This window comes from Bradyrhizobium sp. CCBAU 53338 (genome assembly GCF_015291665.1).
Lineage (GTDB): Bacteria > Pseudomonadota > Alphaproteobacteria > Rhizobiales > Xanthobacteraceae > Bradyrhizobium.
In genome coordinates, this window is record NZ_CP030048.1 from 5551511 (window position 1) to 5664376 (window position 112866).

The 112866-nt window shown below is 63.7% G+C and carries 114 protein-coding genes, 1 pseudogene and 1 riboswitch (2 of these 116 only partly in view); of the genes and pseudogenes, 46 read left to right on the forward strand and 69 right to left on the reverse strand.

Annotated features, from left to right (window positions below):
- Window positions 1-1122: the 3' portion of an acyl-CoA dehydrogenase gene (locus XH90_RS25985; protein WP_194477149.1), read on the forward strand. 657 nt of this gene lie to the left of the window's left edge; 1122 of the gene's 1779 nt are visible here — the last part of the coding sequence; its start codon lies off the left edge, out of view; the stop codon is at window positions 1120-1122.
- 60 nt (window positions 1123-1182) lie between these two features.
- Here the strand turns inward: XH90_RS25985 and XH90_RS25990 are convergent, their stop codons facing one another.
- Window positions 1183-2436: an MFS transporter gene (locus XH90_RS25990; RefSeq protein WP_194477150.1), complete on the reverse strand. Its 1254-nt coding sequence runs from the start codon at window positions 2434-2436 to the stop codon at window positions 1183-1185.
- Between the two features lie 301 nt (window positions 2437-2737).
- On the opposite strand from XH90_RS25990, the gene XH90_RS25995 reads away from it, so the two are divergent.
- The 8 genes from XH90_RS25995 to XH90_RS26030 all read left to right on the forward strand — a co-directional run bounded on the left by XH90_RS25995 (window position 2738) and on the right by XH90_RS26030 (window position 11841).
- Complete coding sequence (locus XH90_RS25995) at window positions 2738-3496, forward strand: enoyl-CoA hydratase-related protein (protein WP_194477151.1); 759 nt, start codon at window positions 2738-2740, stop codon at window positions 3494-3496.
- 49 nt (window positions 3497-3545) lie between these two features.
- On the forward strand, window positions 3546-5204 hold the full coding sequence (locus tag XH90_RS26000) for a bifunctional UDP-sugar hydrolase/5'-nucleotidase (protein WP_194477152.1): 1659 nt from the start codon (window positions 3546-3548) through the stop codon (window positions 5202-5204).
- A 133-nt stretch (window positions 5205-5337) separates the two neighbouring features.
- Entirely contained in the window at window positions 5338-6267 is a 930-nt protein-coding gene (locus XH90_RS26005; protein ID WP_194477153.1) for a histone deacetylase family protein, read from the forward strand.
- 73 nt (window positions 6268-6340) lie between these two features.
- Window positions 6341-6592 carry an exodeoxyribonuclease VII small subunit gene (locus tag XH90_RS26010; RefSeq protein WP_194477154.1) on the forward strand — a complete coding sequence of 84 codons (252 nt, stop codon included), beginning with the start codon at window positions 6341-6343 and terminating at the stop codon, window positions 6590-6592.
- A 588-nt stretch (window positions 6593-7180) separates the two neighbouring features.
- A complete protein-coding gene (gene dxs / locus XH90_RS26015; RefSeq protein ID WP_194477155.1) occupies window positions 7181-9109 on the forward strand; it encodes a 1-deoxy-D-xylulose-5-phosphate synthase in 1929 nt (642 codons plus the stop codon).
- Window positions 9110-9284: 175 nt separating this feature from the next.
- On the forward strand, window positions 9285-9839 hold the full coding sequence (locus XH90_RS26020; RefSeq protein WP_194477156.1) for a nucleoside 2-deoxyribosyltransferase: 555 nt from the start codon (window positions 9285-9287) through the stop codon (window positions 9837-9839).
- A 27-nt stretch (window positions 9840-9866) separates the two neighbouring features.
- Window positions 9867-10601: a TlyA family RNA methyltransferase gene (locus XH90_RS26025; protein ID WP_194477157.1), complete on the forward strand. Its 735-nt coding sequence runs from the start codon at window positions 9867-9869 to the stop codon at window positions 10599-10601.
- A complete protein-coding gene (locus XH90_RS26030) occupies window positions 10594-11841 on the forward strand; it encodes a class I SAM-dependent RNA methyltransferase (protein WP_194477158.1) in 1248 nt (415 codons plus the stop codon). The genes XH90_RS26025 and XH90_RS26030 overlap by 8 nt, the downstream gene beginning before the upstream one ends.
- A gap of 4 nt (window positions 11842-11845) precedes the next feature.
- Here the strand turns inward: XH90_RS26030 and XH90_RS26035 are convergent, their stop codons facing one another.
- Window positions 11846-12436, reverse strand: coding sequence for a hypothetical protein (locus XH90_RS26035; protein ID WP_194477159.1), 591 nt, complete (start codon window positions 12434-12436; stop codon window positions 11846-11848).
- Window positions 12437-12691: 255 nt separating this feature from the next.
- On the opposite strand from XH90_RS26035, the gene XH90_RS26040 reads away from it, so the two are divergent.
- The gene (locus tag XH90_RS26040; RefSeq protein ID WP_194477160.1) at window positions 12692-13750 is read left to right on the forward strand and encodes a class I SAM-dependent methyltransferase; all 1059 of its coding nucleotides are present in this window, start codon (window positions 12692-12694) and stop codon (window positions 13748-13750) included.
- 27 nt (window positions 13751-13777) lie between these two features.
- Here XH90_RS26040 and XH90_RS26045 read toward each other — a convergent pair whose 3' ends face one another.
- Window positions 13778-14161 carry a VOC family protein gene (locus XH90_RS26045; RefSeq protein WP_194477161.1) on the reverse strand — a complete coding sequence of 128 codons (384 nt, stop codon included), beginning with the start codon at window positions 14159-14161 and terminating at the stop codon, window positions 13778-13780.
- A gap of 134 nt (window positions 14162-14295) precedes the next feature.
- On the opposite strand from XH90_RS26045, the gene XH90_RS26050 reads away from it, so the two are divergent.
- Entirely contained in the window at window positions 14296-15273 is a 978-nt protein-coding gene (locus XH90_RS26050) for a nucleotidyltransferase domain-containing protein (RefSeq protein WP_246755588.1), read from the forward strand.
- A 4-nt stretch (window positions 15274-15277) separates the two neighbouring features.
- On the opposite strand, the gene XH90_RS26055 is transcribed toward XH90_RS26050, so the two are convergent.
- Window positions 15278-15913 carry a hypothetical protein gene (locus XH90_RS26055; RefSeq protein ID WP_194477162.1) on the reverse strand — a complete coding sequence of 212 codons (636 nt, stop codon included), beginning with the start codon at window positions 15911-15913 and terminating at the stop codon, window positions 15278-15280.
- Between the two features lie 164 nt (window positions 15914-16077).
- On the reverse strand, window positions 16078-16950 hold the full coding sequence (locus XH90_RS26060) for a DUF1194 domain-containing protein (RefSeq protein ID WP_194477163.1): 873 nt from the start codon (window positions 16948-16950) through the stop codon (window positions 16078-16080).
- A 209-nt stretch (window positions 16951-17159) separates the two neighbouring features.
- Window positions 17160-17238, forward strand: a riboswitch (Fluoride riboswitch).
- Between the two features lie 111 nt (window positions 17239-17349).
- On the opposite strand from XH90_RS26060, the gene XH90_RS26065 reads away from it, so the two are divergent.
- The 6 genes from XH90_RS26065 to XH90_RS26090 all read left to right on the forward strand — a co-directional run bounded on the left by XH90_RS26065 (window position 17350) and on the right by XH90_RS26090 (window position 20936).
- Entirely contained in the window at window positions 17350-18552 is a 1203-nt protein-coding gene (locus tag XH90_RS26065; protein WP_246755589.1) for an MFS transporter, read from the forward strand.
- Between the two features lie 16 nt (window positions 18553-18568).
- Window positions 18569-18958 carry a fluoride efflux transporter CrcB gene (crcB, locus tag XH90_RS26070; RefSeq protein WP_371748265.1) on the forward strand — a complete coding sequence of 130 codons (390 nt, stop codon included), beginning with the start codon at window positions 18569-18571 and terminating at the stop codon, window positions 18956-18958.
- A 6-nt stretch (window positions 18959-18964) separates the two neighbouring features.
- Window positions 18965-19390 (forward strand): fluoride efflux transporter CrcB, encoded by a 426-nt coding sequence (crcB, locus tag XH90_RS26075; RefSeq protein ID WP_194477164.1) that lies wholly within the window; start codon window positions 18965-18967, stop codon window positions 19388-19390.
- 2 nt (window positions 19391-19392) lie between these two features.
- Complete coding sequence (locus tag XH90_RS26080; protein ID WP_194477165.1) at window positions 19393-19734, forward strand: DUF190 domain-containing protein; 342 nt, start codon at window positions 19393-19395, stop codon at window positions 19732-19734.
- 43 nt (window positions 19735-19777) lie between these two features.
- The gene (clpS, locus tag XH90_RS26085) at window positions 19778-20083 is read left to right on the forward strand and encodes an ATP-dependent Clp protease adapter ClpS (RefSeq protein WP_194477166.1); all 306 of its coding nucleotides are present in this window, start codon (window positions 19778-19780) and stop codon (window positions 20081-20083) included.
- Window positions 20084-20168: 85 nt separating this feature from the next.
- Window positions 20169-20936: a hypothetical protein gene (locus XH90_RS26090; RefSeq protein ID WP_194477167.1), complete on the forward strand. Its 768-nt coding sequence runs from the start codon at window positions 20169-20171 to the stop codon at window positions 20934-20936.
- Here the strand turns inward: XH90_RS26090 and XH90_RS26095 are convergent.
- The 5 genes from XH90_RS26095 to fabI form a co-directional block, all read right to left on the reverse strand.
- Window positions 20933-21427: a GNAT family N-acetyltransferase gene (locus XH90_RS26095; RefSeq protein WP_194477168.1), complete on the reverse strand. Its 495-nt coding sequence runs from the start codon at window positions 21425-21427 to the stop codon at window positions 20933-20935. The two genes, XH90_RS26090 and XH90_RS26095, sit on opposite strands and share 4 nt — an antisense overlap.
- Before the next feature lie 10 nt (window positions 21428-21437).
- Entirely contained in the window at window positions 21438-22628 is a 1191-nt protein-coding gene (locus XH90_RS26100) for an adenylate/guanylate cyclase domain-containing protein (protein ID WP_194477169.1), read from the reverse strand.
- 78 nt (window positions 22629-22706) lie between these two features.
- Entirely contained in the window at window positions 22707-23795 is a 1089-nt protein-coding gene (aroC, locus tag XH90_RS26105) for a chorismate synthase (protein WP_194477170.1), read from the reverse strand.
- A gap of 93 nt (window positions 23796-23888) precedes the next feature.
- Window positions 23889-24488: a histidine phosphatase family protein gene (locus XH90_RS26110; protein ID WP_194482816.1), complete on the reverse strand. Its 600-nt coding sequence runs from the start codon at window positions 24486-24488 to the stop codon at window positions 23889-23891.
- Between the two features lie 12 nt (window positions 24489-24500).
- Window positions 24501-25322 (reverse strand): enoyl-ACP reductase FabI, encoded by an 822-nt coding sequence (gene fabI, locus XH90_RS26115; RefSeq protein ID WP_194477171.1) that lies wholly within the window; start codon window positions 25320-25322, stop codon window positions 24501-24503.
- Between the two features lie 172 nt (window positions 25323-25494).
- Here fabI and XH90_RS26120 point away from each other — a divergent pair, with 172 nt between their 5' ends.
- Window positions 25495-25983 carry a sigma-70 family RNA polymerase sigma factor gene (locus XH90_RS26120; RefSeq protein ID WP_128953175.1) on the forward strand — a complete coding sequence of 163 codons (489 nt, stop codon included), beginning with the start codon at window positions 25495-25497 and terminating at the stop codon, window positions 25981-25983.
- A gap of 106 nt (window positions 25984-26089) precedes the next feature.
- The gene (locus XH90_RS26125; RefSeq protein WP_194477172.1) at window positions 26090-26863 is read left to right on the forward strand and encodes an anti-sigma factor; all 774 of its coding nucleotides are present in this window, start codon (window positions 26090-26092) and stop codon (window positions 26861-26863) included.
- A 430-nt stretch (window positions 26864-27293) separates the two neighbouring features.
- Here XH90_RS26125 and XH90_RS26130 read toward each other — a convergent pair whose 3' ends face one another.
- Both XH90_RS26130 and XH90_RS39880 read right to left on the reverse strand, forming a co-directional pair.
- On the reverse strand, window positions 27294-28256 hold the full coding sequence (locus tag XH90_RS26130; protein WP_194477173.1) for a DnaJ C-terminal domain-containing protein: 963 nt from the start codon (window positions 28254-28256) through the stop codon (window positions 27294-27296).
- 111 nt (window positions 28257-28367) lie between these two features.
- Window positions 28368-28733 (reverse strand): RT0821/Lpp0805 family surface protein, encoded by a 366-nt coding sequence (locus XH90_RS39880; protein ID WP_371748266.1) that lies wholly within the window; start codon window positions 28731-28733, stop codon window positions 28368-28370.
- Window positions 28734-28888: 155 nt separating this feature from the next.
- On the opposite strand from XH90_RS39880, the gene pdxH reads away from it, so the two are divergent.
- The 3 genes from pdxH to XH90_RS26150 are packed head-to-tail and all read left to right on the forward strand — an operon-like array spanning window position 28889 to window position 31105.
- Window positions 28889-29530 carry a pyridoxamine 5'-phosphate oxidase gene (gene pdxH, locus XH90_RS26140; RefSeq protein ID WP_057753611.1) on the forward strand — a complete coding sequence of 214 codons (642 nt, stop codon included), beginning with the start codon at window positions 28889-28891 and terminating at the stop codon, window positions 29528-29530.
- A 39-nt stretch (window positions 29531-29569) separates the two neighbouring features.
- A complete protein-coding gene (locus XH90_RS26145) occupies window positions 29570-30322 on the forward strand; it encodes an SDR family NAD(P)-dependent oxidoreductase (protein ID WP_194477175.1) in 753 nt (250 codons plus the stop codon).
- Window positions 30323-30334: 12 nt separating this feature from the next.
- Window positions 30335-31105, forward strand: coding sequence for a class I SAM-dependent methyltransferase (locus tag XH90_RS26150; RefSeq protein WP_194477176.1), 771 nt, complete (start codon window positions 30335-30337; stop codon window positions 31103-31105).
- An 83-nt stretch (window positions 31106-31188) separates the two neighbouring features.
- Here the strand turns inward: XH90_RS26150 and XH90_RS26155 are convergent, their stop codons facing one another.
- Complete coding sequence (locus tag XH90_RS26155) at window positions 31189-31407, reverse strand: hypothetical protein (RefSeq protein ID WP_194477177.1); 219 nt, start codon at window positions 31405-31407, stop codon at window positions 31189-31191.
- A 207-nt stretch (window positions 31408-31614) separates the two neighbouring features.
- Complete coding sequence (locus XH90_RS26160) at window positions 31615-32592, reverse strand: magnesium transporter CorA family protein (protein WP_194477178.1); 978 nt, start codon at window positions 32590-32592, stop codon at window positions 31615-31617.
- A 337-nt stretch (window positions 32593-32929) separates the two neighbouring features.
- On the opposite strand from XH90_RS26160, the gene XH90_RS26165 reads away from it, so the two are divergent.
- Window positions 32930-33613, forward strand: a complete 684-nt coding sequence (locus XH90_RS26165; RefSeq protein ID WP_194477179.1) for a L,D-transpeptidase — start codon at window positions 32930-32932, stop codon at window positions 33611-33613.
- A gap of 36 nt (window positions 33614-33649) precedes the next feature.
- Here XH90_RS26165 and XH90_RS26170 read toward each other — a convergent pair whose 3' ends face one another.
- Entirely contained in the window at window positions 33650-34747 is a 1098-nt protein-coding gene (locus XH90_RS26170; protein WP_194477180.1) for an extensin family protein, read from the reverse strand.
- 65 nt (window positions 34748-34812) lie between these two features.
- On the opposite strand from XH90_RS26170, the gene XH90_RS26175 reads away from it, so the two are divergent.
- Both XH90_RS26175 and XH90_RS26180 read left to right on the forward strand, forming a co-directional pair.
- Window positions 34813-36441 carry a fatty-acid--CoA ligase gene (locus XH90_RS26175; protein WP_194477181.1) on the forward strand — a complete coding sequence of 543 codons (1629 nt, stop codon included), beginning with the start codon at window positions 34813-34815 and terminating at the stop codon, window positions 36439-36441.
- 148 nt (window positions 36442-36589) lie between these two features.
- Window positions 36590-37798, forward strand: a complete 1209-nt coding sequence (locus tag XH90_RS26180) for an ABC transporter substrate-binding protein (RefSeq protein WP_194477182.1) — start codon at window positions 36590-36592, stop codon at window positions 37796-37798.
- 21 nt (window positions 37799-37819) lie between these two features.
- Here XH90_RS26180 and XH90_RS26185 read toward each other — a convergent pair whose 3' ends face one another.
- Entirely contained in the window at window positions 37820-38032 is a 213-nt protein-coding gene (locus XH90_RS26185; RefSeq protein WP_194477183.1) for a hypothetical protein, read from the reverse strand.
- Between the two features lie 60 nt (window positions 38033-38092).
- On the reverse strand, window positions 38093-38230 hold the full coding sequence (locus tag XH90_RS26190; protein ID WP_194477184.1) for a hypothetical protein: 138 nt from the start codon (window positions 38228-38230) through the stop codon (window positions 38093-38095).
- 192 nt (window positions 38231-38422) lie between these two features.
- Here XH90_RS26190 and XH90_RS26195 point away from each other — a divergent pair, with 192 nt between their 5' ends.
- Entirely contained in the window at window positions 38423-39277 is an 855-nt protein-coding gene (locus XH90_RS26195) for a DUF1499 domain-containing protein (RefSeq protein ID WP_194477185.1), read from the forward strand.
- 7 nt (window positions 39278-39284) lie between these two features.
- On the opposite strand, the gene XH90_RS26200 is transcribed toward XH90_RS26195, so the two are convergent.
- The 4 genes from XH90_RS26200 to XH90_RS26215 all read right to left on the reverse strand — a co-directional run bounded on the left by XH90_RS26200 (window position 39285) and on the right by XH90_RS26215 (window position 44731).
- Entirely contained in the window at window positions 39285-40208 is a 924-nt protein-coding gene (locus XH90_RS26200; protein ID WP_194477186.1) for an MBL fold metallo-hydrolase, read from the reverse strand.
- 166 nt (window positions 40209-40374) lie between these two features.
- A complete protein-coding gene (locus XH90_RS26205; protein ID WP_188100342.1) occupies window positions 40375-41589 on the reverse strand; it encodes an acyl-CoA dehydrogenase in 1215 nt (404 codons plus the stop codon).
- Between the two features lie 133 nt (window positions 41590-41722).
- Window positions 41723-42799 (reverse strand): 3,4-dihydroxy-2-butanone-4-phosphate synthase, encoded by a 1077-nt coding sequence (ribB, locus tag XH90_RS26210; protein ID WP_194477187.1) that lies wholly within the window; start codon window positions 42797-42799, stop codon window positions 41723-41725.
- A 201-nt stretch (window positions 42800-43000) separates the two neighbouring features.
- Window positions 43001-44731: a cation:proton antiporter gene (locus XH90_RS26215; RefSeq protein ID WP_194477188.1), complete on the reverse strand. Its 1731-nt coding sequence runs from the start codon at window positions 44729-44731 to the stop codon at window positions 43001-43003.
- Window positions 44732-44798: 67 nt separating this feature from the next.
- On the opposite strand from XH90_RS26215, the gene XH90_RS26220 reads away from it, so the two are divergent.
- Window positions 44799-45326 (forward strand): DUF3124 domain-containing protein, encoded by a 528-nt coding sequence (locus XH90_RS26220; RefSeq protein WP_194477189.1) that lies wholly within the window; start codon window positions 44799-44801, stop codon window positions 45324-45326.
- A 256-nt stretch (window positions 45327-45582) separates the two neighbouring features.
- Window positions 45583-46815, forward strand: a complete 1233-nt coding sequence (locus XH90_RS26225) for a PLP-dependent aminotransferase family protein (RefSeq protein ID WP_194477190.1) — start codon at window positions 45583-45585, stop codon at window positions 46813-46815.
- A 25-nt stretch (window positions 46816-46840) separates the two neighbouring features.
- On the opposite strand, the gene hpaD is transcribed toward XH90_RS26225, so the two are convergent.
- On the reverse strand, window positions 46841-47695 hold the full coding sequence (hpaD, locus tag XH90_RS26230) for a 3,4-dihydroxyphenylacetate 2,3-dioxygenase (protein WP_194477191.1): 855 nt from the start codon (window positions 47693-47695) through the stop codon (window positions 46841-46843).
- A gap of 18 nt (window positions 47696-47713) precedes the next feature.
- On the reverse strand, window positions 47714-47986 hold the full coding sequence (locus tag XH90_RS26235; RefSeq protein WP_194482817.1) for a helix-turn-helix domain-containing protein: 273 nt from the start codon (window positions 47984-47986) through the stop codon (window positions 47714-47716).
- A gap of 157 nt (window positions 47987-48143) precedes the next feature.
- Here XH90_RS26235 and XH90_RS26240 point away from each other — a divergent pair, with 157 nt between their 5' ends.
- Together XH90_RS26240 and XH90_RS26245 are read left to right on the forward strand one after the other, a co-directional pair.
- Window positions 48144-48596 carry a hypothetical protein gene (locus XH90_RS26240; protein ID WP_194477192.1) on the forward strand — a complete coding sequence of 151 codons (453 nt, stop codon included), beginning with the start codon at window positions 48144-48146 and terminating at the stop codon, window positions 48594-48596.
- A gap of 105 nt (window positions 48597-48701) precedes the next feature.
- Window positions 48702-48920: a hypothetical protein gene (locus XH90_RS26245; protein WP_194477193.1), complete on the forward strand. Its 219-nt coding sequence runs from the start codon at window positions 48702-48704 to the stop codon at window positions 48918-48920.
- A gap of 179 nt (window positions 48921-49099) precedes the next feature.
- Here XH90_RS26245 and XH90_RS26250 read toward each other — a convergent pair whose 3' ends face one another.
- The 6 genes from XH90_RS26250 to XH90_RS26275 form a co-directional block, all read right to left on the reverse strand.
- Window positions 49100-50095 (reverse strand): ABC transporter substrate-binding protein, encoded by a 996-nt coding sequence (locus tag XH90_RS26250; RefSeq protein ID WP_194477194.1) that lies wholly within the window; start codon window positions 50093-50095, stop codon window positions 49100-49102.
- Between the two features lie 457 nt (window positions 50096-50552).
- Complete coding sequence (locus XH90_RS26255) at window positions 50553-52337, reverse strand: caspase family protein (RefSeq protein WP_194477195.1); 1785 nt, start codon at window positions 52335-52337, stop codon at window positions 50553-50555.
- A gap of 216 nt (window positions 52338-52553) precedes the next feature.
- Window positions 52554-53372 carry an aldo/keto reductase gene (locus tag XH90_RS26260; RefSeq protein ID WP_194477196.1) on the reverse strand — a complete coding sequence of 273 codons (819 nt, stop codon included), beginning with the start codon at window positions 53370-53372 and terminating at the stop codon, window positions 52554-52556.
- Between the two features lie 191 nt (window positions 53373-53563).
- Window positions 53564-53980 carry a hypothetical protein gene (locus tag XH90_RS26265; protein ID WP_194477197.1) on the reverse strand — a complete coding sequence of 139 codons (417 nt, stop codon included), beginning with the start codon at window positions 53978-53980 and terminating at the stop codon, window positions 53564-53566.
- A gap of 107 nt (window positions 53981-54087) precedes the next feature.
- Window positions 54088-55089, reverse strand: a complete 1002-nt coding sequence (locus tag XH90_RS26270; RefSeq protein ID WP_194477198.1) for a nitronate monooxygenase family protein — start codon at window positions 55087-55089, stop codon at window positions 54088-54090.
- 65 nt (window positions 55090-55154) lie between these two features.
- On the reverse strand, window positions 55155-55892 hold the full coding sequence (locus XH90_RS26275) for an SDR family oxidoreductase (RefSeq protein WP_194477199.1): 738 nt from the start codon (window positions 55890-55892) through the stop codon (window positions 55155-55157).
- 154 nt (window positions 55893-56046) lie between these two features.
- Between XH90_RS26275 and XH90_RS26280 the strand changes: the two genes are divergently transcribed.
- Window positions 56047-56514, forward strand: coding sequence for a helix-turn-helix domain-containing protein (locus XH90_RS26280; RefSeq protein ID WP_194477200.1), 468 nt, complete (start codon window positions 56047-56049; stop codon window positions 56512-56514).
- Here the strand turns inward: XH90_RS26280 and XH90_RS26285 are convergent.
- The 5 genes from XH90_RS26285 to XH90_RS26305 form a co-directional block, all read right to left on the reverse strand.
- Entirely contained in the window at window positions 56511-58130 is a 1620-nt protein-coding gene (locus XH90_RS26285) for a DHA2 family efflux MFS transporter permease subunit (RefSeq protein WP_194477201.1), read from the reverse strand. The two genes, XH90_RS26280 and XH90_RS26285, sit on opposite strands and share 4 nt — an antisense overlap.
- Entirely contained in the window at window positions 58127-59284 is a 1158-nt protein-coding gene (locus tag XH90_RS26290) for an HlyD family secretion protein (protein ID WP_194477202.1), read from the reverse strand. Before XH90_RS26290 ends, XH90_RS26285 begins: the two co-directional genes overlap by 4 nt.
- A gap of 192 nt (window positions 59285-59476) precedes the next feature.
- On the reverse strand, window positions 59477-59635 hold the full coding sequence (locus tag XH90_RS26295) for a hypothetical protein (protein WP_194477203.1): 159 nt from the start codon (window positions 59633-59635) through the stop codon (window positions 59477-59479).
- 26 nt (window positions 59636-59661) lie between these two features.
- Window positions 59662-60036, reverse strand: a complete 375-nt coding sequence (locus XH90_RS26300) for a PRC-barrel domain-containing protein (RefSeq protein WP_194477204.1) — start codon at window positions 60034-60036, stop codon at window positions 59662-59664.
- Between the two features lie 283 nt (window positions 60037-60319).
- A complete protein-coding gene (locus XH90_RS26305; protein ID WP_194477205.1) occupies window positions 60320-60478 on the reverse strand; it encodes a hypothetical protein in 159 nt (52 codons plus the stop codon).
- Between the two features lie 173 nt (window positions 60479-60651).
- Between XH90_RS26305 and XH90_RS26310 the strand changes: the two genes are divergently transcribed.
- Entirely contained in the window at window positions 60652-60894 is a 243-nt protein-coding gene (locus tag XH90_RS26310) for a hypothetical protein (protein ID WP_194477206.1), read from the forward strand.
- A gap of 130 nt (window positions 60895-61024) precedes the next feature.
- On the opposite strand, the gene XH90_RS26315 is transcribed toward XH90_RS26310, so the two are convergent.
- The 3 genes from XH90_RS26315 to XH90_RS26320 form a co-directional block, all read right to left on the reverse strand.
- Window positions 61025-61231 (reverse strand): hypothetical protein, encoded by a 207-nt coding sequence (locus tag XH90_RS26315; RefSeq protein WP_194477207.1) that lies wholly within the window; start codon window positions 61229-61231, stop codon window positions 61025-61027.
- Window positions 61232-61315: 84 nt separating this feature from the next.
- Complete coding sequence (locus XH90_RS39655) at window positions 61316-61447, reverse strand: hypothetical protein (protein WP_256442397.1); 132 nt, start codon at window positions 61445-61447, stop codon at window positions 61316-61318.
- A 120-nt stretch (window positions 61448-61567) separates the two neighbouring features.
- The gene (locus XH90_RS26320) at window positions 61568-61762 is read right to left on the reverse strand and encodes a hypothetical protein (protein WP_194477208.1); all 195 of its coding nucleotides are present in this window, start codon (window positions 61760-61762) and stop codon (window positions 61568-61570) included.
- Window positions 61763-61859: 97 nt separating this feature from the next.
- Here XH90_RS26320 and XH90_RS26325 point away from each other — a divergent pair, with 97 nt between their 5' ends.
- Window positions 61860-62372 carry a DUF4142 domain-containing protein gene (locus tag XH90_RS26325; protein WP_194477209.1) on the forward strand — a complete coding sequence of 171 codons (513 nt, stop codon included), beginning with the start codon at window positions 61860-61862 and terminating at the stop codon, window positions 62370-62372.
- 5 nt (window positions 62373-62377) lie between these two features.
- Here XH90_RS26325 and XH90_RS26330 read toward each other — a convergent pair whose 3' ends face one another.
- Window positions 62378-62674: a hypothetical protein gene (locus XH90_RS26330; protein WP_194477210.1), complete on the reverse strand. Its 297-nt coding sequence runs from the start codon at window positions 62672-62674 to the stop codon at window positions 62378-62380.
- 295 nt (window positions 62675-62969) lie between these two features.
- On the opposite strand from XH90_RS26330, the gene XH90_RS26335 reads away from it, so the two are divergent.
- Entirely contained in the window at window positions 62970-69266 is a 6297-nt protein-coding gene (locus tag XH90_RS26335) for a HAMP domain-containing protein (RefSeq protein ID WP_194477211.1), read from the forward strand.
- Between the two features lie 14 nt (window positions 69267-69280).
- Entirely contained in the window at window positions 69281-70774 is a 1494-nt protein-coding gene (locus XH90_RS26340) for an HWE histidine kinase domain-containing protein (RefSeq protein ID WP_194477212.1), read from the forward strand.
- Here XH90_RS26340 and XH90_RS39115 read toward each other — a convergent pair.
- Window positions 70771-71112 carry a hypothetical protein gene (locus tag XH90_RS39115; protein ID WP_246755591.1) on the reverse strand — a complete coding sequence of 114 codons (342 nt, stop codon included), beginning with the start codon at window positions 71110-71112 and terminating at the stop codon, window positions 70771-70773. The two genes, XH90_RS26340 and XH90_RS39115, sit on opposite strands and share 4 nt — an antisense overlap.
- 21 nt (window positions 71113-71133) lie before the next feature.
- On the opposite strand from XH90_RS39115, the gene XH90_RS26350 reads away from it, so the two are divergent.
- Both XH90_RS26350 and XH90_RS26355 read left to right on the forward strand, forming a co-directional pair.
- Window positions 71134-71403 (forward strand): hypothetical protein, encoded by a 270-nt coding sequence (locus tag XH90_RS26350; protein WP_194477213.1) that lies wholly within the window; start codon window positions 71134-71136, stop codon window positions 71401-71403.
- Between the two features lie 95 nt (window positions 71404-71498).
- Entirely contained in the window at window positions 71499-71732 is a 234-nt protein-coding gene (locus XH90_RS26355) for a hypothetical protein (protein ID WP_194477214.1), read from the forward strand.
- A gap of 62 nt (window positions 71733-71794) precedes the next feature.
- Here XH90_RS26355 and XH90_RS26360 read toward each other — a convergent pair whose 3' ends face one another.
- The 3 genes from XH90_RS26360 to XH90_RS26370 are packed head-to-tail and all read right to left on the reverse strand — an operon-like array spanning window position 71795 to window position 72480.
- Window positions 71795-71989 (reverse strand): hypothetical protein, encoded by a 195-nt coding sequence (locus XH90_RS26360; RefSeq protein ID WP_194477215.1) that lies wholly within the window; start codon window positions 71987-71989, stop codon window positions 71795-71797.
- 35 nt (window positions 71990-72024) lie between these two features.
- On the reverse strand, window positions 72025-72234 hold the full coding sequence (locus XH90_RS26365; protein WP_194477216.1) for a hypothetical protein: 210 nt from the start codon (window positions 72232-72234) through the stop codon (window positions 72025-72027).
- Between the two features lie 33 nt (window positions 72235-72267).
- Window positions 72268-72480, reverse strand: a complete 213-nt coding sequence (locus tag XH90_RS26370) for a hypothetical protein (RefSeq protein WP_194477217.1) — start codon at window positions 72478-72480, stop codon at window positions 72268-72270.
- Between the two features lie 115 nt (window positions 72481-72595).
- On the opposite strand from XH90_RS26370, the gene XH90_RS26375 reads away from it, so the two are divergent.
- Together XH90_RS26375 and XH90_RS26380 are read left to right on the forward strand one after the other, a co-directional pair.
- A complete protein-coding gene (locus XH90_RS26375; protein ID WP_194477218.1) occupies window positions 72596-72790 on the forward strand; it encodes a DUF3072 domain-containing protein in 195 nt (64 codons plus the stop codon).
- A 97-nt stretch (window positions 72791-72887) separates the two neighbouring features.
- Entirely contained in the window at window positions 72888-73157 is a 270-nt protein-coding gene (locus XH90_RS26380) for a DUF6496 domain-containing protein (protein WP_194477219.1), read from the forward strand.
- Between the two features lie 12 nt (window positions 73158-73169).
- Here XH90_RS26380 and XH90_RS26385 read toward each other — a convergent pair whose 3' ends face one another.
- Both XH90_RS26385 and XH90_RS26390 read right to left on the reverse strand, forming a co-directional pair.
- Entirely contained in the window at window positions 73170-73532 is a 363-nt protein-coding gene (locus XH90_RS26385; RefSeq protein WP_194482819.1) for a hypothetical protein, read from the reverse strand.
- 276 nt (window positions 73533-73808) lie between these two features.
- Window positions 73809-75344, reverse strand: a complete 1536-nt coding sequence (locus XH90_RS26390) for a Do family serine endopeptidase (protein WP_194477220.1) — start codon at window positions 75342-75344, stop codon at window positions 73809-73811.
- Between the two features lie 213 nt (window positions 75345-75557).
- Between XH90_RS26390 and XH90_RS26395 the strand changes: the two genes are divergently transcribed.
- Window positions 75558-76394 (forward strand): universal stress protein, encoded by an 837-nt coding sequence (locus tag XH90_RS26395; protein WP_194477221.1) that lies wholly within the window; start codon window positions 75558-75560, stop codon window positions 76392-76394.
- 22 nt (window positions 76395-76416) lie between these two features.
- Here the strand turns inward: XH90_RS26395 and XH90_RS26400 are convergent, their stop codons facing one another.
- From XH90_RS26400 to XH90_RS26450, 11 genes are all read right to left on the reverse strand, one after another.
- On the reverse strand, window positions 76417-76629 hold the full coding sequence (locus tag XH90_RS26400) for a hypothetical protein (RefSeq protein WP_194477222.1): 213 nt from the start codon (window positions 76627-76629) through the stop codon (window positions 76417-76419).
- A gap of 156 nt (window positions 76630-76785) precedes the next feature.
- Window positions 76786-78657 carry a bifunctional diguanylate cyclase/phosphodiesterase gene (locus XH90_RS26405; RefSeq protein ID WP_246755899.1) on the reverse strand — a complete coding sequence of 624 codons (1872 nt, stop codon included), beginning with the start codon at window positions 78655-78657 and terminating at the stop codon, window positions 76786-76788.
- 2 nt (window positions 78658-78659) lie between these two features.
- Window positions 78660-79811 (reverse strand): FIST signal transduction protein, encoded by a 1152-nt coding sequence (locus XH90_RS26410; RefSeq protein ID WP_194477224.1) that lies wholly within the window; start codon window positions 79809-79811, stop codon window positions 78660-78662.
- 179 nt (window positions 79812-79990) lie between these two features.
- A complete protein-coding gene (gene rpe, locus XH90_RS26415; RefSeq protein ID WP_194477225.1) occupies window positions 79991-80728 on the reverse strand; it encodes a ribulose-phosphate 3-epimerase in 738 nt (245 codons plus the stop codon).
- Entirely contained in the window at window positions 80725-81657 is a 933-nt protein-coding gene (gene cbbX, locus XH90_RS26420; RefSeq protein WP_194477226.1) for a CbbX protein, read from the reverse strand. The genes rpe and cbbX overlap by 4 nt, the downstream gene beginning before the upstream one ends.
- A gap of 95 nt (window positions 81658-81752) precedes the next feature.
- A complete protein-coding gene (locus XH90_RS26425; RefSeq protein WP_194477227.1) occupies window positions 81753-82160 on the reverse strand; it encodes a ribulose bisphosphate carboxylase small subunit in 408 nt (135 codons plus the stop codon).
- 12 nt (window positions 82161-82172) lie between these two features.
- Window positions 82173-83633 carry a form I ribulose bisphosphate carboxylase large subunit gene (locus tag XH90_RS26430; protein WP_194477228.1) on the reverse strand — a complete coding sequence of 487 codons (1461 nt, stop codon included), beginning with the start codon at window positions 83631-83633 and terminating at the stop codon, window positions 82173-82175.
- Between the two features lie 31 nt (window positions 83634-83664).
- Window positions 83665-84750 (reverse strand): class II fructose-bisphosphate aldolase, encoded by a 1086-nt coding sequence (gene fba / locus XH90_RS26435; protein WP_194477229.1) that lies wholly within the window; start codon window positions 84748-84750, stop codon window positions 83665-83667.
- 14 nt (window positions 84751-84764) lie between these two features.
- Window positions 84765-86786: a transketolase gene (gene tkt / locus XH90_RS26440; RefSeq protein WP_194477230.1), complete on the reverse strand. Its 2022-nt coding sequence runs from the start codon at window positions 86784-86786 to the stop codon at window positions 84765-84767.
- Window positions 86787-86799: 13 nt separating this feature from the next.
- Window positions 86800-87675 carry a phosphoribulokinase gene (locus tag XH90_RS26445; protein WP_194477231.1) on the reverse strand — a complete coding sequence of 292 codons (876 nt, stop codon included), beginning with the start codon at window positions 87673-87675 and terminating at the stop codon, window positions 86800-86802.
- 12 nt (window positions 87676-87687) lie between these two features.
- Window positions 87688-88725 (reverse strand): class 1 fructose-bisphosphatase, encoded by a 1038-nt coding sequence (locus XH90_RS26450; protein WP_194477232.1) that lies wholly within the window; start codon window positions 88723-88725, stop codon window positions 87688-87690.
- 119 nt (window positions 88726-88844) lie between these two features.
- Between XH90_RS26450 and XH90_RS26455 the strand changes: the two genes are divergently transcribed.
- Window positions 88845-89822, forward strand: a complete 978-nt coding sequence (locus XH90_RS26455; protein ID WP_194477233.1) for a LysR family transcriptional regulator — start codon at window positions 88845-88847, stop codon at window positions 89820-89822.
- A gap of 248 nt (window positions 89823-90070) precedes the next feature.
- On the opposite strand, the gene XH90_RS26460 is transcribed toward XH90_RS26455, so the two are convergent.
- From XH90_RS26460 to XH90_RS26480, 5 genes are all read right to left on the reverse strand, one after another.
- The gene (locus XH90_RS26460; RefSeq protein WP_194477234.1) at window positions 90071-90268 is read right to left on the reverse strand and encodes a hypothetical protein; all 198 of its coding nucleotides are present in this window, start codon (window positions 90266-90268) and stop codon (window positions 90071-90073) included.
- A 137-nt stretch (window positions 90269-90405) separates the two neighbouring features.
- Window positions 90406-90747 (reverse strand): DUF4118 domain-containing protein, encoded by a 342-nt coding sequence (locus XH90_RS26465; protein WP_246755592.1) that lies wholly within the window; start codon window positions 90745-90747, stop codon window positions 90406-90408.
- Between the two features lie 217 nt (window positions 90748-90964).
- Window positions 90965-92158, reverse strand: a complete 1194-nt coding sequence (locus tag XH90_RS26470; RefSeq protein ID WP_194477236.1) for an MFS transporter — start codon at window positions 92156-92158, stop codon at window positions 90965-90967.
- 67 nt (window positions 92159-92225) lie between these two features.
- Entirely contained in the window at window positions 92226-92780 is a 555-nt protein-coding gene (locus XH90_RS26475; protein WP_246755593.1) for a TetR/AcrR family transcriptional regulator, read from the reverse strand.
- Window positions 92781-92921: 141 nt separating this feature from the next.
- Complete coding sequence (locus XH90_RS26480) at window positions 92922-93878, reverse strand: N-carbamoyl-D-amino-acid hydrolase (RefSeq protein ID WP_194477237.1); 957 nt, start codon at window positions 93876-93878, stop codon at window positions 92922-92924.
- 230 nt (window positions 93879-94108) lie between these two features.
- Here XH90_RS26480 and XH90_RS26485 point away from each other — a divergent pair, with 230 nt between their 5' ends.
- Entirely contained in the window at window positions 94109-94333 is a 225-nt protein-coding gene (locus tag XH90_RS26485) for a hypothetical protein (RefSeq protein WP_194477238.1), read from the forward strand.
- A gap of 144 nt (window positions 94334-94477) precedes the next feature.
- On the opposite strand, the gene XH90_RS26490 is transcribed toward XH90_RS26485, so the two are convergent.
- A complete protein-coding gene (locus tag XH90_RS26490) occupies window positions 94478-98416 on the reverse strand; it encodes a hypothetical protein (RefSeq protein WP_194477239.1) in 3939 nt (1312 codons plus the stop codon).
- A gap of 756 nt (window positions 98417-99172) precedes the next feature.
- Between XH90_RS26490 and XH90_RS26495 the strand changes: the two genes are divergently transcribed.
- Window positions 99173-99499 (forward strand): hypothetical protein, encoded by a 327-nt coding sequence (locus tag XH90_RS26495; protein WP_194477240.1) that lies wholly within the window; start codon window positions 99173-99175, stop codon window positions 99497-99499.
- A gap of 34 nt (window positions 99500-99533) precedes the next feature.
- Here XH90_RS26495 and XH90_RS26500 read toward each other — a convergent pair whose 3' ends face one another.
- From XH90_RS26500 to XH90_RS39885, 5 genes and pseudogenes are all read right to left on the reverse strand, one after another.
- A complete protein-coding gene (locus XH90_RS26500; protein WP_194482821.1) occupies window positions 99534-100847 on the reverse strand; it encodes an MFS transporter in 1314 nt (437 codons plus the stop codon).
- A gap of 295 nt (window positions 100848-101142) precedes the next feature.
- Window positions 101143-102501, reverse strand: a complete 1359-nt coding sequence (locus XH90_RS26505) for a sigma-54 dependent transcriptional regulator (RefSeq protein ID WP_194477241.1) — start codon at window positions 102499-102501, stop codon at window positions 101143-101145.
- Window positions 102498-104285, reverse strand: a complete 1788-nt coding sequence (locus tag XH90_RS26510) for an ATP-binding protein (protein WP_194477242.1) — start codon at window positions 104283-104285, stop codon at window positions 102498-102500. Before XH90_RS26510 ends, XH90_RS26505 begins: the two co-directional genes overlap by 4 nt.
- A 485-nt stretch (window positions 104286-104770) precedes the next feature.
- The gene (locus tag XH90_RS26515; RefSeq protein ID WP_194477243.1) at window positions 104771-105538 is read right to left on the reverse strand and encodes a response regulator transcription factor; all 768 of its coding nucleotides are present in this window, start codon (window positions 105536-105538) and stop codon (window positions 104771-104773) included.
- A 26-nt stretch (window positions 105539-105564) separates the two neighbouring features.
- A pseudogene (locus XH90_RS39885) lies at window positions 105565-105726 on the reverse strand (hypothetical protein); the annotation flags it as partial.
- A gap of 134 nt (window positions 105727-105860) precedes the next feature.
- Here XH90_RS39885 and XH90_RS26520 point away from each other — a divergent pair.
- From XH90_RS26520 to XH90_RS26530, 3 genes are all read left to right on the forward strand, one after another.
- The gene (locus XH90_RS26520; protein WP_194477244.1) at window positions 105861-106628 is read left to right on the forward strand and encodes a Crp/Fnr family transcriptional regulator; all 768 of its coding nucleotides are present in this window, start codon (window positions 105861-105863) and stop codon (window positions 106626-106628) included.
- A 559-nt stretch (window positions 106629-107187) separates the two neighbouring features.
- Complete coding sequence (locus XH90_RS26525; RefSeq protein ID WP_194477245.1) at window positions 107188-108000, forward strand: response regulator transcription factor; 813 nt, start codon at window positions 107188-107190, stop codon at window positions 107998-108000.
- Window positions 108001-108057: 57 nt separating this feature from the next.
- A complete protein-coding gene (locus tag XH90_RS26530; RefSeq protein WP_194477246.1) occupies window positions 108058-109443 on the forward strand; it encodes a polysaccharide biosynthesis/export family protein in 1386 nt (461 codons plus the stop codon).
- On the opposite strand, the gene XH90_RS26535 is transcribed toward XH90_RS26530, so the two are convergent.
- The 3 genes in view from XH90_RS26535 to XH90_RS26545 are tightly spaced (at most 27 nt apart) and all read right to left on the reverse strand, a layout consistent with a single transcriptional unit that may run on beyond the window.
- A complete protein-coding gene (locus tag XH90_RS26535) occupies window positions 109363-110721 on the reverse strand; it encodes an oligosaccharide flippase family protein (protein ID WP_194477247.1) in 1359 nt (452 codons plus the stop codon). The two genes, XH90_RS26530 and XH90_RS26535, sit on opposite strands and share 81 nt — an antisense overlap.
- Window positions 110714-111532, reverse strand: coding sequence for a hypothetical protein (locus XH90_RS26540; protein WP_194477248.1), 819 nt, complete (start codon window positions 111530-111532; stop codon window positions 110714-110716). The genes XH90_RS26535 and XH90_RS26540 overlap by 8 nt, the downstream gene beginning before the upstream one ends.
- A 27-nt stretch (window positions 111533-111559) precedes the next feature.
- Window positions 111560-112866, reverse strand: the 3' portion of a protein-coding gene (locus XH90_RS26545) for a hypothetical protein (protein ID WP_194477249.1). Its footprint extends 217 nt past the window's final position; the window shows 1307 of its 1524 coding nt (coding positions 218-1524); its start codon lies beyond the right edge, outside the window; the stop codon is at window positions 111560-111562.

Genomic DNA, 112866 nt, shown 5'->3' on the forward strand with positions numbered 1-112866 from the left:
GCCGGCACCAAGGGGATCTCGCTCTTCCTCGTTCCCAAATTCATGGTCAACGCCGACGGCTCGCTCGGCGCGCGCAACGACATCTTTGCCTCGGGCGTCGAGCACAAGCTCGGCATGCATGCTTCACCGACCTGCACCATGACCATGGGCGATCATGGCGGCGCGATCGGCTTTTTGATCGGCGAAGAGAACCAGGGCATGCGCTGCATGTTCACGATGATGAACCAGGCCCGCCTCGGCGTCGGCCTCGAGGGTGTCGGCGTCGCCGATCGCGCCTATCAGCAGGCGCTCAGTTACGCGCAGGAGCGCAAGCAAGGCCGGGCGGTCGGCAGGAAGGGCGACGGCTCGGATGCGATCTTCGTACACCCCGACGTCAAGCGCATGCTGATGCGGATGCGGGCGCAGACGGCGGCCGCGCGCACCATCTGCTATGCGACCGCGGTTGCGATCGACGTCTCGACCCGCGCGAAAGACCCGAAGGTGCGCGCCGATGCCGCCGCGCGCGCGGCGCTGCTGACGCCGATGGCAAAGGGCTATTCCACCGACATCGGCAACGAGGTCGCCTATCTCGGCGTGCAGATACACGGAGGCATGGGCTTCATCGAGGAGACCGGCGCTGCGCAGCATTATCGCGATGCGCGCATCACCGCGATCTATGAAGGCACCAACGGCATCCAGGCAATCGACCTCGTCACGCGCAAGCTTGCGGCCAATGGCGGTGCATCGGTGTGGGCGCTGCTCGACGAGCTCGCGGCCACCGTGAAGCAGGTCGAGGCCTCCAACGATCCCGCCTTCGGCACGACGGGCGTGAAGCTGCGCGAGGCGCTGGAGGCGCTGACCCGCACAAGCAAGTGGCTGCTGGAGCGCGTCACGTCGGCGCCGAACGACGCCCTCGCCGGTGCGACGCCGTATCTGCAGCAGTTCGGCGCGACGCTCGGCGGCTGCATGCTGGCCTCCGAGGCGCTCGCGGCCAAGGCCGAAGGCAACACCGACGCGCCGCGTTACGTCTCGCTCGCGCGCTTCTTCGCCGAGAACATCACCGTGCAGGCTGGCAGCCTCGAGCGCACCGTGACGGAGAGCGCGGAGTCGGTCGCGGCGGCGGATGCGGTGCTGCTGGGGTAAGGTGAATCGTAGCCCGGATGAAGCGCAAGCATAATCCGGGACCGTCGACGAAGGAAGCACCTATCCCGGATTGCGCTGCGCTTCATCGGGGCTACGCAGCACCCCTCTGCGCCTCCCCGGTCGCCACAGCACGATGCCGGCCGCAACCACATCCAGCACCACGCACATCGCGAATGCCGTCGTGTAGTCACCGCTCGCGCTGCGCACGAGGCCGACGACGCCGGGGCCGAACGCGCTGACGATGCCGCTGATCGACGTCCCCAGCCCCATCGCGGCGGCGAACGCCGTGCTGCCGATCTCGCGCTGGATGATCAGGGGCGGAAACGTGATCATGTTGCCGATCGAGAAGCCGTAGACCGCGCAGCAGATCAGCAGCACGGTCGGGCTCTGGCTTTGCAGGAGAACGAGCAGCGCTGCCGCCTGGCTCGTCATCGATGCAGCGCAGGCAAGCCGCGGATCGAGCCGGTCGACGAACAGGCCGAGCGTCAGACGGCCGACCACCGCCATCGCCGCCATGATCGTCACGGCGAGGCCCGCGCTGGCGCGCCCGATCAGTGGCTCGAGAAACGTCACCTGGTGGATGATGAAGCCCATCTGCGCGAGCAGCGCGATCGCGATCGGCAGCACCATGGTCCAGAAGGACGCGCTGGCGAGCAGCTTCTTGCGCGAATGGCGCGCGGCCTTGCCCCCCGGGGCTGGTGAATTCGACGTGGCATCGACCCGCCAGCTGGTGAAGACGAGAACCACCGGCAGCACCAGCACCCCCATGACGATCGTGGCCGCCAGCATGGCCGAGCGGAAACCGATGCTGCTGCTCAGCGCCAGCAGAACCGGAACGAGAATAATGCCGCCGCAGGTGGCGCCGTTGAAGGCGAGGCTGAGCGCGAGCCCGCGCCTCCGCTCGAACCAGGCGTTCAGCACGGTCGCGATCACCACCGAGCCCATGCCGGTCCAACCGACCGACATCAGCGCATAGGCGAGGTAGAGCTGCCAGGGCGCCTGCATCAGTCCCAGCAGCGCCGTCGAAGCGCCAAGCGCTGTCAGCCCGCACAGGATCAGTGCCCTCAGTCCGATGCGGGCGAGCAGATCGTCGGTGAAAATGACGAGGACTGAGGTCAGCAAGAACGAGAAGGTGCTGGCCGCCGATACCATCGTGCCGGGCCAGCCATGGGCACGCTGGAGCTCGGCGAGATAGACGCCCTGGCCGTACAGACCAAAGCCGAACATGAAGAACGCCATCAGGAAACAGGCAAGCACGACGCGCCAGCCGCGATAATGCAGCGAGGATTCGTCAACGCGCGTTGCAGCAATCATCGATCGAGCAAGGGCCCAATGAAAGAAGACTACTGATCGTGCCGCACAACCCCCGGTTTTTCAATTGAAACATTGTAGCCGATTGTTGCAACGCGCAAGACGCCGCAACAGATGCGACGAGGCGTTCGTGTCACAGTTCCCCCGGGTGAGTACGCCTATCGGACGGGTGTCAGGCCACGACCTACGTGCATTACTGCCGAAATGGTTGAGCCGCAGGATTGGCACGACTGTCGGATCATGTAGGCTGGGCTATGCCGAGACTCGCCGACGGCAGGCGCCGCGGCGGCCGCAGGGAGTGCTCATGCCGAACGGCAACATCATCGTCACGGAGGAACGCTCCACGCGCGTGATCACCCTGCGCCGCCCCGGCAAGAAGAACGCGATCACCCAGGACATGTATCGCGAGATGAGCCGTGCGATCGATACGGCACAGAACAATCCCGACATCCGCTGCATGATCATCACCGGCGGCTCCGGCGTGTTCACCGCCGGCGACGACATCGACGATTTCATGAAGGCCGACGCCTCGCGTCCCGAGACGCTGTCGGACGGCGCCCGATTCCTGTATTCGCTGGCGCTCAACGCCAAGCCGATCATCGCCGCCGTCGACGGCGCCTCAATCGGCATGGGCACCGTGATGCTGTTTCACTGCGACTACGTGCTCGCCTCCAACGCCGCGACCTTCTCGGCGCCTTACATCAATCTCGGCCTCGTGCCGGTCGGCGCCGCCAGTCTCTTGATGCCGAGCACCATGGGCTATCAGCGCGCCTTCGCCATGCTGGTGATGGGCCGCAGCTTCACCGCCGCCGAAGCCCATGCCGCCGGCTTCGTCAACGCCGTGGTGTCGCCGGGACATACCGAGGTCGAAGCCCGCAAGGTGGCGCGCGAGATCTGCCGGCTGCCGGCCGAGGCGGTCGCGATCTCACGCAAATTGCTGCGCGCGCCGCCGGAAGAACTCACCCGCCGCATCGACCAGGAGGGCCATCTGTTCGGCGAGCGACTGAAATCCGAGGAGGCCATCGCGGCGTTCAATGCGTTTGCGAACAGGAAGAAGAGGTAGGAGCGACACCCTTCGTGAAATCTTCGCGCGGAACGACTAATCTGGTTCCATGCGATACCAATCCATCCTTGCCGCGCTTTCACTCGCGCTCGTTGCCCTGCCCGCCGCGGCCCAGACCGCGGCGCCCGTGGATCTGCGCATTCTCGCGATCAACGACTTCCACGGCAATCTCCGTCCGCCGCCGGGCGGCATCCGCATCAACGACCCCGAGGACAAGAGCAAGAAAGTGGCGGTGGCGGCCGGCGGCGCCGAATACATGGCAACGCTGGTGAAGCAATTGAGCGCGGGGCACAAGAACACGATCTTCGTCGCCGCGGGCGACCTGATCGGGGCGAGCCCGTTTTTGTCGGCGATGTTTCACGACGAGCCCTCGATCGAGTCGCTCTCGATGATGGGGCTTGCGATCACTTCGGTCGGCAACCACGAATTCGACGAGGGCAAGACCGAACTGCTCCGGATGCAGAATGGCGGCTGTCATCCGGAGGACGGCTGCCAGGGACCGCATCCGTTCACCGGCGCGAAATTCCATTATCTCGCGGCTTCGACCGTCGACACCGCGACCGGCAAGAGCGTGCTGCCGCCTTACGAGATCCGCGAGTTCGAGGGCATCCCCGTCGCCTTCATCGGTCTCACCTTGAAGGAGACGGCAGGCATCGTCTCGCCCAAGGGCATCGCGGGGCTTGAATTCCGCGACGAGGCCGAGACGGTGAATGCGCTGGTGCCCCAGTTGAAGGCGAAGGGCGTCGAAGCGATCGTGGTGCTGATCCACCAGGGCGGCGAGCCCTCCGGCGACTACAACGAATGCCCAGGCATCACGGGACCGATCGTCGACATCGTGAAGAAGTTCGACCGCGCCGTCGACGTCGTCGTCAGCGGCCACACCCATCGGGCCTATGTCTGCGACATCGACGGACGGCTCGTCACCAGCGGCGACAAATACGGCACGCTGGTCACCGCGATCGACCTCAAGCTCGATCCTGCCACCCGCGACATCGTCAGCGCCAAGGCCGAGAATGTCATCGTCGCCGACGCCTCGCTCGCCAAGGATCCCGACCAGACCGCGCTGATCGACGCCTATGACAAGCTCTCCGCCCCGATCGCCAATCGCCCGGCCGGATCGGTGACGCAGACGCTGTCGCGCGTTCCGAACGACGCCGGCGAAAGCGCGCTCGGCGACGTCATCGCCGATGCGCAGCTTGCCGCCACGCAGAATGCCGGGGATGGCAGCGCCGTCATCGCACTCACCAATCCCGGCGGCATCCGCACCGACATCATCCCCAAGGAGAACGGCGCGGTGTCGTATGGCGAGATATTCGCGAGCCAGCCGTTTCGCAATCGCCTCGTCACGATGACGCTGACCGGCAGCCAGCTCAAGGACATGCTGGAACAGCAATGGCTCGACCCGAAGCGGCCGCGGATCCTCCAGGTGTCGAACGGGTTCAGCTATAGCTGGGATGCATCCAGGCCGTTCGGCGAGCGCGTGTTGGCTGACAAGATGGCGCTCAACGGCAGGCCGCTCGAGCCGGCCGCCGGCTACCGCGTCACCGTCAACGATTACCTCGCCGTCGGCGGCGACGGCTTTACCGTCGCCAAGCAGGGCACCTCGCCGCAATATGGCGGTTACGACGCCGATGCGCTGTTTGCCTTCTTCAGGGCGCACGGCCCGATCGGCCCGCTGCCGCCGACCCGCATCCTGCGCGTCGATTGATCCGGATCAAACGGGCCGAAACGGACGACCCTTTGCCAATCGCGGGGGAACGCCTAGATTGGGTTTTGCATTGCGTTTTGGCGCCGGATGCGCCAAGCGACGTCGAGAGTTCGTTCCCAGTGAGGCCGACCTGATGAGCACGCTTCTTCTCTCCCACAAGGCCTGCCTCGACCACGTCACGCCGCCGGGTCACCCCGAGCGCCCGGACCGCCTGCGTGCGGTCGAGGAAGCGCTGTCGGTTGAACGCTTCCAGTTCCTGGCGCGCGACCTCGCACCGGAGGGCGATCTCGATCTCGTCACGCTGTGCCACAACGAGCACTACGTCACCGAACTGCGCCACATCGCGCCGACCAGCGGCCAGGTCTATCTCGACGGCGACACCTCGATGTCCCCCGGCACGTGGGAAGCGGTGATGCGCGGCGTCGGCGGCGCGGTGGCCGCGACCGAAGCCGTGATGAACGGCGAGCATCGCAACGCCTTCGTCGCGGTGCGCCCGCCCGGCCATCACGCCGAGATCGGCAAGCCGATGGGCTTCTGCTTCTTCGACAATGTCGCGATCGCCGCGCGCCACGCGCAGCGCAAATACGGCATCAAGCGCGCTGCCATCGTCGATTTCGACGTGCATCACGGCAACGGCACCCAGGACATCTTCTGGTCCGACCCGACCGTGATGTATTGCTCGACGCATCAGATGCCGCTATTTCCGGGCACCGGTGCCAAGGGCGAGCGCGGCGACCACGACACCATCGTCAACGCGCCGCTCGCCTCCGAAGACGGCGGACCCGAATTCCGCAGCGCGTTTGAAAACCTGATCCTGCCGCGCCTGACCGAATTCAGCCCCGAGCTTCTCATCATCTCCGCAGGGTTCGATGCGCATTTCCGCGATCCGCTGGCCTCGCTGAATCTGCGCGCGGAGGACTATGCCTGGGTGACGCGCAAGCTGATGGACCTCGCCGACAAGTCCGCAGGCGGACGCGTCGTTTCCGTGCTCGAAGGCGGCTACGACCTGCAAGGACTGAAAGAATCTGTTACGGCGCATGTCGGCGCCCTGATGGGCGCTTGAGATACCCGCCACATTACGCCCGCAAAACTCTGCTGTTTTGCATCAGAAGCGAATCGGGCAATCGGAAACGGATATGGCCGAAAATACCCAAGTCGACGTCTCCAGGCTCACCTTCGAGCGCGCGATCGAGGAACTCGAAACGATCGTGAAGCGGCTCGAGGACGGCAAGGTCCCGCTCGAGGAATCCGTCACGATCTACGAACGCGGCGAAGCCCTGAAGCGGCGCTGCGAGGAGCTTTTGCGCCAGGCCGAGGCCCGCGTCGACAAGATCACCACCGATGCCAATGGCCAGGCCGCCGGCACCGCCCCGCTCGACGTGCAGTAGGGCTCCGGTCGGAGCTGCCCGTCCACGGCATCGGCCACCCGCGTTTTTTCAGGATCGCACGTCCTTTTTCTGATCCCGGCCGGACCATCGCGACGGAGGGATTAAAAGAAATCTCCCTCTGGCGCCATCATCACCCTGTGAATCGGGCCAAAAAGGCTGTTCTTCGGTCCAAAATTCTGCCAAGGAACCGGGCAGGATTGGAACCACCACGCCGGCGCCGCGATTAACCAAATTGGCCCGCCGGTTGCACCTGCATACCCGTAATCGGTCGGGCGGGTTGGCTTTGGCCTAAGCTTTGGTGTAAAGCTGCGCGGAGTGTGGCTTTTTGTTAGCCTTGACGTGGGGACCGATTTTCGACGTCAAGCGCCTCAAATCGCTAATGAAATTGACCTGGACGGACGAAGCCGATCCACGTGATAGGGGTCACGGAGACTGAACCGGAGCGCACTTTGGCTCACCTAAGCTTGAACAAGGGGCCCTGCCCCATGCAGGTGGCTCCGACGGTTTGAGGACTCGCGCTGCGCCGAAATTGTGCAAACCCATCGCGCACCGGAACGACCTTCCGGCGCTGACAAATTGGAAATCGCTGTGAACGCATACAGTAAAACGCCGCTTCTCGACACCATCCGGACGCCGGAAGACCTGCGCAAGCTCAAGGTCGAGCAGGTTCGCCAGGTCGCCGACGAGCTGCGTCAGGAGACCATCGATGCCGTCTCGGTCACCGGCGGTCACTTCGGCGCGGGCCTCGGCGTGGTCGAGCTCACCACCGCGATTCACTACGTCTTCGACACGCCGCGCGACCGGCTGATCTGGGACGTCGGCCATCAGGCCTATCCGCACAAGATCCTCACCGGACGCCGCGACCGCATCCGCACGCTGCGCACCGGCGGCGGCCTGTCCGGCTTCACCAAGCGCAGCGAGAGCGATTACGATCCGTTCGGCGCAGCCCATTCCTCGACCTCGATCTCCGCCGGCCTCGGCATGGCCGTCGCCCGCGACCTCGCCGGCGGCAAGAACAACGTTATCGCCGTGATCGGTGACGGTGCGATGTCGGCGGGCATGGCCTATGAGGCCATGAACAATGCCGGCGCAATGAACTCGCGCCTGATCGTCATCCTCAACGACAACGACATGTCGATCGCCCCGCCGGTCGGCGCCATGAGCGCGTACCTGTCGCGCCTGTACTCGGGCAAGACCTATCGCACGCTGCGCGAGGCGGCCAAGCAGATCAACAAGCGCCTGCCGAAGATCCTCGCCAACCGCGCCAATCGCGTCGAGGAATATTCCCGCGGCTTCATGATGGACGGCGGCACGCTGTTCGAGGAGCTCGGCTTCTATTACGTCGGCCCGATCGACGGCCACAACCTCGACCATCTCCTGCCCGTGCTGAAGAACGTGCGCGACATGGAGACCGGCCCGATCCTGGTCCACGTCGTGACGCAGAAGGGCAAGGGCTACGGCCCGGCGGAAGCGTCCGCCGACAAGTACCACGCCGTCGTCAAGTTCGACGTCGCCACCGGCACCCAGGCGAAAGCCAAGCCGAACGCGCCGGCCTACCAGAACGTGTTCGGCCAGAGCCTCGTCAAGGAGGCGCAGAAGGACGACAAGATCGTCGCCATCACCGCGGCGATGCCGTCCGGCACCGGCGTCGACATCTTCAACAAGGCCTTCCCGGACCGCACCTTCGACGTCGGCATCGCCGAGCAGCACGCGGTGACGTTTGCCGCCGGTCTTGCGACCGAAGGCTACAAGCCGTTCTGTGCGATCTATTCGACCTTCCTGCAGCGCGGCTATGACCAGATCGTGCACGACGTCGCGATCCAGAACCTGCCCGTGCGCTTCGCCATCGACCGCGCCGGCCTCGTCGGTGCCGACGGCGCGACCCATGCCGGCTCGTTCGACAACGCCTATCTCGGCTGCCTGCCCAACATGGTGATCATGGCGGCGGCGGATGAAGCCGAGCTCGTGCACATGGTGGCGACCCAGGTCGCCATCGACGACCGTCCGAGTTCGCTGCGCTATCCGCGCGGCGAAGGCCGCGGCATCGAGATGCCCGACGTCGGCATTCCGCTCGAGATCGGCAAGGGCCGCATGATCCGCCAGGGCAACAAGATCGCCCTGCTTTCGTTCGGCACACGTCTGGCCGAATGCGAGAAGGCCGCCGACGAGCTCGCCGCTCATGGCCTCTCGACCTCGATTGCGGATGCGCGCTTCATGAAGCCGCTCGACACCGAGCTGGTGCTGAAGCTTGCCCGCGACCACGACGTGCTGATCACGGTCGAGGAAGGCTCGATCGGCGGCTTCGGCTCGCATGTGTCGCAGTTCCTGAGCGATCAGGGTGTGCTCGACACCGGCATGGTCAAGTTCCGCACGATGGTGCTGCCCGACGTATTCCAGGATCACGACACGCCGGCCGCGATGTACGCCCGCGCCGGTCTCGACGCCAAGGGCATCGTCGCAAAGGTGTTCGAAGCCCTCGGCAAGGACATCAAGACCGAGACCGTCAAGCTCGCCTGATAATGAGTTTACCTCTCCCGCTTGCTTGCGGGAGAGGTCGACGCGAAGCGTCGGGTGAGGGCTCTCTCCTCTCGGGGGTTCTCGCCTGCGGAGACACCCCCTCCCCGCAAGCGGGAGAGGGAGCAGAGCACGCGATGCGGCTCGTACGTCGATCCCACTTTCCGGCTTTGGCTCAATGAAAATCTATCTGGCAGGTCCCGACGTGTTCCTGCCGGATGCGGTCGAGATCGGCCGCCGCAAGGCGGCGATCTGCGCCGCGCACGGACTCACCGGCCTCTATCCCCTCGACAACATTGTCGACGTCACCGCGCCAGACGCCGCGCGGCAGATATTCTGTGGCAACGAGGCCATGATGGACGCGGCCAGCGCCATCATCGCCAATCTCACCCCGTTCCGCGGCGCCGGCGCCGATCCCGGTACCGTCTACGAGCTCGGCTACATGGCCGGCCGTCGCAAGTTCTGCCTGGCCTATTCGAACGACCCTGCAACCTATGCCGACCGCCTCGGCCGCTTCATGGACGTGACGTCGGAGGGCGATCGGCTGGTCGATGCGCAGGGGCTGACGGTCGAGGATTTCGGTCTCGCCGATAACCTCATGATGATCCACGCGCTGGAGCTGCACGGCTGCCCGCTGGTGACGCCGACCACGATGCCGGTCGACGTCTGGCACGATCTCGCCGCGTTCGAGACTTGCGTCCGAATGGCAGCCGCGCGATTGATTGCACCATAAGCCCTTCAGTCGTCGTTCGGAGATCCGATGTCCCCTGCCCGCAAGCGCGCGGATGTTCTGCTGGTCGAGCGCGGCCTGTTCGAGAGCCGGGCGCGGGCGCGCGCGGCGATCGAGGCCGGGCTCGTCACGGCTGACAGCAAGCAGGTCGCAAAACCATCGGAGACGATCGCCGAGGACGCGGTGATCCAGGCCGAGCCGGCGCATCCCTACGTCTCGCGCGGCGGTGTCAAGCTCGCGGGCGCTCTGGAGCGTTACCCGATCGAGATCGAGGACCACGTCTGTCTCGACGTCGGCGCCTCTACCGGGGGCTTCACCGAGGTGCTGCTGGCGAACGGCGCGAGCCTGGTGTTCGCCGTGGACGTCGGCACCAGCCAGTTGCACGCCTCGCTGCGCGGTCATCCGAAAATCATGTCGATGGAGGAGACAGACATCCGCAGCTACGAGGGCAAGCGGCTGCCCGCGCGGCCCGAAATCGTCGTCATCGACGTCAGCTTCATCTCGCTCAAGACGGTGCTCCCCGTCGCGCTGTCGCTCGCCGCCGCACCCATGAGCCTGCTGGCGCTGATCAAGCCGCAGTTCGAGGCTGATCGGAAACACAACAAGAAGGGCATCATCCGCGATGCCGCCGTGCACCAGGAGATCTGCGACGACATCGCGGCCTTTGCCGCCTCGCTCGGCTGCACCGATATCGAGATATTCCCTTCTTCCATTGCCGGCGGGGACGGCAACATCGAATTCTTCCTGGGCGCGCGCCGTGGTTGAGCGCCTCACGATCGACCATGTCGGCCATCGCGGCGACGGCGTTGCGCTCACGACGGGTGATGCGATCTATGTGCCCGGCACGCTCGGCGGCGAGACCGTCGAGGTCGACCATGTCGTTGGCCATCACCCTGATCGTCGCAAGCTGCTGGCGGTGGACGTCGCGAGCCCCGAGCGCATCGAGCCGTTCTGTCCGCATTTCGGCATCTGCGGCGGCTGCGCGATCCAGCATTGGGCGACCGAGCCCTACCAGGCCTGGAAGCGCAACATCGTGGTCGAGACGCTGGCGCAGGCCGGCATCGATTGCGCGGTCGCGCCGCTGCGCGACGCTCATGGCGCCGGCCGAAGACGGGTCACGCTGCACGGGCGGTTCGGCACGCATGACGTGCTCAAGGTCGGCTTCTCGGCCGCGAGCGCGCACGACGTGATTCCGATCCATCGCTGTCCGATCCTCGATCCGGCGCTGGAAGGCGCGCTCGATGCAGCCTGGGCACTGGCCGAGCCGCTGACGTCGAGGATGCCGGTGACGAAACCGCTCGACATCCAGGTCACCGCGACCGCCAACGGCCTCGATGTCGACGTGCGCGGCTCCGGCCCGCTGCCGACGCCGCTGGTCACGGCGCTGTCGCGCGTTGCCGAACAGCACCGTCTGGCGCGACTGACGCGGCACGGCGAGCTGGTGCTGCAACGCCTGCCGCCGACGGTGAGGATGGGCCGCGCTGAGGTGACGCTGCCGCCGGGCTCGTTCCTGCAAGCGACCGTGGCGGGCGAAGAAGCGCTGGCCGCTCTCGTTGCAGAGCGCATCGGCAAGGCGAAGGAGGTTCTCGACCTCTTTTGCGGTGTCGGCCCCTTCGCATTGCGTCTTGCGGAAAAGGCACGCGTCACCGCCTACGACAACGACGCCGGTGCCATCGCCGCGCTCGCGAAGGCCGCGCGCACGCCGGGCTTGAAGCCGATCAGGTGCGAGCCGCGCGACCTGTTCCGCCGTCCCTTGGTGCCACCGGAGCTGCGCGATTTCGATGCCGTCGTGTTCGATCCGCCGCGCCAGGGCGCGCAGGCTCAGGCGTTGAAACTCGCGGCGAGCAGGGTGCCCGTGGTGATCGCAGTCTCCTGCAACGCCGCGACGTTTGCCCGCGACGCGCGGCTGTTGATCGATGGTGGTTACAAGATCGAAGCCGTCGTCCCGGTCGACCAGTTCCGCCACACGCCGCATGTGGAATTGGTCGCGCGATTTACGCGGTGAAATCTTAGCGCCGGAGCTGGCCGAGCGCCGGCGACTCGCCGGGCAGCATGTTCGACCTGATATCGCTGTCCATGCGGCCCGAGTCGCGCTGGGTGAACCCGGCCCCGAACGACAGGCTGAGGTTCGACGTCGGCTTGAATTCGACGCCCCCAAATGCGCCATAGCCGGGACCGGCGGCGGAAGTCAGCGGTGCGACCGAGCTGCCAATGCCGTTGCCGTATTTCAGCGTGTCGATGCCGGCAAAGAAGGTCACGGGCGAGCCACTCGTAGTCTTCATGTTGTAGCCGAACTGCGTGCTGTCGTAGGACAGCGCGCTGAAATTGCTCGCGGGTCCGGCCTGGTTGAAACCGCTCAAGCCGAGATTGCCGCTCCGGCTTCCGACAAAGAAGCCGGGGCGAAACTCGTAGCCGCCGTTGGCATCGCGGGTATTGAAGCTCGGAGAGTTGCCATAGCTCTCAGTGCCGCCGCCATAACCAAATCCCCCGCCCGGAATCCAATATTGCAGGGGTGCGACCTGCGCGTGAACACGCACTCCACCGAAGCAGAGCACTGCGAAAAGGGTTGCAAGACCGCAGGAACGAACAAAGCCGGGCATTCAGGGAACCGTCAGACTGATCGATAAATTATACGCACAGCGCCGTGCGAATGCCAGCGATGCGATGCCGCTGAGCACGGCACCAGGTTCCTGGATCGGGGTTTCCCACGCTTTGAACCTCCTCCGTGCCGGATTGACCCATTGAAAGGACGCGAAAGCTGAGGCCGCGGCGATGACCGCAAAAGGCCTGTCGCAGTCCGATCACGCGCAATTGCGCAGACCTTTGAAAATGCCCAACATTGGATGGAGGCTGTCATGGAGGTCAATGCCGACAGGTTGAATGCTTTTATGGGCAAGATGATCACCGAGGTCGGGGCCGCGATGAACGCATCGCTCATCCTCTTGGGCGACAAGCTCGGGCTCTATCGCGCCCTCGCCGCCAAGGGACCGATGAACTCCGCCGAGCTCGCGAAAGCCACGGGAACGGCGGAGCGCTACGTCCGCGAATGGCTGGCGAGCCAGGCGGCATCCGGCTACGTCGAATACGATGCCGGTTCAGGAAAATTCTCGATGCTGCCGGAGCAGGCGATGGCGCTCGCCGACCAGGATAGCCCGGTGTTTCTCGGCGCGGTCGGCAACGTCATTGCCGCCGCGTTTCTCGACGAGCCGAAGATCACGGACGCCTTCAAGTCCGGCAAGGGTGTCGGCTGGAACCGGCGCAGCGAGTGTCTGTTCTGCGGCACGGCGCGCTTCTTCCGCACCGGCTACATGCATCATCTCGTGCAGGAGTGGCTGCCCGCGCTCGACGACGTCGTCGACAAGCTCAAGCGCGGCGCCAAGGTTGCCGACGTCGGCTGCGGGCACGGCGTCTCGACACGGTTGATGGCGGAAGCCTTTCCGAACTCCCGCTTCTACGGGTTCGACTATCACGAGGGCTCGATCGAGGCGGCACGAAAAGCGGCGAGCGAGGCCAGGCTCGGTGACCGCGTCAGCTTCGCGGTTCACTCGGCCAAGACCTATCCGGCCGAGGGCTACGATCTCGTCTGCTTCTTCGATTGCCTGCACGACATGGGCGATCCCGTCGGCGCGATCAGCCACGTGCGCCAGACCATGGCGAAGGACGGCACCTGCATGCTGGTCGAGCCGTTCGCGGGCGACCGCCTCGAAGACAATCTCAACCCGGTCGGGCGCGTCTATTACGCGGCGTCGACCATGATCTGCACGCCGGCCTCGCTCGATCAGGAGGTGGGCCTCGCGCTCGGCGCGCAAGCCGGCGAGGCAAGGCTGCGCAAGGTCGCCGGCGAAGGCGGATTGTCACGCTTCCGCCGCGCCGCGGAGACGCCGTTCAACCTGATCCTTGAGGCACGGATCTGATCTCACCGGGCGCCGCGACCGAGCACGTCAGGCTGCGGCGTCCGTCCCCATCCCGAATGTGACCTGATTGCCGTCGGCATCGACCGCATCGAAGTCGCGCATGCCATAGTCGCGATCCCCCGGCTGGTTGATCAGCCTGGCGCCCCGCGCCGAGACCTCGTCGTAAAGCCGGTCCACGTCCCGGACGAAGATGCAGAGACCGCCGTGCCCGGGCAATCGCTTCGTCGCCATTGCTGCGAGCAGATGCAGGGCGACCTCGTCGCGGCACAGGCACGCATAGGACAAGGGCGCGCCATATTCGAACGTGACCTGAAAACCGAGCACGTCACGATAATAGGCAAGGCTCGCGTCGATGTCGGAGACGACGAAGACGGTCGCGGCGCCAACCATCATCGGATCTTCGTCGGTCATGGGGTTCTCCATCTGGCAAGCGATCTGGTTGGCGCAGCCTAGCATGCGCGCCCGACACCTTGCACGGATCGCGCCGCACCGTAAGCTGTCGATCGATCAGAGCGGCGCAGCAGAAGTTTGGCGAGCGTGGCATCATGGATATCGTCGGCCTGATCGGCTATTACGACCTGGTCTCGATGACGCTGATCACGATGCAGGCGGAATCCCCCCAACGACAGCGTGCCACCGCTGCCGCCACTGGCGGCGAAATAGAAGCAGCGCCGTTCATGCCGCACGATCCCTTGCTCACGCGCCTCTCATCCGTCTTCGCCGGGGTGCCGGGTATCGCGGCCATCGTGCTCGGCGGCTCGCGTGCGCGGGGCAGCGCGCATCCGACGTCCGACTACGACATCGGCCTCTATTTCACCGCGACCGCTCCGCTGGATACGGAACGGCTGCTGGCCGCGGCAAAGGCCGTCGCAGACGACCCGGCGGCCGCTTCGGTGACGCCGATCGGCGAATGGGGACCGTGGATCGTCGGCGGCGCGTGGCTGTCGGTTGAGGGACACAAGGTCGATCTGCTCTACCGCAACGCTGATGCCGTCGAAGCCGTGATGAAAGCCTGCCGCGCCGGCCAGGTCACGATGGACTACCAGCCCGGCCATCCGCATGGCTTCTGCTCGGCGATCTGGATGGGCGAGATCGCCTGTTGCCAGCCGCTGCACGATCCGCAGGCCCTGATCGCCCGGCTGAAATCGACCGCGCAGCCCTATCCGCGACCACTGCGCGATGCCCTGATCCGGCGCTTTCAATGGGAGGTGCTGTTCGGCATCGAGAACGCCGAGCTTGCCATCGCGCGCGACGAGCAGACCCACGTCGCCGGATGCATCTACCGGTCGCTGGCCTGCGTCGCGCAGGTCCTGTTCGCGCTGAACGACCGCTATCTCATCAACGAGAAGGGCGCACTGCCGGAAGCCGCGCGTTTGCCGCTAACGGTTCCGCATCTGGCCGAGAGAAGCAAAGAGGTCTGGCGGCTGATTGGCGACGGCACGCTTGCGGCCGCCTGTGAAGCGTTGCGGGACATCGAACGGCAATTGCAGGCGCTGACGCAGTCGCGCGGAACGCTGCTCTAAGCAGCTACGCGGTCTTGTCCACCGAGGATGACGAATCCGCCGGCGGATATTTCGTCACCGGCACCATGAAGGATTTGGTGCCGACCTGGTAGATGACCTTGCCGTTCTGCCCGTCGTCGGTTGCGATCTGCGACTGCCCGAACATGATGACGTTCTTGTAGACGATGCCGGTACCCTGGCGGGTGATGCCGTCGGTGGTGACGCTGACCTCGGCCTCGTTGCCGTTGACGGACAGCACGCGAAAGCTCGCGCTCTTGCCGTTGTCGCTGGAATAGCCGCCCCAGCTTCCCATCAGCCGGCTGTCGGAGGCCGGCGGCGCCTGCTTTGCGAGCGTGGCGGTCTGCTTGCCGGCACCGCCCGCGGAGAACAACAGCACCAGGTTCTTGCCGTCCTTGGTGCCGACCGTGATCGAGCCGAAGGTGATGAGCGAGCCGCTGACCTGGGCGAAACCGCGCTCGGTGTGTCCGTTGTGGGTGTACTCGACCTGAGCCCGGGCGCCTCTGATGTTCACGACCTTGAAGCCCACGGGCTGGTTGTTGCCCGCCCAATTGCCTTTCCATTCACCGAGCAGAGCGCTCTGGTGATACATCCGCTCGTTGGCCGGCGAAATCTGGCTGGTGCTTTGCGTGACGATGGGCATGGGCTTGCTCGGTGAACGGCCCCGACGAACTTGCCTGCATTCGAGCACCGGCAAACGGCATCGGAAACATTCGGAAACACTCCGACTAGGCCACGCCGCGGTTAACGAGCCGTTAACTTCAGCCACCTCGGCCGGCGAGGAATAGGCCTCGTCAGGCTGAGCCGTTAGCGGCCCCAGCGATCCGACCAGATCTTCTCGCCGATCAGACAGTTCACGCGCGGCTCCTTGTTCTTGTCCGCAACGTGCACCACTGGGGATGTGCGGCCGGCGACCTCCATCAGCAGCTTGGTGCGGATCGCCTCCTTGAACTTCTCGCGATCCTTGATTGCGATCACGAAGGAGCCGGGGCCGCCGATGACGCAATCCTCGTAATAGTAATCGAGGTTGTCGATATCCATGGTCGAATAGGACGGCTCCTTCACCATGATAGGCAGGCCGTTGATGACGATGCCCTTCTCGAGCGCGAGATCGCGCGCGACGGTGACTGGGCCGCCGTTGTTGTTCGGACCGTCGCCGGAGATGTCGATGACGCGGCGAAGCCCGTGATAAGGGTTCTCGTCGAACAGCGGCATCGCGAATCCGATCGCGCCTGATATCGAGGTGCGCGAGGCGCGCCGGATCGGCGTCTTCAGGATCTCGGCTGCGACGGCATCCGCCGTCTCGGGTCCGTCGATGAGGCGCCAGGGGATGATGATCTTCTGGTCACCGGTTGCGGCCCATTCGAAATACGTCACGGCGATCCTGCCGCTGGGGCCGGTCTTCAGCGCTTGCAAGAACTCCTTCGACTGGATCGCCTGCGCGTAGCCCTCGCGCTGGATCGCGAGCTCGTCCATGTCCATCGAATAGGACACGTCGACCGCGAGGATCAGTTCGACATCGACCGACTGCGCATCGCCGTCTGCCGCCTGCCGCTGCTGTCTTGATGGTTCGAATTGCGGCGGTTCAAATTTGGGACTTGGTGCCGCGATGCTCGCGACGTCCCCCCCGGCAAACACGCCGGCCACCAGCACAGCCCCGATCGAGAACAGCAAGCGCATCGCAGTCTCCCGTCGTACGGCGCGATGGTGACATGCAAACGCCTTGCCGCAAAGCGCCAAGATCGCTCGTGCTTCACATTCCAGTTAGGATTTTCAGCGCAGCGGCGCGAAATCGCCGTCATGTCGCCACGCATGCGCCGCCACGCATTCGCGACGCGGGACAGCGCGCCTCGCCCACTTGTTCCCCGTCATTTCCATGCTAGTCTGATGACACAGATGGGGATGGAGTCCCCCGACAACCGCCCGGCGGTCGAGCGATCGTAGTGGGCTGATGACTCCTGCTAGAGGTGGGGCAATAAGCCCCTGCCTTTGGCGGGAGCATGGACAACCCGCCGATGGCGGGTTTTTTATTGCCTGAAAGCGAAGGCCACGGGATGCCCAGGACGTGAAGACAACGACGTGACGACGATACCGAAAGCTGCACGCGCGAGGCTACCCAGGGGAATCTGGGTGCTCGGCTTTGTCTCGATGCTGATGGACATCTCCTCGGAGATGATCCATGCGCTGCTGCCGGTCTATCTCGTCACCGTGCTCGGCGCCTCCACGCTCACCGTCGGGTTCATCGAAGGCATCGCGGAGGCGACTGCCGCGATCACGAAAATCTTTTCCGGCGCATTGTCGGACTGGCTCGGCCGGCGCAAGCTGCTCGCGGCCTTGGGCTACGGGCTGGCCGCTCTGACGAAGCCGCTGTTTCCGCTCGCGCCCAGCATCGGCTGGCTGGTGGTTGCGCGCTTCATCGACCGGGTCGGCAAGGGCATTCGCGGGGCGCCCCGCGATGCGCTGGTCGCCGACATCGCGCCCGCGGGCCTGCGCGGCGCGAGCTTCGGCCTGCGGCAGTCGCTCGACACGATCGGCGCTTTTGTCGGACCGCTCGTCGCGATCGGCCTGATGTGGTGGACGGCAGATCATTTCGTCGCCGTGTTCTGGGTGGCCGTGGTGCCGGCGTTCCTGTCCTTTGGCCTCATTACGTTTGCGGTGAAGGAGCCGGACTCGAGCCGCGAGCCGGCGAAGAACCCGCTCAACGCCGCCGCGATGCGGCAGCTTGGATCCATGTATTGGCGCGTCGTCGCGATCGGCGTCGTGTTCACGCTGGCGCGTTTCAGCGAGGCCTTCCTGATCCTGCGCGCACAGAACATCGGCCTCAATGCAATGTGGGTGCCGGCGGTGCTGGTGCTGATGAACATCGCCTACGCGCTCTCGGCCTATCCGGCCGGCGTGCTGGCGGACCGGATCAACCGGACCGCCCTGCTCGCGCTGGGCCTCGTCGTTCTCGCCGGCGCCGACCTCGTCCTCGCGCTGCTGCCCAATCTCCCCGGCCTCGCCATCGGCGTCGTGCTGTGGGGCCTGCATATGGGGCTGACGCAAGGCCTGCTCTCGGCGCTCGTCGCCGATACTGCACCGCCAAGCCTGCGCGGCACCGCATTCGGCTATTTCAACCTGTTCACCGGCCTTGCGATGCTGGCCGCAAGCGTCATCGCCGGCGCGCTGTGGGACGCCTATGGTCCGGTCGGCACGTTCCTTGCCGGGCTAGGCTTCGCACTGGCCGCGCTGGTGGGGCTGCTTGCCGCCGGCAAGGGTCTGGCAATGGAGAACAAGTCATGACGGGGGACTGTTCATCGTGCTGAGCGGAGCGATCGCAATCATTGTCGGCAGTGTGCTGGGCGGCTGCACCCGCTATTTCGTCTCCGGCGCCATCGCGCGGCGGCTGGGCGAGACCTTTCCCTGGGGCACCATGACCATCAACGTCACAGGCGCCTTCCTGATCGGCATTCTTGGCGCGCTGGCGACTCATCCAGGCTCTCTCTTCGCCTCGCCCAGTCCGTGGCTGTTCGCGGTGACCGGCTTCCTCGGCTGCTACACGACGGTGTCCTCGTTCAGCCTGCAAACGCTGACACTGGCGCGCAGCGGCGAGCCGGTACACGCGCTCGGCAATGTCGTGTTCTCGGTCGGACTTTGCCTCGCGGCCGTGAGCTGCGGCTTCCTCCTCGCGGACAGCTTTGGAGGCTAGCCGCAGATGAATGCTTCCTCCGCCGACCGCTGGCGTACCGCGCTGCTCTATGCCTGGGTCTCTGCCGGCAGCATCGTCGGCGGCCTGACACGCTATCTGGTCGGGCTCGCCCTCGATACCGGCCCGGGTTTTCCCTTCGCGACGTTGTTCATCAACGCCACGGGCTCGCTCATCATCGGCTTCTACGCGACGCTGACCGGCCCGGACGGCCGTGTGCTGGCGCGGCCGGAGCATCGGCAGCTCGTCATGACCGGCTTCTGCGGCGGCTACACCACCTTCTCGACCTTCAGCCTGGAGACCTTCCGCCTGTTCCACGGCGGCCTGAAATATACCGCACTCGCCTATATCGCGGCGTCCGTCGTCTGCTGGCTGGTGTCGGTATGGGCAGGGCATATGATGGCGAACCGCTACAACCGCTTGAAAAGGAGCTGACCATGCAAATCCCCAATCAGGCTGTTTCGCTCCGGATCTTCATCGGCGAAAGCGACCATTGCAACGGCAAGCCGCTCTATGAAGCCATCGTGCTGGCGGCACGCGAGCGGCACATTGCCGGCGCTACCGTGCTGCGCGGCCCGATGGGGTTCGGCAAGTCGAGCCGGCTGCACACCTCGAAGATCCTGCGCCTCTCGGAAGACCTGCCGCTCCTGATCGAAATCGTCGACAGCGAGGACAACATCAACGCATTCCTGCCCATCCTGGATGGCATGATGTCTAGCGGCCTGATCACCTTGGAGAAGGTGCAGGTCCTCCAATATGGTACAAAGACCGCGAGCTGATCGCTCCGGCAGGGAACCGAGCCCGCCGTGTCCAGGAGGCGGAATGAACGACACCGTCACCACGCCGAAAACCAGGACCAAAACCAAGGTCGAGCGGCCGAAGCTGCACAAGGTCATCCTGATCAACGACGACTACACGCCACGTGAGTTCGTGACCATGGTGCTCAAGGCAGAATTCCGCATGACCGAGGATCAGGCCTACAAGGTCATGATCACCGCGCACAAGCTCGGCGCCTGCGTCGTTGCCGTCTTCACCAGGGACGTCGCCGAGACCAAGGCCACCCGCGCCACCGACGCCGGCCGCGCCAAGGGCTATCCGCTGCTGTTCACGACGGAGCCGGAGGAATAGGCCGCGCCAGTCCGTCGCGCGCCTTTGCGTCAATTTTACCGATCGGCGCTACCACGGGTTCAATCTCCTGTGTCACGACGGTGCGATGTCAGTCTCACTGCGCAAACAAATCGAATTCAAGCCCGCCCGCCACGAGACCTCGTTCGGTCCGTTCAAGCTGCTGCACGTCCTGCCCTGGCTGATCCTGGCGGCTGCGATGCGGGTGATCGCGTTCGGCGGCGGCCTCGTGGCGCTGCCGGCCATCATTATTGCGGACATTTCGGTGCTGCTGGCCTTCTTCGCGACCGCGCAGCAATCGATCGAGGCGGCCGGCGGCCAATCCTCGCTCGGCGAGTTGACATGGGGGGAGCAGTTCAGGCTCTCGTTCTCAATCCTGTGGCGGATCGCGCTGGTGATGGTCGCGGCAGCAATCAGCGCTGCGGCAGCCGGCTACGAGGAGGCGCATCATCTGATGGCGGGCCTCGACGGCATGGCCTTCGACCAGTTCACCCATCCCGGGCGATTCTGGAGCGCCGCGATCGCCGCGCTGGTGCTGCTGATGATCGTCCGCGCGGAGCGCGACGACGGCCAGATCGCGTTGTTTGCCGCGATCGGCGAGTTCGCGCGGCGCGGTCTGTGGCTCGGCGCGGCCGTGATCGCGCTCGGCGTCGTCAACATCGCGCTCGCCTACGGACAGGAAGCGGTACGCATCGCGATCTGGAATTTCTGGCAGACCTCGCAAGCAAGCGACTTCATCAAGAACCTGATCTATTTCTGCTTCATCTTCAGCTTTGCCATGCTTCGGCTGTGGATCACCGTGACGATCCTAACGCTCGGCTTGAAGCAGTCATATATCAGCGATGGCCGCAGCTAGCCCCTGAGGCGCGCCATGATGATCTCGTCGTGATGGATACCGTCGAGGAGGATCGCCCTTTTCTTGGTGCCCTCCTCGACGAACCCAACCTTGCGATAAAGGGCGGCCGCGACGGTGTTGGTCGCGAACACACCGAGCTCGATGCGGCGGAAGCCGAATACATCAGCAGCCTGAACGGCATGCTGCAACAGCCTTTCGCCGAAGCCTTGGCCGCGGAAATCCGGAACGAGCCCCATGAAGAGATCGCCGACATGCGCCGAGACAACGCGGCTGGCCGGCGGAATGTTGCACCATCCGACCACGGCGCCGTCGGCGACGGCGACGATCTGCGGATAGCCACGCTCGACATTGCGCGCAACGAAAGCGCGCACCTGCTCGATCGGCGGCGCCTCGCTCAGCGCGATGTATTTGCGCTCGCGAGCGACGATGTCTACCGCGGCACGGAAGGCGTCGGTATCGGCGATTTCGATCTGGCGGAATTCGACGGTCATGGATGAGCCTTCACGCCATCACCACTGGCGTCTCCTCCGCCAGCCCATACACGCGCTGCGCCTTGGAAAACCCCGCGATCGGAAAATCGCCGAGACTACGCCAGTCGTGCCCGCAGACCTTGGCAAAGCCCTCCGACACCACGACGGTCCGCCCCAGGCGACCGGCGATCTTCTCCAGCCGCGCGGCAAGATTGACGGCGGGACCGATGCAGGTGAAGTCGAGGCGATTGCCGCCACCGATATTACCGTAAAGTATGTTCCCGACGTGCAGAGCGACGCCGAAGCGGAAACGCTCGACGACGTCGCCGACGGGGTGCGCCAGCGCATCGACGCTGGCGCGGGCTTCGCGCGCGGCTTCCAGCGTCCGCGCGCAGACATGGGAGGCGTCGCCGACATATTCGTCGATCGGGAACACCGCGAGCAGGCCGTCGCCCATGAATTTCAGGACCTCGCCGCCATGCCCCCTGATGGCGGTGACCTGACAGTCGAAATAGCGGTTCAGGATCTCGACCACGGTCTCGGCCGGCAGCCGGTCCGACAGCGCGGTGAAGCCGCGCAGATCCGAGAGCCAGATCGCGGCCTGCATGGTGTCGTTGTGGCCGCGGCGGATCTGGCCGCCGAGGATGCGCGCACCCGCGCGGTTGCCGACATAGGTGTCGAGCAGCATCTCGGCGGTGCGGCGCAGGCTGACGATCTCGCTGACACGCGCGAGCGGCGCCATGATCATCCTGATCGCTGCGATGTCGTCGTCGCTGAAGCCGCCGGGTCGCCGCGTGACCCAACTCGTCGCATGGATCGAGCCATCGAGAAACGGCATCGGCACCGCGATGTAGTCGGTCACCCCTTCGGCGCGCATGTCGTCGAGGAACGGAAACCGCTTGCTGTCGGGGTCGTTCATGCGGCCCCGCACCTCGATCCCCTGCTCGAACACGATGCGAAGCGGGCTCTGGGCGAATTCGGGGGTATCCAGGATATCGAAATCGACGGTGCCCATCTCGACCTTCTGGCCCTGCCGCCAGATGAAGTTGCGACCGAAGATTTCCGGATGCAGCGTGCGGATGAAGATCCCGAAGCGCCACAGCGGCAGGCCGGCATCGACCAGCTTCTCGCAGACAGCGGCGATCATGTCGGCCGAGGTCCCCGAGGTCTTCGCCCCGTCGATCAGCCAATTCAAGACACGCTGGAGCCCGGACCTGTCCATGCCCGCATTTGCGGACGAAGTGGTGGAATCGTCAAGCTGCGCGGTGGGCTATTACCGCGACACGAGTGGCCGTCGACGCTAGCGCCCCACCTGCCCGCGGTCGCGCAGGAAGTGGTCGGCCAGCACGCAGGCCATCATGGCTTCGCCGACCGGGACGGCGCGGATGCCGACGCAGGGGTCGTGGCGGCCCTTGGTGAAGATCTCGGTATCAGTGCCCTTGCGATCGACGGTGAGGCGCGGCTGCAGGATCGAGGAGGTCGGCTTCACCGCGAAACGCACCACGATCGGCTGTCCCGTGGAGATGCCGCCCAATACGCCGCCGGCGTGGTTGGACAGGAAGCGCGTGCCATCATTGCCGGTGCGCATCTCGTCGGCGTTCTCTTCGCCGGTGAGCTCGGCTGCGCCAAAGCCGGCACCGATCTCGACGCCCTTCACGGCGTTGATGGTCATCATCGCGCCCGCGAGATCGGAATCGAGCTTGGCGTAGATCGGCGCGCCAAGTCCTGCCGGCACGCCCTCGGCGACGATCTCGAGCACCGCGCCGATCGAGGAGCCGCTCTTGCGGATGCCGTCGAGATAGGTCTCGAAGAACGCTGCCTTGTCCTTGTCGGGACAGAAGAACGGGTTCTTGGCGATCTCGTCCCAGTCCCACTTCTCGCGGTCGATCTTGTGCGGGCCGATCTGCACGAGCGCGCCGCGGACCTTCACATCCGGCAGCACCTTTCGCGCGATCGCACCGGCGGCGACGCGCGTCGCAGTCTCTCGCGCCGAGGAACGGCCGCCGCCGCGATAGTCGCGCAGGCCGTACTTGGCTTCATAGGTGAAGTCGGCATGACCGGGGCGAAACTTGTCCTTGATCTCCGAATAGTCCTTGGAGCGCTGGTCGGTGTTCTCGATCAGGAGCCCGATCGGCGTGCCCGTCGTCACCTGCACGCCGGTCTCGGGATGCGCCATGACGCCGGAGAGGATCTTCACCTGGTCCGGCTCCTGGCGCTGGGTGGTGAAGCGCGACTGACCCGGCCGGCGGCGATCGAGATCCTGCTGGATGTCCGCCTCGATGAGCGGGATCATCGGCGGGCAGCCGTCCACCACGCAGCCGATCGCCACCCCATGGCTCTCGCCAAAGGTGGTGACGCGGAACATGTGGCCGAAGGTGTTGAAGGACATTGCTTCTCGCTGGCTCGGTTCCGGCGTGTGGTAACGCGCGAGGGGCCGGGGGTCAAACCCGATAGGCAGGCCCTGGACCGACCGCGCCGAGGCTCAACTATACTTCTCCAGCCCGCCGCCGCGAAACACGTAGACGGCGCCCTGCTCGATATAGAGCTCCGCGGCGCTGGCCGGCGTCTCCAGGCCGAGCGAGACCATCAGGGCCCGGCAGGTGCCGCCATGGGCGACCGCAACCGTGTCGGTCCGCAGTTCGTCGTACCAGGCGCGAACGCGGACCTGGACGTCGGCATAGGTCTCGGCGTCCGCGGGTCCCACGGTCCATTTGTCGGCGAGGCGCCTCGCGTAGATCTCGGGATCTCTCGCCTCGCTTTCGGCCAGTGTCAGCCCTTCCCAGACGCCGTAGCCGATTTCGCGCAGGCGATCGTCCAGCGCATAGTCCGTCACAGGCAGTTCGAGCTTGGCGCGCGCGAGTTCCATGGTCTGGCGCGCACGGCCGAGCGGGCTCGACACATAGGGCAGCGCCGCCTTGTCGCGGCCGTCACGCCCGAGGAGGTCAGCCAGAATGCCGCCGGCCTGCACGGCCTGGTCGCGGCCGCGCGCATTCAATGGAATGTCCCTGGTGCCCTGGAGCCGTCCGAGCGCATTCCACTCGGTCTCGCCGTGGCGAAGATAATAGATCGTGGGCACGGGTATTCCAGGTGGTGGTTAGTCCTTGCCGCCGAGCGAGACGTCGGGCGCGTCGGGCCGTTTCATGCCGAGCACGTGGTAGCCGGCATCGACGTGATGCACCTCGCCGGTAACGCCGCGCGCGAGATCGGAGAGGAAATACAGCGCGCTGTCGCCGACCTCCTCGATCGTCACGTTACGCCGCAGCGGCGCGTTGAGCTCGTTGTATTTCAGCAGCAGCCGTGAATCGGCGATGCCGGCGAACGCCAGCGTCTTGATCGGTCCCGCCGAGATCGCGTTGACGCGGATCGCCTTCTCGCCGAGATCGGCGGCGAGATAGCGCACGCTCGCCTCCAGCGCGGCCTTGGCGACGCCCATGACGTTGTAGTTCGGCATCCACTTCTCGGAGCCATAATAGCTCAGCGTGACGATCGAACCGCCGTCGGTCATCAGCTTCTCGGCGCGCTGCGCGATCGCGGTCAGCGAGTAGCAGGAGATCAGCATCGACTTGGAGAAATTGTCCGCGGTGGTGTCGACGTAGCGGCCCTCGAGCTGATCCTTGTCGGCAAACGCGATCGCGTGCACGACGAAATCGATCTTGCCCCACTTCTCCTTCAGCACGTCGAACACGGCGTCGATGGTCGCGGCATCGGTGACGTCGCAATGGCCGAGCATGAGTGCGCCGAGTTCGGCGGCGAGCGGCTCGACCCGCTTCTTCAGCGCATCGCCCTGGTAGGTGAGTGCGATCTCGGCGCCGGCCGCCTGGCACGCCTTGGCGATGCCCCAGGCGATCGAGCGGTTGTTGGCAACGCCGAGGATGACCCCGCGCTTACCCTGCATCAGACCTGAATTCTGCGCCATTTCTTCACGTCCCGTCGAACTGGATCAAGGTCTGGAGGTACACCAGCCCTCCCCTGCGGTACAGTCCTAATCCGCGGCGTTAACGCTGTTTCCAGCGCCGGAATAGCCGTTCCATTCGGGTGTTATGATTGCTAGAGGCGCTCGCGCCGAACAGCAGGACGTCAAAGACGGCATGAGTGCGTTTCGCCAGAGCGTAGAAGCCATGATCCCGGCGTTGCGCCGCTACGCCCGCGCGCTGACGCGCGATGCGGATGCGGCCGACGATCTGGTGCAGGACACGCTGGTGCGTGCGTTGCGTTCGGAGCGATTGTTTCTCGGAGGCGACGTCAGGAGCTGGCTCTACACGATCCTGACCAACCTCAACAAGAACCGGCGGCGCTCGCTGGCGAGGCGGCCGCAATTCATGCAACTGACGGAGAACAACCCGGATGCCAGCGGGACGGAGGCCGAAGGACGCGACATCGAGCGGGCGCTCTCGACGCTGGTCGAGGAGCAACGCTCGGTGCTGCTGCTGGTGATGTTGGAGGGCATGAGCTACCGCGAGGTCGCCGACATCCAGGGCGTGCCGATCGGTACCGTGATGTCCCGCCTGGCGCGCGCCCGCGCGCACGTCAAGGCGTCGCTGGAGGGTGAGCGCCCGGCGCTCAGGCGGGTGAAATGATGGCAGGATCGATGCATCGCGCGTGCCGCGCCCCCTGCATGGAGAGAGAAGCAGCGCAATTGAACCGCGTCAGATATTTTGGGCCGCAGAGCCAGAGACGACCGATATGAACGACCGCAATATTCCCGTGACCGAAGACGAACTGCACGCCTTTGTCGACGGCGAGCTGCCGCCCGAGCGCCGCGCCGACGTCGAGGCCTGGCTTGCCGCCCACCCCGACGATGCCGAGCGGGTGCACTCCTGGCGCGCCATGGCCAAGATGCTGCATGCCCGTTACGACAGCATCGCCCAGGAGCCGGTGCCGGCCCGGCTGGAGCTCGAACGGCTGGAGCGCCGTCCGCGGCAATGGCTCTACGGGGCGGTGGCGGCCACCTTGGTTGCCTTCGTCGCCGGCGGCGCGGCCGGCTGGGTCGCGCATGGCGCCGCCAATGCGCCCTCGACCTTCCAGAGCTTTACGGCGGACGCGCTCGAAGCCCATCACCTCTATGTCGTCGAGGTCCGCCACCCCGTCGAGGTCGGCGGCAACGAGCGCGACCACCTCCAGGCCTGGCTGACCCGGCGGTGCGGCTGGACCGTGTTCGCGCCAAATCTCGAGCCGAGCGGGCTGAAGCTGGTCGGCGGCCGTCTGTTGCCGGGGCCGAACGGACCGGCGTCCTTCCTGATGTATGAGGGAGCCTCGGGCGAGCGCTACACGATCTACACCGCCAAGACCGAGACCGGCGCAACGCAGATGCGATACGCCAGGGCGGACAAGGATGGAGCGCTGTTCTGGGCCGAACGCGGCGTTGGCTACGTCGTCAGCGGCGGCGGCGCCGACCGCGATCGCCTGACCAAGGTGGCGCAAGCGGTGTACGACCAAGCCGAGAAAAGCGGCAGTTAGACAACCGTGAAAACGGCGTGCCTCGATTCCGTCATTGAAAATTTGGAATCAGGACATGTGTGCGTCTCATTATCGCACCGGGTGTTCACGCGATTATGAGTGGCGTTCGATCCGCCGATCGACGCGGGCGGCCTCGATTGGGGTTTTTGGTACCGCGCTGGTCCCCCTCTCGAGGCCGCACCTTTTTGTCGGCTGCCCCGCCGGACAGCCGACACGTCGGCCATACGAGCCGAGAAGCGCTACCACGCTTCCCGTGTATGATGGGCATCATCCGTTCGGAGATGCGTTAGGCCTTTAGGAGAACCCCTTCAGTTCCGATCTCTCGCTAAAGCGCGATGGCTCGCGCTTTAGCTCATTGTTTGCGCATGATCTTCTCGGAAAGCCGCTACACACTTCGCGCTAACGCGGCCCTCCGGGTCCGGATCATGTGTCAGCCAAGCCCGCTACGTGGATTGTAGGGGTGTTGGTCCCGCCACTTTTCCATCAATGCTTCAAGCTCGGCGTCGTTCCCGTCCGGTAGCATAATCCTGACGGTGACGAAGAGATCCCCGGTTCCGCCAGATTTCGGCAAGCCCTTACCTTTGAGGCGGAAGGTGCGGCCGCTGGAGGTGTTTTTCGGGACCGACAGTTCCACGGCATTGCCGAGCGTTGGCACACGAACCTTGCCGCCGAGAACAGCTTCGTAAAGCGTGACCGGCAGGTCGATCCGCAGATCCGCGCCATCGATCTTGAAGAACGGATGGGCCGCGATGTTGATGGTGATCAGGAGGTCGCCGGGCGGGTGACCCTGCGCGGTCTCGCCCTGCCCCCGCAGCCGGATCTGCTGACCTTCGATGACACCGGCCGGAATCTTGACGTTGAGTTCCTTGCCGTTCGGCAGCCGAACGCGCTTCTCGCCGCCCTTGACCGATTCTTCCAGCGAGACGGACATTGCGACGTTGACGTCGAGATCTAGTCCGATCCCGCCGGTGTCGAATTCGAACTGGGCACCGCCGCCGGCCCCGGGCCGCGCACCGCGCATCCCGCCGCCGAACATGCTGTTCAGGATGTCCTCGAACGCACCCGCGCCCTGGCCAGGACCCGCGCCGCTGCGGAAGCTGTAGCTCTCGAACCCGCCGGGACCGGCGCGACCCCGCGGCCCGCCACCGCCAGGAAAGCCCTGGAAGCGCGGCTTGCCCTCGGCGTCGATCTCGCCGCGGTCGAACTGCTTGCGCTTGTCCTCGTCGCCGATGATCTCGTTGGCCGAATTGATCTCGGAGAAGCGCTCGGCGGCCTTGGGATCATCCTTGTTGCTGTCGGGATGATGCTTCTTGGCCAGCTTGCGATAGGCGCTCTTGATCGCCGCAGCGCTCGCGCTCCGCGGCACCCCCAAGACCTCATAGGGGTCGCGCATCCGTCACGTCTCCTCTTGGGAAATCGAAATGTCGAAAGGGCTAGCCCGCCCCACCTGAACCTCATGTGGGGAGCGAGTGGCATTTTTGCAACTAGTCTGCTGAGCTGATTCCTAGCTCCGCCACGGCTTTAGCGTATGAATCTCCCAACGGCCACGGCTGCTTTGGCAGCCGGCCCCCTGGAGCCAGCTTTCGGTCGTCCCGTTGACATAGCTCGCCAGGAAGTCGCGGCACTTGCGACCATCCTCGGCGGCGTAGGATTGCGCGATCGGCGTCACCGAACCGCGCGCGCCGGTTTCCGGGTTCTCCCAGTGCTGGCTGGCATCCTTGTCGCCCATGCTCAGCACGTCGGAGGCGGCGTTGCGGGCGAAGGCGAGATCGGTCTCGGTCGGCCGGGCGCCCTTCACCGGCTGCGCGATCGAACCGGTGAGGTCGCTGTCGTCGGCCTTGGCATAGGCGTTCGCGTCCGTGCGGGACATGCTGCAGCCGCCGGCACTGACCCCGATCAGAATCATCGTCACGGCGAAGCTGGATGACCGCATCGCCGATAGGCCAACGCGTCCCCATGCCCTATATAGGGCGAGAGCAGACAACAGCGCGCTTTGGGCCGCGGGACGCAATTCGGACTCCAGACATGACCGACACGACCTCGATGAAACACCAGACACCCTTAACATCCGGTGATTTCACCGCCGCCGACGAGCCGTTTGCGCTGTTCGAGGCCTGGTTGAACGAAGCGATCAAGAGCGAGCCGAACGATCCGAACGCCATGGCGCTCGCGACCGTCGATCCGGACGGCCTGCCTGACGTGCGTATGGTCCTGATGAAAGGCTTCGATACCGGAGGTTTCGTCTTCTACAGCCACATCGCGAGCCAAAAGGGCCGCGAACTTGCCGCAAATCCTAAGGCCGCCTTACTTTTTCACTGGAAGTCGCTGCGCCGTCAGGTCCGCATCCGCGGCAACGTGACGCCGGTGACCGATGCCGAGGCCGACGCCTATTTCGCGACGCGGCCGAAGCAGGCGCAGATCGGCGCCTGGGCCAGCAAGCAGTCGCAGGAGCTGGAGAGCCGCTTCGCCTTCGAGCAGGCCATCGCCAAGGTCGCGGCCAAATACGTCATCGGCGAAGTGCCGCGGCCGCCGGGCTGGAGCGGCTGGCGTATCACACCTGTTCGCATCGAGTTCTGGCACGACCGCCCATTCCGTCTGCACGATCGCATCGAATTTCGTCGTGACGCAGCCGGCCAGCCGTGGTCCAAGACGCGGATGTATCCCTAGAGCCTTCTCTCGATCTTTGGGCCGACCTGAAAGATGTCCATGCCGCATTCGTCCAATGCGCCGCGCCGCACGCTGCTCCTGACCGGAGCGAGCCGCGGCATCGGCCACGCCACCGTGATCCGCTTCTCGTCCGCGGGCTGGCGCGTCATCACCTGCTCGCGGCATCCCTTCCCCGAGGATTGCCCGTGGGATGCAGGCCCTGAGGATCACATCCAGGTCGACCTCGGCGATCCCGAGGACACCGCACGCGCGATCAACGAGATCCGCAACCGGCTCGAAGGCGGCACGCTGCATGCGCTCGTCAACAACGCCGCGATCTCGCCGAAGGGCCCGGGCGGCTCCCGGCTCGGCTCGGTCGACACCGACCTCGACACATGGACCCACGTCTTCCATGTCAACTTCTTCGCGCCGATCATGATCGCGCGCGGATTGATCGAGGAGTTGAAGGCGGCCAAGGGCTCGGTCGTGAACGTCACCTCGATCGCGGGCTCGCGCGTCCATCCGTTCGCGGGCGCCGCCTACGCTACCTCGAAGGCGGCGCTTGCCGCGCTGACGCGTGAGATGGCCTCGGACTTCGGCCGCGTCGGCGTGCGCGTCAACGCGATCGCGCCGGGCGAGATCGACACATCGATCCTGTCGCCGGGCACCGAGAAGATCGTCGAGCAGCAGATCCCGATGCATCGCCTCGGCACACCCGACGAGGTCGCCAAGATCATCTACGTGCTGTGCACGGACACCAGTTCTTACGTCAACGGCGCCGAGATCCACATCAACGGCGGCCAGCACGTCTAGGTCAGGTGACGCATGGGCCGGTTTGCGAGCACGGCGTCAACTTACGAGCATTTGCGGCCGCCTTACCCTCGCGAATTTTTTCGCACCGTCGCACACAAGCTCGGCCTCACCAGAGAGAGCAGCCTGATCGATCTCGGCACCGGGCCTGGCCTGCTGGCACTTGGCTTCGGCCCCTATGTCGGACGCGTCGTCGGTGTCGATCCGGAGCCTGCGATGCTTGAGGCCGCCCGGCTCGCCGCGTCGCGCGCGGGGCGACATGTCACGCTGATCGAAGGCAAGGCAGAGACACTTCCCCCCGAAATCGGCGCGTTCGACATCGTCACGATTGGCCGTGCGCTGCATTGGATGGATCGCGATGCCACGCTTGCGCGGCTCGACGAACTGGTGGCCTGTGACGGCGCGATCGTGATCTGCGCCTCCTTCTCTGTCACCGACGGCCGCAACCCGTGGCTCGATGGTTACAACGAGATCCGCCGTCGCTGGTCACCCGAGAAGCTGTGGGAGGAAGCCGGCAAGGGCTCGCGCACCCATCGCGACTTGCCCGCGTTCTTTCGCGGCAGCCCGTTCCAGCCCACAGAACTCATCACAGTCGAGACCAGCCACGCGGTGAGCACACAGGATCTGACAGAACGCGTGCTGACCTACTCGTCGTCCTCGCCGGAAGCTCTGGGCGACAATGTCGAGGCCACATTGCGCGACATCGGGGGCCATTTGGTGCCATTCAGCCGCGATGGCATGATCGCCGAGACCATCGTCTCGACGGCTGAGATCGTGAAGCGCTAGGGAAATTGCCGCGAAGGGCGGGAAGCAAGGCGATCCAGACAACGCCGCCGCAAGACTGGATCGCCCGCCCTTCCTTCCGCTCCTCAGTCCAGGCGAATTCGACGCGACCGTTCGCGCAGCCGTGGTGCGGTTGCACTGAATGCGGTCGAGCAATCGTCGTCATTCTCGCCATCGAGCAGCGGAGCACCACAGTGCCGGCACATGCGTGCCGACAACGACGGCGCCTTGCCGCTCGCCATACTCCGACGATAGCTCGTCAGGTCGATGACGTTGCGGGGCGTCGTTATGTGTTTCTCAACCATGGCTGTTCCTCGCGGCTAACACGCTGCTTATCGCAGACAAGTTTCGCGCAACCGTTCAGCCCAATGCTCAAATTTTACCGGAGGAATTGGGGCACGACACACACATCACGGCGCAGCCGCAATGACGCTCTATTCTGCGACACCATCAGCCTTGTCTCTGCGACCGGCGTAAGGTCTCAGTAGCTATTTTTCAGAAGTGCGCCGGACTCACAGCCACTTCTTGAATTTGAAGATCCAGTACGGGACGATTGCGGCGATCACCATCAGCACCAGCGCGAACGGATAGCCGTGCGCCCATTCCAGTTCCGGCATCGACTTGAAGTTCATGCCATAGATCGAGGCGATCAGCGTCGGCGGCATCAGGACAACGGCCATGACCGAAAACAGCTTGATGATGTTGTTCTGCTCGAGATTGACGACGCCGAGCATGGCGTCGAGCACGAAGGTGATCTTGCTCGAGAGATAGGAGGCGTGATCGGTCAGCGAGGCGACGTCGCGCTGCATGGTCTTGAGCTGCTCGCGCATGTCCTTGGACCACTTCACGCCCTCGACCACCGCCGACAGGAAGGTCACGACGCGGCCGATCGACACCAGGCTCTCGCGAACTTTGGAGGTCAAATCGCCCTTGCGGCCGATCGAGATCAGGATCTGCGAGTATTGCTTGGCATGGCCGTGGCGCTCGCTCTCCGGCTCGAAGATGTCGTGGCTGACCTGGTCGATCTCCATGCCGCAGCGCTCCAGAATGTCGGCGCAGCGGTCGATCACGGCGTCAAGGAGCTCCATCAGCACCATCTCACCGGTGATTGCGGGGGTGCAGGTCCGGGCCAGCTTGGCCTCGACCAGGGCGAATGGCTTGGGCTGGTCGTAGCGCACCGTGACCAGGCGGTGGTCGCCGAGGATGAAGGTCACCGCCGTTGTCCGCGGCATGTCGGTATCGGAGTGGCACATCAGCGTCGCGGTCATGTAGCGCGCGCTGTTCTCGATATAGAGGCGGCTCGAGATCTCGATCTCCTGCATGTCCTCCCGGGTCGGGATCGCGATCCCCAAGAGCCGTTCCACCGCCTTGTCCTCGGCCGCGGTCGGGTTGACCAGATCGACCCACACGGCGTGGTCCGGCACCGCCTCGAGATCATCGACGACGGCCTTCTTCAGGGAGGAGTCGGTGGGAACGAACACGGAAAACATGAACAACTCCAGGAGAGGCCTGCGACAGAATGACAGCCCTTAGCGCGATTCTGACAAGTTCATGATGACAACCACATTAACGGAGCGTTTGCATTTGTGGCGGTGACATGGCCCAACTGTGGCACAGAATCGACAGCTGTGCTTTTCGCGCCAAAAAACGAACCCGAAAGCGCAAAACTTGCGGCAAAAAAGCCACAGGTTGGGTCTCGCAGCGCGGGATAAGCCCCTAAACGCTGGAATTGTGGCAGATTTCAACGATAATGAAAGCAACGGAGTCGAAGGCCTTGGGCACTACGCTTAAGGACCTGCGCGGTATTGTTTTGATTGGAACCAAACCATGTCGTCGCTGAAAGTTATGTTGGGAGTTTTGGCTGCCGGCTTCATGCTGTCGGGCTGCATGCAGGCCACGCATTACGAAGCCACCAACACCCAGAATTTCAAGCCGAAGGACAAGGAGCTCCTTGCCAAGATCCGGTACGAGAATACGCCGGTGGCAGAGCCGTTCCGTCGCGCCATCGTCGACTACCACCGCAAGGAGTCGCCGGGCACCATCGTGGTCGATTCCGACAACCACTACCTCTACTATGTGATGGATGGCGGCAAGGCGATCCGCTACGGCATCACCGTCGGCGAAGAGGCCATGGCCTGGTCCGGCATTGCCAAGGTCGGCAGCATGACCGAATGGCCCGCCTGGCACCCGACCCCCGGCGAGATCTCGCGTCTGGGCGTGCCGACCTACGTCGCCCCCGGCCCGGACAATCCGATGGGCTCGCGCGCGATGTACCTTTATTCGGGCGGCAAGGACACGTTGTTCCGCATCCACGGCACGAACCAGCCGGAATATATCGGCGCCTCGATCTCCTCAGGCTGCATCCGCCTGACCAACGAGGACGCGATCGACCTCTACAGCCGGGTCAAGGTCGGCACCATCGTGGTGGTGCTTGAGCCGAAGCACGGCGACTCGCCCTACAATTCGCGCCTCGCGCTTCAGGGCGGCGGTTCTCAGACCAGCAGCTACTAATTCCAGCCTGATCAGGGCTCTCGAAAAGCGCCGGTTTTACCGGCGCTTTTTTGTTGCGGGCCTGCTCTTGCCGGGGTCGGCTGCCGGTTTGCCCGCCGGCGCGGTGGGGGGCACGGTCTTCTGGTCGTCAGCGGCCCCATCCTTGCTGCCCTCTGATTTGGCCGCGACCTCGCGTGGCGGCGCCTCCTCGGGGCGTTCCGCCGGCAACAGAGGGGCGACCTTGGGCAAGGGGTCCCAGACGTTCCATTGGCAGATCCGGTAGTCGTTGCGGCGCTGCGCGAGGTCGAGGTGGATGTGGTCCTCATGGTACCAGTCCGAGCCCGGACCGAGCACCGTGGAGAAGCGCGAGCACACCGAATGCAGCACGCGCTCGCGCACGTCGCGAGAGATGGTGCGGTCGGTCAGGCCAATTGCCTGCCCATTGGCGAGCTTGAGCGAACGGACGTCGAGCGCATTGGCCTTGCCGTGCTCGGACAGCATTGCGCCGACGACACGGTTGCGGCCGCGGCACTCGAAACTGTCAAAATTGTCGAGGTCGGTGATGGTCGAGCCGAGGCTCGCAGCCAGCGGCTCCATGTCGGTGCGCACCCAATCCGCAATCGCCGACGCCATGGTGCAACGAAGGATCGCCGCCGGCTTGACCGTGACCTTGCGCTTGTCCGGCAGCACGATCGCCTCGAGCCGCACCAGGTCCCCACCACCGCAGGCGCCGGGGCCGCGGATATCGGGAATGGACGGCGCGATGGCGACCTCCTCGGTCAGGGCGAGGCGGCACGCCGAGAGCTGCTTCTCGGAAGGGGGCGCAGCCTCAGCCGGCTTGTTGCCGCCGGGCTCGTCCGGAGAAGGCTTGTCCGGGGAAGACTTGCCCTGGGCTTCCGGCGCGACCACGTCCGTTGCCTTCGGGGCCTCCTCCGGGCGAGGCTTTGGTAGCGGTATCTTGGTTGAACGAGCGCTCTTGTGCGGCCGTGGTGCACCAAGACCAAACAAATCGAGCGGCGCAGCATAGTTTCTCGCCTCCGCCCGATCCGCGAGCAGAAGCGCCAGCCCCACAGCGGCGGTAACCATTGCCGCGCCAGCGGACATATTGCCGCGACAAGACCATTTGCGGCGAAAGTCCGGCAGGCTAAAACTCATGACAATTCTTTGGCCCTGCGCTGAGAGCGATAATGCGCCCAGCAACTTCTCGGAGGAACGTCTGAATGCTCGGTTTGATGCAAGATTGGCCCCTGCTCTGCCACCGGATCATCGAACACGCCGCCAAGATTCACGGCAAGCAGGAGGTTGTCACGCGATCGGTCGAGGGACCGATCCATCGCACCACCTATGCCGAAATCCACAAGCGCGCGCTCAAGGTCTCGCAGATGCTGGAGCGCGATGGCATCAAGCTCGGCGACCGCGTCGCCACGATCGCCTGGAACACGTGGCGACATCTCGAAGTCTGGTACGGCATCATGGGCATCGGCGCCATCTGCCATACCGTCAATCCCCGGCTTTTCCCCGAGCAGATCGCCTGGATCATCAACCATGCGCAGGACCGCATCGTGATGGTCGACCTCACCTTCGTGCCCGTGCTGGAGAAGCTCGCCGACAAGCTGCCGAGCGTCGAACGGTACGTCATCCTCACCGACAAGGCACATATGCCCGAGACCACGTTGAAGAACGTCGTGGCCTACGAGGACTGGATCGCCGAGGCCGACGGCAAATTCAAATGGAAGGACTTTGACGAGAACACGGCGGCGGCGATGTGCTACACCTCTGGCACGACGGGCGACCCGAAGGGTGTGCTGTATTCGCATCGCTCCAACGTGCTGCACGCGCTGATGGCCAACAATGTCGATGCGCTCGGCACCAGCGCATCCGAGACGATGCTGCCAGTGGTTCCGCTGTTCCATGCCAACAGCTGGGGCATCGCCTTCTCCGCACCCTCGCAGGGCACCAAGCTGGTGATGCCCGGCCCCAAGCTCGACGGCGCCTCGGTCTATGAGCTGCTCTCCACCGAGAAGGTGACGCACACCGCCGGCGTGCCGACGGTGTGGCTGATGCTGCTTCAGCACATGACCGCCAACAATCTGAAGCTGCCGGACCTGAAGATGGTGATCTGCGGCGGATCGGCGATGCCGCGCTCCATGATCAAGGCCTTCCTCGACATGGGCTCGAACGTCCGTCACGCCTGGGGCATGACCGAGATGAGCCCGATCGGCAGCGTCGCGGCGCTCAAGCCGCCGTTCCAGAACGCAACCGGCGATGAGCGGCTCGACGTGCTCCAGATGCAGGGGTATGCCCCCTTCGCGGTCGAGATGAAGATCACCGACGATGCCGGCAAGGAGCTGCCCTGGGACGGCAAGACCTTTGGCCGCCTCAAGGTCTCCGGTCCTGCGGTCGCCAAGGCCTATTTCCGCCTCGACAACAGCATCCTCGATGAGGAGGGCTTCTTCGACACCGGCGACGTCGCGACCATCGACGAGGGTGGGTATATGCGGATCACCGACCGCTCCAAGGACGTGATCAAGTCCGGCGGCGAGTGGATCTCCTCGATCGACCTCGAAAACCTCGCGGTTGGCCACCCGGCCGTGGCCGAGGCCGCCGTGATCGGCGTCTTCCATCCCAAATGGGACGAGCGGCCGCTGCTGATCGTGCAGCTCAAGCAGGGCCAGCAGGCCACGCGCGAAGACATCCTCAAATACATGGACGGCAAGATCGCCAAATGGTGGATGCCCGACGACGTCGCCTTCGTCGACGGCATCCCACACACCGCGACCGGCAAGATCCTGAAGACGGCGCTCCGCGACCAGTTCAAGGAGTACCGTTTCCCGAACGCGGCAGCCTAACGTCCACCGGACGGCCAAAGTCGAATTCGGCCCCTGATCGTCAGGGGCCTTTTTCGTTTCGGACACGCGACCAAAGACGAATTGGAGCCAGCCCGGCCGCTCCCTAACGTCGCGCCGAACTTCAAGCCAATAAAAGGGAACGCTCAAGATGAAATTGTTTGCGCTACGAATGCTGCCGTGGCTGCTGGCCGCGTCGATGGCAGCCACCACCGCCGCAAAGGCGGCCGATAACAAGGTCGTGATCGGCGATATCGACGATATGTCGGGTCTCTACGCCGACGTCATCGGCCCCGGCGGCGTCGAAGCCGCCAAAATGGCGATCGAGGATTTCGGCGGCAGCGTCCTCGGCAACAAGATCGAGTTCATGGTCTCGGATCATCAAAACAAGCCCGACGTCGGTGCGCAGAAATTCCGCGAATGGGCCGACCGCGATGGCGTCACCATGATCCTCGGCGGCTCGAACACGGGCGTCAGCCTGGCGATGAACAACGTTGCCAAGGAGAAGAAAATCCCCTTCATCGCGATCGGCGCCGCTGGTGCATCGCTGACCGGCAAGGACTGCACACCCTACACCGTGCACTACGTCTACGACACCACGGCGCTGGGCAACGGTACCGCCAAGACCATGGTGAAGCAGGGCGGCAAGACCTGGTTCTTCCTGACGGCAGACTATGCCTTCGGCACGCAGTTGCAGGAATCCGCCTCGAAGGTCGTCGAGGCCAATGGCGGCAAGGTGGTCGGCGCGGTGCGCGTGCCGCTCTCGACCTCCGACTTCTCCAGCTACCTGCTTCAGGCCCAAAACTCGGGTGCGCAAGTGCTGGGCCTCGCCAATGCCGGCAACGATTTCACCAACTCGATCAAGGCCGCCGACGAATTCGGCATCGCCAAGACGATGAAGCCGGCCGCGTTGCTCGCCTTCATCAGCGACATCCACAGCCTCGGGCTGAAGACCGCTCAAGGCCTCTATCTAACCACCGGCTGGTACTGGGATCTCAACGACAAGACCCGCGCCTTCGCCAAGCGTTACTTCGAGAAGACCAAGCGCGAGCCGACCATGAACCAGGCGGGCTACTATTCGGCCACCATGACCTACCTCAACGCGGTCAAGGCTGCCGGCACGACTGACTCCGACAAGGTGATGGCCCAGCTCAAGAAGATGAAGATCGACGACATGTTCACCAGCAACGGCAAGATCCGCGCCGACGGGCTGATGGAGCATGAGATGTACATCATGCAGGTGAAGAAGCCCGACGAATCCAAGCAGCCCTGGGACTACTACAAGCTGGTGCAGACCATGACAGGCGAGGAGGCATTCGGAAAGCTGTCGGACTCGGCCTGCCCGCTGGTCACGCACTGAAGCCTGGTTCATCATCAGGTGTCACATGAGGCGCACCCATGGGTGCGCCTCTCCCTTCACCACGAGCACGAGCACGAAGCTGTACTGAAACACCCAGGGCTGCCACCGCGTCTGATCGGCGAGACAGAACGCGATCATGATGGCGAGGAAGCCCACGATCGGCCAGCGCGTGCGAGGGATGATCATCGCAAGCCCTGCCAGCACGAACAGCGCACCATGGAGCGCCACAGCCACGGCGCCCTCGATCGGCGGCAGCGACCAGACCGGCACCTGTGGATAAGACCGTGGCCCTATTCATAGCCCCGGAGACATCGCCAGCCCGGTGCAAAATGCGACAAGGATCGTCAGCCGAAGCAGGAACAGGCGTCGCGGCGGAGCCGTGCCGTTGTCGTCGGCGTTGCCTTGTCGACCCATGCCCGTTTGCGTCCGCATGGCTCCTCCCGCGAACGACCATACTCGGATAAGTGGCCTGTCGCGGCCGTTGGTTCGACCGCGACCGGCCCGACCTTTCACTGGCTTAGAACGGGGATAAACCGCTTCACAGGCCTGCGGAAAATGGGTTAGGTCACTTTGCTCCCGTCGCCCGTGCCCTCAACCGGCGACTCACATCGGTGATGGAACGACATGGCCCGCAGGTTTTCCGCTCCCTATCAGTCGGAGCCCGTGTCCAGCCTCGCCACCTGGGCACGCAATCTGGCCGTGTTCGCGGTGGTGGCGGTGGTGGTGTCGATCATCATCGTCCGCTTCGACTTCCTCGAGATGAAGCCGGCGCTGGCCACCTTCTTCGGCGGGCTCGCGATTGCGGGACTGTCCATCCTGTTCGGCCTCGCCGGCTTTGCCGCGATCTGGCAGAACGGTTCGCGCGGCATGGCGCGCATCCTGCTCGCCTTCCTGATCGACGGAGCGATCCTCGCCTATCCCGCTTATCAGGCCCTGCTCTACCGCAAGCTGCCTCACATCTACGACATCACGACCGACCCGATCAACCCGCCGCGCTTCGACGCGCTGTCGCGCCTGCGCACCGGCGACGGCACCAACACGGCCGTCTATGCCGGTCTCTATTCGGCCGAGCAGCAGCGCCAATTCTATCCTGACATCGAGCCGATCGAGCTCGAGATCCCCGTCGACCGCGCCTATGCGATCGCGCGCCAGCTCGTCATCAAGCGCAAATGGACCGTCATCGACGAACGCGAGCCGCAGCCGCCGCGCCGCATGGGCCGCATCGAGGCCGTGGCGCGCACGCCGATCATGGGCTTTCGCGAGGACATCTCGATCAGGGTCGTGCCTGACGGCGACGATTCCCGCGTCGATATCCGCTCCGCCTCGCGCTATTTCGACAGCGACCTCGGCAGCAATGCCGCGCGCGTGACGAAGTTCATCGACGACCTCAACACCGCCGCCGACGCCGATGCGCTCAAGCCGGCGAAGAAGACCCCGGTGACGCCGCCGAAAGCACCCGCGAAGACGGTGAAGAAGTGACGGCGCGCTAGGCGTTCGCCATCCGATACGTCCCGCCGATCACCGGATCGCCATCCGTCGCGACGACGCCGCGCGCGACGAGGTCCTCCAGATGCGCCAGCACGGAATAGCCGGCGGCCGTGGTCAGCCGGGGGTCGATGCCGATATAGATCGCACGCACCATCGTCGGGATATCGGTCTCGCCCTTGGCGAGACGGTGCAGGATCGAAGCCTCGCGCGCCTTGCGGTGACGGATCAGGAAACGCACGAAGCGCTGGCCCTCGGGGATTTCCGGGCCGTGGCCGGAGAAGTACAGATCTTCCTCGCGTGCGGCGAGCCGGTCGAGCGAGTCCATGTAATCGATCATCGAGCCATCGGGCGGCGCCACGATCGAGGTCGACCAACCCATGACGTGATCGCCGACGAAGTTGAACTTCCGCTCAGGCCAGGCAAAGGCGAGATGATTGGCGGTATGGCCGGGGGTTGCCACAGCCTCGAGCCGCCAGCCGGCGCCTTCGACGACGTCACCATGGGCGATCCTGATATCGGGCACGAAGTCGCGATCAGATCCGGATTCCGGATTGTGCTTCTCGCTCTCGAAGCGCGGACGCGAGGCGCGATGCGGGCCCTCGGCATAAACAGGCGCGCCGGTCGCCCGCTTGATCCGCGCCGTGTTGGGCGAATGGTCGCGGTGAGTATGGGTGACGAAGATGTGGCTCACCGTTTCGCCCCTGACAGCATCGAGCAGCGCGGCCGCATGGGCCTCGTCGTCAGGACCTGGATCGATGATCGCGACGTTGCCGGTGCCGACGATGTAGCTGACGGTGCCGGTGAAGGTGAACGGGCTCGGATTGCTACAGAGCACGCGCCGCACGCCGGGGCGAACTTCCTCGACAATGCCGGGCTTCAGCGGAAAGCTGCGGTTGAACGGGACGTCGTCGTTGTCGGACATGAGACTTCCTATGCGTACCGCTCCGCCCTTCGTCATACCCCGCGAAAGCGGGGTATCCAGTACGCCGCAGCGGTCGATACGAAGGCGAGGTCTCTGGGATACTGGATCGTCCGCTTTCGCGGACGATGACAGCGGAGCATATCGACCACGTCGGTATTCCGGGCGCTCAGAAGAACGCCTGAATACCCGTGATCGCGCGGCCCAGGATCAGGGCGTGGACGTCGTGGGTGCCCTCGTAGGTATTGACCGTCTCGAGGTTGTGGACGTGGCGCATCACGTGGAATTCTGCGGAGATGCCGTTGCCGCCGTGCATGTCGCGGGCGACGCGGGCGATGTCGAGGGCCTTGCCGCAATTGTTGCGCTTCATGATCGAGATCATCTCGGGCGCGAACTTGCCCTCGTCCATCAGGCGGCCGACGCGAAGCGAGCCCTGCAGGCCGAGCGCGATTTCGGTCTCCATGTCGGCGAGCTTTTTCTGCACCAGTTGGGTTGCAGCCAGCGGCTTGCCGAACTGCTTGCGGTCGAGGGTGTATTGGCGGGCGCGATGCATGCAGTCCTCGGCGGCGCCGAGCGCACCCCAGGAGATGCCGTAGCGGGCGCGGTTGAGGCAGCCGAACGGACCCTTCAGGCCAGAGACGTTGGGGAGCAACGCACTTTCGGGGACCACGACGCCGTCCATCACGACCTCGCCGGTGATGGAGGCGCGAAGCGAAAGCTTGCTGCCGATCTTCGGCGCGGAGAGGCCCTTCATGCCCTTCTCCAGCACGAAGCCGCGGATCTGGTTGTCGTGCTCGGCCGACTTGGCCCAGATCACGAACACGTCGGCGATCGGCGCGTTCGAGATCCACATCTTGCTGCCGGTGAGGCGATAGCCGTCCGAGACCTTCTCGGCGCGGGTCTTCATGCCGGCCGGGTCGGAGCCGGCATCCGGCTCGGTCAGGCCGAAGCAGCCGACCCACTCGCCGCTGGCGAGCTTGGGCAGGTACTTCTTGCGCTGGTTCTCGTCGCCATAGGCGTAGATCGGGTACATCACCAGCGAGGACTGCACCGAGTTCATCGAACGATAGCCGGAATCGACCCGCTCGATCTCGCGCGCGACGAGGCCGTACGCCACATAGCTCGCATTGGCGCAGCCATACTCCTCGGGGAGCGTGATGCCGATCAGGCCGAGCTCGCCCATCTCGTTGAAGATCTCGCGATCGGTCTTCTCTTCCAGATAGGCCTTGGTGACGCGCGGCAGCAGCTTGTCCTGGGCGTAGGCGCGCGCCGTGTCGCGCACCATGCGCTCGTCTTCGGTGAGCTGCTCGTCGAGCAGGAACGGATCGTCCCACTGGAAGGAAGCCGCAGCCGGCTTGTCCTTGGTCTGAGGGCGCACGCTCATGAAACGTCCTTTCGGTCTGGTTCCGTCTAGAAATTGCCGGACAAACTAAAGCGCCGCGGCAACAAGTGCAATTGCATCCTGGCTTCCGTCGTTCCGGGGCGCGCAAAGCGCGAACCCGGAATGACACTGCGTGTCAGCTTTCGAGCTGCTCGTTGGCGACGATCTCGATGCCGAAGCCCGACAGGCCCTTGTAGTCGTGCACCGACGAGGTGAGATGGCGGATCGAGGTGACGCCGAGATCGCGCAATATCTGCGCGCCGACGCCGACCTCTCGCCACTGGCGGTTGCGGTCCGCTTCCGTCGCCGTCTCGTCCGGCAGCGGCGATACGGGAACGCCGGCTGCGCCGTCGCGCAGATAAACCAGCACGCCGCGACCGGACTTCTTGAAGTGCTCGAGCACGGCCGCCATGCGCTTGTGGCCGGTGAAGGTGTCCTTGACGATGTTCGGCTTGTGGAAGCGCGTCAGCACGTTCTTGCCGTCACCGACGCCGTTATAGACGAAGGCGACGTGGGCGATGGAATCGAACGGCGAGCGGTAGGCATAGCCCTGGAGCGGCCCGATCGGGCTTTCGGTGGTGAAGGTCGAGACCCGCTCGATCAGCTTTTCGCGTGCCTGCCGGTAGGCGATCATGTCGGCAATGGTGACGTGCTTGAGCTTGTGCCTGGCGGCGAACTGGGCGACCTGCTCGCCCTTCATCACGCTGCCGTCGTCGTTCATCAATTCGCTGATGACGCCGACCGGCGGAAGGCCCGAGAGCTTGCAGAGATCGACCGCGGCCTCGGTATGGCCGGAGCGCAGCAGCACGCCGCCGTCCTTGGCGATCAGCGGGAAGATGTGGCCCGGACGAGCGAAGTCGTTGGCGCCGACATTGGGATTGGACAGCGCGCGGCAGCAGGAGGCGCGCTCCTCGGCCGAGATGCCGGTGCCGCCGTCGGGCTTGTAGTCGATCGAGACCGTGAACGCCGTGGTGTGGGCGGAATCGTTGTGGGCGACCATCGGATCGAGCCGCAGCCGGCGCGCATCCTCGGTGGTAACAGGCGCGCAGACGATGCCGGAGGTGTGGCGGATGATGAAGGCCATCTTTTCCGCCGTGCAGAATGAGGCGGCGACGATCAGATCGCCTTCGCCCTCGCGGTCTTCGTCGTCGGTCACGACGACGAGCTCGCCCCTGGCAAAGGCCTGCAAGACTTCCTGAACGGTATCGGGCATGTCCCAATCTCTATCGGTTATGGGCCGGCGGCTTCACGGACGCCTTGGTCGGGATCGCCTTAGCTGGACTTGGACCCAAGCGCTAGTGTCCTGGATGCAACCGCATATGCCCGGAGGCCGCTCCGGGCAGGCTCTCAGGCTTGCACCGAACATACCAGCGATATAGGCGCACCAGTCCCGGGCGGGAGACCGCCCCAGCGATCAGGGCAGTACTTCGCATCGCTCGCTCAGCCGCTGGTCGAGCTCGGTGCGCTTGTCGGCCAGCAAGCCGGCCTGGGCGGCTTCGATCACCGTAAACAACTCATGAGCGTCGCTGAGCCGGGTCACGGTGACGTAGCTGGCGCCGGCCGCATAGAGCTCGCCGACGTCGGACAGCAGATCGGCGGTGGCCACGATCAGGGCATTCGGGTTGAGGGTGCGGACGTGGCGGACCAGCTTCTCGTTGCTGGCGCCCTTCAACAGTGCGTCCGGCACGCTGAGGATGATCATCTCGGATGTGCCGATCCCGGCATGGAGCAGCGTATCGACGTTGCTGATGTCGCCATAGATCACGTGCAGGCCGCGCGAAAGCAGGGTCTGGTACACATTGGGGTTGAAGTCGACCACCGTGATCTGCTCCAGCAGCACCGGGGCCTGCCGTTCGATCTCGGCGAGCAGCGCGCTCGCCGCACGGAAAAAGCCGAGTATGACGATGCGGCGCGCTTCGCCGTGGCCGCCCTCGTGCCCCTCCTCAGTGTGGCCGTTGCCGTGGTCGAGATCGCGCAGGCCGATCCGCTTGAGCGGTCCGATGGCCCAGCGGGTGATCTCGTCGCTGCGGGTCATGACGAAGGTCGAGAGCACGGCCAGCACCACGAAGGCGAACGAGGCCGCGTTCGCCGTCTCGGCTGCAATGTGATTGTCGGCGACGCCGGTCTGGATCACCACCAGCGAGAACTCGGATATCTGCGCCAGATTGATCGCCGGCAGCAGGCTCGCGCGCAGACCCTGCTTCATCAGATAGAGCGGCGTGAAGGTGGTGACGAGGCGGCTCACCACGGTGAAGGCGGCGATCATCAGCGCCAGCCCGATCACCGAGAGGCCGGGCACCGGAATGGTCATGCCCAGCGCAACGAAGAACAGCGTGATGAAGAAGTCGCGGAGCGTCGTGACCTTGGCGGTGACGTCGAGCGCGTAAGGAAAGGTCGAGAGCGAGACGCCGGCGATCAGCGCGCCCATCTCGCGCGACAGCGAAAGCTGCTCGGCGGTCTCGGCGACGAGAAAGCACCAGGCCAGAGCGCCGAGCAGGATCAGCTCGGGCCGGCGGGCGATCTGGTGGAACAGGCGCGGCAGCACGTAGCGGCTTACCAGCAGCGCGGCCGCGACCAGCACCGCGACGCGGCCAATGGAGAGCAGGATGACGCCGACTTGCAGATTGGCAAGGCTCGGCTGCACCGCCAGGAACAGGATGGCGAAGATGTCCTGGAGCACCAGCACGCCGAGCGTGATGCGGCCGGGCAAGGTGTCGAGCTCGCGCTTCTCGTAGAGCACCTTGACGATGATCACGGTCGAGGAGAGCGCGCAGGCAATGCAGAGATAGAGCGCATCGAAATGGCCGCCGCCGAGCGACAAGCCCAGCCCGGCGAAGAGCAGGATGCCGAGCAGGCAGCCGCCGATGAGCTGGCCGCCGGCCGCAAACAGGATCACCTTGCCGGCCCGCACGATCTTCTTCAGGTCGATCTCGAGCCCGATCATGAACAGCATGAAGATCAGCCCGAGCTCGGAGATGACGCTGATCGATTCCTGCGACTTGACCCAGCCGGCACCGAATGGACCTATGCAGAAGCCGGCGATAAGGTAGGCCAGGATCAGCGGTTGCCGGGAGAAATGGGCTGCTAGCCCCAGCATCCAGGCAAACAGGATACAAAGTGTGATGTCGCGAATGAGCTCGTGCATGCCAGATCGGTCCGTTTTGCCGCACCCTAGAGACAGAGTGCGGCGCGGCAAGCGAGCAATTCGTCACATGCGGGCAGGCCTCGCCGCTGCAATGCTGCTATGCCCCCTCGCCGTCGCCGGACCAGCTTTCGCGCAGCCCAAGGTGAATCTCGAACAGACCTTCGCCGATTCGCTTCAAGCGATGCCGAAGGAGGAACTCGCCGTCTCCGGCGGCTTCTATGTGCCGGCCTATTCCAGCGTGGCGATGAGCCAGGGCAAGCTGCGGGTCGATTTTTCGGTGACGCTGAGCGTCCACAATGCCTCGGAGACGCAAGCGCTGGTGGTCCGGCGCATCGCCTATTTCGACACCGCCGGCAAGCAGGTCGAAAGCTATCTGAAGGCGCCGGTCGCCGTGAAGCCGCTCGCGACCATCTCGATCTTCATTCCGACCGACGACGTGCGCGGCGGAACGGGTGCCAATTTCATCGTCGACTGGGCCGCTGCGAGCGAGATCGCCGAGCCTGCGGTCGAGGCCTTGATGGTTGGCGGCGTCGCCAATGCGCATTACGCTTTCATCAGCCAGGGTCGTCCGACCAGGACGGTGGGCAAGAAGTAGAGCGGCCGCTGTTTCGAGCAAGCGCCGCCGGGACCTCGAATCGAAACCACGAAAACAACCCCATGCACAGTAGCCGCGCCGGTAAAATCAACGCCTTGCCCGCATGCGCGACGAGGATGCGGATTTTACGAATTTTATTTGACGCGTCGGGCAAAACACTGGCATGATGACATCATCGAAATCACAGCGCCCGGTCGGCGCCAGGCCGGCCGCCCAATAAAAACAACGCTCAATAAAAACAACGAGGAACGCTCCCATGACGTCCAGCTTCGATTTCGCATCCCTGTTTCCGGCAGGGCTGCCGGCCCCTTCTGCGCGCTGGACGGGCCTTGCCAGATACAGCTTCGTCGGCGGCAACAACGATTCCGAGCAGGTGCCGCTCGACGAGTTGATCGAGGCCGCCAACCAGGCGCTGCGGCGCGAGGGCCGGTCGCTCGCCACCTACGGGCTGGCGCATGGCCCCCAGGGTTACGTGCCCCTGCGCGAATTCCTCGTGACGAAACTGAAGCGCGATGCCGGCATCAGCTGCACGGTCGACGATCTCATGATCGTCTCCGGCTCGCTCCAGGCGCTCGACCTCGTCAACAACACGTTGCTGACGCGCGGCGACACCGTGATCGTCGAACAGGAGACCTATCAGGGAGCGCTGCAGCGGCTGACACGGCTGGGCGTCAACACCGTCGGCGTTCCCCTCGACGACGACGGCATCCGGATGGATGCGCTCGCCTCCACGCTCGCCGACCTGAAGGCCCGCGGTGTCAGGCCGAAATACATCTACACCATTCCGACCGTGCAGAATCCGACCGGCAGCATCATGCCGGAGGCGCGCCGCACCGAACTGCTGCGGCTGTCGACCGAATACGGCGTGCCTGTCTTCGAGGACGATTGCTATGCCGACCTCGTCTGGTCGGGAGAGCGCCCGCGAGCGATTTACGCGATGAGCCAGAATGGCGGCGTGATCCATATCGGCTCGTTCTCGAAGTCGATCGCGCCTGCGCTGCGCGTCGGCTTCATCGTGGCGCCCTGGGATGTGATGTCGCGGATGCTGGCACTCAAGACCGACGCCGGCTCCGGCGCGCTGGAGCAGATGGTGCTGGCCACCTATTGCAAGCCGCATTTCGCAAGCCACGTGCCGGCGCTGACCAAGGCGCTGCGCACCAAGCTCGACACGCTGATGGAAGCGCTCAACGAGCAGTTCGGCACCGCGGCCGAATTCGAGGAGCCCAAAGGCGGCATCTTCCTGTGGGTGAAGCTGCCCGACCAGGTCGATACGCTGAAGCTCTATCAGGCTGCGCTTGCCGCCGGGGTCTCGATCAATCCGGGGCCGGAATGGTCGACCAACAAGGGCCACTCAGGCTCGCGCCTGCGGCTGTGCTTTGCGAGCCCCTCCCATCAGCAGATCCGCGAGGGCGTCGCCGTGCTCGCCGAAGTCTGCCGCAAGGAGTTCGGCGTGCCCGCCCGCAGCGCCAATGTCGAGAAGCGGGCCTGACGCCAATGCCTCACGTGTCGACACCTCACATGTCGACGTGGAATTCCACGTTGACCTGACCGCTGCCCGAGGATGGGAAATAATCACAGAGCTGTTCGGCCGCCCCGCGATAGTCGTACCAGCCGAGCGCGGCGAACAGCATGATCGTATCCGCCATGCCGCCTTCACCATTGCACTTGGTGGCATAGTCCGGAAGCATGTCGAGAAACTCGCGATAGCGGCGGGCCTGCCACAGCTCCAGCACGCGCAGATCGACCTGGCGGTTGAACTCGCTGGCGATCGACGTCCATGCGTCGGGCCCCAGCTTCCTGTTGGGCCAGAGCCGATGCGAGAGCGAACCGCTGGCGAGGATCGCGACGCGCTCACCTGATTCCTCGATGGCGCGGCGGGTTGCTTCGCCGAGAAGCCGGCTTTCCTCGAACGAGGTGAACAGCGGCGAGGCGACCGAGACCACCTTCGCGAAGCCATCCGGGTTCATGTAATGCATCGGAACGATCGTGCCGTACTCCAGCCCGAGGCTCGCGACCTGGTGCGCGGTGACGTTGAGATCCGCGTCGAGCGCCCTGCCCGCGATGGACCTGGCAAGGTTCGTATCACCCGGGAGATCGTAGCGCAGATCCTGGATCATCTGCGGCGCTTCGTGGCTGGTGAACGCGCCGCGATGCCGCTCATTGGCATTGATGTGGTAGCCGAAATTGGAAAGCCAGTGGGTGTCGAACACCACGAAGCTGGTGACGCCGCGCTCTCTTGCCCGCCGCCCGAGTTCGCGCAAGGACATGACCGCCGGCTCTCGCGCGGCGCGCAACGGGCTGTCGGGCGTCTCCGACAGCATCAAGGAAGGCACATGGGTGACCTTGGCCGCGAGTACGAGCTGGCCCATGGCGGTCACCTCGGCGGGTCAGGCCGCCTGGGGCTGGCTGCCATGGATCGCGGAGGCCAGCCGCAGCAGCAGGACGATCGACACGTTGCCCTTGCCGGCCTCGATCTGGGCGATGTAGCGCTCCGAAATCCCGGAGCGACGGGCCAGCTCCCGGCGCGACAGCTCGCAGCGGGCGCGCGAGGATTTCAGGCGCTCGCCCAGCTCGGCCAGAAATGCGGTCTCGGAATAAGGCGGCACGGCACAGCTTCCCGGCAGCACCTCGCCCGCGAAATCCATCACTTGATTCAGCATCGCTCTCACCACGTTCGCCTTCGGGAGCGCCATCCTACCCCCGACGGCCACGGCCTCATTGACGCGGATCAAATTCGCGGGCGAATAGGGGCGAGCGTGGACGATCCCGCGCGGGATGCTAGACTTTGGACTTGTTCGAGGCGGGGCCTTTCAGGATATGACGCGTTGTTCGAGCCGCTGGATCGCGGCGGCGGTGCTTTGGATTGCGTTCGCGCCCTTCGCGTATGCCGAGACGCTCGCGGCGACGGTCGAGCAATGGGGCCTGCTCGGCTCATGGGCGGTCGACTGCGCGGCCAGGCCCGACCGCGACAAGGGCGCCCTGCTCACTTACGAAATCCGCGGGGATGGCCGGGTGATGTACCGGCGCAATTTCGGCGACGCCAGGGACGAGAACGAGGTGGTGTCCGCCACGGTCAACGCCGAAGGCCTTCTCAATCTGATGGTGTTCTTCCCGTCGCTGCATCAGACGCGCGAATTCGGATTGCTGCTTGCGAAGGATGGCAGCCTGCGCGCGATCTACAATCGCAGCGAGCGCGGCGAGTACACGATCAAGGACGGCAAATACGTCAAGACCGGCGCACCGACGCCGCTTCAGCAACGCTGCGATTAACGATCAATTCGACCCTGAACATCCATTCAGAATTCTCTTCCCGTTCCCCCGGAACGTTCACGCGAGTGCGCGGTTTAAATCTGCATTCGATTGGAGGAGGACATCATGAAGAAGCTTGGTTATGTCGTTGCCGCTCTGGGTGCGCTCGCGGTTGCGGCGCCGACGCTGGCAAGTGCTGAGACTGTGATCGTCAAGCACGGCCATCACGGCCCGTACGGCGCCCGCGCCGAATTCCGCGAGCATCGCGACCATGGCTGGCATCGCGGCTGGCGCCATCACGACCGCGTCGTGGTGATCAAGCGCAGTCATCGTCACTGGGACTAATGCGCAACGCAAACTGGAAATGGCCCCTCGCGGGGCCATTTTCTGTGCGTTCGAATAGGCTGAGACGACGAGGTCATGTACTCATCAATCCGCTACGTCCGCTCTGCCACCAATAGCGGCCGAACAGCGGACGTCGATCTATTTCGGCTATGGGCCAGAACCGGACCCAGCAATGCGACTTATTCGATCACCTCGTTCGCGCTGACGAGCAATGTCTGCGGCAGCGTGACGCCAATCCGCTGCGCCGCTCTGTTGTTGAGGGACAGACGGAAGGCGGTCGGTTGCCGGAATGGAATTTCGGCGGGGTTCTGGCCTGATAATATCTGCGCCATCTGACCCGCCATCTGCCGAAACGCGTCAGGCAAATCGCGATAATAGGCCATCAATCCTCCGGCTACGACGAGATCGTGAAACGGGTAGCAGGCAGGGAGGCGACCACGGGCCGCCAGATCGACCAGTGTCTTGGCGTGGGACAAGTGTTCCGGCTCGTCTGAGACCAGTAGCATATCAACCTTGGTCCAGTCGGTTGAGGCGAACGCAGTTTGATAGGCCGTATCATCCAGATTGCTTCCGAGGTCTGCATGTGAAAGCGACACGTTGGATAATAGTGCTGCGTCTCGAACCATAGCGGCTTGAGGTTGATTCCAAGCCGACGAAGAGGAAAGATAGGCCACTCGCGAACCATTAGGCTTTATCTCTCGAAGAAGGCCTAGACGTTTTCCATGAAGCTCTATCCCGGCGTCGACGGTTACGCCGGTAACGTTGCCTCCCGGTCGCGCGAGACTTGCCGCAAGCCCCCAGACTACGGGATCGCCTATGATGGTGACTATTGGAATGCTCTGTGTTGCAGCCCTGAGAGCGAGGGTCATGGGACCGGCTGATGTCAGGATTGCTTCTGGATTGGAGCTTACGACGGTTCTGGCCAAGTCGGGATAGCGATCCATATCGCCGCCTCCCGAATAGCGCTCAATGACAAGATTCTGCCCTTCAGCAAATCCCAGACGCGCAAGCTCATCGAGGAAGGCCCGATGGTAAGAATTTGTCCTCAAATTTTCAATCGAGCGGGAAGGTGCAACAATCGCGATCCGCCTTTGTCCCGGCGGCTGCGCTCTGGAGACACCAGACAACGCAACTGAACCGGCGAAACAGCCTGCGATGAAGTCCCGCCGTCTCATTCGACCCGTCCGAAAATTGTCTCATCCGGGAGGGCATTTGATCATACGCTGGAATGCTCGACCAGCCCAATTAGGACGACGTCGGATGTCAGCTTTGAGTCAAAGTGCGAAGAACTCAGGTTGAGCAAATCTGGTCCGCCTTGCCGCACTGAGCGGACCTCAACGAAGCGCTCGGCAATGTCGCTGACGGGCCATGAACTGACATCGCTACAGCTACCTTCGCGGCGTCAGCTGCGGTGCTGGCGGGGACTGAGATGGTTCAACAGGCTGCGACGACGTTGAGGGTGGCTGCTGCGGAGCGGTGACCGGCTGCTGATCGCCGCCACCATGAGGGACGCACGTCTCCACATTGCTTCAATGTCACGGGCTTTCTCGTAATCCCTGCGCCGGTTGATCCTTGACGCTGCGATGCGATCCCATGCCGTTGCATCTGTTTCTCAAGACTTGGAGGGTTGAATCAATTGCACTCCTCCTGCGCTTCACCAGTGCTATTCGTTCCGTGCTTGAACCGTTGATAGGGCACTAACCGGCATCCGGGCCTTACGGGACGGCAGCCCGCACTGCTGCAATACATCTGGCCGGTGGCCTGCGGTTTCGCGGGCGCGGCCTCGACTTTCTTCCTCTCGTCGTCGCGCTTCTTAGTGTCCTCGCGTGTTGCAACCGGCTTCTTGTCCTGCACCTTCTCGCACTCGTTGTCGTCGTTGACACGATAGCCAGCGCGACAAGCGATCTTCACACAGGTATCTCCATCGGCCCTGAAACCATGATCACAGACGAGCGGGCAGACCCGGCTTGGCCGAGCCTTGATGGCGTCCAACGCGTCGGAGCTTGCAAGCGCCGTGTTGAGCTTCGTTCCGGCATACTTGTTGAACAGGGTCAGGGAGCGCTGTGACTTGGCACTCCACTCGCCGCTGTCCGCATCGGCAAGACAGCCGACGCGGCGAAGTTCGGACTGCACCGACTTGGCGAGTTCTTGCGGCGACTGCGCAGGTTCAGGCGAGGGTGCAGGCGACGGGAGGGCAGCAACCTTCTGGTCGGCATCGGAGCCGCCCTTCTTCTCTGCCACCTGCCTATCAGCCAGAGCCTTGGCAACAGCGGCCTCAATCTCCTTGCGGCGCTGTTCGGCAGCGGCGGCCTTCGCTTCCTCGACTTGCTTGGCCTTCTCAGCGGCGAGCCGCGCATCCTCAGCAGCCTTCGCTGCGGCGGCGGCTTTGTCCTGTTCGGTCTTCTTTGCGCGGTCGGCGATGAGTCGGGCCTTCTCATCTTCGGCCTGCCGCGCCTTTTCGGTCGCGGTTGTGCGGGCTTCCTCCGCCGCTATTTTGTTGAGTTGCCCCTTGGCAAGATTGGAATAGAAACCCTCGCTATACTGGCTGAGGAATGCTGTCCAACCATCGCGGGTGCCGAGTTGTAGGGCAAGCTCGTAGTCTTTGCGAACGGCATCTTGGGGACTTGCTTGAAGGCCAGCCGGTGCCGGTTTCGCGGCCACCAACGCCACATCATCACCGCCAAGCGAGCCGTACACATACGGTTCTTGCTGATAGCTGGTGTTCTTCAACACATCGTCTCGGACAAACCCGAACGCCTTGCGCAGGTCGAGACCGGGCGTTGGCAGGCGCTCCACAAGTGCTAGGGCGAATGGACTGTCCTTCGAATCACCATCCGAAGCCGTAGACCCTGCCTTCGCTGCGAACGCAATCATCGTGTTGGGGCTGGTCGGCTCAACCTTGGCGAGGCCGCGCCCGATGGCACGAGCAGCAACGGTCCGCTTCATGGTCTTGGCGAACGGATTGTCGCGGCAGGCGTCCAGAATGATGAGTCGAAGTTGTTTTGCAGGCTCGACGGCGAACAGCGCCCGGTCGAGTCCCACGGCCTCATCGAGAACGTCGCTGTCGGTTTCCAGAGCCGCGTCGGTCGGGATAAGGTAGTTGGTTCCATCCAGTTCAATGCCGTGACCGGCATAGTAGATGACGGCTACCTCAGCATCTCGCGCTCGCCCGCCGAAATCGCGGAGCGCTTTCCGCATCTCGGAAGCCTTGAGGTCCGTCCTGATGTCAACCCAATCGAACCCCGCCTTCTTGAACATGCCCCCGACCAGCGCGGCATCATTCGCAGGGTTCGAGAGCTTCCCCACGTTCTTGTAGGCCGAGTTGCCCATCACCAGCGCGATGCGACGCTCGGCGTGGGCCGAACCACACATCAGCCAGATGGAAACGATGAAAAGAAACCAACGAAAAGCGCCCATTCCAGTCCCCGGCAATATGTGCGCAGCCTACGCACAGACTGCCGCAAGGCAAGCAGGGATTATGTGACATTTGTCACACCCAACATGTTTAGAGGATTGGCTTTGATCAGAAGCGTAAACGTTGGCAAAGGGTTCACAAGCAGCAATGCTCTGATCAAGCATGGCATTTCTGCTTGCGCCCGAAAGCCGACATCAGCGGCTTTATGAGTGCAGGCCCTAATCCCAGGCCGGTGCAAAGCCCGGATTGACGCAACGCCTGTCCTTCGGCAGTGCCGCGATCTTCTTGCGGTCGGCATCATCCAGCACGATCTTCAGCGCATCCAGATTGGCCTGCTGGCTCTCGCGGCGCGATGCCTTCGGGATCGCGGCGACGCCGTCCTGGTCGAGCAGCCATTTCAGCGCGACTTGCGCTGCGCTCGCGTTGTGCTTGGCGCCGATCTCGCCAAGCACCGGGTCCGAGGCGAACCGTCCCTGCGCCAGCGGGCAATAGGCGACCAGCGGGATCGACTTTGCCTTGAGATAGGCCAGCACTTTCGATTGATCCAGCATCGCATGATACTCGATCTGGTTGCAGGCGATGGGCGCCTTGACGTCCTCGACCGCGATCTTGAGCAGCGCGGTGGTGAAATTGGCGACGCCAATCGCCCGCGTACGCCCCTCCTCCTTCAGCTTCATCAAGCTCTCGAACACCGCGCCCCAATTCGCCGATCTCGACGGCCAATGCACGAGATAGAGATCGACGTGGTCGAGCCCGAGCTTCTTCATGCTGTCATCGAAGGCGCGGCGGATCGCATCCGGCGCCAAATTCTCGTGCCAGACCTTCGTCGTGACATGCAGTTCGCCACGCGGCACGGAGCTAGCGGCGAGCGCGGCGCCGATCGCCTCCTCGTTGGCGTACATTTCGGCGGTGTCGATGTGGCGATAGCCGATCGACAGCGCGCTCTCGACCGCGGCGCGGCAGGCATCGCCCTGCATCCGGAAGGTGCCAAGACCGAGCTTGGGCATGCTGATGCCCTGTGTTTTCAGATTGTCCATTGAACAGGCTCCCTGAGGCATTTCAGCCCGCCGGATGCGCGCGGCGATGCCGCGTGAGCAGACTCTTCGGTGATGGAAAAGAGGTGGCGGGAGCAGCCACTATAGCGCGCCGCGCGCGCGGCGGCCAATCAAGATCGGGTTAGGTGTCCCCTCTCCCGCACGCGAGGTGAGGTCAGGAAACAACGACGCGCCTAGTGCTTCCAATTGCAGATGCCGCCGGAGCGGCACGGCCAGGTCTGGATGCGGGTGTCCATCGCCTGCGCGTCGAGCGGATTGCCGTGGCGATGCGCGAGCCTGGTGCGGGCTGCGCCACGCGGCTGACTCTTCGCCCGAGCGACCTTCGGCTCCGACACGTGCACGCGTTGGGCCGCGACCTTCTTCGGCACGTCGATCGGCTCGGCACGGGCCTGCGCCTCGTTGCCGCCCTTCGCCTCCATCGCGATCGGCGCGAACTGCGTCTCCGGCCCGAGCCGCTTCGGCGACAGGACAGCCTTGGAGAGATCGAGACCGAGATATTCGTCGGGCTTGTAGTCGTCAGCGCGCGCGATACCGCCCACTGCAAGCGCGAGCGCAATGGCAACCGCGAAAGGAACGCTTTTCAGGACCACGGACGCCTCCTGAAATTGATTGTTAAGGGGTAATTTACCCCTATTTAGGAGGCGTCGCGCGCAATTCCAGCGGTCAATTGTAACAGTGGTTAAGAAGTTTGGCGGTGTCAGGCGACCTTTCGTGTCGCACCGGTCCCATCCAGGAACCCCATAAGTCGGCTGCGGATGATTTGTTCCGCCTCGCTCATGATGCGGTCGACGAGTTCCTTGCAGGAGGGGATGTCGTGGATGAGACCAGCGACCATGCCGCAACTCCAGGCACCGGCATCCATCTGGCCGTCCAGCATGACCTTGGGATAGACGCCAGCGACCTGGTCGTGGATGTCGTCGATCGTGAGCTTGTCGCCCTTGGCGTGCTCGATTTCGAGCAGGCGGTCGACATTGGCGTTTTTCAGCACGCGCTCGGTGTTGCGCAGGGCCCGCATGATCAGGCGGGTGTCGAGCTCGGTGGCGGCGACCAGCGCGTTCTTCACGTTCTGATGGACCGGCGCTTCCCTGGTCGCGATGAAGCGCGTGCCCATGTTCATGCCGGCCGCCCCCAGCGACAGGGCCGCGACGAGGCTGCGCCCGTCGGCCATGCCGCCGGATGCCACGAACGGGATTTTCAGCTCCTCCGCCGCGCGCGGCAGCAGGATCATGTTCGGGATGTCGTCCTCGCCGGGATGGCCGCCGCATTCGAAGCCGTCGACGCTGACGGCGTCGCAGCCGATGCGCTCGGCCTTCAGCGAGTGGCGGACCGAGGTGCATTTGTGGATCACCTTGATGCCGGCGGCCTTCAGCGCCGGCATGTATTGCTCCGGACTGCGGCCCGCGGTCTCCACCGCCTTGATGCCGCCCTCGACGATGGCGGCGATGTACTCCGGATAAGGCGGCGCCGAGAAGGTCGGCAGGAAGGTGAGGTTCACGCCGAACGGCTTGTCGGTCATGTCGCGGCAGCGCGCGATCTCCTTGGCGAGCAATTCCGGCGTCTTCTGCGTCAGGCCGGTGATGATGCCGAGCCCGCCGGCATTGGAGACGGCGGCGGCCAGCTCGGCAAAGCCGACGAAATGCATGCCGCCCTGGATGATGGGATGCTCGATGCCGAACAGTTCGGTGATCGCGGTCTTCACTTAAGTTCTCCTCCCGGAATTTTGCCTGGTGTTGGGATCAGTCTAGCCGGACTTTTGCGCGGCGGTCACCATTTCTCGCCGAACGGGCGGATCTCCATCTCGAAGGTCCAGGCGCTCCTGGGCTGCTGATAGAGCTGCCAATAGGACTCGGCGACGGCCGACGGCGGCATCAGCAGATCGGGATTGTCGAGCGCGTTCGGCCCGAGCGCCTCGAGCCGGCGCTGCCGCACCCATTCGGTGTCGACGCCGGAATCGATGATGAGATGGGCGACGTGGATGTTCTTCGGTCCGAGCTCGCGCGCCATTGCCTGCGCCACCGCGCGGAGGCCAAACTTGGCGCTGGCGAAGGCTGCAAAGCCGCTGCCGCCGCGCAAGGAGGCGGTCGCGCCGGTAAAGAAGATGTTGCCGCCGCCGCGCGGCAGCATCAGCCGCGCCGCCTCGCGTCCGGCGAGGAAGCCGGAATAGCAGGCCATCTCCCAGACCTTGCGAAACACGCGCTCGGTGGTGTCGAGGATCGGGAAATTGACGTTGGCGCCGACATTGAAGATGCAGACCTCCAGCGGAGCGTGCTTGTCGGCGTCGTTGAGGAAGGAAATGATTTCCTCCTCCTTGCGCGCGTCCAGCGAACGCGCATGGATCTCGCCGCCGGCAGATTCAATGTCCTTCACCAGCGGCGCGAGCTTGTCGCCGTTGCGGCGGCCGGCGAAGACCGTGAATCCCTCGGCCGCGAATTTCTTGGCAATTTCCGAGCCGATGAAATCGCCGGCCCCGATCACGGCCGCGGTCGCATTTCGCTTGGGCAAGGTCGCCTCCTCCGGTGAGAGCATCCGATTGGAACGGAGGCTATAGTTCTAAAATAGAACTGTCAAATACCGGGCTGAAATGCTAGGCTTCGCTCGAAATATCTTTGATCGTTCAAGTCAGTTCCTTTTTCAGACTTAAACCGGAGCCGGGATCATGAAGTGGGAAACGTTGGAGGAAGAGCCCTGCTCGCTCTCGCGCACCGTCGCCGTGGTCGGCGACCGCTGGACGCTGCTGATCCTGCGCGATTGCTTCCTGCGCGTGCGCCGCTTCGAGGCATTCCAGTCCTCGCTCCAGATCACGCGGCACCTGCTGTCGGAGCGGCTGAAGAAGCTCGTGCGTTTCGGCATCCTGCGTCGCGTGCCCTATTCCGAGGCGCCGAAGCGCTACGAATATATCCTGACGCAGAAGGGGCTCGACCTCTATCCTGTTATCATGGCGATGGTGCATTGGGGCGACACTCACATGGGCGACGAGCGCGGCCGCCCGCTGCTGCATGAGCACAAGAGCTGCGGCAAGCAGTTCGACCCGGTGATGGTGTGCTCGGAATGCGGCGAGCCGCTGCATGCGAAACAGGTGCATGTGCATGCGGGGCCGGGGCGGCGAGGCGCCGACGCTGCCTAATGCCCCCGCGCCGGCGCGCCGAGATCGATCGGGCGCAGCACCGCCGCGGTCGGAATCATCAGAACCGCGATGACCGCGAGCGTCCAGAACACGTCGATATAAGCGAGGAAGTCGACCTGCTGCTGCAAAGTGTGGCCGACCCAGGCGACCGCTTGCGAGGCGGCATCGCCGGCGTTCGAGCCCTGGGCCTGGAAGTAGCGCGTCATCGCGTCGATGGTCTGCTGGTAGCCGAGGTCGGACGGCGCGGCGTGCTCGATCAGGCGGCTCTGATGGAATTGCTGGCGCTGCGCCAGAACCGTCTGCGCCAGCGCGACGCCCATGGAGCCGCCGATGTTGCGGGCGACGTTGATCAACGCAGAAGCCTGGTTGGTCTTGTCGGGCGGCACGCCGTCGTACGAGGCGGTCGTCACCGGCAGGAACAGGAAAGGCAGACCGAGTGCGAGGAAGATGCGCGACAGCGCCGCGTAGCCATAGGTGATGTCGCCATCGATCCCGGTCAGATGCCACATCGACAGCGCGACGATCGCTGCGCCCGTCATGATGAGATATTTCGGCTGCACCGTGCTGACGAGACGGCCGACCACGGGCATCAGCACAAGCGTCGCGATGCCGCCTGGCGACAGCGCGAGACCGGCCAAGAGCGCCGTGTAGTTCAGCTCGGTCTGGAGCAGTTGCGGCAAGAGCTGCGTGGTCGAGATCAGCACTGCGCCGGTGCCGAGCATCACCAGGAAGCAGGCACCGAACTGCCGCCGGCCGAGCAGACGGAGATCGACGATCGGCTCCTCGCGCGTCAGCTCCCACGGGATCAGGGCGAGCAGCGACACAGCCGACAGCACCGCGAAGAAGACGATCATGTTCGAGCCGAACCAGTCGTTGCGCTGGCCTTCGTCGAGCACGTATTCGAGCGAGCCGAGCCCGATCGCAACCAGTGCGAAGCCGACATAGTCGACACGCAGGCCCTTGCTCAGCAGCTTCTCCCTCTCCTCCTCCGCCCCCGACGGCTCCTTGACCAGCGTGCCGACCAGAAACAGCGAGAGCAGTCCCATCGGCACGTTGATCAGGAACACCCAATGCCAGCTGTAGGTGTCGGTGATCCAGCCGCCGAGCGTCGGACCGATCACCGGCGCGACGACGACGGCGACGCCGTAGATGGCAAAGGCCTGTCCGCGCTTGTGCGGAGGGAAGGAGTCGGCGAGGATCGCCTGCTCGCTGGTGGCCATGCCGCCGCCGCCGAGCCCCTGAATGATGCGGAACAGCACCAGCGCCTCGAGATTCCAGGCGAAGCCACATAAGAGCGATGCGACCGAGAAGATCGCAACGCACATCATGTAGAAGCGCTTGCGGCCGATCACCGTCGAGAGCCAGCCCGAAATCGACAGCACGATGGCGTTGGCGACGAGATAGCTGGTGATGACGTAGGTGCTCTCGTCGATGCCGACCGCGAGCCCGCCGGCAATGTGGCGCAGCGCGACGTTGGCGATGGTGGTGTCGAGCACCTCCATGAAGGTCGCGATCGAGACCACGAAGGCGATGAGGTAGGGATTGTGCCCGCCGGCCGCCGACCGCTCGGGCGACCAGCCCCCGGCAGAGGCGCCGTCTTGCGTGGCGTCGGTCATCGCACCCTGGTCCAGGGCACGACCGACATGCCGGGACCAACGGGCAGATCGGACGGCCAATTGTCGACCACGATCTTCACCGGCACGCGCTGCACCACCTTGACGTAATTGCCGGTGGCATTCTCCGCCGGCAGCAGGCTGAATGCGGTGCCGGAGCCCGGCTGCACGGAAGCGACGTGGCCGGTCAGCTTGTGTCCCGGATAGGCATCGATGCGGATTTCGACCGGCTGTCCCGGCCGCATGTCGGCGAGCTGGGTCTCCTTGTAGTTGGCGACGACCCAGACGTCGTCGGGCACGAACATCATCAGGCTCTGGCCGGCGGTGACGAACGTGCCCTTGGCGCCGGAGAGCTTGACGACGCGGCCGGACTGCGCGGCGACGACGTTGGTGTATTGCAGGTTCAGCCTGGCCTGATCGAGCTGCGCCTGCGACTGCTGAAGTTGCGCCCTGGCGCCTTCGAGCTGGGCCTGCAGCGTCTTGATGCCGAGTTGCGCGGCAGTCACGGCAGTCTTGCTGCGCTCTGTGTTGGCTTGCTGCGCCTGGAGATCGGAGCGGGTCTGCTGCTGGCGCTGCACGGTGCCGGCGCCCTTCTCGACCAGATCCTGGGCGCGCGCAAACTCCTCCTGCGAGAACTGGAGCTGGGCCTGCGCCTGTTCGAGCTGCGCCTGGGCCTGCTTGATCTGCTCCCGCTGCGAATCGATCTGCGCCTCGACATTGTCGATGTTGGCCTTGGAGACCTCGACCTGCGCCGCCGCCTGATCGACGGCGATGCGATAGTCGCGCTCGTCGATCTTGGCGAGGAGATCGCCGGCATTGACATGCTGGTTGTCGGTGACAGGGATGTCGGTCACGTAACCGCCGACCTTCGAGGCCACGGAGAAGCTGCGCGCGGCGACGAAGGCGTCGTCGGTGGATTCATAGTGGCGGACATCGAGCCAATAGAGCAGACCGCCGACCAGCACTGCGATCAGCACGATGGCGCCGACGGTCGCGAGCAGCCAGTGCGCGGCTAGCCGCTCGCGCAGCGACGGGGTCTTGCCCGGCTTACCGGAGTGATCCCTGGTTTCGAGCTTGGGATCATGCGATTCCTTTGGAGCTTCCACCCTCTGCGGCTGCTCCGCGGACGGCCCACGCTCCCGGGTTTGAGCATCCACGGCGAACACCTCGATCGGACTTCCGGCTGCCGCAAACGGGAATTGGCCATGCGGCGCACGCCGGGAGCCCAACCGCAGCCCTGCGGCATGGTTCCGGGTTGCGGGAGCACCGCCGTCATTCGTGAACGCGTTGCGCAAGAAAGAAGCGCGACACCATTTGTGCCACGCTTCTTTGGTGACCCGCGCACCCGGTCAGTGCGTCTTGGTCGCGTGCCATTTCTCCAGGTCGGGCTTTTTGTCGCCCGGCTTCTGTTCCTTCTCCGGATTGCCCTTCCAGGGCTTGTCCGTCTGGGCGTGCGATCCCCAATCATTCTGATGCCGGGGATCGTCGGTTGGCTTTTCCTGGCTCATCAGATCTCCCACTGTTCGCGATACGCTCAAGCGAAGGGAACGCCGTAGTAGGCGTTGATGCCGCGCATCGCGGCATCGTCGCCCCAGTTCCAGTCACTGCGCTCGCCATATTTCGGCGCGCCTTCCAGCGCCTTGGCGGTGATCCCGGTGACATAGCCGCCGAGCTCGGTGTCGTATTTCAGCGACTGCCACGGCAGGGGATAGTGATCGTTGCCGAGGCCCAGAAATCCGCCGAAGCCGAGCACGGCGTAGGACACCTTGCCGCTCATCTTGTCGATCATCACGCGTTCGATCGAGCCGATCCGGCTGCGATCGGCACCGTAGACGGATGTTCCCTCGACCTTGTCGCTGCCGATCAGCCGGCCCATCTCGCTGCGATCCAGCTCGCCTTGATTCAACATGTTTCTTCTCCACTCAGCAATGTGTGGAGATCAACCGGACGCGATGGCGATCGTTCCTGGCAAGTGACGCTGCGCGCATTGGCCTCGAGCTTGCGCGCGTCAAGGCTGGCGTGAAGCTGCGTCCGACTCTCTCGGCATCAAGAAATCATGCATCTCGGCTGCAGTCTGCAACTGTTCGATACGGGCCACGACGGAGTCGCGCCGATGACCGTCCGGCAGGCGCGACAGTTCGTCCTCGAGCCGCAGCCTCTGCGCGTCCAGACGTTGTTCGAATGTGTGGGGTTCAGATCGTTTCCGCATTATCTGTCCTTGGAGGTTGCAGGCCGGGGCTGTTGGCCCAGCGCTCGACCTGATCGATGACCTTCTGGTGGCTCGGACGCACTGGTTTCTGCGCATCGGGCTCGTCGGAAAGCTTGCGAGGTAACCTGACGTCCTCTGTCATGGCCAATCTCCCTTTCAATGAGAATGCGCCACCGCACAAGTCGTTTCAATAATAACTCATTGATTTTGTTGATTATTTTTACTCATTTGGCTTGTCTTGCGACTCCTGTGGAACTCTCGTCAAGTTTGTTCGTTGAGTAACCTGCTCAACCTGCTCAAATTGCGTGATTGACCATGAACGACCTTCGCGCCGAGCGCCTCCAGGTCATGCTCTCGCCTGAAGAACTGGCCGCCATCGACGATTTCCGCTTCAAGCATCGCATGCCGACCCGCGCGGCGGGTGTCCGCGAGTTGCTCAAACTTGGACTGGCCGCTGCCGGCATCGACGCCGTAGCAGGCGTCAAGTCGAGCGATTTCGGCGTGTTCGGCCGCGGGCCCGAGGGGCACGTGCAGGGCAACAACGATTCCGAGGACTGATCTCCCAACAGCAAACGACCCCGGCACGGTGGGTGCCAGGGCCGTCCTTGGAGATGCTTCCGGAGCACCGGGGGCATGTCACCGGAAGCAATCTGTCGACTCCTCGTGAGAGGATTCGTTCCTCGCAGATTCAGCCGCTGGGCGCAGCGCCGGAATCGTCGGGCGTCATGCCCGAGCCCGGCGTCTTGCTGTCGTCGTTGAGCTCGGGGTCGCGCGTCGCCTCACGCGAGGGCGAACCGCTTTGGTTCGTGTTGTGCACCGTCTGCGCACGCTGCTTGTCGCGCGGCTGATCCTCCGCGCGCTTGTCCTTGACGATGCCGTGGTCGGAATGTGCCATGCTATCCTCTCGCCTCTTCCGATGCCTCGGAGCGCCTACGCGCCGCTGCGCCGAATGTTCCTGTGAGCGCGAGAAGCAGCAGTGCTAGCTGTGCGCCGCGTGCACCATCACGGATGCATTTTCCTGATGCACCTGCCGAACCGTCGTGACCGTCGCAAACGCGACAGAGACGCCAAAGGCGAGAATGAGGGAGAAAAGTGCCAGACGTGGAGCCATCGCAAAACCTCCTTCTGGAATTGAAAACCAACGCGATCGACTATTCCCGGATGATGGTTGATTGGTGCAGCCCATTCCGTGAGCCGCCTCACACGCGGAGTCACCAAAGAGAGAGAGCGGTCAGACGCCCTGGCTTTGCACGACGCCGTCCTTGACAGGCGGGACTTCGCCGTCGAGCCAGTCCTGCTCCTTCGCCAGGGCCGTCCAGGCATCCGCCATGCGTGAATAGCGATTATAAGCGGGTTGCCCTTCCGAGCGCTCGGCCAGTTGCAGGCAGTTCTCGGCGTTATCCCTGAAGATGTCTGACTGTTTCATGAACAAGAATTGGGTACGGAACCTCCGGCCTGCAACCGCCCTTACGGGATGGTAACGCTCCGCCGGAACTTTGCACGTTACAGGTCATTGGAGGTTCATGAGGATATTTGTCGCGATTGTCCTGGCCTTCATCAGCACTGCGGCGCTTGCCGACAGCACCGGCGAGCGATTGCGCGGCGATCGGGCGCCTGACGCGACCGATGTCATCAGCGGCCTCTACGCCTTCGGCCGCTTCCAGCAGGGCCTGCTGGAGAGCACCGATTTGAAGGGCAATGCCGAGGTCAAGAACCTCGCCGCGCTGCGCGCCGAAGAGGCGGCAAAGCGCGACAAGGCCCTGAAGCAGATCCAGGACACGATCGGCGCCGAGCCGCGCATCAGCAAGACGACATCAGCGGGCATCAGCCTCGCCAAGCCCGACGATTCCGAGGGGCCGGCCTATGTGAGAACGTTCTACGCCGCCCAGATCCCGGAATACGAATCCACGATCACCCTGCTCGAGCGCTACCTGAAGACGCCGGACAATCCCATTCTCGCGGCCTTCGCGCGCGAGCACCTCCCGGTGCTGCGCGCACAGTTGAAGGACGCTGAACGCACCATGGCCGACAAGTAGCAGCGCTACTTGTCCTCCGGATGATGCTGCTGGTTCATCGGACGCACGGTGCGATCGCTGCCAGGCATCCTGTCCCGGCCGGCATCGCCATTGGCATCCTTGCCGCCCGAGGTCGAGGTGCCACTGCCGCTGGGGTTCGACTTGGTGGCGGTCCCCGTGGTCTGCGAACCCGCGTGGGACGTGGCCGAGCTCGCTGCGGGATCGCCGGTGACGGCCCCGCGTCCGCTCGGTGCGCCGGCCTGTGCCAGCGCAGATCCCGTGGCGAACAATGCGGCGATGACGATTGCCAGTCCGGCTTTCATATGCGCTCTCCCTGTGCTGACGGGTTAACCTCAGGGCCTGTCCTGCCGTTCCTAAGTCGAAGGCCGCGAGTTTCGAAACTGGAACACCGAGAGGACCCTGCTAAGGGCTAAGAAATTTTACGCAATTGGTTGGAACTCTCGGCAATCTTCGCTGTTAGTTTAGCCGGGCTGAGCACGGCAGGTTCCAATCCCACGCGTCGCAACCTTGACGCTTGATTTCGAATTTGGCTGACGCTCTATTTTTGGCCAAACGCGTCACGCCTTGGATTCGGCCGGCGCCTGCGGGGGAATTAGTATGAGCGACCTCGATCCCGGAACAGCATCGCGCTCCGGTCGTCGCGTCCCGAAACCCAAACCCAACGGCACATCGGAGCCGGACTCCCGGGCGGAACTGCTCCTCGCGCTTCAGGCCATGCGCAGCGGCGATTTCTCCGTGCGCATGAGCGGCGACTATCTCGGCATCGACGGCAAGATTGCCGACACCTTCAACGAAATCATCGCGGCCAACCAGCGCATGGCGCAGCAGCTCGAGCTGGTCGGCCAGGTGGTGGGACGCGAGGGCAAGACCCGCCAGCGCGTGAAGTTCGGCCTCGCTAGCGGCTCCTGGGCCGACATGGAAGGCTCCGTCAACACGCTGATCGACGATCTGCTCTGGCCGACGCGCGAGGTGACGCGTGCAGTGGCGGCCGTGGCGCAGGGCGACCTGCTCCAGACCGTCAAGCTCGACGTCGAGGGCCGCCCGCTCCGCGGTGAATTCCTGCAATCGGCGACGATCGTCAACACGATGATCAAGCAGCTCGGCGTGTTCACCTCCGAGGTGACGCGCGTCGCCCGCGAGGTCGGCACCGAGGGCAAGCTCGGCGGTCAGGCCCAGGTGCCCGAGGTGACCGGCGTCTGGAAGGACCTGACCGAGAGCGTCAACTCGATGGCGAACAACCTGACCAACCAGGTTCGCAACATCGCCGAAGTGACGATCGCAGTCGCCAATGGCGACTTGTCCAAGAAGATCACGGTCGACGTCCGCGGCGAGATCCTTCAGCTCAAGGAAGCCATCAACACGATGGTGGACCAGCTGCGCTCCTTCGCCTCCGAAGTGACGCGCGTCGCCCGCGAGGTCGGCACCGACGGCAAGCTCGGCGGCCAGGCCATCGTGCCCGGCGTCGCCGGCACCTGGAAGGACTTGACGGACTCCGTGAACGCGATGTGCGGCAACCTCACCGCGCAGGTCCGCAACATCGCCAACGTGACGACCGCCGTGGCGCGCGGCGACCTCTCGCGCAAGATCACCGTGGACGTGCGCGGCGAAATCCTGGAGCTGAAGGACACCATCAACACCATGGTGGACCAGCTCAACTCCTTCGCCTCGGAAGTGACGCGCGTCGCGCGCGAAGTCGGCACCGAAGGCAAGCTCGGCGGCCAGGCGCAGGTGCCCGGCGTCGCCGGCACCTGGAAGGACCTCACCGACAACGTCAACTTCATGGCGTCGAACCTGACCGCGCAGGTCCGCAACATCGCCGACGTCGCCACCGCCATCGCGGGCGGCGACCTGTCGAAGAAGATCACGGTGAACGTGTCGGGCGAAATCCTTCAGCTGAAGGAAACACTCAACACCATGGTCGACCAGCTCAACGCCTTTGCCGGCGAAGTCACGCGCGTCGCGCGCGAGGTCGGCACCGAGGGACGGCTCGGCGGCCAGGCCAACGTGCTCGGCGTCGCCGGCACCTGGAAGGACCTCACCGAAAGCGTCAACTCGATGGCGTCGAACCTGACCGCGCAGGTTCGCAACATCGCCGAGGTGACGACGGCGGTCGCCGGCGGCGACTTGTCGAAGAAGATCACCGTGGACGTCCGCGGCGAAATTCTGGAGCTGAAAGATACCATCAACACCATGGTGGACCAGCTCAACGCCTTCGCCGGCGAAGTCACGCGCGTCGCGCGCGAAGTCGGCACCGAAGGCAAGCTGGGCGGCCAGGCCCAGGTGCGCGGCGTCGCCGGCACGTGGAAGGATCTGACGGACTCGGTCAACTCGATGGCCTCGAACCTGACCGGCCAGGTCCGCAATATCGCCGAAGTCGCCACCGCCGTCGCCAAGGGCGACCTGTCGAAAAAGATCACCGTGAACGTGTCGGGCGAGATCCTTCAGCTGAAGGAAACACTCAACACCATGGTGGACCAGCTCAACGCCTTCGCCGGTGAAGTCACGCGCGTGGCGCGCGAGGTCGGCACCGAAGGCAAGCTCGGCGGCCAAGCGCAGGTGACAGGCGTCGCCGGCACCTGGAAGGACCTCACCGACAACGTCAACTCGATGGCCGGCAACCTCACCGCCCAGGTCCGCAACATCGCCGAGGTCGCGACCGCGATTGCCGGCGGCGACCTCTCGCGCAAGATCACGGTGGACGTCCGCGGCGAGATCCTTCAGCTCAAGGACACGCTGAACACGATGGTCGACCAGCTCAACCGCTTCGCGGGCGAGGTGACGCGCGTCGCGCGCGAGGTCGGCACAGAAGGCCGCCTCGGCGGCCAGGCCAACGTGCCCGGCGTCGCCGGCACCTGGAAGGATTTGACGGACTCCGTGAACTCGATGGCCGGCAACCTCACCGCCCAGGTCCGCAACATCGCCGAAGTGACCACCGCCGTGGCGCGCGGCGATTTGTCCCGCAAGATCACCGTGGACGTGAAGGGCGAAATCCTCGAGCTCAAGAACACCATCAACACCATGGTGGATCAGCTCAACGCCTTCGCCGGCGAAGTCACGCGCGTCGCGCGCGAGGTCGGCACCGAAGGCAAGCTCGGCGGCCAGGCCGAAGTGTCCGGCGTTGCCGGCACCTGGAAGGACCTCACCGACAACGTCAACTTCATGGCCTCGAACCTGACGGCCCAGGTCCGCAACATCGCCGAGGTTGCGACCGCGATCGCCGGCGGCGACCTGTCGAAGAAGATCACGGTGGACGTGCGCGGCGAGATCCTGCTGCTCAAGGACACCCTGAACACCATGGTCGAGCAGCTCCGCTCCTTCGCCGCCGAAGTGACGCGCGTGGCGCGCGAGGTCGGCACCGAAGGCCGGCTCGGCGGCCAGGCCGTCGTGCCCGGCGTCGGCGGCACCTGGAAGGATCTCACCGACAACGTCAACCTGCTGGCCGCGAACCTCACCACGCAGGTCCGCAACATCGCCGAAGTCACCACCGCCGTGGCGCGCGGCGACTTGTCCCGCAAGATCACCGTGGACGTGAAGGGCGAAATCCTCGAGCTCAAGAACACCATCAACACCATGGTGGACCAGCTCAACGCCTTCGCCGGCGAAGTGACGCGCGTGGCGCGCGAGGTCGGCACCGAGGGCGAGCTCGGCGGCCAGGCGCAAGTGCCTGGCGTCGCCGGCACCTGGAAGGACCTCACCGACACCGTCAACTTCATGGCGGCGAACCTCACCGAGCAGGTCCGCGGCATCGTCAAGGTGGTGACCGCCGTTGCGAACGGTGACTTGAAACAAAATCTCACGGTGAAGTCGAAGGGCGAGGTTGCCGCGCTCGCCGACACCATCAACAACATGACCGAGACGCTCGCGACCTTCGCCGACCAGGTGTCGTCGGTGGCGCGCGAGGTCGGCGTCGAAGGACGGCTGGGCGGCCAGGCCGACGTGCCCGGCGCCGCCGGCACCTGGAAGGACCTGACCGGCAACGTCAACCTGCTCGCGGCCAATCTCACCTCCCAGGTGCGCGCGATCGCCGAGGTCGCGACCGCCGTGACCAAGGGCGACCTCACCCCGTCGATCCAGGTCGATGCCCGCGGCGAACTCGCCGAGCTGAAAGACAACATCAACACGATGATCACGAATCTCCGTCTGACGACGGACGTGAACACCGAGCAGGACTGGCTGAAGACCAACCTCGCCAAATTCACCAACATGCTTCAGGGCCAGCGCGACCTGACGACCGTCGGCCGGTTGCTGCTCACCGAATTGTCGCCGCTGGTGAACGCCCATACCGGCGTGATCTACCAGGTCGAGAACGAGGACAACCCGCAGCTTCTGTTGCTCGCCTCCTACGCCGGCGACGGCGTCTACCCCTATCAGCGCGTACTGCCATTTGGCGACGGCCTGATCGGCCAGTGCGCCGTCGACCGGCGTCCGCGCGTGGTTTCCGACATTCCCGCCGACGTGGTGCCGATCAATTCGGCGCTGCTCCGCGTCGCACCGAAGAACCTCGTGGTGCTGCCGGTGCTGTTCGAGGGCCAAGTCAAGGCGGTGATCGAGCTCGCTTCGCTCACCACGTTCACGACCTCGCAGATGACGTTCCTGGAGCAGCTCACCGACTCCATCGGCATCGTGCTCAATTCGATCGAAGCCACGATGCAGACCGAAGGCCTGCTCAAGCAGTCGCAGCAGCTCGCCGGCGAGCTCCAGACCCAGCAGCGCGAATTGCAGCAGACCAACGACCAGCTCGAGCAGAAGGCCCAGCAGCTCGCCGAACGCAACGTCGAAGTCGAGCGCAAGAACCAGGAAATCGAGCAGGCCCGTCGCGCGCTCGAGGAAAAGGCGACCGAGCTCGCGCTGACCTCGAAGTACAAGTCGGAATTCCTGGCCAACATGAGCCACGAGCTGCGCACGCCGCTGAACTCGATCCTGATCCTGGGACAGCAGCTCACCGACAATCCGGACGGCAACCTGTCCGCCAAGCAGGTCGAATTCGCCCGCACCATCCACGGCGCCGGCACCGACCTGCTCAACCTCATCAGCGACATTCTCGATCTCTCCAAGATCGAGTCCGGCACGGTGACCGTCGACGCCGAGGAAATCCTGACCGCGAACCTGCTCGAAACGGTCGGGCGGCCGTTCCGGCACGAGGCCGAGAACCGTAACCTGTCGTTCAAGATCGATATCGATCCGAACCTCGCCCGCAGCATCGTCACCGACTCCAAGCGCCTGCAGCAGGTGCTCAAGAACCTGCTGTCCAACGCCTTCAAGTTCACCGCCGAAGGCGAAGTGAGGCTGAAGGTCGCCGGTGCGCTCGGCGGCTGGGGCACGGATCATCCGGTGCTGAACTCCGCGCCGGCCGTGATCGCCTTCGAGGTCTCCGACACCGGTATCGGCATTCCCCCGGAGAAGCAGAAGCTGATCTTCGAGGCGTTCCAGCAGGCCGACGCCGGCACCAGCCGCAAATATGGCGGCACCGGCCTCGGCCTTGCGATCAGCCGCGAGCTTGCAAGCCTGCTCGGCGGCGAAATCCATCTGCGCAGCGCTCCCGGCAAGGGCTCGAGCTTCACGCTCTATCTGCCGCTGAAATATTCCGGCCCGACGCTGGCGCCGCGCGCAGCACCGGCGGCGCAGCAACACAATCAGCCGCCGGCGCTCCAGCCGGCCGCCCCGGAACAGCAGCGCGTCATCGAGCAGCTCCCCGACGACCGGCTCAATCTCGAGCCAGGCGACAGCATCCTGCTGATCGTCGAGGACGATCCGCACTATGCCCGCATCCTGGTCGATCTCGCCCGCGACAAGGGCTTCAAGGTTCTGGTCGCCGCGCGCGGCGCCGAGGCACTGGAGCTTGCCAAGCAGTATCAGCCGCGCGCCGTGTCGCTCGACGTGTTCCTGCCCGACATGCTCGGCTGGACGGTGCTGAGCCAACTCAAGCACAATCCGCTGACGCGCCACATCCCGGTGCAGATCATCACGCTCGACGAGGACCGCCAGCATGCGCTGGCCCGCGGCGCCTTCTCCTTCGTCAACAAGCCGACGACGACCGAAGGCGTTGCCGCCGCGCTGACGCAAATCAAGGAATATGCGCGCCCGCGGCGCAAGCGGCTCCTGATCGTCGAGGACAACGAGGCCGAACAGATGTCGATCCGCGAGCTGCTGCATCACGACGACATCGAGATCGTGACCACCGACACCGGCGCCGGCGCGCTCTCGACGCTGCGCGAGTCGCCCTGCGACTGCGTGGTGCTCGATCTGCGCTTGCCCGACATGAGCGGGTTCGAGGTGCTGGACCAGATCCGCCGCGACGAGTCGCTGTCCAACGTTCCCGTGGTGGTGTTCACCGGCCGCGAGCTCTCGGCCGAAGAGGATGCCGAGCTCCACACCATGGCGCGCAGCATCGTGGTCAAGGGCGTTGAATCGCCCGAGCGTCTGCTCGACGAGACCGCGCTGTTCCTGCATCGCGTCATCACCGAGCTGCCGATCGAGAAGCAGCGCATGCTGGAGAAGCTGAACAGTTCCGACGAGGACCTGATCGGCAAGACCGCCCTGCTGGTCGACGACGACGCCCGCAACATCTTCGCGCTGTCGAGCGTTCTTGAACGGCGCGGCATGAAGGTGCTGACCGCGACCACCGGCCGCGAGGCGGTCACGCTGGTCGAATCCAACCCGGAAATCGCCATCGTGCTGATGGACATCATGATGCCGCAGATGGATGGCTATCAGACCATCGGCGTGATCCGGGAGAACCCGGCCTTCCTGCGCCTGCCGATCATCGCGCTGACGGCGAAGGCGATGAAGGGCGACCGCGAGAAATGCCTGGAGGCGGGCGCCTCCGATTATCTCGCCAAACCCGTCAACACCGATCAATTGCTGCTTGCGATCCGCATGTGGCTGCACCGTTGAGTCTGGATCCGAGAATGGACCACGAAAAGGTCAACATCCTCCTCGTCGACGACCAGCCGGCCAAGCTGCTCGCCTACGAGGTGATCTTGAGGGAACTCGGCGAGAACCTCGTGATCGCCTCGTCCGGCCGCGAGGCGCTGGAGGTGCTGCTCAAGACCGAGATCGCGGTGATCCTGGTCGACGTCTGCATGCCCGAGCTCGACGGCTTCGAGCTCGCGGCGATGATCCGCGAGCACCCGCGGTTCCAGAAGACCGCGATGATCTTCATCTCGGCGATTCAAGTCAGCGACATCGACCGCCTGCGCGGCTACGAGATGGGTGCGGTCGACTACGTGCCGGTGCCCGTCGTGCCGGAAGTGCTGCGCGCCAAGGTCAAGGTGTTTGCCGAGCTCTATCGCAAGACGCGCGAGCTCGAGCGGCTGAACCAGGATCTCGAGGATCGCGTTCGTGCCCGCACGGCCGAGCTCGAGAACTCCACTGCGAAGCTGCGCGAGAGCGAAGAGCGGCGCAGCATGGCAATCGCCGCCGGCAAGATGGGATCCTGGGACTGGGACTGGGTCAACGGCGACTGGATGTGGGACGAAGGCCAGTACCGCATTTTCGGCGTGACGCCGGAAACCTTCAACGTCAGCTCTGCCAACATCCAGGCGCTGCTGCACCCCGATGACGTCGACCAATTCAGCCAGGCGATTGCCACGTTCGATACCGGCGCGCACGCCTATGAGGGCGAGTTTCGTGTCTGCCGGCCTGATGGCGAGATTCGCTGGTGCGTCGGCACGGCAGCCGCAACGGTGAGCCCGAGCGGTCGCGTCGTGCGGGTGAGCGGCGTCACCGTCGACATCACCGAACGCAAGCGCGCCGAGGAGCGGCAGAACCTGCTGGCACGTGAAGTCGATCACCGCGCCAAGAACGCACTGGCGCTGGCGCAGTCGATCGTGCGCCTCACCCGCGCCGACGAGATGAAAGCCTATGTCAAGGCCGTCGAGGGCCGCATCAACGCGCTCGCGCGGGTGCACACCATCCTGTCGCTGTCGAGCTGGCAGGGCGCCGAACTCTCCAAGCTGATCGACGAAGAGCTTGCGCCCTATTCGCTCGGCGGACAGATCAAGCTTTCGGGTCCCGAAGTGCAGTTGCTGCCGGCGACGGCCCAGACGCTGGCCCTGGCTCTGCACGAGCTCTTCACCAATTCGGCCAAGTATGGCGCGCTGTCGACCCGGTCGGGGCGCCTCGCGATCGGCTGGCAGGCCGAGAACGACCTTCTCACCTTGACGTGGGAGGAGACCGGCGGGCCGCTGGTCAGGACGCCGAAATCGCGCGGCTTCGGAACGAGAAGCCTGTTGGCCAGCGTCGAGTCCCAGCTCGGCGGACAGGCGCAGTTCGATTGGCGCTCAGAGGGCCTGTTTTGCCGTCTCGAGGTGCCGTTGACGCGCAAGAGCCCGGCAACGGCGGCTGCGCAGGACAAGTTCGAAGCCAGCAGCTCTCCCGAACTCCAGCGCGCATCGGGCTAGCGCGACGCGACGACTTTCAGTCGTGGCATCGGCCGCGATTCATCGGCGACCCGCCCTTCGAGCCATGCTTCCGTCTGCGCGAGATCGCGCAGCGCCGTGGCGTAGCGACGAGCGGCACTGCGTTCCGCTCCGCGCGGCAGCTTGCGTGCCTTGCGCAACATGTCGGCCGCAGCGTTCCGGTAGGCCAGCGAGCGATAGAGAAAGACCACCTTGCCCATAGCTGATGTTCCCGTGTTCATGGCATTCATCCTCGCAAGGTCGGCATGAACGGTGGATGAAGCGGTCATGACAAATCCTTCATGCGCGATGGAACCCGCGATTACGGCCAGCGTTGGCATGCCAGATCGATCGGCAGTTCCATGCGCACGAAAAAGTCACCCGAGAAGTCGCCAAGCCTGGTCTCTCCCACCGGCGCCATCAGGCTGATGACGCAAGCGATGATGGGCGCTGCGTTCGGTCTCGCCTTCACGCTTGCGCTCATTCTGGCCAATCCTGCGGTTGCAGAACTGCTGAACCATGGCGGCCGTGCGGCGGCTTTCGTCTTTGTCGGCACGATGGTGACGACGTTTGCCATCGGTGCCGCGCTGACAGGCGTCGTGTTCATTCTCAACGAGAACAAGGAATCTTGAAGCGCGCGTGAAACGCACGCGGCGCTTTCTTCGGAACTCCCGCGACAAATGGCGGTTGGCTGCCTGCGTCAATTCAACTCAGGGAGTTCCCTCGCATGAAGACGACCAAGCTCGCTCTCGCCGTGATGCTGGCCACCGGCCTCGCCGCCGCGCCGTTTGCCGCGCAGGCCAAGTCGCACAAGAAGCATCACGCTTCCATGTCGCAGACGACGACGGGCGCCAACATGAAGAAGACCGTTCCGCCCGATGCGTCCGGCCAGGGTGGCGCCGGCCCCGGCAGCGATCAGGGCGGCAGCATGACCAAGCCCCAGAACGGAATGAGCAAGTAAGCTCGCGCTCGCAGTAACAGGAAGCCCCGCGACGACGCGGGGCTTCTTTCCCTCACCACCACCTACATGATCGGTGCGCGGGTCAGAGCGTCTCGCCTGGCCCGCTCCAAATCCTCGAGAGAGCAATGATCCTCGCGCGCGACGGCACGCAATCTCACGGCAACGCGTTCGCGCGTCGTCGTGTCCCACGGGGGTGTGCCTGCGCAGACATCGTCGAGCACCGCCTCCAGCAGAACAGTGATTTCGGCATCCGGCATTGACGGGCTCCGGCGTGTCGTGTTGCGCCACCGCTCTAGCTGCGTCTGATGTCGGTGACGTCAAGACGGTGACTTGCGGAGCTTGCCTTCACGAGATGGTCGAGCTGTGCCCGCTTGCGTGCAATCAGGAGCTGGGCTGCGGCATCGTCGAGCCCCTCTCGCTGCAACTGCCTGATGGCGGAGCCCAATTCGAGGATCTCGGCACGCAGCTTCAGAATCCGGTAGGCGTCCGGGTCTTCTTCCACCGTCTGCCTCCATAGGCCAGCTACGTGGTTGTCTCAGCAGCGCGTCGTCGGTCTGCTTACGCCTTTCAACGGACGGAGGCGCATCCGGTCGCGGATGTCGGGCAGCACCTCGCCGCCGCCAGCGGCCTTCCATTCGCCGATCAGGAGATTGACTTTCCGGCGCAGATCCATCTGCGCCTGGGCCCGTTCGGTGCAGTCGCGGTCGCGATTGACGAAATCGCGCACGGACGCCTCGACATCGGCCATCTCGAGCCTCAAGGCGCTGATTTTACGTCGAATTTCATTAATTCTGTTGTCCATGGCTTGTTAGAACAAAATAAGAACATATAGTCAAGCCATGAAATCGCGAGGGAGAGCGGACATGCAGGTTCAGGGTAAATACGATGCCAAGGTTTTTCTCATGGAGCAGATGACCCGGGCGCAGGGGCTGCGGCTGAAGCGGCTGAGCGAAGAGGCCTACCAGCCTGCGCAATACGATCGCGGTCTGTCCTCTGCCGAAGCCGCGCGCCGGATCCAGGTGCTCGAGGCCGAGATCGAACTCGCAAACTCGTTTTAAGACGCGTCGGCCGGTGCTTTGCTGAGGCGCGCAGCCGCGCATTTGGAACGTAGCGTCAGCACTGCTGTTTCTCTTCGAGAGCCAACGGAGAGAATCGATGGCACGCAAGGCGAAGAAGCGCCGTTACTCACGCAGCGCCGGCAGTGATGTCGAGCGCGAGATGCGGCGCTACAAGAAGGGCACTGCGAAGAGCGGCCCCGGCGGTCGCGGCGGACGCGTGAAGAGCCGCAAGCAGGCGATCGCGATCGGCCTGTCGGAGGCGCGCGCGAAGGGCAAGAAGGTGCCGAAGAAGGCGACGAAGCGAAAAACGTCCAAAAAGAAGAAGACGAGCAGGAAGAGCTCGAAGCGCAAGTCCGCCACGCGGTGACGCCGAACGGCGTCAGATCATGCTGCCGGGCATGAAGCAGCGGATCGAAACGCCGAACACCGTCTTGACCGGCCAGACCATGGTGCGGCCTGCGCGGTTCGGTTCGGTGATCACGGCTGCGTCGGGCACCTCGATCCACTCTCCATCGAGACGGACCCGGTAATGCCCGTTGAGCGAGTCCCAATCGGGATCGGCAACGGCAACACCATCGGCATCGGAGCAGCACGGGCCGATCTGGCTGCGCAGGCTGTCGAACCACGGTTTGAGCGGCGAGTCGGCGAAACGACCGTCATCGCGCCCCATGACGCTTCCGGCCGACAGCACCAGCGGCGCCGCGAGCAGCGCAAGCTTCAGCGAGAGCTTCAATCGATCCATGTCGGCACCGATCAAATGCGAACCACCGGCCGGGTCCACAAGGCAGCCGGGCGTCCGAAGTTCCACTCTTGCAATCCACCTCGGGTGGCTTCATTGCCGCCGAAGCACAACACACTAGTCGGAAGTCTGACGAGCGAACGCGGCTTTTTCGGACGAACCGGTCATCATTCCTGCCGTTAACGAGAATGTTATCGGTCGCCTGTGGGTATGTCGCTCGTGCGCATGAAAAAGGCGGCCCGCAGACCGCCTTTTGAATTTGCCGTCACGGCCACGAGATCAGGCGAGCGGCACCGCGACGAAGCGGGTCGCGTCCGCGTTCTTCACCTGCAGCAACACGCTGTTCTTGCCTGACGATTTGGCCTGCGCCAGTTCGGAACGAACGTCGCCGACATTGGCAACGGTCTTGCCCCCGACATTGAGAATGACGTCACCGGTCTGGATGCCGCGCTGCGCCGCCGGCCCCTGCGGGTCGACCTCGGTGACGACGACGCCCTTCTGGCCTGCCCCCTGGACGTCGCCGGCCGGCGCCAGGCTGAGGCCGAGCCGCGGCGTGCCGGGGCCCTGCTGCATCTTGCCATCGTCAGCCTTGGCCTGCCGCTCGTTCGGCAGTTCGCCGAGCGCCAGCGTCACGGTCTTGGTGTCGCCCTTGTGGACGACGTCGAGCTTCACGGACGACCCCGGCGCCAATCCGGCGATGGTGCGGGCGAGATCGCGGGAGTCCTTGATCGCGGTGCCGTTGACGGCGGTGATGACGTCGCCTGCCTCGATGCCGGCCTTCGCGGCCGGGCTGCCGTCCTGCGGGTTGTCGACGATCGCGCCGCGCGCCGCCTTGAGGCCGAGGCTGTCGGCGATCTCGGCGGTCACCGGCTGCACCTGCACGCCGAGCCAGCCGCGGGTGACGGTGCCCTTGTCCTTCAGCTGCGCGACGACGAGTTTGGCCGTCGAGGACGGAATGTCGAAACCGATGCCGACCGAGCCGCCGGACGGCGAGTAGATCGCGGTGTTCACGCCGATCACATTGCCGTTCATGTCGAAAGCCGGACCGCCGGAATTGCCCTTGTTGATGGGCGCGTCGATCTGGATGAAGTCGTCATAGGGACCGTTGCCGATGTCGCGGCCGCTCGCCGAGACGATGCCGGCGGTCACGGTGCCGCCGAGGCCGAAGGGATTGCCGACCGCGACCACCCAGTCGCCGATCCGCGGCTTCTGGTCGGAGAATTTCACGAACGGAAAGTCCTTCTTGCCGTCCACCTTGATCAGCGCGAGGTCGGTCTTCGGATCGGTGCCGACGACCTTCGCGGTGTAGACGGTGCCGTCGTCCATCGTCACCCGCACGGACTCGGCGTGGTCGACGACGTGATTGTTGGTCACGGCATAGCCGTCGGCGGAGATGAAGAAGCCGGAGCCCTCGCCCGTGATCATCTGGTGACGCTGGTGCGGCATGCCGTTCATGCCACCCGGAAAGCGGAAGCCGAACTGCCGCGAAAACTGGTCGAACGGAGAATCCTCGTCCTGATCCATCCGGTTCTGTTGCAGCATTGCGCTCTTGTCGTTGTCCTGGTCGATCTTCACCCGCACCGAGATGACGGCGGGCTTGACCTTGCTGACGAGGTCGCCGAAGCCCGGCGGGGTCGTCGCGCTTTCAGCGGCCTGCGCAGGCGAAATCAGGGAGGACGCGCCGAACGGCGTTGAAGCGGGAGAAGCCGCCAGCACGGCCACGCCGAGCGCGGCCGCGGTGCCGAGCAGCGCGAGGCGGCGCGGCTTCAGGATTGTGCGGGTCTTGGTGGTGTCGGAATTGACGCGATCGATCATGTCGAAATGTCCATGTTGGGTAAGTCGCCTTGCACCCAGCATGGTCCTCGTCACCTTACGACGTCCCGTCCGCGCGATTAATTCTTGGCAAAGAAAGCTGCGGCCGGGGGCCGCACGAAAAAATCCTCGCCGCGGATTTGATACAGCTCAACGCGAGCCCTGCGGGCGGTGAAACACTTCGACCATCGGATGATGCCCATCGGAGACCTCGCCATGTACAAAGACATTCTCGTCCATATCCCGACCGAGCGACCGATGCGCGCCGTCATTGACGGCTCGATCTCCCTCGCAGCGAGCCTCAACGCCCACGTCGATGCGGTCGCGGTTGGCTATGTCGCAAGCACCGCGGCCTATGTGATGGAGGGCGGAGCTGCCGTGGCGGCCGTATTCGAGATGGAACGGGAGCGCGCCGTCGAGCGGGCCGAAGCCGCCCTTGCAGTGTTCAGGACCGAAGCGGCGAACGCCGATATCTCCAGTACCTGCCACCCGCTAGGCGCAATTCCCGCGGATGCAGCCACCTCGCTCGGCGAGATGGCGCGGCTGCACGATCTCAGTGTCGTACTCCAGCCGGATCCCGAGCAGGTGACGTTCGACAACGACATCCCCCGCGAGATCCTGTTCCAGGCCGGCGGCCCGGTACTGTTCCTGCCATATACCTTCCGCGGGACCTTCAAGGCAAAGCGGATCGGCATCTGCTGGGATGGCAGCCGCGTCGCAGCGCGTGCGTTGCGCGACGCAGCAACGTTCCTCGCACGCGCCGAGCAGATCGTGATCCTTGCGATCAACGAGCCCGACACCGCTGCTGGCGACGTCTCCGCCAGCAACCTGGCGAGACATCTCGGACGGCGCGGCCTGTCGACCCACACGGTCAGCCTCACGGCCGCGCGCGCTGATATCCAGCCGACCATCCTGTCCCTGGCCGCCGACGAGAACCTCGATCTACTGGTGATGGGCGGCTACGGCCATTCCCGATTGCAGGAGCGCTTTCTCGGCGGTGTCACGCGCGCCATGCTGGAAGCCATGACGATCCCGACCTTGATGTCGCACTAACGAAGGCGGACAGCCCGCCCCTTCATGCGGCGGCGGGGGCTTCCCACGCTGCAGCTGCGATGGCGTCGTCTTCGCGTTGCGCATTGCATGCGTCGAAATGCGCCTTCAGCGCGATCTCGGCGAGATGTTCGAAATGTTCGGCCTGACCGAGCAATTCCCAGTTCTGCAGCGGTCGATAGGCCGCCTGCTGGCGACAGAGGGATGCCAGCGCGCGGTAGCGACGTACGTTCTCCATGAGACCCTCCCTCGCATTCACTGGGCTTATTGCCCTGATTTGCGTCACGCCGATGGCAATTGTGCAAAACATTTTCTGTCCGCACAGCCCCGCTCAACTCAGGTTAACTTTCAGGAAATGCGCAGACGCGTGTTGGTTCCTGGAACCTGTTTAATTTTAGGCGTAGAGACGGCGCTCGACTTTGATGCCGATCAAATCAAAATATTGTTTGATCGGTCCGGGCCGGCCGATGAGATAGCCCTGCATTTCCTCGCAGGCTTCCCCTTCCAGGAAGGCGCGCTGCGCCTCCGTCTCCACGCCTTCGGCAACGACCGGGATGTGCAGGGCGTGCGCGAGACTCAGGACCGCGCGGACGATTTCGGCCGATTGCGGCGTTGCCTCCAGGTTCAGGATGAAGCTGCGGTCGATCTTGATCTTGTCGAACGGGAACGACTGCAAATAGGACAGCGACGAGTATCCGGTGCCGAAATCGTCCATCGCTATGCGGATGCCGAGCGCCTTCAGCCGTCGCAGCAGATTGAGCGCGCGGGTGAAATCCCCGATCAGCACGCCCTCGGTGATCTCGACCGCGAGCCGCGTCGGCGCAAGACCCGTCTCCAGCAGGATCTGGTGGATGGACCGTTCGAGGTCGCCGGCCTGGAACTGGACCGGCGAAAGATTGACCGCGACCTGCAGGGGCCGCGGCCAGGATGCCGCCTCCCGGCAGGCCTGCCGCAGCACCCATTCGCCGATCTCGGTGATCAGCCCGTTCTCCTCGGCGAGCGGAATGAACTGATCGGGCGGCACGAAGCCGCGCGTGGGATGGTTCCAGCGCACCAGCGCCTCGAAGCCGATAATCTCGCCATCCATCCGCGCCTGTGGCTGGAAATAGACCAGGAGCTCGTTCTGCTCGAGCGCTTGGCGCAGATCATGCTGCAACAGCCTGCGATCGCGCAGCTCCCGGTCCATCTCGGTTTCGAAGAAGCAAACCCTGCCCCGCCCCTCGCGCTTGGCGCGATAGAGCGCGGAATCGGCGTTCGCAAGCAATGTCGCTGTGTCGACGCCATCGTTCGGATAGACCGCGATGCCGACACTGAGGCCGACATGGGAGAGGTAATCGTCGACCTCGAGCTCCTTGCCGATCGCCTCGACCAGGCGTTCGGCCAGCGACAGCACATCTTCGCGCCTGATGTCGTCGGGCATCAGGATCATGAACTCGTCGCCGCCGATGCGGGCGACGAAGGCGCCGTCGGCCTCGGAAACGAGGCGCTCGGCGGCGGCGCGCATCATCATGTCGCCGACGGGATGGCCGAACACGTCGTTGACATCCTTGAAGCGGTCGAGATCCAGGCTCAGCACCGCGAAACTGGTTGACGCCTCCTGCGCCTGCTCCAGCCGCTCGGCCAACGCTTCGCTGAAAGCGCTGCGGTTTGGCAGGTCCGTGAGCGCATCGTGATGCGCCAGATGGCTGATCCGCGCCTCGTTGGTGATCCGCTCGGTGACGTCCTCGATCACGCCGACCAGATATTGCGGCGCGCCGTTACTGTCCCGGACCAGCAGCTTGCGCGAATTGACCACGCGATCGCGGCCGTTGACGCCGACCTTGAGCCGATGCCCTTCCAGGACCATCGGTGAGCCGGTCTCGACGACGCGGCGGTCCTGCTCGTCGACGAAGCGGGCGACATCGTCGGGAAAGAGCTGTTCGGGCGTCTTGCCCAGCATCTCGTCCCGGGGCATGCCGTAATACTCCTCGCCGGCACGGTTGAGCAGGATGTAGCGGGAATCCCGCGCATCCTTGGCGAACACGGCGATCGGGATGTTCTCGATGATGCTGTCGAGAAACTCGCGCGCGCGCAACAGGTCCTGCTCGGCGCGCTTATGCGTCTGCTCGAGTTCCTCGATCATCAGCGTGATGGCACGGTCGGTACGGCGGCGATCCCGGTCGCTCTCCTCGTAAGCCGCGCCGACAAGCTCTCCGAGCCTGGTCATATCGACCCGCCCGGACTCGTCCGTCGATTGCCTGATCTGCCTGGCCAACAGGCGATGCATGGTCACGCGGCTGCCTCCGCAATGACGGTCACGGTCATGGTCTGGTTATGCAGCTCGCAGCGACCGGAAGCCGCGGGAGGTGCGATCTCGCCGTAGGAGTAGAAGCCGATGCGGGTGACATCGTCGCCGAGCTCGGCGGCAACCGCGTCGAGCTCATCCTGCGTACGCTGGCCCATCACCTTGCGACGACCGGTACAGCTTACCAGGATCGCCAGCTTGTCGCCCGCGACCTCATCCGCAAGCGCTTCCCGCGCCTGCCGGCCCGCCTCGCCCGCACCCGCGGCGAGGCTGTCGAAATTCGCCCGCATCAATTGCGCGGTGCAGCCCTCGGGAATGTCGGCGGCAAACGTCAGCGTGCGCGCGTCGCGATCCACCGCAAATACCGAGCGCACAATCTGTCGCTCCGGCGCGGCCTCGTCATGAATCCGCAAGGGAAACGCCAGGCCAGAACCCGGCATCGCCGCGGCCTCCTCCTCGCCGAGATAGCGGGTGTAGAGATCGAGCGGCGGCTCACCGTCGAGTTCCACGACGACAGCGCCGTTCGACTTCGTCACCTTACGCCGTGGGCCGAACACGTCCCAGCCACCGGCACAGCCATGCGCGAAACGGAAGGACGCGCCATAGAAGCCGATCGCCGCAATGCGGTTCGGCTGCGGTTCGCCGTCGCCTCCGACCAATGTCCGCTCGAGCCTTGCTCCGTCGCCCGCGAGTCCGCCGGTCACCGGCACTTCGGGCCCCAATACCTCGGCGATCCCGGCAATCAGTTCGTTGCCGTTCACGTTCAATCCATCGGAGAGGACGAACACGCCGGCGAGGTCCGGCCCCGCCAATTGACGGGCGAGACGCATGCCGCAAATCCGCGATGTCCCGCGGGATTCGATCGTCTCGTTCACCACCCGCACGCGCGTCCGTGCGAAATGCAGGGCGACGGCGACGATCACGTCGTCGGCAATGTCGTCGCCATGAATCTGGCCACCGGTGCTGCAACCGACGATGTGGCTGTCGGGATAGAAGCCGCGCAGCTCGCGATAACGCTCGCCGCTCGCCAATCCCTCACGACTGCCGAAATAAAGGACGAGCTGAGGAGACTCGCACAGGGCATTCGCTCCGCGCCAGCCATGGGCAGCATTCCAGTGGCGATATTGAATCTGCATCCCGCGCTCTCTGCGATCCTTGAACCACAGATTGCGTCGCAGTGCATTGCATCGCTGTTAATCCGGCGCCTGCTTCACCACCGTTGGTTACCCCGGCATGAAAGCCGTTGCGGAGTCGCGATCGTTTCTCCGTAGGACCCCGGGGAACGATCGCGTGCGCGAAGGTCGCCTTCCGTAATCTAACGGACGAGCACGCGTTCTCCGACACCTACCAGCTGCGTGGAACCATCCTGCAATTCCGGAACCCGGCCGCCCTCCGCAGCAGTCCTGATGGCTGCGATATTGGCGGCATAGTCCACACTGCTCTTGCCGCGGAACACCGCGGAACCGGCGACAAGCGTGTCGGCACCGGCGGCGGCAACCGCGCCGGCATTGTCGCGCGTGACGCCGCCATCGACCTCGAGCCGGATCGGCCGATCGCCGATCATGCTTCTGATGCGCGCGATCTTCTCGAGCTGCGAGTCGAGGAATGACTGGCCGCCGAAGCCAGGATTGACCGTCATCACCAGCACGAGGTCGAGACGGTCGAGCACATATTCGATCGCGCTCTCGGGCGTCGACGGACACAGGCTGACGCCGGCCTTCTTGCCCAGCCCGCGGATCGCCTGGAGCGAACGGTCGAGATGCGGGCCTGCCTCGGCATGCACGGTGATGACGTCTGCGCCGGCCTTCGCGAACGCCTCCAGATAGGGATCAACGGGCGCGATCATCAGATGCACGTCGAAGATCTTCTTCGTCACCGGCCGGATCGCCTTGATGACATCGGCGCCAAAACTGATGTTCGGCACGAAGTGGCCGTCCATGACATCGCAATGGATCCAGTCGGCACCGGCCAAATCGATGCTTGCGATCTCCTCGCCGAGACGCGCGAAGTCCGCCGCCAGGATCGAGGGGGCGATGACGATCTCCCGGGTCATGGCTTTGCGCTCCTTGCATCGGCCCCGCCCGAGAACACGCGGCTCGCCAGCACGTCCAGGGGATCGATGGTTTCGAGATCGGCGACGTCGAGCATGCGGTCGAGATCCGACACCAGGCGGTCGGCCTGCCGCAGGCGGATACGATCGACGGCGTTGCGGATCGAGCGGGCGTTGGAAAAGAACGGCTGGGTCCGGCGCAACGCAATGTACTGCTCGAAGGCCTGGCGCGCTGCCGCCGAGAAACGATAGCCGCGCTCCCTCAACATCAGTTCGGCAATGACCAGCAGTTCGGCTTCCGCATAGTCGGGAAATTCGATGTGATGGGCAATGCGCGAGCGGAAGCCGGGATTCGACGCGAAGAAGCTCGTCATGCGCTCGCCGTAGCCGGCGAGGATCACGACGAGGTCCTCACGCTGGTTCTCCATCACCTGAAGCAGGATCTCGATTGCCTCCTGGCCGTAGTCGCGCTCATTGTCCGGGCGATGCAGGTAGTAGGCCTCGTCGATGAACAGCACGCCGCCCATCGCTTTCTTCAGTATCTCTTTCGTCTTCGGCGCGGTGTGGCCGATATATTGCCCGACCAGGTCGTCGCGCGTCACCGAGATCACCTGTCCACGCCGAACGAAACCGAGCCCGTGCAGGATCTTTGCCATGCGCAGCGCCACCGTGGTCTTGCCGGTCCCGGGATTGCCGGTGAACGACATGTGCAGCGTCGGCGGCGCTGCTGCGAGGCCAGCACGCTGGCGGATGCGCTCGATCAGCAAGAGCGAAGCGATCTGGCGCACGCGGCTCTTGACCGGCTTCAGTCCGATCAGCTCCTGCTCGAGCTGTTGCAACGTGTCGGTGATCCCGGCTGCCTCGGCCTCCTTGCGGAGATCGAATGTGGTCTCGTTCGGCTCGGTGGTCGTTGCCTTGGGCATGTCAAGCATCGGCGCCTCGAAGAAAGAAGCTTCGCCGCGGGGCGGCGGCGAAGCAGTGATCCGCCAAGGAAACGGAGCAGGGAGGCTCCGCGCGGAGAGGATAATCAGGTCGAGGCGTGCGCGGCCGGCTTGCGCACGGTGGTGTAGCGGATCGCGCGTCCCCCCACCTCCTGCCGCACCAGTTCGAATTCGGCCTCTTGCTTGGGCCGGTTGACGATGAACGAGATCCGGACCGACTCCCAACCGTGGCTGGAGTCGAAGCCGCTGATGCGGATGTAGCGGTCGCCATACACCCTGCGGCATTCGGCAAGCTCCATCATCACGCCGGCAGCGTCCTGGAGATCGAACATCGGCAGGCCCCACATCTCCCAATAGGTGCTGCGGGGATGCGGATCGTCGGTGAACTCGATGTTCACCGCCCAGCCGTTGGCGAGGCAGTATTGCACCTGCTTGGTGATCTGGTCGTCGGTCAGATCAGGCAGGAACGAGAAGCAACCTTGGGTCAGTTTCATCGTCAAAACTCCTCAGACTGTTTCCAGCGCCGTCGGCACGAAGTCCGGCGTATCCGTGGATTGATAGTTGAAAGTGACGTCCTTCCAGACTTCGAGCGCCGACTTCAGCGGCGTGCAGGTCTGTGCCGCCCTGGCCAGGATCTCCGGCCCCTCGTGGACGTAGTCGCGGCCCTCGTTGCGGGCGAGGATCATCGCTTCCAGCGCCACGCGGTTGGCGATCGCGCCGGCCGCAATGCCCATGGGATGGCCGATGGTGCCGCCGCCGAATTGCAGCACGACGTCTTCACCGAGCAGATCGAGCAGCTGATGCATCTGGCCGGCATGGATGCCGCCGGAGGCGACCGGCATCATCTTGTTCAAGCTCGCCCAGGATTGGTCGAAGAAAATGCCGTGCTCGAGCCTGGTCGGATTGAACTCCTCGCGGCAGACATCATAGTAGCCGCGCGTGGTATTGGGGTCGCCTTCGAGCTTGCCGACCACAGTGCCGGCATGGATGTGGTCCACGCCCGCAAGCCGCATCCATTTCGCGATGACGCGGAACGACACGCCGTGGCTCTTCTGCCGTGTATAGGTGGAGTGACCGGCGCGGTGCAGATGCAGGATCATGTCGTTGCGGCGCGCCCATTTCGCCATGGACTGGATCGCGGTGTAGCCGATCACGAGGTCGATCATGACGATGCACGAGCCGAGCTCTTTCGCGAACTCCGCGCGCTCGTACATGTCCTCCATCGTAGCCGCGGTGACGTTCAGATAGGTGCCCTTGACCTCGCCCGAGGCGGCCTGCGCGCGGTTCACGGCCTCCATGCAATAGAGGAAGCGGTCGCGCCAGTGCATGAAGGGCTGCGAGTTGATGTTCTCGTCATCCTTGGTGAAGTCGAGCCCGCCCTTCAGCGCCTCGTAGACCACGCGGCCGTAATTGCGGCCTGAAAGACCGAGCTTCGGCTTTACGGTTGCGCCCAGCAGCGGCCGGCCGAACTTGTCGAGCCGCTCGCGCTCGACGACGATGCCCGTTGCAGGTCCCTGGAATGTCTTCACATAGGCGACGGGGAAGCGCATGTCTTCCAGGCGCAGCGCCTTCAGCGGCTTGAAGCCGAAGACGTTGCCGATGATCGAAGCCGAGAGATTCGCGATCGAACCGGGCTCGAACAGGTCGAGATCATAGGCGATATAGGCGAAATACGAGCCGGGAGCGCCCGGCACAGGATCGACGCGGTAGCATTTTGCACGGTACTTCTCCGCCGCGGTCAGGCGATCGGTCCACACCACCGTCCAGGTCGCAGTCGAGGATTCGCCGGCGACGGCCGCCGACGCCTCGATCGGGTCGACGCCCTCCTGCGGCGTCACGCGGAACAGTGCGATGACATCCGTGTCCTTTGGCGTATACTCGGGCTCCCAATAGCCCATGCGCGCGTATTCCATCGTGCCCGAGCGATAGCGCTCCTTGCCGCGGACGGTTCCTGCATGTGCATTCATGGCTCTCTCCTGCTCTTCTCTCTCTGAATGATTAGGCCGCGACCGGCTCGCGGGCGTCGATACGCGGATCGAGCTCGCCGGCGCGGTAACGCCGCGCCATCTCGCTCAAGGGAAGGACCTTGATCTTGCTGGCATGGCCCGCCGTTCCGAACTGCTCGAAACGGTCGCAGCAGAGCTCGCGCATCGCGTCCATCGCGGGTTTCAGGAATTTGCGCGGATCGAACTCGGAACGCGATTGCGTGGCAACCTTCCGGAACACGGCGGTCATCGCCAGACGACAATCCGTATCGATGTTGACCTTGCGCACGCCGCTCTTGATGCCGCGGACGATCTCCTCGACCGGCACGCCCCAGGTCTGCGGCATCTCGCCGCCAAACCGGTTGAACATGTCCTGGAGCGGCTGAGGCACCGACGAGGAGCCGTGCATCACCAGATGCGTGTTCGGCAGGCGGCGATGGATCTCCTCGACCACCCGCATCGCCAGGATGTCGCCGTCGGGCTTGCGACTGAACTTGTAGGCGCCATGCGAGGTGCCCATTGCAATCGCAAGCGCGTCGACCTTGGTGGCACGGACGAAGTCCACAGCCTGGCCGGGATCAGTCAGCAACTGGTCGTGACTGACCTTGCCCTCGATACCATGGCCGTCTTCCTGCTCGCCGCCACCATGCTCCAGCGAGCCAAGCACACCGAGTTCGCCTTCGACGGAGGCGCCGACCCAATGGGCAAGATCGACGACGCGTCGGGTGATCGCGACGTTGTAGTCGTAGTCGGCCGCCGTCTTGGCGTCGGCCTCGAGCGAGCCGTCCATCATCACCGAGGTAAAGCCATGGGCGATGGCGGAGGCACACGTCGCCTCGTCATTGCCGTGGTCCTGGTGCATGCAGAGCGGAATGTCCGGATAGGTCCGCTCCAGCGCGTCGATCATATGCGAGAGCATGAGATCGCCTGCATAACTGCGCGCACCGCGCGAAGCCTGGATGATGACGGGCGCATCGACTTCGGCGGCCGCCTGCATGATCGCGATGCCTTGCTCCATGTTGTTGATGTTGAACGCCGGCACTGCGTAACCATGGGACGCGGCATGATCGAGCAGCTGGCGAAGGGTGATACGGGCCACGAACATTCCTCCTGTTATTGCTTGCGAACGCGGGCGATGGTCCGGCGGGCGGCCTCGGCTATGCTTTGCGGCGTGATGCCGAACTCGCGGTAGAGCACCGGCGCAGGCGCAGAGGCGCCGAAGCCGCGCATACCGACGAACTCGCCGTCCGCACCGGTCCAGCGATGCCAATCCCCGACAACGGCAGCCTCGATGCCGACGCGAGGAGCCGTGCCGAGCACGGCGGCGCGATAGTCATCGGGTTGCTCTTCGAACAGGGCGAAGCATGGCGCGGACACGACAGCGGCACGGATATGCTCGGTCGCAAGCAGGCGGGCAGCTTCGAGCGCGATCGAGACTTCCGAGCCGGTCGCCATCAGCGTCACGTCGCGGCCGCCGTCGGGCGAGACGATCAGATAGGCGCCGCGGGCGACCCGGTTCCGGCCGCGGACATCGCTGCGAAAGGTCGGCAACGCCTGGCGCGACAGGCACAGCACGGAAGGACGGTCCTTCGCTTCGAGCGCGCAGTCCCAGGCCTCCAGCGTCTCGACCGCGTCGGCGGGGCGGAACACCAGCAAGTTGGGAATGACGCGCAGCGCCGCAAGATGCTCGACCGGCTGATGCGTCGGGCCATCCTCCCCGAGGCCAATGGAGTCGTGCGTCATCACATGGATGACGCGGAGCCGCATCAGGGCCGCAAGGCGGATCGCCGGCCGGCTGTAGTCGGAGAAGGCGAGGAACGTGCCGCCATAAGGTATGAAGCCGCCATGCAGCGCCAGGCCGTTCATCGCAGCGGCCATGCCGTGCTCACGGATGCCGTAGTGGATGTAGTCGCCGGCGAACGCATCGCGCTTGACGGGCGCCTGTGCCTTGGCATGCGTCAGGTTCGAATGGGTCAGGTCAGCCGAGCCGCCGACCAATCCGGGGATGGTCCCGGCAATGCCGTCGAGCACCTGCTGCGAGGCCTGCCGCGTCGCAAGCTTGGGACGTTCGCTGGCAAAGCGCTCGCGCAATTTTGCCGAGGCCTGGGCATAGGCGTGCGGCAGGGCAACCGACTTGCCCTCGATGAACAGTTCGCGCTGCTCGGGCGTCGCGTGTTCATAGCGATCAAGCCAGGCGAGACGCTCGACCTGCCCGCGTTGGCCGATCATCCGCCACGCCTTTGCGACGGTGACAGGCACGACGAAGGGTTGATAATCCCAGCCAAGTGTCCGTCGCGCAGCCGCAGCCTGCTCGGTGCCGAGCGGCGCGCCATGCGCCTTCTCGGTGCCCTGCCGATCCGGCGCGCCGTAACCGATGATGGTGCGGCAGGCGATCAGCGACGGTTTTTCGGTTTCACGTTCTTCCGCAATCGCCTCTGCGACGGCTTCGGGATCGTGCCCATCGACGCGGCGCACGGACCAGCCGGACGCCGCGAAGCGCGCCAGTTGATCATCCGAGGTCGCAAGCGACGTCGGCCCGTCGATGGAGATGCCATTGTCGTCGAACAGCACGATCAGGCGGCCAAGTCCGAGGTGGCCGGCGAGCGAGATCGCCTCCTGGCTGATGCCTTCCATGAGACAGCCGTCACCAGATATCACATAGGTGAAGTGATCGACGAGGCCGTCGCCATGCCGCGCGTTCGCCATGCGCTCGGCCAGCGCCATGCCGACGGCGGTCGCGATCCCCTGCCCCAACGGACCGGTCGTGGTCTCGACGCCGGGCGTGTGACCATATTCCGGATGTCCCGGCGTCTTGGAGCCCCATTGCCTGAAGGCCTTGATGTCATCGAGGCTGACTTCTCCACCGGTAAGGTGCAGCAGCGCATAGAGCAGCATCGAGCCGTGGCCGGCCGAGAGCACAAAACGGTCGCGGTCCGGCCAGCTCGGATGCGCCGAGTCGAATTTGAGGAAGCGCGAGAACAGCACGGTCGCGACATCGGCCATTCCCATGGGTAGTCCAGGATGACCTGACTGCGAGGTCTCGATGGCGTCGACCGCGAGGAAGCGGACGGCGTTGGCAAGATCGCTGTGCGCGACGGCCGTGAGGTCGGCGTCGGCATGAACCGAGATGTTCATCAGATCCTCCTTTTCACTTCAGGCTGCGCTTGCGCTCGATCAGCTGCATGATCAGCGGCGTCAGGATGAGCTGCATTGCGAGATCGAGCTTCGCGCCCGGACACACGATCGAATTCGCGCGGGACATCCAGCTGTGCGGCAGCATCGAGAGCAGATAGGGAAAATCGATGCCGCGCGGATTCTTGAAGCGGATCACGACCATCGATTCGTCCGGCGTCGGGATCCAGCGTGCGATGAACGGATTTGACGTATCGACCGTCGGCACACGCTGGAAATTGATGTCGGTCTCGGTGAATTGCGGGCAGATGTAGTGGATGTAATCCGGCATCCGCCGCAGGATCGTGTCGGTGACGGCCTCGGTCGAATAGCCGCGCGCGCTGCGGTCACGATGCAGCTTCTGGATCCATTCGAGATTGATCACGGGCACGACGCCGATCTTGAGGTCGGCATAGCGGGCGACGTTGACCCTGTCGGTGACGACGGCGCCGTGCAGGCCCTCGTAGAACAAGAGGTCCGAGGTCTCCGGCAGCTGCTTCCATTCGGTGAAGGTGCCGGGGGCAGCGCCATGCAGCGCGGATTCCTCGGCGTCGTGCACGTAGTGCCGCGTCGTCGCCGTGCCGGTCTCGCCATAGTCGCGGAAGGCGCGTTCGAGTTCCTCGAACAGATTGGTCTCGGGGCTGAAATGGCTGAAATGCTTGTTGCCGCGTTCAGCCTCGGTCGCCATCTGCGCGCGCATCTCGGCGCGGTCGTAACGATGGAAGGCATCGCCCTCGATGTAGACGGCGTTGACCTTCTCGCGGAAGAAGATCTGCTCAAAGGTCTTCTTGACCGAGGTGGTGCCGGCGCCGGACGAGCCGGTGATGGAGATGATCGGATGCTTCCTCGACATGGGTCACCTCGCTCACAGCCGGAAGAAGCCGCGCCGCGCGAACAGCGGTGCGGAGACGCTGGCGACCGGCAGTGGATCGCAGTGCAGCTCGGCGACGCGCCGCACCTCGTTGCTGGAGCCCATGACCAGCGGCACGCGCTGGTGCAGGCTTTGCGCCGAGAGATCGAGGATGCGCTCGCGACCGGTCGAAGCCGAGCCGCCGGCCTGCTCGATGATCATGGCCATCGGGTGCGCTTCGTAGACGAGACGCAAACGGCCGTCGCCGTAGCCTGGCCGCGCGTCGGAGGGATAGAGGAACACGCCGCCGCGGGTCAGGATGCGATAGGCCTCCGCGACCAGTGAGCCGATCCAGCGCATGTTGAAATTATGATTCGCAGGTCCCTCGACGCCGGCGAGGCATTCATCGACGAAGGCGCGCACCGGCGGATCCCAATGGCGGCGATTGGAGACGTTGATCGCAAACTCCTCGCAAGCCTCGGAGATCTGCACGGCGCTGCGCGCGAGACGGAAGCAGCCGGCCTTGCGATCGAGCGTGAAGATGTCGACGCCATCGCCCAGCGTCAGCACCAGCGAGGTCTGCGGACCGTAGGTGACGAAACCTGCGGCCAGTTGCGCTGAGCCGCGCTGATGGAAGGCGAGACCGAGATCATCCGGCGCCGGCAGGATCGAGAAGATCGTGCCGACGGTCATGTTGATGTCGATGTTGGAGGAGCCGTCGAGCGGATCGATCGCAACGCAGATCTTGGCTTCGCGGTCGCCAATCTGCGGCTCGCGCATCTCTTCGGACGCCAATGCCGCGATCGGCAGCCTGCCGAGGCAGCGCCGCAGGATCGCATCCGCCTGGACGTCCAGATTGCGCTGGATATCGCCGTCGCTGTTGCGGCCGGTGGTGAGGCCGGAGGCGTCCGCGAGGTCGCCAGTGGCGATGAGGTCGGCGATCTCGATCGCCGCAGCGGCGATGGCATCGACAGCGGCCGCCACGGCCAAGGCATGCGGCGCCGTCTCGGAATAGCGTTGAAGGTGGTCGTCCAGCCTGAGTTGCCCGGTCATCTGCGTCCATCCCCTTGTGGGTGCCGCATCCAGTTCCCTCCTTTCGGGAGGTTGGTGCGGTCTGTCCCAGCATGAGGAGATTGACAGCGTCGGCTTAATAAGGAAAATTTCTATTTATAATGAGTGTCAAAGAATTTTCTTATAATGGACCTGCCCATGCGGCGAGCCAGTTCCGGCATCTGACGATCCGGCAGCTGCGTTCCCTTGCGGCGCTCTCAGCCAAGGGCAGCGTCACCGCGGCCTCGGCCCAGCTCGGGCTGACCCAGCCGGCCGTGACCCAGCAGCTCCGGCAGCTTCAGGACCTAGCGGGATTGCCTCTGGTGCAGCGGACCGGGGACGGCATGCTGCTGACGGAGGCTGGCCGGGAGGTGTTGGCGCTCGCCGAGCGCGTCGAGGCTGCGATCACGGATTGCCAGGGCGCGCTCGACCTGCTTGCCGGCAAGACCGGCGGCACGGTGCATCTCGGCGCGGTCTCGACCGCGAAATATTTCGTGCCGCACGCGATCGCGGCGTTCTCCAAGCGCTCGCCGAAGATCGAGATCAAGCTCACCATCGGCAATCGCGAGGAGATCCGCGAGGCCATGCACGGCTACGACCTCGATTTCGCGGTGATGGGTCGGCCACCGGCCGACGTCAGCGTCGATGTGCGGCAGCTCGGGCGTAATCCGCACATCATCGTCGCGCGCAAGGGGCATTGGTTGGAGAAGGATTCAGGGCTCAGCCTGACCGATCTGGTCCACGAGACCTTCCTCACCCGCGAGCCCGGATCGGGCACGCGCACGCTGATGGAGGGGATGTTTCAGAAGTCCGACCTCGAGCCGATCATCGGCATGGAGATGAGCAGCAACGAGACCATCAAGCAGGCCGTGATCGCCGGGCTCGGCATCGCCTTCATCTCGGCCCACACGGTGGCGCATGAACTCGCCGAGGGTCGTCTGATCGTGCTCGATGTCGCGGGTTTGCCGATCGTCCGGCAATGGTACGTGATCCGCCGCAGCGACAAGGTGCTGCTGCCCCCGGCGCAGGCGATGTTCGATTTTCTGGGATCGGAAGGGGCGAACTATCTGCCCGAGGTGCCCGATTTCGGCGAGCGATAGCGCTCAGGCCATCAGCTTCATCGCGACCGTCGCCGCCAGGATGACGATGATCTGGAGCAGACGCTGTGTCGTGAAGATGCGGTTGAAGGTGGTCATCGCGCGTCCCGGCCGTCGTGAAGGAGATCCGAGCGGGTTGCTAGCATACGCGCGCAACCCGGTAACTCCGTAGTAGCCACGATCCCCGCTCGCGACCTGTTCGCCGGAACCCTGCGGTAGCGCTCGACCAGGCTGTCGAGCTTCCTTGACGCTCAGGCCGCGAGCGGTGCCGCATAGTCCGTGCGCGAGGCGAAATAGGCTTCCAGCTCCAACAGCGCGCGGGCTTCCCACTCGCTGGCCTGCTCGAGCAGCGACCAGCGCTGGCTCGGCCGAAACGCCGCGGTCTGCCGATAGAGCGATGCGATGCCGCGATAGCGGCGCACGTTCTCAAAAATGGCGTGTCCGTTCATGACGAAAACTCCCTCGTATTCCCGCGGGAGAAATTGCGGCCAAATCTTTTTTGAAAAGTTAGCGGCTCGAGCCGAGCGTGCGGATGGTTGCCCGACTGTTGCGCAAGCGCAACGGGCCGGTCACGCGCGGCACCTGTCTATTGCGAATTCGTTGCCGCGCTCTCGCCCGACGGCTTCAATCGACCGCTTCTGTTGATGGTCATGGTCGCACGGCAGAGATCGGCAAGGCCGATCAGAAGCACGGCAAGCAGGCAAAAGAAATTGACGGAATCCGCGTTCGCGGCGGAGAGCGACGTGAACGCGAAGAAAGGCGGGATGAACACCCACCACACCAGCGGAACGGTGAGCACGGCGGCAAACACCGCCGCCGGCGTGCCCGCGACGATGCCGAGCACGAACAGGCCGGGCAGGAAGGCCGCGAAATAGAGCTTTACGCCGAGCGCGACGCAGATGCCTTGAAGCGCAGCCGACGCTGCCACGACGATGAATCCGAGCAGAAATGCCTGCCACGACCATGGTCGTACTCGCGATACGCCAACCAGTCCCGCACGCCTCATAAGGCCTCCCCTGCAGCCATTAACCAAGCCGCTTGCGACCAAAGTACTACAAGCGCAGGGAATGCGCGAGACGGAAATTGCCTCCTCCGGATCGCCCCCTCAGCCGCTTGGTAAACAGCCTCGACACACAATCGTACCGCTACTCAGTTGCCGCGTAGAGCAAGCTGGCAGCAGGCAGCGCAAGGCCAATGGCCGAGGCCAGCGCCCAGCCGCCCTGCGCGAACGCCCAGGCGCCGAGCGCGGATCCTGCGGCACCGGCCGCGAAGAACGTCGCCATATAGAGGCCGTTGAGGCGGCTGCGATGCTCGTGCCCGAGCACGAAGATGGCGCGAAAGCCCAGCACCACATTGCCCTGCACGCCGAAGTCGATCGCGATCGCCGCCACTACCAGACAGGCAAGATTGAGCATCGATCCGGCCGTGCCGACATGCGTCACCAGAAAACCCACCGCGACGAACAGCATTGCAGCGATCGTGGCGATGCGGCTATGGCCGCGATCGGCGAGCCGTCCCGCGATCGGCGCCGCGAACACACCGGACACGCCTGCGAGCGCGAACAGCGCAATGCCGCGCTGGGTGAAGCCGAATTGGCTGGCGAGTTGGAGCGGCACCACCGTCCAGAACAGGGTGAAGGCACCGAACAGGCCGGCCTGGTAGAGCGCGCGACGCCGGAGCAGCGGCGTAGTGCGCGCCAGATGCGGCATCGACAGCAACAGCGTGCCGTAATGCATCCGCGCCACCGGCTTGCGCTTCGGCAGCGTGACGCGAAGCACGATCGCGAGCAAGATCATCAGCGCCGCCGAGCAGAAGAACACCGCATGCCACGACAGCGCCGCGGTCACAAGGCTCGAGACCGGGCGCGCCAGCATGATGCCGAGCATCAACCCGGTCGAGACGTTGCCGACGACGCGGCCACGAACGGCTTCCGGCGCCAGGTGTGCGGCGTAGGGAATGATGATCTGCACCGCGACCGAGCCGAGACCGATGAACAGCGCGGCGATCAGGAACGGGAGCGCATGCGTCGCGAACGCGGCCGCGAGCAGCGCGGCCGCCCCGAGCGTGATGACGGTGCAGATCAGCGCGCGGTTCTCGACGAGATCGCCCAGCGGCACGATGAAGAGCAATCCCGTGCCGTAGCCGACCTGGGTCATGGTCACGATCAGGCCCGCTGCTGCGTGCGACAAGCCAAGCGCGGCGCTGATCGGCGCGATCAGCGGCTGGGCATAGTAGATGTTGGCGGCGACCATGCCACAAGCCGCTGCAAGCACGAAGGTCAGGCGCTGCGACACTGCATCCGTCCCGGGCGCGGTCTCGATCGTGGCATTCATCGTCATTCCAAACTCTCCGACACTTCGACGTCTCCATGCATAGGAAACGTTCATTCCCTAATTTGACAAAGGTTCAGGCAAGCAGCTTGATCGCGACGCCGACCAGTCGCTCGCCGTCGAGCGGCAGGCGCGCCTTGCCGACGACGCGCAGGCCCTGCGTCATGCAGATCATCAGTCGCGCGGTGTCGTCGGCGTCGACATGGTCCGGAATCGAGCCGTCGGCCTGCCCCTCGCGGATGAGACCGGCAATGAAACTTTCGTTGGTCTTGAGCTGCGCCGCGACGCGCGCCCGCATCACCGGATCGACCGCCGAGAGCTCGACCGCACTGCCGACCACGATGCAGCCGCGGTGCCCCTCGATCCCCTGGGAGTGCTCGACATAGGACAGCAGCACGTTGCGCACCCGCTCGCGACCATTCGCGCCGCGCGCGGCCGCACTGCGGGTCTGCTCGCCGCGCACCGCGGCGTAGCGCTCAAAGGCGGCGAGGAACACGGCATGCTTGTCGCGAAACGCCTTGTAGACGCTGCCGGTGGCAAGCCGCATCGCCGCCGTGAGGTCTCCGATCGAGGTCGCGTGGTAGCCCCGCTCGCAAAACACCCTGACAGCGCCATCCAGCGCGGTATCCATGTCAAACTCCCGGGGACGACCGGGCGGGTGGGCGGACGGTTCGGATTTTCGGGCTGCTTTTCGCATCGCGCCATAATAGGGAATGATCGTTTCCAAATAAAGACACGTGGTTGTGATCGGGGGCTGACGGCCACCCCCGTGTCACGTCCGCCGGACCGGCCTGCCGTCCGCCATGGTCGCCACGCCCTTCCGCTCGACGATCATGCCATAGGCCCGCGGCTGGCGATGGACGTCGAAATTGAAGGTCGTGCGCTTGTAGGAAATGCAGAGGTCGAGATCGCAGCGGGCCAGCGCGAGCTCATCGCCCTTGGTCGCGCATCTCGCGATGATCTCGCCTGACGGCGCGATGATGCAGCTGCCGCCGATGTGATCGACGCCTTCTTCAACGCCGGCCTTGGCGACGCCGACGACGAAAGTGCCGTTCTGATAGGCGCCCGACTGCATCACCAGATGATTGTGGAACAGGGAGAGGTCGTCGTGCTCCGGCGCAGGCGGATTGTGCACCGGGGTGTTGTAGCCGATCATCACCATCTCGACGCCCTGCAGACCCATCACCCGATAGGTCTCGCTCCAGCGGCGGTCGTTGCAGATCGCCATTCCCATCACGCCGCCGAACGCATCGACCACGCCGAAACCGGAGCCCGGCTCGAAATAGCGCTTCTCCAGATGCTGAAACTTGCGCCATGGCTCGTGCTCGGCATGCCCAGGCAAGTGAACCTTGCGGTATTTCGCAACGATCGCGCCGCTTTTGTCGACGAGGATCGACGTGTTGTAGCGGTGCACGACACCGGCCTCGGCCGTGAGCTCGGCATAGCCGAGACAAAATCCGATTCCGATCTCGCGGGCGAGATCGAACAGCGCTTGCGTCTCCGCCCCCGGCATCTCGCGTTCGAAGAAATGATCGATCTCGGCCTGGGCCTCGAAGTACCAGCGCGGAAAGAACGTCGTCAGCGCCAGCTCGGGGTAGACGATCAGGTCGCAGCCGTTGGCGTGTGCCTGGCGCATCAGGGCCATCAGCCGCGCCACCACCGCGGTCCTCGTCTCCGTCCTCGCGATCGGGCCCAGCTGGCCTGCTGCGACAGTCACAAATCTCGCCACGAATTGCCCCTCGTTCGTTTGCCGGATCGCCCGGCCCCACTATCGCGCATATGCAGGTTTTGCGCCTGTTCGCGTCGATGCTGGAAGATGAGCCAGCATGCGCCGGTATTCCAGGAACTTTCGTTGCCGATCTGCAACGGTTCCCGACGATCTAAGACCGGACAAAAGAAACGCCCATTGCGGCCACGAACCCTGCTCACAACGCCGTGAGACAAGTCAGGGGAACGACGATGCGCGCACAACGCGTTTGGAACGTGACTGGAGCCGCCAGCATCGGGCAGCTTCAGTCCAGATTGGACGATTTGAACAAGCGCCTCAGCCAGCTCGAGAGCCAGCATCCCGAGAGCTGGAAGATCGACGAGCTGAAATCGAGCGCACTCAGCCTGTCGCGGGAGATCGACGACATCCGCTGCGCCGAGGCGACCGCCGCGTTGCGGGAATTGCTGCGGAAGTAACCGGGCCGACGATTCGGAGCCGGCGAAGGAAGCCTGCACCCAGCCCTGCCGCCTCCATGGCGAGCATCGAGCAAAATCACGACCAGCCGCTCGCGCGAGATCATCTCGCGCGGGCGGCCGGCGCTGTTTGCACGCTGGTCCTGACTACGTGAACACGAAGTATTCGCTGTGAAGGCTCGCGACCGTGGACGCCTTGATCAGGATCGTATCGTGGCTGTCCAGCGTGATCAGGACATCGGAACCCTGCTGCGTCATGTGCAGATCGTTGAAGCTTGCAGCAAGCGTCGAGCTGACCGAGATCTTGTCCGTGCTGGCTGTGCTCGTGCCGTTGTTGAAGCTGTAGACCGTATCATTGCCGCCCTGATAGGTGACGGTGCCACCGTTGGTGGAGCGGAAATAGAACGTATCGTTGCCGGTGCCGCCGGCAAGCTTCAGATTGTCGGCATAGGCATAGACTTCGTGGGCCCCGCTGGTGTGGGTATATTCGCGCATCGTCAGACTGCCGCTGGCGTTCGTCGTGTCGGTGCGGATATCGCCGGTTCCAACCTGGCTGTAATAGTCCACGGCAGTGGAGCCGTCAGCATTCACGAGCGTGTGGTTCAGGATCGCGCCCGCGCTGGAGTAGTTGGAAATCTCCTTGCTGCCGTCCGAATTGTGTTTTTCGAGATAATCGTAGCTCCCATCGGAGTGGAAGCGTTCGACCAGCGTGACATTGCCGCCGGCGTCGCTGGTCTGGTGCGTCGACGTGTAGGACTGGCCGGTGATCTGATAGGCATAGACATCCGTCGAGCCGTCCTTGTGAAGGATGCTGTCCTTTGTCAGCACGCCGCTCGTGTAGGACTTGTTCTCCGCACTACCGTCCTCGTTTGCAGTATATTCGGTCAACTTGTTGCCTGACAGCGTGTCGTAGGTCGAGGTGGTCGTACCCGTCGAGGCGACCGAGACCTCCGTGGTCAATTTGCCGGCGCCGGTGTAATAGTCGTAAAGCTTCGAACCATCCGGGTTGTAGGCCGCCTTGTAGTCGTAAGTGCCGTCGGAGTGGAAGCGTTCGACAAGCGTGACATTGCCACTGGCGTCGCTGGCTTGATGCGTCGAGGTATAGGACTGGCCGGTGATATTGTAGGCGTAGACCTCGGACGAGCCGTCCTTGTGAAGAACGTTGTCCTTCACCAGCACGTCGTTCACGTAGGTCTTGTTGTCGGCGCTGCCATCCACGTTGGCCGTATAGACGCTGAGCTTGTCGCCGGTCGTCGTGTCGTAGGTCGTCGTCGTGGTAGCAGCCGAGGTGACTGATATTTCGGAGCTGTGAGCCCCCGCGGTCGTGTAGTAGTCGTAGACCTTGGAACCGTCGGCGCCATAGGTCACTTTGTATTGATAGCTGCCGTCAGCGTGAAAGCGCTCGACCAGCGTCACCTTGCCGCTCGCGTCGCCCACCTGGTGCGTCGAGGTGTAGGACTGGCCGATGATGTTGTAGACGTAGACCTCGGATGAACCGTCCTTGTTCAGGACGTTGTCTTTCATCAGCACGCCGTTCGCATAGGCCTTGTTGTCGGCGCTGCCGTCCACATTGGCCGTATAAACGTTGAGCTTGTCGCCAGTCGTGACGTCATAGGTCGTCGTCGTCGTGGCGGTCGACGTGACCGATATGTCGGAGCTGTGAACGCCTGTGGTCGTGTAGTAGTCGTAGACCTTGGAACCGTCCGCGTTATAAACCACCTTGTACTGATAGCTGCCATCGGCATGGAAGCGCTCGATCAGCGTCACCTTACCGCTTGCATCGGCCACCTGATGCGTCGAGGTGTAGGACTGGCCGGTGATATTGTAGACGTAGACCTCGGACGAGCCGTCCTTGTTCAGAACGTTGTCCTTCATCAGCACGCCGTTCGAGTACGCCTTGTTGTCCGCACTGCCGTCCACATTGGCCGTATAGACGTTGAGCTTGTAGCCGGTCGACGTGTCATAGGTCGTCGTCGTTGTGGCGGACGACGTGACCGATATGTCGGAGCTGTGAGCTCCCGTGCTCGCATAGTAGTCGTAGACCTTGGAACCGTCCGCGTTATAGACCACCTTGTACTGATAGCTGCCGTCGGCGTGGAAACGCTCGATCAGCGTCACCTTACCGCTCGCGTCGGCCACCTGGTGCGTCGACGCATAGGACTGCCCGCTGATATTGTAGACATAGACCTCGGACGAGCCGTCCTTGTTCAGGACGCTGTCCTTCATCAGCACGCCGTTCGTATAGAGCTTGTTGTCGGCGCTGCCGTCGGAATTGCTGGTATAAACCCGGGCCTTGTCGCCGGTCGCGGTATCATAAGTCGTCGTGACCGTGCTGGTGGACGTCACGCTGACTTCGGTGCTCAGCGCGCCGGTGCTGCTGTAGTAGTCGTAGGCCTTGGAACCGTCGGCGTTGTACGCAGCCTTGTATTGATAGCTGCCATCAGCGTGGAAACGCTCGATCAGCGTCACCTTGCCGCTCGCATCGTACGCGGTGTGATCCGACGTGTAAGACTGGCCTGTCAGGCCGTAGTGGTAATAGTCGACCCGTCCGTCAGCCAGGGCAATGCTTTTCGAGACAATGGCGCCGCTGCTGCTGACACCCCAAACGGTGGTCTCGGTCAGGGTACCGCTGGCATCAAAATCCTGTTCTTCGGTCCAGCCGGCGCCGCCCCAGGTGATCGAGAAGGAATAGCCGCCATCGATCTTCGACAGCAGGTTGCCATAGTGGGCAATGACGTATTGCATGGTCTCGGGCGACGAGACGGCCAGAACATGCGAGTCGCTCAACGTCACCTTGTCCAGTCCGGTGGCATTCACCAGAGTGTCCATCTGGGCGACGAAGTCGGCCGATGTCATCGTGAGATCGGAATTCACTGTCGTCGTGGCTTCGGCCACAGCGGATGTCGCGCCGACCTCGATGACCAACGGGTGGTCGCTGAGCCCGATCTGGATCGAGCCCGTGTTGTAATACACCGCAATCGGGGCCGTACCCTTCAGCGGGTCATAGACGTAAACGGCACTTTCCACCTGCCCGAACTGAACGGTAACGGTCGTCGTCGGCGTATCGATCTCCGTCTGGGTCGCATTGTCCCATTTGAGCGTATCGGCCCAGACGACGAGGTCGCTGACGGCGCCGGACTTGTTCATCAGCATCGTATGCGTGTTGCTGGGCGCATTGGACAGCGTGTAGCTCAGATCCGCGCCGGTATAAGGGGTGCCGTTGTCACCGTGGCTCAAAATGGTCGTCAGGTTGTGGACCGCGACAGCGGCTTCCTTCGGCGTCCCGTCAGCATTGAAAAGACCGAAATGAGCTTCCTTGTCGCCACGAGACGCCGAGGATGGCGAGTCAAACAATTCGTATATATAGGTGGCGGACGAACCGTCTTCATACGCCAGGAGCAGATTGGAGAGCACAAGCTTCGCCTGTGCGTCTTCATTGACGCCGATTCCGCTGGTGCTCGACAGCGTCGTATAACCGGTCTCCGTGACGAAGACCGGATCGTTCGTCGAAATATCCTTCGCCAGAGCGAGGTCTTGCTCGACCTGACCGTCGGCAAGCGCCCCTGTCTGCACATAGACGTGTGCATTCGCCGCATCCGAATAGGCGCTCATGTCGCCAACCTGAGCGTTCATCGCCTCGGTCTGGTTTCCGATACTGAAGTTGACGACGGTGACGTCGCTGAGAACAGCGTTGGCCTTCACAGCGGCGTAAAGGGCCTCCTGGAACGCTGCCGCGCCCTCAAGCGAAGTCATCCCGTTATAGGAGAAGGAATTCAGATTGGCTTCATTGATGCCTTCGATGGACAAGACGGCGCCCGGGTGCTCAGCCTTGAACTCCGCAAGGGCAGTGATGTAGCTGGCCAGTCCGCTGCTGCCCGCCCCAGGCAGAGCATAGCTGACGCGAAAATCGAAAGAGATACCCGCGTTGGCAAGCGCGTCGACGACAGGGCTTGCGTGACCGAATGCGTTGAAAGAGTCGCGAACGTGACTGATGCCGAGATAATCCAGACTGCTGATGATCAAGCTGGAGTTGGTATAGGTGTCGACATAGCTGCCTGCGTTGGTGTTGATACCGAGGGAGTTCAAGAAACTCGATGCAGTAGTAACAGTCGCGTTTGACATGCGTAGAAAGTCCCCTTTGCCGTTGCGCGCAGACTGGCAGCCAGTTCTAAAAAACCCGCTTCAAGAAAGCTAAAATTGTGTGGCTTTCCCCATATCTTCGCCGCTCACCCTCATCGTTGAGGATGTCGTCCTCATCAAGACGCAGGTCGAACGAAAACAGGGCGGCGGGAACTGTTGCGGAGATGATACGGTGGTCGCGTCGATTCATATCGACCGAAGTGCCCGTCTTCTATGCACACGCATTTTGCACGCTCGTGACGGGCCGCGTCATTCTTCGGAGCGATGCTCCGCAACTGGCCACAAAAATGCGAGTCGCACCTCGCTGATCAAATCATGAGCAGTTCCAACTCGGCCCAGCCCTGAGCGTCAGGTCGACTTTCCGACATGACGGACATTCGCAATCTGGTTCAAAGACTTCGACATCGCGAAGCGCTCGGCCGATCGCTGCCTGTCAGTGCCGATGCGATGGCGACGTCACCGGGTTTCTACGGAGCCCGCGGAACACCAATCCACTGCTCGTCGCGGATGATTCGACGACGACCAGGGAACCAACGTCAAGCCCCGCCATTTCCATGGAGAGCATGGAGCAAAATCATGACCAGGCACCTGACGCGAGCCCATCTCGCGCGCGGCGTGGCCGGCGCGGTTTCCACGCTGGTCCTGTGCGCGACGGCGGCATTCACCATCGCGCATCATTTCGCGCTGTGAGGGAGCATTCGCATGATGTCCGAGCCCGAGGAGTCAGTGAGGCTGCAAGGCTTCGGCGAGATGACGCTGCGCACCGCGATCGCGACGGTAATGCTGCTTGCCCCGCGCGAGCGCGCGGACGCCGCGATCTTCCGTGTCCGTGACGGCGTGCGTCTCGCCTCGCGCGAGATCGCTGAACTCGCATCGGAGTGGGGCATCACGCCGACGACCGAGATCGGATCGCCGGGGCTCGTGCCCGAGCCGCACTGGTCCGACATCCTTCGCGGCATGGTGCGCGAGGCACCGCTGCCGTCGCTGATGGTGGCGTTTTTGCTGGGTGTGCTGGTGACGCGGCGGTGAGGCTGCCCCACCGCCGACATGCCTGCCCGACCTGCTATTCGTGGCGGTCCATCGCCGACGTCGTCCTGGTATCGCGCATGGTCAGGTAGACCAGGAGCGACACCGCGATGCAGCCCGTCAGGTACCAGTAGAACCAGCTTTCGTGACCGATGGACTTGAACCACAATGCAATGGATTCGGCCGTGCCGCCGAAGATCGAGACGGTCAGCGCATAGGGCACCCCGACTCCCGTCGCGCGTACGCTGGTCGGAAACAACTCGGCCTTCACCACCGCGTTGATCGCGGTGTAGCCTGATACGATCATCCAGGCGGCGGCGATCAGCAGGAAGGCCGAAAATGCGTCGTGAGAGGCCTGGAGCGTCGTCAGCAAGGGGATCGTGAACAGCGTGCCTGATACGCCAAAGCCGATCAGCAGCCATTTGCGCCCGATGCGGTCGGAGATCGCGCCGTAGATCGGTTGCAACACCATCGCGAAGACGAGACTGCCCGCCGTCACCATCGTGGTCTGGTCGTCCGTCAGCTTCACCGAGAGACGGAGAAACTTCTGCATATAGGTGGTGTAGGTGTAGAACGCCGCCGTGCCGCCCATGGTCAGCCCCACCACCAACATCAGCTCGCGCGGATAGTTCAGCAGCGCACGAATCGAGCTGGACGTCTTCACCGCGGCCCGGCTGTTCTTGAAGGCATCGGTCTCGTGAAGGTTGCTCCGCATCAAGGCTGCGACGACCGCCAGTACGGCGCCGAACGCGAACGGCACGCGCCAGCCCCAGGCGCGGATCTCGTCGGTCGAGAGAAACACCTTCTGGAGGAGGAGCAGCACGAGGATGGCGCAGAGTTGTCCGCCGATCAGCGTCACGTACTGAAAGCTGGAGTAGAAGCCGCGATTCTTCTCGTCGGCGACCTCGCTGAGATAGGTGGCGCTGGTGCCGTACTCGCCGCCGAGACTGAGCCCTTGCAGGATTCGCGCAAGGCCTAGGACTACGGGGGCAGCGAGGCCGATCGAGGCATAAGTCGGCGTCACCGCGATGATCAGCGAGCCGAAACACATCATCACGACGGACAACGTCAGCGCATTGCGCCGGCCATGGCGGTCGGCGAGATGGCCGAACAGCCAGCCGCCGACCGGGCGCACCAGAAAGCCGGCTGCGAACAGCAGTGCCGCATTGAGCTGTTGCACCACCTCGTCGCCTTCAGGGAAAAACGCCTTGGCGAAATAGAGCGAGAACGCCGCATAAGCGTAGAAGTCGTACCACTCGACGAGATTGCCGACCGAGCCGACGAAGATCGCCCGCAGCCGGCGCTTCATGTCGGCGGTCGTCGCGCGCGTCTCCGTGACGGGCTCGCCCATGGTCTGAATTGAGGCTTCCTGTGAACTCATGACGTCCTCCGGGGATTTGTTGTGCTTTGACGAGACGATCCGCTCGCTTGTTCGACCGCGAGTTGATGCCGTCCCGGAAACCGGATGGTTTCAGCGCTACTTCAGCAACGGCCGTGCCAGACGTGACGGGCGCGCGGAAACGCGGCGATTTGCGAAGAATTGCGCGGATTCTCGAGAAGGACGCCCGAGACGAGCCAGATCGTCGGCGGGAATCCGCCGATGCGGCGGCCGCCATCGGCGGATTTCCGCCGATAGCCTTGCCGGCTCAGGGCTCCTTGCGGCCAGGCCGGGCCAGCGCGTATTTCGCCATCTTCTCGTTCAGCGTCCGACGCGGCACGCCGAGCTCCTCGGTGACAGCCGCAATCGACCAATCGTGCTCACGCAAGGCGGCTTCGATCAGCGTGCGTTCATAGGCCGCGACGCGATCGGCGAGCGTCCGCTGCGGCGCGCCCGGCTCGCCGCGCCGAAGTATCTCGGCAACGCTGCGACCGGTCGCAGCGAGTCCCAGCGCATGGCGTTCGGCCACGTTCTTCAGCTCGCGTACATTGCCCGGCCAGTCGTAAGCGAGCAGCACATCGAGATCGTCCGCCCGCAGCGGCGACATCGCGCGGCCAGCGCCCTTGGCGGCGGCTGCGGCAAAATGCTCGAACAGCAGCAAGGCGTCGTTGCCGCGCTCGCGCAGCGCCGGCAGGTGGATCTCGGCCGCAGCAAGGCGGAAATAGAGATCGGAGCGGAAGCGGCCGTGGCGGCTCTCGGCCGCAAGATCGCCCTTGGCCGCCGCCACGACGCGAACATCGACGGGCAACAGCTTGTTGGAGCCGACCCGTTCGATCGTGCGCTCCTGGAGGGCGCGCAGGATCTTGGCCTGAAACGGCAACGGCATGCTCTCGATCTCGTCGAGCAACAGCGTGCCGCCGCTGGCGTGCTCGAATTTGCCGATGCGCGCGGCACGCGCGCCGGTGAAGGCCCCGGCCTCGTGGCCGAACAATTCGCTTTCGAACAGCTCGGCTGGAATCGCGGCGCAGTTCACCGCGACGAACGGCGCCTTCGCGCGCGGTCCGAAATCGTGCAGGGCCCGCGCCACCACCTCCTTGCCGGTGCCGGTCTCGCCGGTGATGATGACGTCGCGATCGTGACCGGCGAGTTCGAGCACGCTGGCGCGCACCGCTTCCATCGTCCGCGACAGGCCGATCAGGCGCGCATCGATCGCGCCGGGCGCGGCGAGACGATCCGAGAGCTGGCGGAGCTGCAATTTCAGCTGCCGCCGCTCGACCGCGCGCGCCATGACGGCCGAGAGCAGCTCGGGATCGTGAGGCTTCTGCAAGAAATCGTAGGCACCTTCGCGCATCGCGGCCACCGCGAGCGGCACGTCGCCATGCGCGGTCAGGAGCACCACGGGAATGTCGGGATCGGCACGGTGAACGTCGCGCATCAAGTCGAGCCCCGATCGCTGCGGCATGCGAAAATCCGTCAGCACCGCATCGGGCGGGATGTCTTTCACGAGGCGCATGGCTTCATTGGCGCCGGCGGCGGTGCGGACCGTGAAGCCGCCGAGCTCCAGCCATTGCCGCACCGAATGACGGACGATCTCCTCGTCGTCGACGACGAGCACGGAGCCGCTCATGCCTGCAATTCCCGTCGTTGCGCGGCCGGTGCGACGTCCATCAGCGGAATGACGACCTTGAAAGTCGTGCCCCTGCCCGGTGCGCTGTCCACCAAGATGTCTCCCCCGAACTCCCTGACGATTCCGTACGAGATCGAGAGCCCGAGGCCAAGCCCCTCGCCGATCTCCTTGGTGGTAAAGAACGGATCGAACAGCGACTTGACGTGCTCGGCCGCGATGCCGGCGCCGGTGTCGGTGATCTCGATCGCTGCGCTGGCGCCATCCCTGCCGAGCGCAACCGTAAGCAGGTGCCGCTCCGACTCGCGCATCGCATCGATCGCATTCGACAACAGATTGACCACGACCTGCTCGAGCCGGATCGGATTGGCGAAGCTGTAAAGCGACTCGGCGGGCGCGACACGCACCACCTCGATATGCTCGTGGTCGATACGATATTGCAGCAGGCGGACCGCGTTGTCGATGACGGGCGCGAGCGCGACGGCGCTGCGTGTTCCGGTTTCCTTGCGCGCAAACATGCGCAAGTGGTCGATCAGCGCCATCATGCGCTCGGCAATCGACGACATCAGGTCGAGGTTTTCAGCCGCGCGATCGACCTCGTTGCGGCGGAGCAGGACGCGGCTGCTCGCGACGTAGGTGATCAGCGCCGCCAGCGGCTGGTTGATCTCGTGCGCGACACCGGCAAGCGCCTGGCCGAGGCTGGCGAGCTTGGCGCTCTGCACGAGGCTCTCGAGGGTCCGGCGCAGCTCTTCCGTACGCTCGGCCACCCGACGTTCGAGAACGTCGTGCGCCTCGAGCTTGGTCCTTATGACCTGACGCCGCTGATAGGCCACCAGCACCACCAGCAGCAATGCGACGAGAGCGGACACACCGGCGATCGCGACAGTTGCCGCGTTGCGTCGTGCCTCCACGACGTCAGAGAACAGCAGCAGCTTCCAGCCCTGGTCGCGCGGATGGATCTGAAGCGCGTACTCCCCGAGCGCGGTATTGCCGCGGCCGCGCGCGTGACCGACCTGCATGCGTTGACGGTCGCCCGTGGGCACGAAGACCGGCGAAGCGTCGATGGCCTGACCGAATTGCTGCACGGCATTCAGCTCCGCGAGGCGCTCGGCGGGAACCGGCACCAGCGGCCGATATTTCCAATCCGCGCGGCTGGCGAGAAAGATCACGCCATTCTCATCCTCCATCGCCACGAGATCGCCGGCACGCGCCCAGTCGGCCTCGAGCGCGCTGAGATCGATCTTGACCACGGCGACGCCGAGGGTCTTGCCGCCCTCCGTGATCCGATGCGACAGGAAATAGCCGGGCTGTCCGGTCGTGGCACCAACGGCGTAATAATGGCCCTCGCCGGACCGCATGGCGTCGGCGAAGTAGGCGCGGAACGCATAGACGTGCCCGACGAAACTCGAGGGCTGATCGTAGTTGCTCGCCGCCAGCGCGAGGCCGGCGCTGTCGAGCACATACAGCTCCGCGGATCGCGCACCCTGGTTGAGGGATTTGAGATAGCGATTGGCAGCGGCGATCGCCGCGGCATCCCGTGGATCGCGGTAGAGCTCGCGAATGGGATCGGCGAGCGACAGCACCGCCGGCAGATAGCGATAGCGCGCAACGGTCGCATCGAAGGTGCTGGCGATCAGCGCAAGCCGGTCATTGGCCTCCCGCTGCATGCGTGCAAAGGCGGCATCGAGCGCCAGCACGTAGGCCAGCCAACCCGCCGCCGCGATCGCCGCAAGGGCAGATACTGCGATCAGCGCGTGTCGCAGCGGGACTGGACGAGGAGGTTGCATCGAGGCTCCGGATCGAGACGATATCGCTAGGTAGCACATCGCAAGACCCGCGCCGCTGCGATCGCAGTGCGTCAAGGCAGCCTTGGGAAGCCGTGCCCGCTGACGTGCCAAAGTGGCCGTGGCTCGAAATCGTTGCAAAGGGGGCCCCAGGCGCTGGCGGCCGACCCGCCAAGCCTCTGGAAAGCTTCGCCTTTTGTAAGAACGGTCAGGGGCAGAATTCGAACCTGCGCCCCCTGCGTCCCGAACGTAGGCAGCAGATCAAAAGATCAGCCAAGAACCATGAGCTTTGCTCGCGATTGACCGCCTCTGTCGCCATTTTTTCACGGGGATTCGGTGGTTGGACATCTCGCACGCTTCGATGTGAGGTCACGCTGACCCACTCGAGCAATTCGCCGAAATGAGCGTTCGCTTTAGGCGATTTGGCGAGGTTGCACGGCAGCGCCGTACCAAGCGCTACCGCACGCCCCGCGGCTGCGCGCGAAATCTCATACGCGACGGTTCGCCACCTGTTGTGTTTCGTGCTGCTGCTCGTGGCTTTGTGAATAGTGCAAAACTCTGCTTGCAAACACGTAGCCCACGCCTCGGACACTCTTGACCAAACGCGGCTCATCAACGGACCGCTCGAGCTTCCGCCTTAGTCGCGCGATATGGCCATCGACGGTCCGGTCCAGTGGCGACCACTCGTGGCCCATCAAAGCCCGGCAGATCTCCTCGCGCGAGAGAACGCGCGCTGCGTTCTGAACGAGAAGCAGCAGCAATCGATACTCAAAATCGGTGAGGGCAACCACGTCCCCGTTGGCTCGCCGTAGTTCGCGCGCCTCGGTGTCGATCACGCAATGGTCAAATTCGTAATGGCTGTGACCTGCGGTGCTCTTCCGCTCCACCAACCGATGATCGTACCGCTTCAGGACATTGCGGATCCGCAAGAGAACCTCGCGAACATGGAACGGCTTGGTGATGTAGTCGTCGGCCCCGTACTCGAGGCCGGCAATGCGGTCCGGCGATCCGTCCAGGCCCGTGATGATGACGACCGGGGTATTGTGCAGCGCACGCATTTCTCGCGCAAACTCGAGCCCGTTCTCGTTGCCGAGACGCAAATCGAGCGTGATGAGATCGACGTGGTTATGGCGAACGTGATGCAGCGCGCGCGCTTTGTCAGACGCATCCAGAACGGTAAAATGATCCTCTGCCAGAGCCTGACAAAGCACTCTCCGGACTTCTGGGTCGTCGTCAACGATGAGAATTGTCGGCATGGCCTGAGACATGCTTCGCAATATAATCAGCTAAAAACCAACATAGGTAATACCAAGGATAGTGAGCAATGCTGATCTATGTCAAGAAAGTGCGCACCGCCTCTCGGCGCCGCCCTTTGAATTGCCTCTAGATCGGCAAGGATTCTGCCTTCGGGGTCGATCAGCCTCTCGGCATGATCCCTGAGGTCGAAAAAAAGCCGGCCATTGAGCTTACTCCCACCTGAAGCAAGGGCACCCGCCTATGGGAATTAATCCTTGATATACATTGCACGACCAAACGCATGGCAACAATAGAGAGTTCGCCTCCTGTTAAACGACGCTCATGAGCCTCAGAACGCCGGCCGAGGACCCTTCCCTCGACAAACTTGTGAAACGATTGCGCTTGCATTCAGCGTTATCGGAACGGGATGCGCACGCTATCAGAGAATTGCCGCACAGGGTAATGGAGCAGCGGGTCAATTCTTACCTGGTTAGAGAAGGCGACCGGACAACGGAGTGCGCCGTCCTGATTTCGGGGTTTGTTCATCGCTTCAGAGTGACGGCGGAGGGACAGAGACAGATTCTGTCGCTTTACGTGCCGGGAGATCCGATCGACTTCGACCACCTGTATTTTCCGGTCGCAGACGATAGCCTGCAAGCAGCTCGCCACTCGACGTTGGCCTATATCGATCAGGAGCATCTACGCGAGTTGATGGATGACTCTCCCGCGATCTCAACAGCCGTAACTCGCGCCCTGTTGGTCGACAGCTCGATTTTCCGTGAATGGACGGTCAACGTGGGCCGTCGAGATGCGCAAACAAGAATTGCACACTTGTTGTGCGAACTATCCTTGCGGCTCCAGGCACAAGGGCTCGACTTCAACGAGGTTGCCTTGCCTTTGACGCAAGCCGAGATGGCCGACGCAACCGGCCTTTCTACCGTTCACGTCAACCGCATTCTAAAATCGCTCAAGGCCAAAAAATATATCCAAAGGGAGGGCGGTTTGGTGATGTTGCCAGACCCCTCTGCGCTCAGGCCCATCGCCGGGTTCGATGATCGCTACCTTCATTTCAACTCTGACCCTGTCAATCATGAACGCCCCAAGAACTGACGCTCGTCGTGCTACGCAACCCAGGTCTCGACAGCAAGCCGGTGGTCCGAAAGCCGAGGTTCAGCGGTTGGCTCTACGTCGATACGAGTTCCGATCGGATAGTTCTCGGTTCGGGCGGCTGGGTCTTCCTCCAAGCAAGCACGCCAGAGCATGTGCAGCATTTCTAGCTCCATCAGCATTAGCCGAGTAGCTTTCCGCGGCAATTTGTCCAAAGCGGCAATTTGTCCAAACTGGAATGAAGCAACATCCCTTTTGCAAGGTACTGAATCAGAACAATTCATCGATGCGCCGGAGAATTGTGCAGTTTTGTGCGCCTACTCAAACACGTATATGGATATCAAGAATTAGGTGATAATATTCATAAATAATTCATAAATCTCGTTGGGCGTACTTTTTTCAATTAGCCACGACACCGTCCGCCATTGAGCCCACGGGCGAAGCGAGAAAGGAGGTGGATCTCCGAACCCGACGACTCCAGCTTGAATTTCGAGCCGTACTTCAATTCGTGCCGGCCGCTTATGTAAATTTTGGAGTCTTGTGTAAATTTTGGAGTATTGCCATGAGGCGTCGCACCCCTTTCGCGACCGTCCTAGTCGGACAAACCAGCTTACTTCGAGAAGGCATTGCCAGAATTCTAAGAGAAGCCGATTTCCGGGTACTGACCTCAGTATCAAGCGCCGATGAATGGATTGCCAGCAACCTCCAGCCTGAGCAAGTTCTATTCGTTGTCGTTCACGTTGGCGATGACTTTGGATACGCTGTAGAGCAAATCGAGCTTTTCCGAAGCCGTCATGCGAACTGCCGCATAGCAATCGTGACAGAGCGCTATCAACAGGATGACCTTGTCCTGGCCTATAACGCAGGTGCCCGCGGCTATTTCGTCGACGTCACGACCTGCGACGTGTTCATCAAGTCGCTCGAACTGGTGATGATGGGTGAGACGATCGTTCCTCCAGCCTCGCTGTCCTTTGCACTCACTTCCGAAAGCCAGCATCGTGGCGTGCACGCCGCTCTCGTCGGTCACCGTGAAGCCGATCCCGTCAAGTGCGAGGATATCATCGCGCCGCAGCTCTCGCCTCGCGAAACAATGATCCTGCGGTGTCTGATCGAAGGCGATTCCAACAAGACGATTGCGCGAAAGATCGACATCGCCGAAGCAACCGTAAAGGTTCATGTCAAAGCTATCCTTCGCAAGATCCGGGTTCAAAACCGCACCCAGGCGGCCATTTGGGGAATAAATAACGAGCTTATGGCGCGCGCCTCGAGGGAGACCTCCCAGCCGGCTGGTGTAAATGGTGGTCGCTATTCCCCGCAAGCGCTCGCCGAGCTCGACGCTTCCAAGCCGCTAATCGTTGATCGCAAACTAGGCTGAGGCTCCGGAGATTCGCGTGCTTCGACAGGTGATCGACGTGAAAGCAGGAGAACAGCCATGCTCGACGAGCAATCGCCTCTTGGAAAGGCGCTCGTAACGACCGACAGGCGCCGCGACGGAATTTATGCGGTCGGAATCCTGCTGACCGCCGCTGTTTTGTTTGAAGCCTCGATAACGCCGGCCAAAGCCGACTATCACCTGCAAGCGGGAGACACAGTCGAGATTTCCGTTGCCACGGTACCCGAACTCAAACAGCGGGTTCGCATCGGGCCGAACGGAACGATATCATTTCCCCTCCTCGGTCAGATGACCGTGGCGGGCCTCTCCGGAGCCGAATTTCAGGCCAAGGTACAGGCGTCCCTTGCCGCGAAGGCTGTCCGGCAGAGAACACCAGACGGGCGCGAGAGCTCCGTCACGATCGATCCCGACGAAGTGACCGCAACCGTGGTCGAATATCGGCCGGTCTACATCAACGGCGATATCGCCAAACCGGGCGAAGTCGCCTTTCGCCCCCTGCTAACCGTGCGGCAGGCCGTTGCGCTGTCGGGTGGCTACGACATCGTTCGCCTTAGAATGAACAACCCGATACTCGAGTCGGCGGACCTGCGGGGCGAGTACGAAGCGCTTTGGACCGAGTTCGCCAAGGAACAGGCCCATGTCTGGCGGCTGAGGCAAGAGCTGGGACAGGATCCACGCATTGATCGCAATTCGTTGCTCGATGTTCCGATTCCCCGGTCGACGGCGCTCGACATCATCAACGTGGAAACCGACCAACTCAGGACGCGGCAAGCGGATGCACAAGCCGAGAGAACCTTCCTGGAGCACGCCATCGCCGAGGCCGATGAACAAATCCGCGTCCTCTCCGAGCAACAGAAGACGGCAGAACAGGCAAACCAGGCCGACACCGAAGACTTTGAAAAGGCCAAGGACCTCTTCAGCCGCGGCAACATCACCAATATACGCGTCAGCGATGCGCGACGCGCCATGCTTCTTTCGTCCACACAGAGGTTGCAGACCGCCGCTCAGTTCATGCAGACCCAGCGGCAGCGGGACGACTACGTTCGACAGCTCGAGAAGCTGGACAGCCTGCGCAAGAGCGAGATGCTGCGCGAACTGCAGGACGCCGTCGTTTCGCTCAGCAGAATTCGCTCCAAGCTACAGAGCACTGGCGAAAAGCTCCAATACGTCGCTCTGGCCAAATCGCAGCTCGCAAGCGGAGTGGGCAGCAAACCCTCGATTACGATCATCCGGACCGGGGCGAAGGGCAACGAGCCGGTGGCCGCAGATGAGGATTCCGCGCTCCAGCCGGGCGACGTGATCGAGGTGGCCCTCCACGAGGCGCCAGCTACCGCCCCGACGGACTCAGCAAGCGCGTTCGGGTCCCGCCAAGACCGATCGCTTGTGGAAGGAGCTCCGAAGCTTGGCGAGTATGCCCGGCAGTAGATCGAGGCGTCGCCACAGGAACAGCGCCATCACGGCATTCCAGATGACCAGCGACACGGCCGTACCGATCGCCGCGCCGTTCAAGCCAAACGCCGAAATGAGTACGGCGCTTACGCCTGCATTGACGATCGTACAGGAGGCGAGCAGCACCGCCGCACTGCGTTCGTGGCCCGTCATCGTCATAACGTACAACTGCGAGCCCGCGCTGGCGGTCAGGACCTGGGCGATGAGAAGAATACGAATTGCCGGGGCGCCAACCTCATAGCCGGCGCCGAACCAGGCGAGAAGTGGGTCGGCAAGCACAAAGAGCAAGGTGGCAATGCACAATCCCGCCAAGAACGTCCATGCGGAAATCGTGGTGATGAGAATCTGCATGCCCGCCCTGTCTCCGCGAGTATTGAGATTGGATATGGCAGGCGCAAACAGCGTGTTCATCGCAATTCGCGGCAACGTGACGACAAGAGCAATATTGAAGGCCAGGCTATAGATCCCCGCATCCTTGGTACTCGTGATCCAGCCCAACAACATGACCCCGGTGCGATTCAGCAGGGATTCGGTTGCACCGAGTATCAACAGTGGAATGGCAGCCCTTCGCCAGGCTGCGGCATCGTACGCTGGCAGGATGCCGACGATAGCGCGCGGACGGCGATTGCGCATCGCGAATCCCGCGCAAATCAAGCCGAATGTCGAACTGATCAGCGTAGCCACCATCACGAACGGCGCGTTGATCGTCCATCCCACGCCCAATGTCGCGACCGCCACGAGGGCGATGAGCGTGCCATCCCGAACCACACGATCGGGCACGAGAGCCGAAACTACGCCGCCGAACGCGCGCACCGCGGAACACCGAATTCGCACCAGCGCCAGAACAGGCACCAGCGCAAAGCCCACGAGAAAGGTTCTTCGCAATTCGGTGGACGGCACAAATCGTTCGACGAAGAGCACGCCGACCAGCATGACCAGGCCGCCTACCAGAATTGCTCGCCTCTGTGCATACTGAATGACACCTCTCAAAAGCGGCCAGTCGCGTTCGGCCTCGTAAGCAGGAACGAAACGCAGAAGCCCAACGTCGAAGCCGAGGGTCGCAAGGTAAGCCAGAACCACCATCCATGCGAAGACATAGGCATACGTGCCATACGTCTCCACTCCCACCGTACGTGCGACAACGAGCTGCGAACAATAAGTCAGCCCAAAACCCAGACCATAAACGAAGAATGCGGCGACTCCGCCGCGGGCGACCCGGTTGACCGGAGCGCTTTCAGGCTTCCATTCACTCATATCCATCTCCGGCACGAAACGGAGCAACCGCCCTCACCGCTGGCCTCAAGGCGTTGTTCTGCGTGCAGCTCTGAAGTCTGCTCGTGACTTCCCTTTCGATCCTGCACACGCTCTCTTCGAGAGAGCTCTGATCGACAGACGAAGCGCTCAACACGGATCGCCCCTGCTGCTGCAACACATCGGACAGGCGGTCAACCATCCGTGCCGATGCGAGGCTTCTACTCAAATTCGGCTCGAACAACTGCTCGAGCGCACTTTGAACGTTTTGTCGATCGTGCAATCGCGCCTTCAGCAGATCGAGGGGAGCGATCAAGCGGACCAAAAGGTCGGATTTCGGCGCCCAGGCGAGCGCGCTGCCAATCAACGTATCGTCAACGCCGCCGGCGAGCAGCGCCAATGAACATACGGCCTGCACAAAAGCCTGATCGAACAATACGACATGAGCGGCACCTGCCTTTTCATGCCAGGAATGAGACAGGCGCAAAGCGTATTGAGCCATCTTGAAGGAGGCGAAGACGCTGGCCGGCGGAAGCGACCGCACCAAATGAGCTGCAGTCCTCACGTCACGAGCGTTGACCAGGGGATGACGCGCAATCACCAGCATCTCTACAAGCGGCCGCCTCAGCCGCATCGCCAGGTACCGGTATTGCGCTGCCGGCGTCATGCGCGGAGCGGGCGGCTGAAGATGTTCGACTGGCCGATAGCTGAGTTTGAGCTCGGCACGAAGGCCGCGTTCCTGAAGTCGCTTTGCGAGCGCATGCGCAAACGTCGTTTTGCCGGCTCCTGGAGGACCAAACAGCTCGACGATCATCTCTGCCGTGCTCCCTTCCTGCCACCTTCAGATCAGGCGCCAGATCTCACGCTTGATCGTACGGATGACGTCGGCAAGCGGCCGTTGAGCGTCAACCCGCACGACGCGAGCCCCGCGGAACTCAAGCCGCTCCAGACCGGCAATCCTCTCGCGGATCACCGCCGGATCCATGCTCGGCTCCCGCCTCGCAGCGGTTTCAGGCATCACCACCAGCTTAATCACCAGATCGGGCGGGAGGCGCTCGGCCAGGGCATATGCATCGCCCTCAAACCGGCGCAGCCAGAGCGGCGCCGCCTTCAGACGCGTCAGGAGCGGTCCATCGTTGAAGCCCGGGATCTGGTTTTGCGGGTAGCGATCGGTAAGAATGACCAGTCCGCGATTGGCTCCGCGCCATGCCGCCGCGAGCTTGTTCCGCTTGTCGGCCGCCACGGCCACGGCCCAGACCGACAGCAACAGCGAGTAGAGTAGTCCAGGTGGGCGGCCAGATTTCCTTCCGTGCGACGAACAGTTCGGCTTGTTTCGAAAGAAACGCATGGCCATGGGCATCATCAGCTTGAGCGGCCAGAGAAACCACGATGGTCGGCCGTCACCGGTGCCGAAATAAAGGGGCAGAATGTCGATCTTCGCGGAAAGCCACGCACGTATGGTTGATACCGACGTGCTCTTTCCGCTGCCATCGACACCAACGATCGCCACCACCCAACCGCCGCCGGGTGTACGCCGGTTCCAAGGCCTCGGCGCATGGAAGACCCGCTTGTTCAGGACCGCGCCTGCCCAGCGCAAGCTCCGACCGAAAGAGCGCAGCCGCGCCTCGAGAGCATTGTAACTGCGATACGGGGCACAGTAGTTTCGTATGCGCCGGCGAAGCTGCGTCCGTTTCTCCAACGGCTTCGGGTCGTAGAATGCGTCCACCACTAGCTCGGCGAGATCATCGTTCAGTAGTTCGGCGGCATGGGCGCACAACGCCGAACGCTCGACGCGACTGACCAGATCGAGCCGGTCCAGGGCGAACTTGCGCGTCGTTGCGCGCCAGAAGCAGAGGGTGATCAGATCCAGCCGTGTGAGTTCGAGACAGGCGCGTATGACCAGCAGCACCGCTTCACTTGACGGATCGAGTATTCGGATCGGCAATGATGAATGAAGGAGCGCCCGATCCAGGAACGCTTTTTCCCATCGAATGCAGTAGTTCTTGAGCGCCCGCTCGCCGACAATCAGCGACGAATGAAGGTGAAGATGGAGCAAGCGACCACTAGGTTCGTCGAAACCGAGAAAGTTGAGCGTAGCCGGGTGATCGCGGTCGTCCACGACCGGGAACGACTTGAAATCCAGCGCGA

Coding starts and splice junctions, on each gene's coding strand:
- XH90_RS25990 (WP_194477150.1), bottom strand. CDS start 2,436: ATGATTGCTGCAACGCGCGTTGACGAATCCTCGCTGCATTATCGCGGC.
- XH90_RS25995 (WP_194477151.1), top strand. CDS start 2,738: ATGCCGAACGGCAACATCATCGTCACGGAGGAACGCTCCACGCGCGTG.
- XH90_RS26000 (WP_194477152.1), top strand. CDS start 3,546: ATGCGATACCAATCCATCCTTGCCGCGCTTTCACTCGCGCTCGTTGCC.
- XH90_RS26005 (WP_194477153.1), top strand. CDS start 5,338: ATGAGCACGCTTCTTCTCTCCCACAAGGCCTGCCTCGACCACGTCACG.
- XH90_RS26010 (WP_194477154.1), top strand. CDS start 6,341: ATGGCCGAAAATACCCAAGTCGACGTCTCCAGGCTCACCTTCGAGCGC.
- XH90_RS26020 (WP_194477156.1), top strand. CDS start 9,285: ATGAAAATCTATCTGGCAGGTCCCGACGTGTTCCTGCCGGATGCGGTC.
- XH90_RS26025 (WP_194477157.1), top strand. CDS start 9,867: ATGTCCCCTGCCCGCAAGCGCGCGGATGTTCTGCTGGTCGAGCGCGGC.
- XH90_RS26035 (WP_194477159.1), bottom strand. CDS start 12,436: ATGCCCGGCTTTGTTCGTTCCTGCGGTCTTGCAACCCTTTTCGCAGTG.
- XH90_RS26040 (WP_194477160.1), top strand. CDS start 12,692: ATGGAGGTCAATGCCGACAGGTTGAATGCTTTTATGGGCAAGATGATC.
- XH90_RS26045 (WP_194477161.1), bottom strand. CDS start 14,161: ATGACCGACGAAGATCCGATGATGGTTGGCGCCGCGACCGTCTTCGTC.
- XH90_RS26050 (WP_246755588.1), top strand. CDS start 14,296: ATGGATATCGTCGGCCTGATCGGCTATTACGACCTGGTCTCGATGACG.
- XH90_RS26055 (WP_194477162.1), bottom strand. CDS start 15,913: ATGCCCATCGTCACGCAAAGCACCAGCCAGATTTCGCCGGCCAACGAG.
- XH90_RS26060 (WP_194477163.1), bottom strand. CDS start 16,950: ATGCGCTTGCTGTTCTCGATCGGGGCTGTGCTGGTGGCCGGCGTGTTT.
- crcB (WP_194477164.1), top strand. CDS start 18,965: ATGAATGCTTCCTCCGCCGACCGCTGGCGTACCGCGCTGCTCTATGCC.
- XH90_RS26080 (WP_194477165.1), top strand. CDS start 19,393: ATGCAAATCCCCAATCAGGCTGTTTCGCTCCGGATCTTCATCGGCGAA.
- clpS (WP_194477166.1), top strand. CDS start 19,778: ATGAACGACACCGTCACCACGCCGAAAACCAGGACCAAAACCAAGGTC.
- XH90_RS26090 (WP_194477167.1), top strand. CDS start 20,169: ATGTCAGTCTCACTGCGCAAACAAATCGAATTCAAGCCCGCCCGCCAC.
- XH90_RS26095 (WP_194477168.1), bottom strand. CDS start 21,427: ATGACCGTCGAATTCCGCCAGATCGAAATCGCCGATACCGACGCCTTC.
- XH90_RS26100 (WP_194477169.1), bottom strand. CDS start 22,628: ATGGACAGGTCCGGGCTCCAGCGTGTCTTGAATTGGCTGATCGACGGG.
- aroC (WP_194477170.1), bottom strand. CDS start 23,795: ATGTCCTTCAACACCTTCGGCCACATGTTCCGCGTCACCACCTTTGGC.
- fabI (WP_194477171.1), bottom strand. CDS start 25,322: ATGGCGCAGAATTCAGGTCTGATGCAGGGTAAGCGCGGGGTCATCCTC.
- XH90_RS26120 (WP_128953175.1), top strand. CDS start 25,495: ATGAGTGCGTTTCGCCAGAGCGTAGAAGCCATGATCCCGGCGTTGCGC.
- XH90_RS26125 (WP_194477172.1), top strand. CDS start 26,090: ATGAACGACCGCAATATTCCCGTGACCGAAGACGAACTGCACGCCTTT.
- XH90_RS26130 (WP_194477173.1), bottom strand. CDS start 28,256: ATGCGCGACCCCTATGAGGTCTTGGGGGTGCCGCGGAGCGCGAGCGCT.
- XH90_RS39880 (WP_371748266.1), bottom strand. CDS start 28,733: ATGTCCCGCACGGACGCGAACGCCTATGCCAAGGCCGACGACAGCGAC.
- pdxH (WP_057753611.1), top strand. CDS start 28,889: ATGACCGACACGACCTCGATGAAACACCAGACACCCTTAACATCCGGT.
- XH90_RS26145 (WP_194477175.1), top strand. CDS start 29,570: ATGCCGCATTCGTCCAATGCGCCGCGCCGCACGCTGCTCCTGACCGGA.
- XH90_RS26150 (WP_194477176.1), top strand. CDS start 30,335: ATGGGCCGGTTTGCGAGCACGGCGTCAACTTACGAGCATTTGCGGCCG.
- XH90_RS26155 (WP_194477177.1), bottom strand. CDS start 31,407: ATGGTTGAGAAACACATAACGACGCCCCGCAACGTCATCGACCTGACG.
- XH90_RS26160 (WP_194477178.1), bottom strand. CDS start 32,592: ATGTTTTCCGTGTTCGTTCCCACCGACTCCTCCCTGAAGAAGGCCGTC.
- XH90_RS26165 (WP_194477179.1), top strand. CDS start 32,930: ATGTCGTCGCTGAAAGTTATGTTGGGAGTTTTGGCTGCCGGCTTCATG.
- XH90_RS26170 (WP_194477180.1), bottom strand. CDS start 34,747: ATGAGTTTTAGCCTGCCGGACTTTCGCCGCAAATGGTCTTGTCGCGGC.
- XH90_RS26175 (WP_194477181.1), top strand. CDS start 34,813: ATGCTCGGTTTGATGCAAGATTGGCCCCTGCTCTGCCACCGGATCATC.
- XH90_RS26180 (WP_194477182.1), top strand. CDS start 36,590: ATGAAATTGTTTGCGCTACGAATGCTGCCGTGGCTGCTGGCCGCGTCG.
- XH90_RS26190 (WP_194477184.1), bottom strand. CDS start 38,230: ATGCGGACGCAAACGGGCATGGGTCGACAAGGCAACGCCGACGACAAC.
- XH90_RS26195 (WP_194477185.1), top strand. CDS start 38,423: ATGGCCCGCAGGTTTTCCGCTCCCTATCAGTCGGAGCCCGTGTCCAGC.
- XH90_RS26200 (WP_194477186.1), bottom strand. CDS start 40,208: ATGTCCGACAACGACGACGTCCCGTTCAACCGCAGCTTTCCGCTGAAG.
- XH90_RS26205 (WP_188100342.1), bottom strand. CDS start 41,589: ATGAGCGTGCGCCCTCAGACCAAGGACAAGCCGGCTGCGGCTTCCTTC.
- ribB (WP_194477187.1), bottom strand. CDS start 42,799: ATGCCCGATACCGTTCAGGAAGTCTTGCAGGCCTTTGCCAGGGGCGAG.
- XH90_RS26215 (WP_194477188.1), bottom strand. CDS start 44,731: ATGCACGAGCTCATTCGCGACATCACACTTTGTATCCTGTTTGCCTGG.
- XH90_RS26220 (WP_194477189.1), top strand. CDS start 44,799: ATGCGGGCAGGCCTCGCCGCTGCAATGCTGCTATGCCCCCTCGCCGTC.
- XH90_RS26225 (WP_194477190.1), top strand. CDS start 45,583: ATGACGTCCAGCTTCGATTTCGCATCCCTGTTTCCGGCAGGGCTGCCG.
- hpaD (WP_194477191.1), bottom strand. CDS start 47,695: ATGGGCCAGCTCGTACTCGCGGCCAAGGTCACCCATGTGCCTTCCTTG.
- XH90_RS26235 (WP_194482817.1), bottom strand. CDS start 47,986: ATGCTGAATCAAGTGATGGATTTCGCGGGCGAGGTGCTGCCGGGAAGC.
- XH90_RS26240 (WP_194477192.1), top strand. CDS start 48,144: ATGACGCGTTGTTCGAGCCGCTGGATCGCGGCGGCGGTGCTTTGGATT.
- XH90_RS26245 (WP_194477193.1), top strand. CDS start 48,702: ATGAAGAAGCTTGGTTATGTCGTTGCCGCTCTGGGTGCGCTCGCGGTT.
- XH90_RS26250 (WP_194477194.1), bottom strand. CDS start 50,095: ATGAGACGGCGGGACTTCATCGCAGGCTGTTTCGCCGGTTCAGTTGCG.
- XH90_RS26255 (WP_194477195.1), bottom strand. CDS start 52,337: ATGGGCGCTTTTCGTTGGTTTCTTTTCATCGTTTCCATCTGGCTGATG.
- XH90_RS26260 (WP_194477196.1), bottom strand. CDS start 53,372: ATGGACAATCTGAAAACACAGGGCATCAGCATGCCCAAGCTCGGTCTT.
- XH90_RS26280 (WP_194477200.1), top strand. CDS start 56,047: ATGAAGTGGGAAACGTTGGAGGAAGAGCCCTGCTCGCTCTCGCGCACC.
- XH90_RS26285 (WP_194477201.1), bottom strand. CDS start 58,130: ATGACCGACGCCACGCAAGACGGCGCCTCTGCCGGGGGCTGGTCGCCC.
- XH90_RS26295 (WP_194477203.1), bottom strand. CDS start 59,635: ATGAGCCAGGAAAAGCCAACCGACGATCCCCGGCATCAGAATGATTGG.
- XH90_RS26300 (WP_194477204.1), bottom strand. CDS start 60,036: ATGTTGAATCAAGGCGAGCTGGATCGCAGCGAGATGGGCCGGCTGATC.
- XH90_RS26305 (WP_194477205.1), bottom strand. CDS start 60,478: ATGACAGAGGACGTCAGGTTACCTCGCAAGCTTTCCGACGAGCCCGAT.
- XH90_RS26310 (WP_194477206.1), top strand. CDS start 60,652: ATGAACGACCTTCGCGCCGAGCGCCTCCAGGTCATGCTCTCGCCTGAA.
- XH90_RS26315 (WP_194477207.1), bottom strand. CDS start 61,231: ATGGCACATTCCGACCACGGCATCGTCAAGGACAAGCGCGCGGAGGAT.
- XH90_RS39655 (WP_256442397.1), bottom strand. CDS start 61,447: ATGGCTCCACGTCTGGCACTTTTCTCCCTCATTCTCGCCTTTGGCGTC.
- XH90_RS26320 (WP_194477208.1), bottom strand. CDS start 61,762: ATGAAACAGTCAGACATCTTCAGGGATAACGCCGAGAACTGCCTGCAA.
- XH90_RS26325 (WP_194477209.1), top strand. CDS start 61,860: ATGAGGATATTTGTCGCGATTGTCCTGGCCTTCATCAGCACTGCGGCG.
- XH90_RS26330 (WP_194477210.1), bottom strand. CDS start 62,674: ATGAAAGCCGGACTGGCAATCGTCATCGCCGCATTGTTCGCCACGGGA.
- XH90_RS26335 (WP_194477211.1), top strand. CDS start 62,970: ATGAGCGACCTCGATCCCGGAACAGCATCGCGCTCCGGTCGTCGCGTC.
- XH90_RS26340 (WP_194477212.1), top strand. CDS start 69,281: ATGGACCACGAAAAGGTCAACATCCTCCTCGTCGACGACCAGCCGGCC.
- XH90_RS39115 (WP_246755591.1), bottom strand. CDS start 71,112: ATGCCAACGCTGGCCGTAATCGCGGGTTCCATCGCGCATGAAGGATTT.
- XH90_RS26350 (WP_194477213.1), top strand. CDS start 71,134: ATGCGCACGAAAAAGTCACCCGAGAAGTCGCCAAGCCTGGTCTCTCCC.
- XH90_RS26355 (WP_194477214.1), top strand. CDS start 71,499: ATGAAGACGACCAAGCTCGCTCTCGCCGTGATGCTGGCCACCGGCCTC.
- XH90_RS26360 (WP_194477215.1), bottom strand. CDS start 71,989: ATGCCGGATGCCGAAATCACTGTTCTGCTGGAGGCGGTGCTCGACGAT.
- XH90_RS26370 (WP_194477217.1), bottom strand. CDS start 72,480: ATGGCCGATGTCGAGGCGTCCGTGCGCGATTTCGTCAATCGCGACCGC.
- XH90_RS26375 (WP_194477218.1), top strand. CDS start 72,596: ATGCAGGTTCAGGGTAAATACGATGCCAAGGTTTTTCTCATGGAGCAG.
- XH90_RS26380 (WP_194477219.1), top strand. CDS start 72,888: ATGGCACGCAAGGCGAAGAAGCGCCGTTACTCACGCAGCGCCGGCAGT.
- XH90_RS26385 (WP_194482819.1), bottom strand. CDS start 73,532: ATGGATCGATTGAAGCTCTCGCTGAAGCTTGCGCTGCTCGCGGCGCCG.
- XH90_RS26390 (WP_194477220.1), bottom strand. CDS start 75,344: ATGATCGATCGCGTCAATTCCGACACCACCAAGACCCGCACAATCCTG.
- XH90_RS26395 (WP_194477221.1), top strand. CDS start 75,558: ATGTACAAAGACATTCTCGTCCATATCCCGACCGAGCGACCGATGCGC.
- XH90_RS26400 (WP_194477222.1), bottom strand. CDS start 76,629: ATGGAGAACGTACGTCGCTACCGCGCGCTGGCATCCCTCTGTCGCCAG.
- XH90_RS26405 (WP_246755899.1), bottom strand. CDS start 78,657: ATGCATCGCCTGTTGGCCAGGCAGATCAGGCAATCGACGGACGAGTCC.
- XH90_RS26410 (WP_194477224.1), bottom strand. CDS start 79,811: ATGCAGATTCAATATCGCCACTGGAATGCTGCCCATGGCTGGCGCGGA.
- rpe (WP_194477225.1), bottom strand. CDS start 80,728: ATGACCCGGGAGATCGTCATCGCCCCCTCGATCCTGGCGGCGGACTTC.
- cbbX (WP_194477226.1), bottom strand. CDS start 81,657: ATGCTTGACATGCCCAAGGCAACGACCACCGAGCCGAACGAGACCACA.
- XH90_RS26425 (WP_194477227.1), bottom strand. CDS start 82,160: ATGAAACTGACCCAAGGTTGCTTCTCGTTCCTGCCTGATCTGACCGAC.
- XH90_RS26430 (WP_194477228.1), bottom strand. CDS start 83,633: ATGAATGCACATGCAGGAACCGTCCGCGGCAAGGAGCGCTATCGCTCG.
- tkt (WP_194477230.1), bottom strand. CDS start 86,786: ATGAACATCTCGGTTCATGCCGACGCCGACCTCACGGCCGTCGCGCAC.
- XH90_RS26445 (WP_194477231.1), bottom strand. CDS start 87,675: ATGTCGAGGAAGCATCCGATCATCTCCATCACCGGCTCGTCCGGCGCC.
- XH90_RS26450 (WP_194477232.1), bottom strand. CDS start 88,725: ATGACCGGGCAACTCAGGCTGGACGACCACCTTCAACGCTATTCCGAG.
- XH90_RS26455 (WP_194477233.1), top strand. CDS start 88,845: ATGAGTGTCAAAGAATTTTCTTATAATGGACCTGCCCATGCGGCGAGC.
- XH90_RS26460 (WP_194477234.1), bottom strand. CDS start 90,268: ATGAACGGACACGCCATTTTTGAGAACGTGCGCCGCTATCGCGGCATC.
- XH90_RS26470 (WP_194477236.1), bottom strand. CDS start 92,158: ATGACGATGAATGCCACGATCGAGACCGCGCCCGGGACGGATGCAGTG.
- XH90_RS26475 (WP_246755593.1), bottom strand. CDS start 92,780: ATGGATACCGCGCTGGATGGCGCTGTCAGGGTGTTTTGCGAGCGGGGC.
- XH90_RS26485 (WP_194477238.1), top strand. CDS start 94,109: ATGCGCGCACAACGCGTTTGGAACGTGACTGGAGCCGCCAGCATCGGG.
- XH90_RS26495 (WP_194477240.1), top strand. CDS start 99,173: ATGATGTCCGAGCCCGAGGAGTCAGTGAGGCTGCAAGGCTTCGGCGAG.
- XH90_RS26500 (WP_194482821.1), bottom strand. CDS start 100,847: ATGGGCGAGCCCGTCACGGAGACGCGCGCGACGACCGCCGACATGAAG.
- XH90_RS26505 (WP_194477241.1), bottom strand. CDS start 102,501: ATGAGCGGCTCCGTGCTCGTCGTCGACGACGAGGAGATCGTCCGTCAT.
- XH90_RS26510 (WP_194477242.1), bottom strand. CDS start 104,285: ATGCAACCTCCTCGTCCAGTCCCGCTGCGACACGCGCTGATCGCAGTA.
- XH90_RS26515 (WP_194477243.1), bottom strand. CDS start 105,538: ATGCCGACAATTCTCATCGTTGACGACGACCCAGAAGTCCGGAGAGTG.
- XH90_RS26520 (WP_194477244.1), top strand. CDS start 105,861: ATGAGCCTCAGAACGCCGGCCGAGGACCCTTCCCTCGACAAACTTGTG.
- XH90_RS26525 (WP_194477245.1), top strand. CDS start 107,188: ATGAGGCGTCGCACCCCTTTCGCGACCGTCCTAGTCGGACAAACCAGC.
- XH90_RS26530 (WP_194477246.1), top strand. CDS start 108,058: ATGCTCGACGAGCAATCGCCTCTTGGAAAGGCGCTCGTAACGACCGAC.
- XH90_RS26535 (WP_194477247.1), bottom strand. CDS start 110,721: ATGAGTGAATGGAAGCCTGAAAGCGCTCCGGTCAACCGGGTCGCCCGC.
- XH90_RS26540 (WP_194477248.1), bottom strand. CDS start 111,532: ATGATCGTCGAGCTGTTTGGTCCTCCAGGAGCCGGCAAAACGACGTTT.